The 115,343-nt window shown below is 56.4% G+C and carries 102 protein-coding genes and 1 pseudogene (2 of these 103 cut by a window edge); 54 read left to right on the top strand and 49 right to left on the bottom strand.

What is annotated here, in order from left to right; genetic code table 11:
• The 3 genes in view from gspE to gspC are tightly spaced (at most 14 nt apart) and all read right to left on the bottom strand, a layout consistent with a single transcriptional unit that may run on beyond the window.
• On the bottom strand, positions 1-263 hold the 5' portion of the coding sequence (gene gspE, locus ACWKXX_RS03010; RefSeq protein WP_023303376.1) for a type II secretion system ATPase GspE. It extends 1,216 nt beyond the left edge of the window; the window shows 263 of its 1,479 coding nt (coding positions 1-263); it begins with the start codon at positions 261-263; its stop codon lies off the left edge, out of view.
• A gap of 14 nt (positions 264-277) precedes the next feature.
• Positions 278-2,194, bottom strand: a complete 1,917-nt coding sequence (gene gspD, locus ACWKXX_RS03005; protein ID WP_261666343.1) for a type II secretion system secretin GspD — start codon at positions 2,192-2,194, stop codon at positions 278-280.
• A 13-nt stretch (positions 2,195-2,207) separates the two neighbouring features.
• Complete coding sequence (gspC, locus tag ACWKXX_RS03000; protein WP_045324685.1) at positions 2,208-2,981, bottom strand: type II secretion system protein GspC; 774 nt, start codon at positions 2,979-2,981, stop codon at positions 2,208-2,210.
• Between the two features lie 258 nt (positions 2,982-3,239).
• On the opposite strand from gspC, the gene ACWKXX_RS02995 reads away from it, so the two are divergent.
• Together ACWKXX_RS02995 and ACWKXX_RS02990 are read left to right on the top strand one after the other, a co-directional pair.
• Positions 3,240-4,802, top strand: a complete 1,563-nt coding sequence (locus ACWKXX_RS02995) for an ExeA family protein (RefSeq protein WP_261666344.1) — start codon at positions 3,240-3,242, stop codon at positions 4,800-4,802.
• On the top strand, positions 4,802-5,440 hold the full coding sequence (locus ACWKXX_RS02990; protein ID WP_015571004.1) for a hypothetical protein: 639 nt from the start codon (positions 4,802-4,804) through the stop codon (positions 5,438-5,440). The genes ACWKXX_RS02995 and ACWKXX_RS02990 overlap by 1 nt, the downstream gene beginning before the upstream one ends.
• Here the strand turns inward: ACWKXX_RS02990 and ACWKXX_RS02985 are convergent.
• The 3 genes from ACWKXX_RS02985 to ACWKXX_RS02975 form a co-directional block, all read right to left on the bottom strand.
• The gene (locus tag ACWKXX_RS02985; RefSeq protein WP_023303371.1) at positions 5,437-6,060 is read right to left on the bottom strand and encodes a helix-turn-helix domain-containing protein; all 624 of its coding nucleotides are present in this window, start codon (positions 6,058-6,060) and stop codon (positions 5,437-5,439) included. The genes ACWKXX_RS02990 and ACWKXX_RS02985 overlap by 4 nt on opposite strands.
• 269 nt (positions 6,061-6,329) lie before the next feature.
• Complete coding sequence (locus tag ACWKXX_RS02980) at positions 6,330-7,160, bottom strand: N-acetylmuramoyl-L-alanine amidase (protein ID WP_126543151.1); 831 nt, start codon at positions 7,158-7,160, stop codon at positions 6,330-6,332.
• A complete protein-coding gene (locus tag ACWKXX_RS02975; protein WP_006174327.1) occupies positions 7,157-7,480 on the bottom strand; it encodes a heavy metal-binding domain-containing protein in 324 nt (107 codons plus the stop codon). Before ACWKXX_RS02975 ends, ACWKXX_RS02980 begins: the two co-directional genes overlap by 4 nt.
• Before the next feature lie 97 nt (positions 7,481-7,577).
• Between ACWKXX_RS02975 and ACWKXX_RS02970 the strand changes: the two genes are divergently transcribed.
• The 6 genes from ACWKXX_RS02970 to artJ all read left to right on the top strand — a co-directional run bounded on the left by ACWKXX_RS02970 (position 7,578) and on the right by artJ (position 12,103).
• On the top strand, positions 7,578-8,096 hold the full coding sequence (locus tag ACWKXX_RS02970; protein ID WP_015571007.1) for a lipoprotein: 519 nt from the start codon (positions 7,578-7,580) through the stop codon (positions 8,094-8,096).
• Between the two features lie 226 nt (positions 8,097-8,322).
• Complete coding sequence (gene artP, locus ACWKXX_RS02965; protein ID WP_006809439.1) at positions 8,323-9,051, top strand: arginine ABC transporter ATP-binding protein ArtP; 729 nt, start codon at positions 8,323-8,325, stop codon at positions 9,049-9,051.
• A gap of 18 nt (positions 9,052-9,069) precedes the next feature.
• Positions 9,070-9,801 (top strand): arginine ABC transporter substrate-binding protein ArtI, encoded by a 732-nt coding sequence (artI, locus tag ACWKXX_RS02960; RefSeq protein WP_006174322.1) that lies wholly within the window; start codon positions 9,070-9,072, stop codon positions 9,799-9,801.
• Positions 9,802-9,807: 6 nt separating this feature from the next.
• Entirely contained in the window at positions 9,808-10,524 is a 717-nt protein-coding gene (gene artQ, locus ACWKXX_RS02955; RefSeq protein WP_003858367.1) for an arginine ABC transporter permease ArtQ, read from the top strand.
• The gene (gene artM, locus ACWKXX_RS02950; RefSeq protein ID WP_003858369.1) at positions 10,524-11,192 is read left to right on the top strand and encodes an arginine ABC transporter permease ArtM; all 669 of its coding nucleotides are present in this window, start codon (positions 10,524-10,526) and stop codon (positions 11,190-11,192) included. Before artQ ends, artM begins: the two co-directional genes overlap by 1 nt.
• Before the next feature lie 179 nt (positions 11,193-11,371).
• Positions 11,372-12,103: an arginine ABC transporter substrate-binding protein ArtJ gene (artJ, locus tag ACWKXX_RS02945; RefSeq protein ID WP_015571008.1), complete on the top strand. Its 732-nt coding sequence runs from the start codon at positions 11,372-11,374 to the stop codon at positions 12,101-12,103.
• 76 nt (positions 12,104-12,179) lie between these two features.
• Here the strand turns inward: artJ and ACWKXX_RS02940 are convergent, their stop codons facing one another.
• From ACWKXX_RS02940 to nfsA, 11 genes are all read right to left on the bottom strand, one after another.
• A complete protein-coding gene (locus ACWKXX_RS02940) occupies positions 12,180-13,649 on the bottom strand; it encodes a sensor histidine kinase (protein WP_023296194.1) in 1,470 nt (489 codons plus the stop codon).
• On the bottom strand, positions 13,633-14,340 hold the full coding sequence (locus ACWKXX_RS02935; protein ID WP_059295728.1) for a response regulator transcription factor: 708 nt from the start codon (positions 14,338-14,340) through the stop codon (positions 13,633-13,635). The genes ACWKXX_RS02940 and ACWKXX_RS02935 overlap by 17 nt, the downstream gene beginning before the upstream one ends.
• A gap of 112 nt (positions 14,341-14,452) precedes the next feature.
• Positions 14,453-15,589 carry a 23S rRNA (uracil(747)-C(5))-methyltransferase RlmC gene (gene rlmC, locus ACWKXX_RS02930; protein WP_032670247.1) on the bottom strand — a complete coding sequence of 379 codons (1,137 nt, stop codon included), beginning with the start codon at positions 15,587-15,589 and terminating at the stop codon, positions 14,453-14,455.
• A 40-nt stretch (positions 15,590-15,629) separates the two neighbouring features.
• Positions 15,630-16,127, bottom strand: a complete 498-nt coding sequence (locus ACWKXX_RS02925) for a YbjO family protein (RefSeq protein WP_085929694.1) — start codon at positions 16,125-16,127, stop codon at positions 15,630-15,632.
• Between the two features lie 42 nt (positions 16,128-16,169).
• A complete protein-coding gene (potI, locus tag ACWKXX_RS02920) occupies positions 16,170-17,015 on the bottom strand; it encodes a putrescine ABC transporter permease PotI (protein ID WP_003858378.1) in 846 nt (281 codons plus the stop codon).
• On the bottom strand, positions 17,012-17,965 hold the full coding sequence (gene potH, locus ACWKXX_RS02915; RefSeq protein WP_017693731.1) for a putrescine ABC transporter permease PotH: 954 nt from the start codon (positions 17,963-17,965) through the stop codon (positions 17,012-17,014). The genes potI and potH overlap by 4 nt, the downstream gene beginning before the upstream one ends.
• A gap of 9 nt (positions 17,966-17,974) precedes the next feature.
• Positions 17,975-19,108 (bottom strand): putrescine ABC transporter ATP-binding subunit PotG, encoded by a 1,134-nt coding sequence (gene potG, locus ACWKXX_RS02910; protein ID WP_017693732.1) that lies wholly within the window; start codon positions 19,106-19,108, stop codon positions 17,975-17,977.
• Between the two features lie 143 nt (positions 19,109-19,251).
• Positions 19,252-20,364 carry a spermidine/putrescine ABC transporter substrate-binding protein PotF gene (gene potF / locus ACWKXX_RS02905; protein WP_015571013.1) on the bottom strand — a complete coding sequence of 371 codons (1,113 nt, stop codon included), beginning with the start codon at positions 20,362-20,364 and terminating at the stop codon, positions 19,252-19,254.
• A 350-nt stretch (positions 20,365-20,714) separates the two neighbouring features.
• Positions 20,715-21,191: a YbjN domain-containing protein gene (locus tag ACWKXX_RS02900; protein ID WP_003858385.1), complete on the bottom strand. Its 477-nt coding sequence runs from the start codon at positions 21,189-21,191 to the stop codon at positions 20,715-20,717.
• A gap of 63 nt (positions 21,192-21,254) precedes the next feature.
• On the bottom strand, positions 21,255-22,157 hold the full coding sequence (gene rimK / locus ACWKXX_RS02895; RefSeq protein ID WP_017693733.1) for a 30S ribosomal protein S6--L-glutamate ligase: 903 nt from the start codon (positions 22,155-22,157) through the stop codon (positions 21,255-21,257).
• 64 nt (positions 22,158-22,221) lie between these two features.
• Complete coding sequence (nfsA, locus tag ACWKXX_RS02890) at positions 22,222-22,944, bottom strand: nitroreductase NfsA (RefSeq protein ID WP_015571015.1); 723 nt, start codon at positions 22,942-22,944, stop codon at positions 22,222-22,224.
• A gap of 185 nt (positions 22,945-23,129) precedes the next feature.
• Between nfsA and ACWKXX_RS02885 the strand changes: the two genes are divergently transcribed.
• Positions 23,130-23,399 carry a GrxA family glutaredoxin gene (locus ACWKXX_RS02885; protein ID WP_006809455.1) on the top strand — a complete coding sequence of 90 codons (270 nt, stop codon included), beginning with the start codon at positions 23,130-23,132 and terminating at the stop codon, positions 23,397-23,399.
• Between the two features lie 30 nt (positions 23,400-23,429).
• Here ACWKXX_RS02885 and ACWKXX_RS02880 read toward each other — a convergent pair whose 3' ends face one another.
• Positions 23,430-23,804: an inner membrane protein YbjM gene (locus ACWKXX_RS02880; protein WP_017384878.1), complete on the bottom strand. Its 375-nt coding sequence runs from the start codon at positions 23,802-23,804 to the stop codon at positions 23,430-23,432.
• Between the two features lie 274 nt (positions 23,805-24,078).
• Here ACWKXX_RS02880 and ACWKXX_RS02875 point away from each other — a divergent pair, with 274 nt between their 5' ends.
• The 6 genes from ACWKXX_RS02875 (at position 24,079) to arsC (ending at position 29,903) form a co-directional block, all read left to right on the top strand.
• Complete coding sequence (locus tag ACWKXX_RS02875) at positions 24,079-25,764, top strand: aspartate:alanine antiporter (protein WP_026080732.1); 1,686 nt, start codon at positions 24,079-24,081, stop codon at positions 25,762-25,764.
• Between the two features lie 667 nt (positions 25,765-26,431).
• Positions 26,432-26,953, top strand: coding sequence for a DUF2778 domain-containing protein (locus tag ACWKXX_RS02870; protein ID WP_072050684.1), 522 nt, complete (start codon positions 26,432-26,434; stop codon positions 26,951-26,953).
• Positions 26,954-27,207: 254 nt separating this feature from the next.
• On the top strand, positions 27,208-27,699 hold the full coding sequence (locus ACWKXX_RS02865; protein WP_017384881.1) for an Hcp family type VI secretion system effector: 492 nt from the start codon (positions 27,208-27,210) through the stop codon (positions 27,697-27,699).
• Positions 27,700-27,808: 109 nt separating this feature from the next.
• Positions 27,809-28,129, top strand: coding sequence for a metalloregulator ArsR/SmtB family transcription factor (locus ACWKXX_RS02860; protein WP_015571018.1), 321 nt, complete (start codon positions 27,809-27,811; stop codon positions 28,127-28,129).
• Between the two features lie 40 nt (positions 28,130-28,169).
• Positions 28,170-29,459, top strand: coding sequence for an arsenic transporter (locus ACWKXX_RS02855; RefSeq protein WP_261666346.1), 1,290 nt, complete (start codon positions 28,170-28,172; stop codon positions 29,457-29,459).
• A gap of 12 nt (positions 29,460-29,471) precedes the next feature.
• A complete protein-coding gene (arsC, locus tag ACWKXX_RS02850) occupies positions 29,472-29,903 on the top strand; it encodes a glutaredoxin-dependent arsenate reductase (RefSeq protein WP_015571020.1) in 432 nt (143 codons plus the stop codon).
• 21 nt (positions 29,904-29,924) lie between these two features.
• Here the strand turns inward: arsC and ACWKXX_RS02845 are convergent, their stop codons facing one another.
• The gene (locus ACWKXX_RS02845; protein ID WP_015571021.1) at positions 29,925-30,476 is read right to left on the bottom strand and encodes a TetR/AcrR family transcriptional regulator; all 552 of its coding nucleotides are present in this window, start codon (positions 30,474-30,476) and stop codon (positions 29,925-29,927) included.
• A gap of 82 nt (positions 30,477-30,558) precedes the next feature.
• Here ACWKXX_RS02845 and ACWKXX_RS02840 point away from each other — a divergent pair, with 82 nt between their 5' ends.
• The gene (locus tag ACWKXX_RS02840) at positions 30,559-31,773 is read left to right on the top strand and encodes an MFS transporter (RefSeq protein ID WP_017384883.1); all 1,215 of its coding nucleotides are present in this window, start codon (positions 30,559-30,561) and stop codon (positions 31,771-31,773) included.
• Complete coding sequence (locus ACWKXX_RS02835; RefSeq protein ID WP_017384884.1) at positions 31,763-32,575, top strand: Cof-type HAD-IIB family hydrolase; 813 nt, start codon at positions 31,763-31,765, stop codon at positions 32,573-32,575. Before ACWKXX_RS02840 ends, ACWKXX_RS02835 begins: the two co-directional genes overlap by 11 nt.
• A gap of 113 nt (positions 32,576-32,688) precedes the next feature.
• Here the strand turns inward: ACWKXX_RS02835 and ACWKXX_RS02830 are convergent, their stop codons facing one another.
• Complete coding sequence (locus tag ACWKXX_RS02830; RefSeq protein WP_006809465.1) at positions 32,689-33,921, bottom strand: MFS transporter; 1,233 nt, start codon at positions 33,919-33,921, stop codon at positions 32,689-32,691.
• Between the two features lie 167 nt (positions 33,922-34,088).
• On the opposite strand from ACWKXX_RS02830, the gene ACWKXX_RS02825 reads away from it, so the two are divergent.
• The 3 genes from ACWKXX_RS02825 to deoR all read left to right on the top strand — a co-directional run bounded on the left by ACWKXX_RS02825 (position 34,089) and on the right by deoR (position 36,259).
• The gene (locus tag ACWKXX_RS02825; RefSeq protein WP_023303358.1) at positions 34,089-34,817 is read left to right on the top strand and encodes a phosphatase PAP2 family protein; all 729 of its coding nucleotides are present in this window, start codon (positions 34,089-34,091) and stop codon (positions 34,815-34,817) included.
• Positions 34,818-34,824: 7 nt separating this feature from the next.
• Complete coding sequence (gene ybjG, locus ACWKXX_RS02820; protein ID WP_023296185.1) at positions 34,825-35,433, top strand: undecaprenyl-diphosphate phosphatase; 609 nt, start codon at positions 34,825-34,827, stop codon at positions 35,431-35,433.
• A 67-nt stretch (positions 35,434-35,500) separates the two neighbouring features.
• Positions 35,501-36,259: a DNA-binding transcriptional repressor DeoR gene (deoR, locus tag ACWKXX_RS02815; RefSeq protein ID WP_017384886.1), complete on the top strand. Its 759-nt coding sequence runs from the start codon at positions 35,501-35,503 to the stop codon at positions 36,257-36,259.
• Between the two features lie 86 nt (positions 36,260-36,345).
• Here deoR and dacC read toward each other — a convergent pair whose 3' ends face one another.
• Entirely contained in the window at positions 36,346-37,551 is a 1,206-nt protein-coding gene (gene dacC / locus ACWKXX_RS02810; RefSeq protein ID WP_023296184.1) for a serine-type D-Ala-D-Ala carboxypeptidase, read from the bottom strand.
• A gap of 243 nt (positions 37,552-37,794) precedes the next feature.
• Here dacC and ACWKXX_RS02805 point away from each other — a divergent pair, with 243 nt between their 5' ends.
• Positions 37,795-38,421, top strand: a complete 627-nt coding sequence (locus ACWKXX_RS02805) for a glutathione S-transferase family protein (protein WP_023296183.1) — start codon at positions 37,795-37,797, stop codon at positions 38,419-38,421.
• Here ACWKXX_RS02805 and ACWKXX_RS02800 read toward each other — a convergent pair whose 3' ends face one another.
• Both ACWKXX_RS02800 and bssR read right to left on the bottom strand, forming a co-directional pair.
• Complete coding sequence (locus ACWKXX_RS02800) at positions 38,422-39,540, bottom strand: PQQ-dependent sugar dehydrogenase (RefSeq protein WP_023296182.1); 1,119 nt, start codon at positions 39,538-39,540, stop codon at positions 38,422-38,424.
• A 106-nt stretch (positions 39,541-39,646) separates the two neighbouring features.
• Positions 39,647-40,030: a biofilm formation regulator BssR gene (gene bssR, locus ACWKXX_RS02795; RefSeq protein WP_003858412.1), complete on the bottom strand. Its 384-nt coding sequence runs from the start codon at positions 40,028-40,030 to the stop codon at positions 39,647-39,649.
• A 217-nt stretch (positions 40,031-40,247) separates the two neighbouring features.
• Between bssR and rimO the strand changes: the two genes are divergently transcribed.
• Positions 40,248-41,573, top strand: coding sequence for a 30S ribosomal protein S12 methylthiotransferase RimO (gene rimO / locus ACWKXX_RS02790; protein WP_017693743.1), 1,326 nt, complete (start codon positions 40,248-40,250; stop codon positions 41,571-41,573).
• Between the two features lie 63 nt (positions 41,574-41,636).
• On the opposite strand, the gene gsiD is transcribed toward rimO, so the two are convergent.
• The 5 genes from gsiD to iaaA are packed head-to-tail and all read right to left on the bottom strand — an operon-like array spanning position 41,637 to position 47,859.
• Positions 41,637-42,548: a glutathione ABC transporter permease GsiD gene (gene gsiD / locus ACWKXX_RS02785; RefSeq protein WP_015571027.1), complete on the bottom strand. Its 912-nt coding sequence runs from the start codon at positions 42,546-42,548 to the stop codon at positions 41,637-41,639.
• A 1-nt stretch (position 42,549) separates the two neighbouring features.
• On the bottom strand, positions 42,550-43,470 hold the full coding sequence (gene gsiC / locus ACWKXX_RS02780) for a glutathione ABC transporter permease GsiC (protein ID WP_006809475.1): 921 nt from the start codon (positions 43,468-43,470) through the stop codon (positions 42,550-42,552).
• 5 nt (positions 43,471-43,475) lie between these two features.
• Positions 43,476-45,014 (bottom strand): glutathione ABC transporter substrate-binding protein GsiB, encoded by a 1,539-nt coding sequence (gsiB, locus tag ACWKXX_RS02775; protein ID WP_015571028.1) that lies wholly within the window; start codon positions 45,012-45,014, stop codon positions 43,476-43,478.
• Between the two features lie 23 nt (positions 45,015-45,037).
• Positions 45,038-46,909 (bottom strand): glutathione ABC transporter ATP-binding protein GsiA, encoded by a 1,872-nt coding sequence (gene gsiA / locus ACWKXX_RS02770; protein WP_023303356.1) that lies wholly within the window; start codon positions 46,907-46,909, stop codon positions 45,038-45,040.
• An 11-nt stretch (positions 46,910-46,920) separates the two neighbouring features.
• Positions 46,921-47,859 (bottom strand): beta-aspartyl-peptidase, encoded by a 939-nt coding sequence (gene iaaA, locus ACWKXX_RS02765; RefSeq protein WP_017384893.1) that lies wholly within the window; start codon positions 47,857-47,859, stop codon positions 46,921-46,923.
• A gap of 189 nt (positions 47,860-48,048) precedes the next feature.
• Here iaaA and moeA point away from each other — a divergent pair, with 189 nt between their 5' ends.
• Both moeA and moeB read left to right on the top strand, forming a co-directional pair.
• Positions 48,049-49,281 (top strand): molybdopterin molybdotransferase MoeA, encoded by a 1,233-nt coding sequence (moeA, locus tag ACWKXX_RS02760; protein WP_017384894.1) that lies wholly within the window; start codon positions 48,049-48,051, stop codon positions 49,279-49,281.
• A gap of 1 nt (position 49,282) precedes the next feature.
• Positions 49,283-50,035: a molybdopterin-synthase adenylyltransferase MoeB gene (moeB, locus tag ACWKXX_RS02755; protein ID WP_017384895.1), complete on the top strand. Its 753-nt coding sequence runs from the start codon at positions 49,283-49,285 to the stop codon at positions 50,033-50,035.
• An 86-nt stretch (positions 50,036-50,121) separates the two neighbouring features.
• Here the strand turns inward: moeB and fsa are convergent, their stop codons facing one another.
• On the bottom strand, positions 50,122-50,784 hold the full coding sequence (gene fsa, locus ACWKXX_RS02750; protein WP_017384896.1) for a fructose-6-phosphate aldolase: 663 nt from the start codon (positions 50,782-50,784) through the stop codon (positions 50,122-50,124).
• A 127-nt stretch (positions 50,785-50,911) separates the two neighbouring features.
• Between fsa and ACWKXX_RS02745 the strand changes: the two genes are divergently transcribed.
• From ACWKXX_RS02745 to ACWKXX_RS02730, 4 genes are all read left to right on the top strand, one after another.
• Positions 50,912-51,811, top strand: a complete 900-nt coding sequence (locus ACWKXX_RS02745; RefSeq protein WP_023296177.1) for a glycyl-radical enzyme activating protein — start codon at positions 50,912-50,914, stop codon at positions 51,809-51,811.
• Positions 51,812-51,815: 4 nt separating this feature from the next.
• Positions 51,816-54,248: a formate C-acetyltransferase/glycerol dehydratase family glycyl radical enzyme gene (locus tag ACWKXX_RS02740; RefSeq protein ID WP_023296176.1), complete on the top strand. Its 2,433-nt coding sequence runs from the start codon at positions 51,816-51,818 to the stop codon at positions 54,246-54,248.
• Positions 54,249-54,413: 165 nt separating this feature from the next.
• On the top strand, positions 54,414-55,229 hold the full coding sequence (locus ACWKXX_RS02735) for a Cof-type HAD-IIB family hydrolase (RefSeq protein ID WP_032620018.1): 816 nt from the start codon (positions 54,414-54,416) through the stop codon (positions 55,227-55,229).
• Positions 55,230-55,379: 150 nt separating this feature from the next.
• Positions 55,380-56,636 (top strand): DUF1479 domain-containing protein, encoded by a 1,257-nt coding sequence (locus ACWKXX_RS02730; protein ID WP_032620020.1) that lies wholly within the window; start codon positions 55,380-55,382, stop codon positions 56,634-56,636.
• Here the strand turns inward: ACWKXX_RS02730 and ACWKXX_RS02725 are convergent.
• Positions 56,633-57,705 (bottom strand): annotated as a pseudogene (locus tag ACWKXX_RS02725) (LacI family DNA-binding transcriptional regulator). The gene ACWKXX_RS02730 and the pseudogene ACWKXX_RS02725 overlap by 4 nt on opposite strands.
• Before the next feature lie 286 nt (positions 57,706-57,991).
• Here ACWKXX_RS02725 and ACWKXX_RS02720 point away from each other — a divergent pair.
• Entirely contained in the window at positions 57,992-59,293 is a 1,302-nt protein-coding gene (locus ACWKXX_RS02720) for an MFS transporter (protein ID WP_261666348.1), read from the top strand.
• A 17-nt stretch (positions 59,294-59,310) separates the two neighbouring features.
• Positions 59,311-61,674: a glycoside hydrolase family 31 protein gene (locus ACWKXX_RS02715; protein ID WP_261666349.1), complete on the top strand. Its 2,364-nt coding sequence runs from the start codon at positions 59,311-59,313 to the stop codon at positions 61,672-61,674.
• Positions 61,675-61,766: 92 nt separating this feature from the next.
• Here the strand turns inward: ACWKXX_RS02715 and ACWKXX_RS02710 are convergent, their stop codons facing one another.
• Positions 61,767-63,362, bottom strand: a complete 1,596-nt coding sequence (locus tag ACWKXX_RS02710; RefSeq protein WP_003858434.1) for an ABC-F family ATPase — start codon at positions 63,360-63,362, stop codon at positions 61,767-61,769.
• A 222-nt stretch (positions 63,363-63,584) separates the two neighbouring features.
• On the opposite strand from ACWKXX_RS02710, the gene ldtB reads away from it, so the two are divergent.
• Positions 63,585-64,505, top strand: a complete 921-nt coding sequence (gene ldtB / locus ACWKXX_RS02705) for a L,D-transpeptidase (protein ID WP_261666350.1) — start codon at positions 63,585-63,587, stop codon at positions 64,503-64,505.
• A 41-nt stretch (positions 64,506-64,546) separates the two neighbouring features.
• On the opposite strand, the gene ACWKXX_RS02700 is transcribed toward ldtB, so the two are convergent.
• The 6 genes from ACWKXX_RS02700 to ACWKXX_RS02675 form a co-directional block, all read right to left on the bottom strand.
• Positions 64,547-65,263: a GntR family transcriptional regulator gene (locus tag ACWKXX_RS02700; RefSeq protein ID WP_015571043.1), complete on the bottom strand. Its 717-nt coding sequence runs from the start codon at positions 65,261-65,263 to the stop codon at positions 64,547-64,549.
• A gap of 14 nt (positions 65,264-65,277) precedes the next feature.
• Positions 65,278-66,600 carry a PTS sugar transporter subunit IIC gene (locus ACWKXX_RS02695; RefSeq protein WP_261666351.1) on the bottom strand — a complete coding sequence of 441 codons (1,323 nt, stop codon included), beginning with the start codon at positions 66,598-66,600 and terminating at the stop codon, positions 65,278-65,280.
• 51 nt (positions 66,601-66,651) lie between these two features.
• Positions 66,652-68,028 (bottom strand): glycoside hydrolase family 1 protein, encoded by a 1,377-nt coding sequence (locus ACWKXX_RS02690; protein WP_017693755.1) that lies wholly within the window; start codon positions 68,026-68,028, stop codon positions 66,652-66,654.
• A 184-nt stretch (positions 68,029-68,212) separates the two neighbouring features.
• On the bottom strand, positions 68,213-69,583 hold the full coding sequence (locus tag ACWKXX_RS02685; RefSeq protein WP_048220249.1) for a macrolide efflux RND transporter outer membrane subunit EtsC: 1,371 nt from the start codon (positions 69,581-69,583) through the stop codon (positions 68,213-68,215).
• Between the two features lie 3 nt (positions 69,584-69,586).
• Positions 69,587-71,527, bottom strand: a complete 1,941-nt coding sequence (locus ACWKXX_RS02680; protein ID WP_060460217.1) for a MacB family efflux pump subunit — start codon at positions 71,525-71,527, stop codon at positions 69,587-69,589.
• Positions 71,524-72,711 carry a macrolide efflux RND transporter periplasmic adaptor subunit EtsA gene (locus tag ACWKXX_RS02675; protein WP_431309507.1) on the bottom strand — a complete coding sequence of 396 codons (1,188 nt, stop codon included), beginning with the start codon at positions 72,709-72,711 and terminating at the stop codon, positions 71,524-71,526. Before ACWKXX_RS02675 ends, ACWKXX_RS02680 begins: the two co-directional genes overlap by 4 nt.
• Before the next feature lie 670 nt (positions 72,712-73,381).
• On the opposite strand from ACWKXX_RS02675, the gene iroB reads away from it, so the two are divergent.
• The 4 genes from iroB to ACWKXX_RS02655 all read left to right on the top strand — a co-directional run bounded on the left by iroB (position 73,382) and on the right by ACWKXX_RS02655 (position 80,669).
• The gene (gene iroB, locus ACWKXX_RS02670; RefSeq protein ID WP_017384908.1) at positions 73,382-74,497 is read left to right on the top strand and encodes a salmochelin biosynthesis C-glycosyltransferase IroB; all 1,116 of its coding nucleotides are present in this window, start codon (positions 73,382-73,384) and stop codon (positions 74,495-74,497) included.
• Between the two features lie 141 nt (positions 74,498-74,638).
• Positions 74,639-78,298, top strand: a complete 3,660-nt coding sequence (gene iroC, locus ACWKXX_RS02665) for a salmochelin/enterobactin export ABC transporter IroC (RefSeq protein WP_454540759.1) — start codon at positions 74,639-74,641, stop codon at positions 78,296-78,298.
• 101 nt (positions 78,299-78,399) lie between these two features.
• Entirely contained in the window at positions 78,400-79,629 is a 1,230-nt protein-coding gene (locus ACWKXX_RS02660) for an esterase family protein (protein ID WP_284329782.1), read from the top strand.
• An 83-nt stretch (positions 79,630-79,712) separates the two neighbouring features.
• Positions 79,713-80,669: an alpha/beta hydrolase gene (locus ACWKXX_RS02655; protein ID WP_261666354.1), complete on the top strand. Its 957-nt coding sequence runs from the start codon at positions 79,713-79,715 to the stop codon at positions 80,667-80,669.
• A 44-nt stretch (positions 80,670-80,713) separates the two neighbouring features.
• Here ACWKXX_RS02655 and iroN read toward each other — a convergent pair whose 3' ends face one another.
• The 7 genes from iroN to mntR all read right to left on the bottom strand — a co-directional run bounded on the left by iroN (position 80,714) and on the right by mntR (position 90,244).
• The gene (gene iroN / locus ACWKXX_RS02650) at positions 80,714-82,888 is read right to left on the bottom strand and encodes a siderophore salmochelin receptor IroN (protein ID WP_026080738.1); all 2,175 of its coding nucleotides are present in this window, start codon (positions 82,886-82,888) and stop codon (positions 80,714-80,716) included.
• A 346-nt stretch (positions 82,889-83,234) separates the two neighbouring features.
• Positions 83,235-84,275, bottom strand: coding sequence for an aldo/keto reductase (locus tag ACWKXX_RS02645; RefSeq protein WP_015571054.1), 1,041 nt, complete (start codon positions 84,273-84,275; stop codon positions 83,235-83,237).
• Positions 84,276-84,377: 102 nt separating this feature from the next.
• Positions 84,378-85,901: an efflux transporter outer membrane subunit gene (locus ACWKXX_RS02640; RefSeq protein WP_261666355.1), complete on the bottom strand. Its 1,524-nt coding sequence runs from the start codon at positions 85,899-85,901 to the stop codon at positions 84,378-84,380.
• On the bottom strand, positions 85,901-87,472 hold the full coding sequence (locus tag ACWKXX_RS02635) for a DHA2 family efflux MFS transporter permease subunit (RefSeq protein ID WP_015571056.1): 1,572 nt from the start codon (positions 87,470-87,472) through the stop codon (positions 85,901-85,903). The genes ACWKXX_RS02640 and ACWKXX_RS02635 overlap by 1 nt, the downstream gene beginning before the upstream one ends.
• Positions 87,469-88,563, bottom strand: a complete 1,095-nt coding sequence (locus tag ACWKXX_RS02630; protein ID WP_015571057.1) for an HlyD family secretion protein — start codon at positions 88,561-88,563, stop codon at positions 87,469-87,471. The genes ACWKXX_RS02635 and ACWKXX_RS02630 overlap by 4 nt, the downstream gene beginning before the upstream one ends.
• A gap of 101 nt (positions 88,564-88,664) precedes the next feature.
• On the bottom strand, positions 88,665-89,774 hold the full coding sequence (locus ACWKXX_RS02625) for an anion transporter (RefSeq protein ID WP_017384914.1): 1,110 nt from the start codon (positions 89,772-89,774) through the stop codon (positions 88,665-88,667).
• Positions 89,771-90,244: a manganese-binding transcriptional regulator MntR gene (gene mntR / locus ACWKXX_RS02620; RefSeq protein ID WP_040117407.1), complete on the bottom strand. Its 474-nt coding sequence runs from the start codon at positions 90,242-90,244 to the stop codon at positions 89,771-89,773. The genes ACWKXX_RS02625 and mntR overlap by 4 nt, the downstream gene beginning before the upstream one ends.
• Before the next feature lie 183 nt (positions 90,245-90,427).
• Here mntR and mntS point away from each other — a divergent pair, with 183 nt between their 5' ends.
• Together mntS and ACWKXX_RS02610 are read left to right on the top strand one after the other, a co-directional pair.
• On the top strand, positions 90,428-90,556 hold the full coding sequence (gene mntS, locus ACWKXX_RS02615) for a manganase accumulation protein MntS (protein WP_017384915.1): 129 nt from the start codon (positions 90,428-90,430) through the stop codon (positions 90,554-90,556).
• A gap of 269 nt (positions 90,557-90,825) precedes the next feature.
• Positions 90,826-92,409 (top strand): phosphoethanolamine transferase, encoded by a 1,584-nt coding sequence (locus ACWKXX_RS02610; RefSeq protein WP_032670278.1) that lies wholly within the window; start codon positions 90,826-90,828, stop codon positions 92,407-92,409.
• 114 nt (positions 92,410-92,523) lie between these two features.
• Here ACWKXX_RS02610 and ompX read toward each other — a convergent pair whose 3' ends face one another.
• Entirely contained in the window at positions 92,524-93,042 is a 519-nt protein-coding gene (ompX, locus tag ACWKXX_RS02605) for an outer membrane protein OmpX (protein ID WP_003858450.1), read from the bottom strand.
• 354 nt (positions 93,043-93,396) lie between these two features.
• Between ompX and rhtA the strand changes: the two genes are divergently transcribed.
• The 6 genes from rhtA (at position 93,397) to ybiO (ending at position 99,994) form a co-directional block, all read left to right on the top strand.
• Positions 93,397-94,284, top strand: a complete 888-nt coding sequence (gene rhtA, locus ACWKXX_RS02600) for a threonine/homoserine exporter RhtA (protein ID WP_017384917.1) — start codon at positions 93,397-93,399, stop codon at positions 94,282-94,284.
• Positions 94,285-94,582: 298 nt separating this feature from the next.
• The gene (gene dps / locus ACWKXX_RS02595) at positions 94,583-95,086 is read left to right on the top strand and encodes a DNA starvation/stationary phase protection protein Dps (RefSeq protein WP_000100801.1); all 504 of its coding nucleotides are present in this window, start codon (positions 94,583-94,585) and stop codon (positions 95,084-95,086) included.
• A gap of 361 nt (positions 95,087-95,447) precedes the next feature.
• Complete coding sequence (gene glnH, locus ACWKXX_RS02590) at positions 95,448-96,191, top strand: glutamine ABC transporter substrate-binding protein GlnH (RefSeq protein WP_003858455.1); 744 nt, start codon at positions 95,448-95,450, stop codon at positions 96,189-96,191.
• 93 nt (positions 96,192-96,284) lie between these two features.
• Positions 96,285-96,944, top strand: a complete 660-nt coding sequence (gene glnP / locus ACWKXX_RS02585) for a glutamine ABC transporter permease GlnP (protein WP_003858462.1) — start codon at positions 96,285-96,287, stop codon at positions 96,942-96,944.
• Positions 96,941-97,663: a glutamine ABC transporter ATP-binding protein GlnQ gene (gene glnQ / locus ACWKXX_RS02580; RefSeq protein ID WP_006809503.1), complete on the top strand. Its 723-nt coding sequence runs from the start codon at positions 96,941-96,943 to the stop codon at positions 97,661-97,663. The genes glnP and glnQ overlap by 4 nt, the downstream gene beginning before the upstream one ends.
• Positions 97,664-97,783: 120 nt before the next feature.
• Positions 97,784-99,994 carry a mechanosensitive channel protein gene (gene ybiO / locus ACWKXX_RS02575; RefSeq protein WP_023303335.1) on the top strand — a complete coding sequence of 737 codons (2,211 nt, stop codon included), beginning with the start codon at positions 97,784-97,786 and terminating at the stop codon, positions 99,992-99,994.
• Positions 99,995-100,039: 45 nt separating this feature from the next.
• On the opposite strand, the gene rlmF is transcribed toward ybiO, so the two are convergent.
• Positions 100,040-100,951: a 23S rRNA (adenine(1618)-N(6))-methyltransferase RlmF gene (gene rlmF / locus ACWKXX_RS02570; RefSeq protein ID WP_017384919.1), complete on the bottom strand. Its 912-nt coding sequence runs from the start codon at positions 100,949-100,951 to the stop codon at positions 100,040-100,042.
• A gap of 242 nt (positions 100,952-101,193) precedes the next feature.
• Here rlmF and mcbA point away from each other — a divergent pair, with 242 nt between their 5' ends.
• The 3 genes from mcbA to ybiJ all read left to right on the top strand — a co-directional run bounded on the left by mcbA (position 101,194) and on the right by ybiJ (position 102,393).
• Positions 101,194-101,457, top strand: coding sequence for a DUF1471 family periplasmic protein McbA (gene mcbA, locus ACWKXX_RS02565; protein ID WP_003858470.1), 264 nt, complete (start codon positions 101,194-101,196; stop codon positions 101,455-101,457).
• A gap of 123 nt (positions 101,458-101,580) precedes the next feature.
• Positions 101,581-101,847 carry a DksA/TraR family C4-type zinc finger protein gene (locus ACWKXX_RS02560; RefSeq protein WP_017693765.1) on the top strand — a complete coding sequence of 89 codons (267 nt, stop codon included), beginning with the start codon at positions 101,581-101,583 and terminating at the stop codon, positions 101,845-101,847.
• A gap of 285 nt (positions 101,848-102,132) precedes the next feature.
• Complete coding sequence (ybiJ, locus tag ACWKXX_RS02555) at positions 102,133-102,393, top strand: DUF1471 family protein YbiJ (RefSeq protein WP_003858474.1); 261 nt, start codon at positions 102,133-102,135, stop codon at positions 102,391-102,393.
• 116 nt (positions 102,394-102,509) lie between these two features.
• Here the strand turns inward: ybiJ and ybiB are convergent, their stop codons facing one another.
• On the bottom strand, positions 102,510-103,472 hold the full coding sequence (gene ybiB / locus ACWKXX_RS02550) for a DNA-binding protein YbiB (RefSeq protein WP_017384921.1): 963 nt from the start codon (positions 103,470-103,472) through the stop codon (positions 102,510-102,512).
• 255 nt (positions 103,473-103,727) lie between these two features.
• On the opposite strand from ybiB, the gene ACWKXX_RS02545 reads away from it, so the two are divergent.
• The 5 genes from ACWKXX_RS02545 to ACWKXX_RS02525 all read left to right on the top strand — a co-directional run bounded on the left by ACWKXX_RS02545 (position 103,728) and on the right by ACWKXX_RS02525 (position 109,098).
• Positions 103,728-104,264 carry a fimbrial protein gene (locus ACWKXX_RS02545; RefSeq protein ID WP_047718768.1) on the top strand — a complete coding sequence of 179 codons (537 nt, stop codon included), beginning with the start codon at positions 103,728-103,730 and terminating at the stop codon, positions 104,262-104,264.
• Between the two features lie 69 nt (positions 104,265-104,333).
• On the top strand, positions 104,334-105,008 hold the full coding sequence (locus tag ACWKXX_RS02540) for a fimbrial biogenesis chaperone (RefSeq protein WP_048249640.1): 675 nt from the start codon (positions 104,334-104,336) through the stop codon (positions 105,006-105,008).
• A 26-nt stretch (positions 105,009-105,034) separates the two neighbouring features.
• Complete coding sequence (locus tag ACWKXX_RS02535) at positions 105,035-107,578, top strand: fimbria/pilus outer membrane usher protein (RefSeq protein ID WP_284329781.1); 2,544 nt, start codon at positions 105,035-105,037, stop codon at positions 107,576-107,578.
• 21 nt (positions 107,579-107,599) lie between these two features.
• Positions 107,600-108,589, top strand: coding sequence for a fimbrial protein (locus ACWKXX_RS02530; protein WP_261666356.1), 990 nt, complete (start codon positions 107,600-107,602; stop codon positions 108,587-108,589).
• A gap of 5 nt (positions 108,590-108,594) precedes the next feature.
• A complete protein-coding gene (locus ACWKXX_RS02525) occupies positions 108,595-109,098 on the top strand; it encodes a fimbrial protein (protein ID WP_045334168.1) in 504 nt (167 codons plus the stop codon).
• On the opposite strand, the gene dinG is transcribed toward ACWKXX_RS02525, so the two are convergent.
• Positions 109,085-111,262, bottom strand: a complete 2,178-nt coding sequence (gene dinG, locus ACWKXX_RS02520; RefSeq protein ID WP_045347398.1) for an ATP-dependent DNA helicase DinG — start codon at positions 111,260-111,262, stop codon at positions 109,085-109,087. The genes ACWKXX_RS02525 and dinG overlap by 14 nt on opposite strands.
• Positions 111,263-111,359: 97 nt before the next feature.
• Positions 111,360-112,742, bottom strand: a complete 1,383-nt coding sequence (gene rhlE, locus ACWKXX_RS02515) for an ATP-dependent RNA helicase RhlE (protein WP_261666357.1) — start codon at positions 112,740-112,742, stop codon at positions 111,360-111,362.
• 204 nt (positions 112,743-112,946) lie between these two features.
• Between rhlE and cecR the strand changes: the two genes are divergently transcribed.
• The 3 genes in view from cecR to ACWKXX_RS02500 are tightly spaced (each overlapping or abutting the next) and all read left to right on the top strand, a layout consistent with a single transcriptional unit that may run on beyond the window.
• Positions 112,947-113,624 (top strand): transcriptional regulator CecR, encoded by a 678-nt coding sequence (gene cecR, locus ACWKXX_RS02510; protein ID WP_261666358.1) that lies wholly within the window; start codon positions 112,947-112,949, stop codon positions 113,622-113,624.
• Positions 113,621-114,616 (top strand): secretion protein HlyD, encoded by a 996-nt coding sequence (hlyD, locus tag ACWKXX_RS02505; RefSeq protein ID WP_017384929.1) that lies wholly within the window; start codon positions 113,621-113,623, stop codon positions 114,614-114,616. The genes cecR and hlyD overlap by 4 nt, the downstream gene beginning before the upstream one ends.
• On the top strand, positions 114,609-115,343 hold the 5' end (the start) of the coding sequence (locus ACWKXX_RS02500; RefSeq protein WP_015571076.1) for an ATP-binding cassette domain-containing protein. Its footprint extends 1,005 nt past the window's final position; only the first 735 of its 1,740 coding nucleotides appear in the window; its start codon is at positions 114,609-114,611; its stop codon lies off the right edge, out of view. Before hlyD ends, ACWKXX_RS02500 begins: the two co-directional genes overlap by 8 nt.

The following is a 115,343-nucleotide window of genomic DNA, read 5'->3' as shown; positions in this document are numbered from 1 at the left end:
GCCATCAGATCGATATCCGCGTCCATGTCGTCCACCAGCTGCTGCGACACGCCGCTGCTCTGCTGCCAGATTTTGGCCAGCATCTCGTCAAACGCTTCCGGCGCCAGGGTAACCGGGACAAACGCGCGTCCCAGCACCCGACGCACCTCCAGCAGCGCTAACGCCGGGGTGTCCTCACGGATATAGACGTCATTGTTGTAAAGCAGAACGCCGTTTTCTTTTGCGTAGTTGCTGCTACACAGGGTTTTAGTCAGTTCGTCCACGTTTCCCCTCCGCCTTACTCTTTAAACGGATTGCGTGCCGCGTGGGTTTTCACGGGTGCAGTGCTGGCGGCAGGAAACGCTGGCAGTACGGCGTTGTCGCTCGGCTCGACAATACCGAGCTTTTTCTCTTCCACGCGCTGCATCTGGCGCACCCGGATCTGGTCGTATTTCTCTTTCGAGGCTGCGCTGTAGTTGTCGTCGTCACGCAGGACGGTGGTATGAATAAACACCATCAGGTTGCGTTTAGAGGTATCCTGCGAGGTGTAGCGGAACAGCTGCCCGACCAGCGGGATATCGCCGAGCAGCGGCACTTTGGAGACCGACTGTTTGGTCACATTTTCCATCAGGCCGCCGAGCACCACCGTCTGGCCACTGTGGACCATCACTTCGTTATTAATCGTGCGCGTGTTGAAGGTTGGGCCGAGGCTGGAATCTTCCGTTGCGCTGTTGTCGACGCTGGATACTTCCTGCTCAATCTTCAGGTGGATCATGTCGCCATCGTTGATTTGCGGCACAATCTTCAGCTTGGTCCCCACGGTTTTACGCTCAACCGAGTTAAAGACGTTGTCGCCGCTGGTGGTTTGCGAACCGGAAAGCACCGGCACATCCTGACCGACGTTGAACGACGCTTCTTTATTATCCAGCGTGACCACGCTTGGCGTGGAGAGGATGTCGTTTTTACCGTCGGTGGAGAGCGCGGTCACCAGCGCACCGAAATCACCGTTAAAGAAGCCGGTCGCCAGGCCCGTGAAGCTCGCCCCTTTCATGGTGCCATTTTTAATCTGGCTGATTGGCAGGCCGGTAGCGCCAAACTGCACGCCGCCGTGCTTGCTCGTCCACTGCACGCCAAGATCCACGCCGTTGCCGTCCTGCACTTCGGCAATGATCGCTTCCACCAGCACCTGCGGACGGCGAATATCCAGCTTGTCGATCACCTTCTCCAGGGAGTTCATCACGTTAGGCTGCGCGGTGATCACCAGGGAGTTGGTCGACTCGTCGGCGGTAATGTTCAGGTCGGTTGAGGCGCTCGCGGTTTTCGCTTTGGCCGCGCCCGGCTTGTCTTTCAGCTGCTCGCCAATCCCCGTCAGCACCGGTACCACTTTGGTGGCGCTGGCATATTTGAGGTAGAAGACGCGGGTGTTTCCTTCGTTATTCTGCTCGCGATCCAGCTGATGGATAAGGGAACGGGTACGCGCCCGCGCATCTTCCGAGCCGCTGATCACCAGGCTATTGGTTTCATCATCGGCCACCACCTTGGTCGCCAGCTGCGGCGCGTTCTGCCCTTTCTGCTCTTCGTTGTTGAGGTTATTCAACATATCCGAAAGCTCTTTGGCAGAGGCAAAGCGCAGCGGGATGATTTCGCGGCGCTGAATACCGTCTTTATCGACGCGCTGAACCAGATCCACCAGTCGGTTCACCACCGAGGCTTTACCGGTTAACAGCAGGACGTTGGACGGCTCAAAGTGGACCACATTCCCGATGCCGGTGGCATCGTTGAGCTGGCGCAGCAGCGGGGCCAGCTCGCGAACGGGTACGTTTTCCATGCGCACCACGCGGGTGATAATCTCGTCACCTTTGCCCGGGTTCTTGCTGTCTGCCAGCGGCGCACCGGCGGTACGCGCTACGCTTGAGCGCACCACTTTGACCATGCCGTTGTCCATCGGAATCACCGACAGGCCGTAGAGATCCAGCACGCTCAGGAAGAACTGGTAATACTCATCCTCCGTCAGCACGTTGTAGGTTCTGACCGAGACGGTTCCCTGGACGGACGGATCGACCAGAATAGTTTTGTTGAGATTGCGACCTACCGTATCGATAAACTCGCGAATATCAGTATTTTTAAAACTTGCGCTAAAGTTAGCTGCAAGCAGCGAACTGGAATATAACGACAATGCGGTCAGCGCCACGCACGCCCAGGGAAATTTTTTCATGTCTGCACACTTATTAATTATTTAGAACATTAACCCGAATATTTTCAAGGTGAGCGTGACGTCGTACGATGACCTCCGCTTCTTTCATTTTCGACCAGTTGGCAATAATGCTTTTCGCTTTTGCTTCATCGGTCATATCGACAGAGTTAACCTGAATCGCCACATCGCCTTTTTCCAGACCTGACTGACTGTAAAAGGCGGAGGCATTCCTTGGGTTTATCCTGTAGCCTTCCAGTCGGCCTTTTTCAATGATGGGTTTTAACACCAGATAATCATCAAGATGCACACTCTCTGCGCCAGCATCTTTCGTCGATTTTGTAACCGGGCCGCTCTCCACGCCCCCCTTAAAATAGTCCGGTTTATTTAACGCCAGTACCTGCGTAGCACCTTCATAATTAACCACCACATTATCTTTGTTTATTTCCTGAATAAATGCGTCGTTAAACCCTGCGAGCGGTTCACCCTCGCGGTAGCTTCGCTGGCCGCCTGGAGTTTTGATAACAGCGAAGGAGAGCCAGGCGTCATCACTGCGCACAATGCCTTCAATCTCCGCCGCCAGCGGGGGTTTTGCCGCAGCCGATAAGTTCTCCTGACGGACGGCAGCCGTAAAAAGCGTGAAGGGTTTGTCTTCGTGCGGTTTTTTCAGCGGCTGTAGGTCAGAATTAGCAAACTTATTCGTAACTTTTTTATAATCTTTAAAGGTGAGATAGCCTTGCTGGCCGCAAAAAATGAGCAGCAAAAACGTAATACAAGGCGTTATCCACCGTGACAGAAATGAGAACCTCATTTTTTATCCGGCCTATAGCAAAGCAAAAATAAGCAGCGTCATACTGCGCCAATATGGAGGGAAATAGTAATAAGCTGCTGCAAACGCGACCACTGACTTCGCCACCAACTTTCATAAAGAAAAATATTGACCGTATAAATTCCAGATGTTAGGCGCAGCCGGCTGGATATTTTTACTCTGTCTGCAAATTGACCGCTCAGGGGCATTACCTTACTTTCTGCTGCTGTTGCTATTCCTAATCAGAGACGGTAAGTCGTTATGTATCAGAGCCACTTTAATTTTAACAATCCGCCATTCAGGACAATCACTCGTTTATCCGGTGATTTTCTGGTGCCTTATCATCAGGACGTGTTCAACCTGCTGAAAAAGAAAACCCAGCTGGCGGGAATTATCGGGCTTTTTTGCGACGACGCTCCGCTTCTGGGTCAGTTCATCGACGCGCTTAAAGCCAGCAACCATACCGTTCTTGCCATCAACGCATTTCCCAAACTGAGTGCCAGTAGCCTGCTGTACAAACTCAACCCGGGAACGAAAGCGATTAAAGATCGCATGCAGGCGGTGGATGCCGTCCTGCGCCAGTGGCAGGAGGGGAAAGCGAAATCCAGAGTAGTGACGATCGCCCATGCCGAAGCCATGAAGGAGAGCTGCCGTGAAGTCCTGGGAACGCTGCTCACGCGCGCCCAGGAGCTGAACTTCCGGCTCGCCGTGGTACTGACGGGCACTGCGGATCAGGAGATCCTGCTAAAGCAACCTGAACTGCGCGAATATACGCACACGCATCATGCCCTGCGCCCCCTGACCTGCCGCGAATACCTGAGCTATGTTCAGGCCCAGTGCGAAGAACACGGCTGCGAAAACTCGCCGTTGCCGCCTGCCCGCGTGCGCAAAATGCACACGCTAACCAAAGGCAACATCAGCAAACTGAACGCGCTGGCGCACCTGTCAATGCTCGCCGCCTGGACGGAACGCGCGGCCCAGGTCAGCCCACGTCATTTACGTCTGGCGGCGGGAGAGATCCTGCCCGCCCAAAAACACGGTAAGCGCCTGGCGACCGTGGGGCTGTTTGCGTCCGTGCTGTTTGCCGCCTGCGGCTGGTATTTGACCTCATCGATCGGTGCACGCCTGCCGATCCAGCTGCCGGTGCCCGTCAGCTGGAAACAGCAATCGCTAAAAGTCGAAGCGCCCGTAGTGCCGGTTATCGACAACGAAATAGTTAATCAGCCGGATGCGATGCATCAGCTGTATCTCATGTGGGGGTATGACGCCTCGGCCGAAGATGCGCTGTGCCAGAACGCCGCCAAAGTGAACCTGATGTGTAAACAGGGGAACGCGTCGCCGGAGACGCTGGCGCAGGAAGGGTATCCGTGGGTCAGTGAACTGAAAACCAGCGGCCATCTTAACTATGCGGTGGTCGCCAGGGTCGGGAACACGTCCATTGACCTGTTAATGAATAACCGGACCTGGCAGGTGAGCCGCAGCTGGTTTAACCGGCACGCGACCGGCAACTTCACCCAGCTGCACCGCCTGACACCGGAAGGTAAAGACGCGATCGGCGCGGCCAGCGACAGCAAAGATATGGCCTGGCTGGATCAGCAATTAAGCCTGGCGCTGAGCCAGCCCGAAACGCATGCCCGGATCTGGACCACAGAGATGATGAAACGCACCCGCGAGTTCCAGCAAAAAATGCATCTGCACGTGGATGGCATCCCCGGCGAAGATACGCTGATGCAGCTGATGCGCGTGACCAACAGCACGCCGGGCGTACTGATTCAGACCACCCGCACCACCCCGGACGCGAAAATGCAGGAGAAGAAAGCCTAATGTCGACCATCTGCCTTGCGGCCCAGCGCAGCTATACAACCGGGGAAGCGGTCTGGTTTTCGTACCGTCTCCCCAGCCTGAAAAACGTATTCGGCAAAACAGCGTTATGGCTGGTCGGGATTTGCGTCATGCTGGTTGTCGGCCTGTATATGCACGTCTACTGGAACCTGCACCACCCGGCGCCTGAACCGGTCAACGCCAGCGTTGCGAAACCGGAAACGCAGCTTTCGGATATGCATTACGTGTACGTGAGTAAACCGTTCCCGCATCCGCAGCCTAAAGCTGCGCCAGTGCCAGTTGATGTTCCATCGATGCAGGATCTGCCGATCAACAGTGATGATGGCGACTGGCAGCAAGCGCCCGACGGCGCAGTGCCACACGACGCCTCGCGGGATACCTTACCCGGGACCGAAGCGCATGAGCACGATAACGCTCCCGCCAGCACGGGCAGTGAAGAGTCATCATTAACGGAATTATTTAAGCAGGCGCTAAAAGAGCAGGAGCAGGATTATTCTCAAGGAAAAATTCCCGCGCCGCCGGTTGACGAAACGCAGGATAATTCACAAGCCAGTGTAAAAAACAGTGGAAATAGCCGTTCTCCTTTCAGTGAAAAAGGAGACGGCGGGAGCAGGTATTAATATTTTTCAGGCAGTGCGGTAAGGTTAAGCAGTCGACCTTTTTCCACCACAATATATTGACCCTTTTTCAGATCGGAGAGGATTTTAATAATAGTGCTACGTGCCAGGTTAGTGTATTCCTGAATGTAATCATAAACGTTAATATCACGCTGTTGTTGAACAATCAGGTCGTTAATCTCATATAAAAATTCGCGGACAACGGAATACGCACTGCGGGCAACCAGAACATCATCACGTTTGCTCAGCATGCAGATGTACCAGGAAAGGACTTTGGTCAGTTCTGGCCACAGATTTTTTTCGGTCATCAGCTGGGCGAAGACCTCTTTCTTGATCGAGCGAACAACCGTATTCGTCCGAACAAGGCCGTACATATGGGTGGCGCTGTAATACATTGACGACAGGCCGAAAATGCATTGCCCGGTGACGGTGAACATGCACAGTTCGTCAGATTCACGTCGAAATTCGACTTCACCGCTGACGATAATATGAATATAGCCGGAATCAGAAGTGGAAATTTTCTGCCATTTTTTTAACGTTCTTTCTTCAACGCCTGAGGTTGCAGAAATGATCTTTTCCATTTCATGTTGCGGACGTAATTTTTTTCCATAGATGCTTAACATTGTTATACCCGATTTAAGATGTGATTTTTAAAAAGCATGGCCACGGTGTTGTTACCGAGCCATAAATATTTTTCCTGATGAAAACGTCAAGAATAAACAAAAATAGAGTGAAGCTTTTTATTAATTCGCCAAATTACTTAGCGCGCTATGTGTCCATCTTAAATCCGGATAATTTTAAGTCAATTAACTAAAAATGAAATGAGTTTGTACTTAGGATTAATCTGATAGAAACTTACGAAAATATACTCATTCGGGGGTAGTCCGAAGGTTTACCCCTGCCCGTATTTCTCTAAAAGTGCTTCGGCAATCGCCATGGTTTCCACATCCGCTACGCCATTCCATAACTGCGGACGGAAATGCATCTGGAAAACCATGATGATGCGTTTTTGCTGTTCGGGCGTACTGTTTTCTGGCACCTCGTAACCGTAGCGCGCCAGCAAATCGAGCAGTGCTGCGGTATCAACCTGCTGATAATGCGGTCGCCCGTTGATATAAAAATCCACGCGCGCCGGATCGGGCCAGGCTCCGATATCCTGCTGCGCCAGTTCGCGCCACGGAAACAGCGGGCCAGGATCGTCTTTACGCTGCGGGGCGATATCCGAGTGTGCCACCACGTTCTGCGGTTTAATGTCGTAGCGGGCGATGATGTCTCTGGCAAGCGGGATCAGCGCCGCAATTTGCCCCGGTTCGAAGGGGGTAAAGGTTTTCACGTCACCGGTTTTCCGCCAGCCGCGGTTTTCCAGCTCAATGCCGACGGAGGTATCATTTATGCGGTTGGTGCCACGCCAGAAGCTGATGCCCGCATGCCAGGCCAGTTCGCTCTCCGGGACCAGCTGCCAGATACGCGGTTTGCCCTGCGGAGCTGGCGGCTTTGCGGGGATGAGATAGTGAGAGCTGACGTTTTTATCGGTCAGGGTCGCAAGCGAGGTGTCGAAATCATCGGCGGTGTAGTGAATAACCAGCACCTTTATACGCGGGTAGGCCGCCTGCGCCTGATGGCGCGTATCCAGCTCGTACGCGCCTTTATCAACAATGCCCTCTTCCGAGGCGCATCCTGCCAGCAACATCGCCAGCAGGAGGGTTGAGAGCGAACGCTTCATCGACGGGTCTTCACCGCCGTGCCGCTTACGCTCACCATCAGCATGCTGGCATCTTTCCCGACCGTTTCGTAGTCGATATCAATGCCCACCACCGCATCCGCGCCCAGCGCTTTGGCCTGCTCGCCCAGCTCCTTAAACGCAATCTCGCGCGCTTTACGCAGCTCTTTCTCGTACGCGCCGGAACGACCCCCGACGATATCCCGAATGCCGGCAAAGAAATCGCGGAAAATGTTGGCGCCCAGAATCGCCTCACCGGTGACCACGCCGCAGTACTCGGTAATCGGTTGACCTTCCAGGGTTGGCGTTGTTGAAAATTGCATACTTTCTCTCCTTCTTTAGCGTTCAATGCGTTAGCGACAGCATTATCGGTTCGTTACGCTATGATTGAAAGGATAGTTAATAAATAAGGAAATCAACATGCGCTACTCTGCTTTAACGCTTTTAGTGCCATGCGCGCTGGTGCTCAGCGCCTGCACAACGCCGGTCACGCCAGCCTTTAAGGATATCGGAACCCGCAGCGGCCCTTGTATTGAGGGTGGCCCGGATGCCGTGGCGCAACAATTTTATGATTACCGTATTCAGCATCGCGGTAATGACCTGACCGCCCTGCGCCCGTACCTGAGCGATAATCTGGCGAAACTGCTCACCGACGCTTCGCGCGATCCGCAGCACAACGCCCTGCTGTCATCCGATCCGTTCTCCAGCCGCGCCACGCTGCCGGACAGCGCCGACGTTGCCAGCGCGTCCACCATACCGAATACCGACGCACGCAATATTCCCCTGCGCGTGAAGCTCACCCAGGGGACGCAAACCTGGCAGGATGAGGTGCTGATGATCCGTGAAGGCCAGTGCTGGGCAATAGACGATGTGCGCTACATTGGCGGCAGCGTTCATGCCCCGGCGGGCACCCTTCGCCAGTCGATCGAGAACCGCTAACGCCTCCGTTCAATAAACGTTAACCCCGTAAAATGTCCGGCATTTCCTGCGGAATGCCGACATTTATACTCGCCCCCCTTTCCCGTCGCTATTTTGTGCTATGTTTAAGAGGAAACACGGGTTATATTTAACTTTTAACGCAGAAATATTGCATAACTATTCTGTCAACGGTACTATCTGCGGCCTCAATTGCTATAGATTGCCTGGATGAGTAAAGACTGCCCCGATGAGTATTAAACTAAACGGCATTAACTGCTTCTACGGCGCACACCAGGCGCTGTTCGACATTACGCTGAGTTGCCCGGAGGGCGAAACGCTGGTTTTGCTCGGCCCAAGCGGCGCGGGAAAAAGCTCCCTTCTGCGTGTTCTTAATCTGCTTGAAATGCCCCGTTCGGGGACGCTGGCCATCGCCGGTAACCATTTTGACTTCGCGAAAACCCCGTCTGATAAAGCGATTCGTGAACTGCGTCAAAACGTGGGCATGGTTTTCCAGCAATACAATCTCTGGCCGCATCTGACGGTGGTGCAAAACCTGATTGAAGCCCCGTGCCGCGTGCTTGGCTTAAGCAAAGACCAGGCGATGGCGCGTGCGGAAAAGCTGCTGGAACGTCTGCGTCTGAAACCGTACAGCGACCGGTACCCTTTACACCTCTCTGGTGGTCAGCAACAGCGTGTGGCGATCGCCCGTGCGCTGATGATGGAGCCGGCAGTGCTGCTGTTTGACGAGCCAACCGCGGCGCTGGACCCGGAAATTACCGCCCAGATCGTGAGCATTATTCGTGAGCTGGCGGAAACCAACATTACCCAGGTCATCGTGACCCACGAGGTGGAAGTGGCGCGCAAAACCGCCAGCCGCGTGGTCTATATGGAAAACGGGTATATCGTTGAGCAGGGTGACGCGAGCTGCTTCACTAACCCGCAAACCGATGCCTTCAAAAACTATTTATCTCACTGATGTGTTAGGGAAATTATAATGAAAAAAGTATTGATTGCCGCGCTGCTTGCTAGCGTCAGCCTTTCCGCTACCGCAGCCCAGACCATCCGTTTCGCCACTGAAGCGTCCTACCCTCCGTTTGAATCCATTGATGCGAACAACAAGATTGTTGGCTTCGACGTGGACCTGGCAAACGCCCTGTGTAAAGAAATCGACGCGACCTGTACCTTCAGCAACCAGGCGTTCGACAGCCTGATCCCAAGCCTGAAGTTCCGCCGTATCGACGCCGTAATGGCCGGAATGGACATCACTCCGGAGCGTGAAAAGCAGGTTCTGTTCACCACCCCTTATTATGACAACTCGGCCCTGTTCATCGGTCAGAAAGGTAAATACGCCTCCGTTGACCTGCTGAAAGGCAAGAAAGTCGGCGTGCAGAACGGCACCACGCACCAGAAATTCATCATGGATAAGCATCCGGAAATCACCACCGTGCCGTATGACAGCTACCAGAATGCGAAGCTGGACCTGCAAAACGGTCGTATCGATGCGGTGTTCGGGGACACGGCTGTTGTGACTGAATGGCTGAAAGCGAACGACAAGCTGGCCGCCGTGGGTGACAAGGTGACCGATAAAGACTACTTCGGTACAGGTCTGGGTATTGCCGTACGTCAGGGCAATACCGAGTTGCAGCAGAAATTCAACGCTGCGCTGGAAAAAGTGAAGAAAGACGGCACCTACGAAACCATCTACAAAAAATGGTTCCAGAAGTAATTCCTGATGAATGAAATTTTTCCTTTAGCAAGCGCCGCCGGGATGACCGTCGGCCTTGCCGTTTGTGCACTGATTATCGGCCTCGTACTGGCGATGTTCTTTGCGGTGTGGGAGTCCGTTAAGTGGCGCCCTGTCGCATGGCTCGGTTCAGCGCTGGTGACTGTGCTGCGTGGACTGCCGGAAATTCTGGTGGTCCTGTTTATCTATTTCGGCTCCTCACAGCTGCTGTTAACGCTGTCGGACGGCTTCACGATTAATCTCGGCTTTGCGCAGATCCCGGTGCAGATGCAGATTGAGAACTTCGACGTCAGCCCGTTCCTGTGCGGCGTGATTGCGCTCTCCCTGCTCTATTCGGCCTATGCGTCACAAACGCTGCGCGGCGCGCTGAAAGCGGTACCGCAGGGTCAATGGGAATCCGGCCAGGCGCTGGGTCTGTCGAAAGCGGCGATCTTCTTCCGCCTGGTGATGCCGCAGATGTGGCGTCATGCCCTGCCAGGGCTGGGTAACCAGTGGCTGGTACTGCTGAAAGATACCGCGCTGGTGAGCCTGATCAGCGTGAACGATTTGATGTTGCAAACCAAAAGTATCGCCACCCGTACGCAGGAGCCGTTTACCTGGTACATCGTCGCGGCGGCTATCTACCTGGTGATCACGTTGCTGAGCCAGTACGTTCTGAAGCGTATTGATCTGCGCGCAACGCGTTTTGAACGGAGACCAGGCTGATGCTGGATTATTTACCCGAACTGATGAAAGGGCTGCACACCAGCCTGACGCTGACCGTCGCGTCTATCATCGTGGCGCTGATCCTGGCGCTGATCTTCACCATCGTCCTGACGCTGAAAACGCCGGTGCTGGTGTGGATTGTACGTGGCTACATTACGCTCTTCACCGGAACGCCGCTGCTGGTGCAGATCTTCCTGATTTACTACGGCCCGGGCCAGTTCCCGTCGTTACAGGAATATCCGGTTATCTGGCATCTGCTCTCTGAGCCATGGCTCTGCGCCCTGATTGCCCTCTCCCTGAACAGCGCGGCCTATACCACGCAGCTGTTCTACGGCGCCATTCGCGCGATCCCGGAAGGCCAGTGGCAGTCCTGCGGGGCGCTGGGCATGAGCAAGAAGGATACGCTGGCGATCCTGCTGCCTTATGCCTTTAAGCGCGCCCTCTCTTCCTATTCCAACGAAGTCGTGCTGGTGTTCAAAAGTACCTCTCTGGCCTACACCATCACCCTGATGGAAGTGATGGGCCACGGACAGCTGCTGTACGGACGCACCTACGACGTGATGGTGTTCGGTGCGGCGGGTCTGGTCTATCTGGTGGTCAACGGTCTGCTGACCCTGATGATGCGTCTTATCGAGCGTAAGGCGCTGGCGTTTGAGCGCAGAAATTAATCGACTTAATGCATAAAGCTGTTTTCGTAGTGCGGGTAACCTGATGGGTTACCCGCATTTTTTTATGCATTAAATAATATTTAATCATATTTATTGCATATAAATTCATTGAGTGGCATTGTACATCCATGCCGCAGACACGGCGCATAATGACAAGATTGACAGACGGGAGCATTACAATGAAAAAGTTAGTTCTGGCCGCATTACTCGCAACCTTCGCCGCTGGCGCATCCGCCGCCGATAAAATCAATTTCGGCGTTTCTGCCACCTATCCGCCGTTTGAATCGCTGGATGCCAGCAACCAGATCGTCGGCTTCGACATCGACCTGGCGAAAGCGCTGTGCAAGCAGATGCAGGCCGACTGCACCTTTACTAACCACGCATTTGACAGCCTGATCCCGTCCCTGAAATTTAAAAAGTACGACGCGGTGATCTCCGGCATGGACATCACGCCAGAGCGCAGCAAGCAGGTCGCGTTCACCGACCCGTACTACGCGAACTCTGCGGTGGTGATTGCGAAGAAAGGGGCTTATAAATCTTTCGACGAGCTGAAAGGCAAGCGCATCGGCATGGAGAACGGCACCACGCACCAGAAATACCTCCAGGACAAGCATCCTGAAGTGAAAACCGTGGCCTACGACAGCTACCAGAACGCCATTATCGACCTGAAAAATGGCCGTATTGATGGCGTATTTGGCGACACCGCGGTCGTGAATGAGTGGCTGAAAACCAACCCGCAGCTGGGTACAGCGACGGAGAAAGTGACCGATCCGCAGTATTTCGGCACTGGCCTCGGTATTGCCGTGCGTCCGGATAACAAGGCCCTGCTTGAGAAACTGAACGGCGCGCTGAAAGCGATCAAAGCTGACGGCACGTACCAGAAAATCAGCGAGCAGTGGTTCCCGCAATAACCTTTTTTGCCGGGTGACCTGGCCTACGGGGGTGGTCTGTAGGCCGGGTAAGGCGAAGCCGCCACCCGGCAATTTCTTAAAGCGGCACAAAGAACCTGAACCGTGCCCCGCTCACGGACTCCATCAGCCTGATCCCCCCGCCGTGCAGCTCCAGCATTCTTTTCACGATTAACAGCCCTAACCCGCCCCGGTGCTCCCGCGAGGCCTGTGGATTTAACGCTGACGGACGCTGGAACAGATCGTCCCGTAATGCGGCATCAACACCCGTTCCGCTGTCGGCCACTTCAACCTGTAACCGGTCGTTCTCCTGCCACACCGCCAGACGAATGTCTCCACCTGCTGGGGTATGGCGTATCGCATTATCCAGCAGATTCGTCACCACCCGTTCAATCATGGAAACATCGGCCAACACCTGCGGCAGCGGACCCGGGACGTCAATGTGCAGATTTAACTCACGCGTGCGGGCAGCGAGTTCAAACTTTTGCGCCACGTCGGAAATCAGTTCAGCCATGGCAAAACGCTCGCGCTGGGGCTTGATGCCGCCGTGCTCAAGACGCGCCAGCTCGAACAGCTGCTGCGACAGATGGCGTACCTTTTGCCCCTGACGCAGCGCGGTAGCGAGGTACTGCTGATGCTCCTGCGGCGACAGCGTTGCGGATTTCAGCGACAGCGTTTCCAGATAACCCAGCAGCGACGTCAGCGGGGTGCGTAAGTCGTGCGAAATGTTGGCGATAAACTCCCGGCGCTGGCGGTCGCTGTCGGCCAGCCGATCCCACTGAGAGGTGATTTTGCGCGCCAGCTCGATAAAGGTATTGCGCAGGATCGCCACTTCATCCTGGCCGGCAGGCTCAAGCGGCTGGGCCGCCAGCTGCTTAATCGCGCTGATGCTGTCCTGCTCCAGCCCGGCCACGTCCAGCGTGAGCTCTTTAACCGGGCGCGTCACCCAGTACCAGAGCAGCAACCCCGCCAGCAGACCAAACAGCGCCACCAGCAGCATCGACCACAGCGCCGTACTCCAGAGCGCTTTGTGCCAGGCCATCTCCGCCAGCGCGTTGGACTCCTCCCCCTGCAAAATAATGTACAGATACCCCTTCAGCTCACCGTCCTGCCGCAGCGGGGTGGCGCTGAAGACTTTCTTATTCTGGCTTCGGGGATCGTCGCCAAACACCGGCATCACCGTCCCGCTGAGGAAATTCTGTATCGGCGCGAGGTCAATTTTTTGCCGCTGAATGTGCCCCGGCGGGGCGGCATCGGCCAGGATATCGCCATCTGGCGAGACAACATACAGCTCGACGCTCGGATTAAAGGTCATCAGCCGGTCGAACAGCGGTTTTAAGGCGCTGCGATCCACCCTGCCCTGCGCATCCAGAATCGCTTCCCGCTGCACAATCTGCTGCGCCAGCCCACCGGAGAGCCGCTGCACCATCGCATTGCCGTACTGCATGCTACTGTAGAGCTGCACCGCACAGGCGACGGTGGCGCAGAGCAGCAGTAACGCCGTAAACAGCAGCGTCAGGCGCTGGCTCAGGCTAAAGCGACGCATCATGATTCTGCTCCGCAAATTTGTAGCCTTTGCCCCAGACGGTGCGAACGATCTCCGGCTCGGCGGCATCTTTCTCTATTTTAATGCGCAGGCGGTTAATGTGGGTATTGACGGTGTGTTCGTAGCCTTCGTGCTGATACCCCCATACCTGCTCCAGCAGTGTCAGCCGCGAAAAGACCTCTCCGGGATGGCGGGCAAAGAAATAGAGCAGTTCAAATTCGCGCGGGGTGAGATCGACGTGTTGGCCGTTAAGGCGCACGGTGCGCGCCAGCGGATCGATAGTCAGTCCGTGCGCCTGAATAATGCCGTCCGTCTGCGCCTGGCCCATCGCCTGCTGACGGCGAAACAGCGCCTTAATGCGGGCAATCAGCTCCTGCACCGAGAAAGGTTTTGCCAGATAATCATCCGCCCCGGTTTCCAGGCCGGTAATACGGTCAGTTTCACTGCTGCGGGCGCTAATGATGATAATGGGCAGGTAGCGGGTCATCTGGCGGATACGGCGGCAAATCTCCAGACCATCGACATTCGGCAGCATCAGATCGAGGATCACCGCGTCCCACGGCTGTGTTTCAAGACGTTGTAAGGCGTTGCCCCCGTCGGGCTCGTGGGTAATGGCGTAGCCTTCATCTTCCAGATTAAGACGCAGGAGTGCCGCGATATCGTGGTCGTCTTCTACCAGCAGGATCTGCTTCATGGGTAAGCCTTCAATCATTTGTTATGACGTAAGCTTACCTGATTTCGAGCGGGGGAAGAGTTCACATTTTGTTGAACATTGTGCGGGGTTTATGTCGGGTGGCGGCTTCGCCTTACCTGGCCTGCGCTTTGGTTAACAACGTCAACACTTCATAATGGGCGGTATGGGGGAACATATCGAAAAGCTGAACGCGCGCAATGCGGTAGCCCGGCAGGCTGGCGATATCCTTCGCCATGGTCTGCGCGTTACAGCTGGAGTAGACAATGTACTCCGGCGCCATCTGGCTCAGGTAGTCGCAGAGCGCCTGGCCGATACCCCGGCGCGGCGGGTTCACCAGCACCAGCTCCGGCACGTTGCCCTGTCCGGTGGCGAACCGGGTCGAGTCCAGCGCCTGGAAGTGCAGATTCGTCAGCCCCAGCTCTGCGGCGGACTGCTTCGCGCAGGCAATCGCTTCGGCGGAGATCTCAATTCCGGTGAGCTGCATGTCTGGCGTGGCACAGTGCAGACCAAAGCCGCCGACGCCGCAGAACAGATCCCACATGTGATGAACCTGTAACGCACGCACCCAGTCGCGCGCGGTGGCATACAGCGCGCTGGCGACGGTGGGGTTAGTCTGGAAGAAGCTTTGCGGACGGATCCACAGCGGCACGCCGTTAAAGCTCTCCGCCAGCGCATGCTGTTCGGTGAAGAAAATCTCTTTCTCCCCTTCCATGATCGCCATATGCACCGGCTGAATATTCGCGGTGATAACCTTGAGCTGCGGAAGCTGTTCCTGCAACCCCGGAAGCGCCGCGCGCAGCTGCTCCAGCTTGTTTTCCGAACGCAGCACAAAGCGCAGCATCATCCCGCCGTCGATCTGGCTTTCGGTCAGCAAAAGGTATTTCAGCTCGCCGCGCCTGCGGGCAACGTTATAGGGCGTTAACCCCGCCCGGGCGATAAACGGTTTCAGCGCGCTAAACACCGGCTCAAACGAGGCGGGATATAGCGGGCAGTCGGTTAAATCTTCCGGCGTGCCGTCGCGGTGCAGCATCCCCAGCAGCGGCTTTTCAACGCTGCCGCTGACCACCATTTTGGCTTTATTGCGAAAGCCCTGTTCCGGGCCACTGACGGGTGCGCACCACTCGCCCACCGCATGTGCTGTCAGCAGCTGTTGCAGGTCGGCCATTTTGGCGGTGAGTTGTTGAGAGACCGGCTGTTCTATCCACTGACAGGAGCGGCAGCGTCCGGCGTCATAGAGTGCGCACTGCATATGAAAACCTTAACAAACACGAGGGCTGCGATTATACACATTATTGCAGGCGGAAGAACCGCCGACTGGAAGCCGGGAGATAAAGCAGGCAGAGCACCAGCATATCCGGCAGTTTTTGCATCACCAGTGAATGGAAAATCTCGCGTCGCGACTCACCGGGTATGCTGAACAGCTCCGGATAGCCATAGCCCAGCGAGGCGGCCCACAGGTAGCCTGCGGCGGTGATCTGCGTAAGCAGATACACCCAGCGCGCCCAGTTACGTCCTTTCACCAGCGAGAACGCACAGTAGATCTCAATAAACACCAGCATCAGGCTGCTGAGAAACACCAGCGTCAGATTCCACGTCTGCGCGCTGCGGTGAATAAATTCCCCCATTCCGCGCGGACCCAGCGTGTTCATTATCATCAGCACATCCAGGCAGCGGATCATAATAATGGCGAGCGCCGCCACCTGCACCAGTGCAGGGACGTTCGGACGAGCGTGCGAATGACGTGTTTTTTGTAAGAATCCCAATGTTTTTACTTCCCTGAAAAACAGTGCCGCGTCATACGCGGCACATCACTGGAAATAGTAATTCCTTCAGCCGCGTCTTGCACGCTGGATATCGCGCACACGCTGTTTTTCCGCGCGCGCCATCAAATACCAGGCGATAAATCCGACAATTCCGACCACGCCAAGGATGATGGACGCCAGGGCGTTGATCTCCGGATTCACCCCCATCCGCACGCTGGAGAAGACCAGCATCGGCAGCGTCGTCGCGCCCGGTCCCGACACAAAGCTGGCGATAACCAGATCGTCGAGCGAGAGCGTGAACGCCAGCAGCCAGCCGGAGATCACCGCCGGCATAATCATCGGCAGCGTGATGATGAAAAAGACCTTCAGCGGCGTTGCGCCGAGATCCATCGCCGCCTCTTCAATGGAGCGATCCAGCTCGCGCAGCCGCGAGGAGATCACCACCGCCACATACGCCGTACAGAAGGTGACATGTGCCAGCCAGATGGTGAGCATCCCGCGATCCGCTGGCCAGCCGATGGCGTGCGCCAGCGCGACAAACAGCAGCAGCAGCGACAGGCCGGTGATCACGTCCGGCATGACCAGCGGGGCGGTGATCATAAACGCGAAACCATTCGCCCCGCGGAAACGGCCAAAGCGCACCATCACCAGCGCGGCGATAGTGCCCAGCACGCAGGCCATCGTCGCCGCCAGCGCCGCAATGGTCAGGCTCAGCCCCACCGCGCTCATCATCGCATCATCGTGGAACAGCTCGCTGTACCAGCGCGTCGACCAGCCCGCCCAGACGGTGACCAGCTTAGAGCTGTTGAACGAGTAGATCACCAGCATCAGCATTGGCGCATACAGGAAGGTAAAGCCGATAATCAGGATCGCAATTCGCCACGGGGAGCGTACTACCGGTAAGTTGTTCATCCGTGGTCTCCCATCTGTTTCTGCTGATGTTTGTGGAACCACATGATCGGCACGATCAGCAGCAGTAACATGACGATCGCCACCGCCGAGGCCACCGGCCAGTCGCGGTTATTGAAGAACTCCTGCCACAGCACGCGGCCAATCATGATGCTGTCCGGGCCGCCGAGCAGTTCCGGGATCACAAACTCCCCGACCGCCGGGATAAACACCAGCATCGATCCGGCGATGATCCCGCCTTTGGTGAGCGGCACAATGACGCTGAAGAAAGTCTTCAACGGGCGTGCGCCGAGATCCAGCGAGGCTTCCACCAGCGAGTAATCGATTCGCGTCAGCGCCGTATAGATTGGCAGCACCATAAACGGCAGATAGGCATAGACAATCCCGATATACACCGCAAGGTTGGTGTGCAGGATCGTCAGCGGCTGGTCGATGACCCCAAGCCACAGCAGGAAGTTATTCAGTATGCCGTTATTCTTCAGGATCCCCATCCACGCGTACACGCGGATCAGGAACGACGTCCACGACGGTAAAATGACCAACAGCAGTAAAATATTTCGCGTCGACGGCTTGCTGTGCGCCACTGCCCACGCCAGCGGGTAGCCCATCAACAAGCAGCAAATCGTAGAAATAGCCGCAACCTGTAACGACTGCAAATAGGCTTCGAAATAGAGCGGATCGTCGGTCAGTTGCAGGAAATTACCGAGGTTTAAGGTCAGCGTCAGCTGCCCGTCGGCCCACTCCCACAGATCGGTATACGGTGGGATCGCCCGCGCCATCTCCGCCAGGCTGATCTTAAAGACGATCAGGAACGGCAGCAGAAACAGCAGGATCAGCCAGATATAGGGCATGGCGATGACCAGCTTGCGGCCATGCGCCATCTGCATGCGCGCCAGCCAGAGCGCGAAACCGCCCGGTTTTTTGACGCGGGCTGGAGGTTCAAGTGTGCTCATGACCGCTCCTTATACCGTCAGGACTACGCAACTGTCCGCATCCCAGCAGAGGCTCACTTCGTCGCCCCAGGTTGGCTGTCCCTTGCGATACCGGTGTTCGTTCTGTAACTGGGCGCTGAGCATCTGGCCGCTTTTCAGGCGCACATGGTAAATCGACAGATCGCCGAGATAGGCAATGTGCACCACTTCGCCCACGGCAAAGTTATAGCCATCGGCGGGCGGCTCATCGCAAAGCATGATTTTTTCCGGGCGCAGGGCAACGTAAACCGGCACGTTGTCCACCACGGAGTTATCAGAATCAACCTTCAGCGGGTGCACCAGCCCCGGCGATTCAATCACCAGACCGTCGTCCTGGCGTTCCTTCAGTAGCCCTTCGAAGACGTTCACCGAGCCGATGAACTCCGCGCTGTAGCGGGTTGTCGGGTGTTCATAGATCTCTTCCGGCTCGCCGATCTGCACGAACTTACCGCGATTCATGATCGCAATGCGCCCGGCCATGGTCATCGCCTCTTCCTGATCGTGGGTCACCATCACGCAGGTCACCCCCACGCGCTCGAGGATATCCACCACTTCCAGCTGCATCCGGTCGCGCAGCTTTTTATCCAGCGCGCCCATCGGCTCGTCGAGCAGTAATAATTTTGGTCGCTTCGCCAGACTTCTTGCCAGCGCCACGCGCTGACGCTGGCCGCCGGAAAGCTGATGCGGCTTACGCTTCGCAAACTCCTGCATATGCACCAGGCTCAGCATCTCTGCCACGCGCGCGGTGATTTCGGCTTTCGGCAGTTTGTCCTGCTTCAGGCCGAAGGCGATGTTCTGCTCAACGGTCATGTGCGGGAACAGGGCATAGGACTGGAACATCATGTTTATGGGCCGCTGGTACGGCGGCACGCTGGAGAGGTCTACCCCATCCAGCACGATCTGCCCGGCGGTAGGCTGTTCAAAGCCTGCCAGCATACGCAGCAGTGTGGATTTGCCGCAGCCCGATGCACCGAGCAAAGCAAAAATTTCACCTTTGTAGATCGTCAGGCTGACATCGTCCACGGCATGCTGGCCGTCGAAGGATTTGGTGAGGTTACGAATTTCAAGAAGCGGGGTCAGCGCTTTACGGACTTTCGCCTGCGGGCGGGGGATCGCGTCATTCACGGGGTGCTCTCCGGCATAGATCAACACTGGTGCAAACGCACCGTCAGGGTGCGCATCGCCGGGCGGCGCTAACGCTTGCCCGGCCTACGGGATCTGTCGGCCCGGTAAGCGACAGCGCCACCGGGCAACGATATCAAACGCCGTTACTTACCGCTTTTCACCTTGGTCCACGCGCGGGTACGCACACGGTCAATTTTCGGTTCCTGCACTTTCAGGGTGAAGAGCTTGGCAAACACATCGGCTGGCGGATAGATCGCCGGATTATTGCGGATTTCTTCGCTCACCAGCGGCACGGAGGCCTTGTTACCGTTGGCGTAGTAGACATGGTCGCTGATGTGGGCAATCACCTCCGGACGCATCAGGTAGTTGAGGAATTGATACGCTTCCTCTTTATTTTTCGCATCAGCCGGCATCGCGAAGACGTCGAAGAACGCCAGCGCCCCCTCCTTCGGAATGAAGTAGGAAACATTCACGCCGTTTTTGGCCTCTTTCGCGCGGTTCGCCGCCTGCCAGACGTCGCCCGCCCAGCCGATGGCCACGCAGATATCCCCGTTAGCCAGGTCGTTGATGTACTGAGAGGAGTGGAAGTAGCGAATATTCGGACGCAGCTTCAGGAGCAGGTCGGTTGCCGGACCGGTGTAGTCGTCGGCCTTGCTGCTGTTAGGATCTTTGCCGAGATAGTTAAGCACGGTGGCGAAAATCTCTTCCGGCGCATCGAGGAAAGAGACGCCGCAGCTTTTCAGCTTCTCGAGGTTTTCCGGCTTCAGCACCACGTCCCAGCTGTCCAGCTTGACGTCCGGGCCCAGCGCCGCTTTGACTTTATCCACGTTATAGCCAATACCGGTTGTCGCCCACAGGTAAGGCATCGCGTATTTATTCTCCGGATCGTGCTTCGCCACCAGCTTCAGCACGTCCGGATCGAGGTTCTTCCAGTTCGGTAATTTGCTCTTGTCCAGCGGCTGGAAGACACCGGCGGTCAGCTGACGCTCCAGGAAGCTTGCCGACGGCACCACCAGGTCGAAACCGGTGCTGCCCGCCATCAGTTTGCCTTCCAGCACTTCGTTGGAATCGAATACGTCGTAGACAACCTTAATGCCGGTCTCTTTTTCAAAATTCGCGACGGTGTCCGGCGCAATATAGTCAGACCAGTTATAGACGTGCAGCGTTTTTTGTTCCGCAGCGAGCGTGCCGGCAGAGACGGCCATCAGAGCACCCGCAACCAGACCCGATAACCATTTTTTATTCAAGGCGATCATATTGTTATTCCTTCTGAAAGTTCGTTAACAAACGAACCAAAACTGTGCAGCTTGAAGATATGCAATAATCATGCATAGTTTGTCGCTCTGCCCGAAATAAAATACCCCCCTCTTCCCGGCAGGTTCCGCTCGCTTTTTTAAGCACCGCAAGAATAACTGTAGCCCGTGTCTCCGGCTATAGCCCAGACGAAAAAACGCCTTTTATCAATTTTTTATGCAGATTATGTCTACGTGATAAGCCGAAACGGCCGGAGAGGAGGTGAAAAACTCTTTAAAGAAAGGTTAAAAGCAGCAGAAAAAACGGTGTTATGCAGCCGCTCTGGCAGCGACTGCGCAAAAGTCAGACAGGCTTAGTGGAGAAAATTGGGAGATGCATCATTATTCTCGGCATCATCTTCCGCGCTATACAGCAGGTGATGTGCGTTGGCTTCCATCATTACCATTGAAATTTGCTCTTCGCTCAGGCGCATAAACCAGGCGAATTGCTTGAAGGAGAGCCCCGCGCCGGAGAATAAAGACTGGCAAACCACCAGCTTTGGCAGATTATCATCCTGTATGTCGAGAAACGCTTTCACCGTCAAAGAACTGGCGTTGATCGCTGACAGATCAGACGCCAGCGCCAGCAGCGCAGAAGGCTTTACTTCAGCCAGCGCCGAGAACAGGATCACGTCGTTAATCAGATCGATTTTGGCATCGAAAATGCCATCGAAATTTTGCATGTGAGGCAGATGCAGCGCCTGGCAGGAGTCGCATTCGAAGAAAGTAATACCGGCATCATCGAGCCATTGACGTAACGTATCCAGTGTAGGTACGACCTGTAAATCCATCGCTGTGCAGCCTCTTAAATAAAAACGTTGTCCAGATTACGCAAAAAGTGCGCGCCGATCCATTTAACCGCCCGTTTTCAGGCAAAATCCCGGCGTCGCATGGCGTTCAATCCATGCGATCATTTTACCTGCAATATCGACGCCTGTGGTTTTTTCCACCCCTTCCAGCCCCGGCGAGGCGTTGACTTCCATCACCAGCGGCCCGCGCCCGGCACGCAGCAGATCGACCCCCGCCACGTCCAGGCCCAGCGTCTGCGCCGCTTTCACCGCAATCTCGCGCTCGCGCTCGCTGATAAGGGCCACCCGCGCGATACCGCCGCGGTGCAGGTTAGAGCGGAAGTCGCCCTCTTTCGCCTGCCGCTCAATGGCGGCCACCACTTCATCGCCCACCACAAAGCAGCGGATGTCGCACCCGTTGGCCTCTTTAATATACTCCTGCACCAGAATATGGGCATTCAGACCGCGGAACGCGTCAATCACGCTTTCCGCCGCCTGACGCGTCTCCGCCAGTACCACCCCAATACCCTGCGTACCTTCCACCAGCTTAATAACCAGCGGCGCACCGCCCACCATGTCGATTAAATCGCTGGTGTCGTCCGGGGAGTGGGCAATCCCGGTGACGGGCAGATCGATCCCCTGGCGCGCCAGCAGTTGCAGCGAGCGCAGCTTATCGCGGGCGCGTGAGATCGCCACGGACTCGTTGAGCGGATAGCTTCCCAGCATTTCAAACTGGCGCAGCGCAGCCGTACCGTAATAGGTGATCTGGGAGCCAATGCGGGGGATCACCGCATCAAAATGCGGGAGTTTGCGGCCTTTGTAATGAATCGACGATGCCGCAGGGTCGATGTTCATATAGCAGGACATCGGATCGAGGATCTCAATCTGATGTCCGCGTTTCGCCGCCGCTTCTCGCAGGCGTTTACATGAATAGAGCGTTCCATCCCGGGACAATATGGCAATTTTCACCCTGCACCTCTCTAAAGACATGGTAAAAGCCTGCCTATCATACACGAGGCGCAGGAGGAATGGACTACCGCGTTGCCCAGCCCTGTTTGTGCAGGTAATCAAGAATGAACGGGCGGTTCTCCTTGATGATGGTGCGACGAATATGGTCGCTCCAGGTGTCGCGGCGGTTGTTGCTGTCGCGCGTCAGATAGTAGTTCGCCAGCTCTTCATCGTATTGATGCAGAACGTCCTGGTCGACCGGCTGGTAGTGGTTTTCATGCACCAGCATCGCAGCAGGAATGCGCGGCTTCAGATCCGGGTTATCCGCCGGCCAGCCGAGGCACAGACCAAACAGCGGCAGCACGTGTTTCGGCAGCTTCAGCAGTTCCGTCACGCTTTCGATGTTGTTACGCAGCCCGCCAATATAGACGCCGCCAAGCCCCAGCGATTCCGCCGCCGTGAACGCGTTTTGCGCCATCAGCGCCGTATCCACCACGCCCAGCAGCAGCTGTTCCGCCAGCCCCAGCTCGGCCTCGGGGCAGATTTGCAGATGACGGTTAAAATCGGCGCAGAACACCCAGAACTCAGCCGCCTGGGCAACGTGCTTTTGTCCGCCCGTCAGCGTTACCAGCTGCTCACGCATCGCCGGATCGGTGATGCGGATAATGGAGCTGCACTGCAAAAAGCTGGAGCTGGAGGTGCCTCTTGCGCTGTCGATGATCGCTTCCCGCTGCGCCTGGGTAATCGGCTCATCGGTGAAATGGCGAATGGAACGGTGGGAACGAAGCAGGTCAATGGTTGGCGTCATTTTGTCTCTCTTTGTGTTGCGTAAAACGTATGGCAGCCAGTATAGGCAATGATCCACCTGATGTAATTGGCGAAACATAGCCTGACTGTATCAAAGTGACAGGTGAAACCTTCTTTCCATGACGGCAGGTTATCGTGCACTATAGGTGCCATTCGCCGTCAGGCTTGTTTTTTGAGGAGAGAGAAATGTTTGCAGTAATTTTTGGTCGTCCAGGATGCCCTTACTGTGTACGCGCGAAAGAGCTGGCAGAGAAACTGACTGAAGAACGTGATGATTTCAACTTCCGTTACGTGGATATCCACGCGGAAGGCATCACTAAAGCCGATCTGGAAAAAACCGTGGGTAAACCGGTTGAAACCGTGCCGCAGATCTTCCTCGATCAGAAACACATCGGCGGCTGCACTGATTTTGAGGCCTACGCCAAAGAACACCTGGGCCTGTTTGCGGCTCAGTAATGCGAAGACGCCCTCACCCTGAGGGCGTTTTTATTTACGGTGCTTCCTCTGTTGCAGCAGGCTGCGCGTAAATAAGAAACAGAGCGCGCCCAGCGCACACCAGAAAACGCCACTCAGTAGCCACGCCACTTCCTGCCAGACGCTTCTCGACGAGAGAAACAGCACGCGCATCAGAAGCAGGCAGAGCGGGGCCGCAAGCATTGCCCCAATAAGCGGCATCACCACCTCGCCTTTACGCGAGAGAAAACCGGCGACTACCCCCGGCAGGATGAAGAACAACAGGCCCAGCTCGGGATGACCGGACGCTCTGAAGGCGCCTTTCACGTTAAAAGCGAGCGACATGCAAACGACCGTAAACAGCAAAAAACAGCTGATTACGCCAGCCCAGTTTCGTTTAAAGTTCAAACTATCCTCCTGACTTATCTCTATCAAATACAAAAATCGTCCGGTGGACGCCCAGTCAGATAAAGCAATGCGGCAATCCTTGCCAAAGCACGCACAAAAGTCGTGCGATAATAGGTGGCTGTCGGTAGCTATTACGATTAAACTAACCGACTGCTAGTGTTTAGGGTATTTATCAGGAAGCAGGGAGATGCAAAGTGATTCCCTGACTCTGAAAACAGTAGCCCAAATAGTCCTTTCATTCAACAACTTACTGGTAAACAAGAAGTTAGCCTCCGTGAATATAAACGTCGCAGACTTGTTAAATGGGAATTACATCCTGTTATTATTTGTGGTACTGGCGCTGGGCCTTTGTCTGGGTAAATTACGCCTGGGTTCAGTTCAACTTGGTAATTCCATTGGCGTTTTAGTCGTCTCCCTGTTATTAGGTCAACAACATTTCAGTATTAACACGGACGCGCTTAACTTAGGTTTCATGCTGTTTATTTTTTGCGTAGGCGTGGAAGCCGGTCCGAACTTTTTTTCCATTTTCTTCCGAGACGGCAAAAATTACCTGATGCTGGCGCTGGTGATGGTCGGTAGCGCCCTGCTGATTGCGTTAGGGCTGGGCAAACTGTTTGGCTGGGACATCGGCTTAACGGCCGGTATGCTGGCAGGCTCGATGACCTCCACGCCGGTGCTTGTTGGCGCGGGGGATACGCTTCGTCATTCTGGCATGGCAGGCACGCAGCTTTCCTCCGCGCTAGACAACCTGAGTCTGGGCTATGCCCTGACCTATCTGATTGGTCTGGTGAGCCTGATTGTTGGCGCGCGCTATCTGCCAAAACTTCAGCATCAGGATCTTCAGACCAGCGCCCAGACCATCGCCCGCGAGCGCGGCCTGGACACGGACTCCAAACGTAAAGTTTACCTGCCGGTGATCCGCGCCTACCGCGTCGGGCCGGAGCTGGTTGCCTGGACCGACGGGAAAAACCTGCGCGAGCTGGGGATCTACCGTCAGACCGGCTGCTACATCGAACGTATCCGTCGTAACGGCATTCTGGCAAACCCGGACGGTGACGCGGTGCTCCAGATGGGCGATGACATCGCCCTTGTTGGCTACCCGGACGCCCACGCGCGTCTCGATCCGAGCTTCCGCAACGGGAAAGAGGTGTTTGACCGCGACCTGCTGGACATGCGTATCGTCACCGAAGAGATTGTGGTGAAAAACCACAACGCCGTGGGCCGCCGTCTGGCACAGCTGAAGCTGACCGACCACGGTTGTTTCCTCAACCGCGTGATCCGCAGCCAGATTGAAATGCCTATCGACGATAACGTGGTGCTCAATAAAGGCGATGTGTTGCAGGTCAGCGGCGATGCCCGACGTGTTAAAACCGTTGCCGACCGTATCGGCTTTATCTCGATCCACAGCCAGGTGACGGACCTGTTAGCCTTCTGCGCCTTCTTCATTGTCGGCCTGATGATCGGGATGATAACCTTCCAGTTCAGCAACTTTAGCTTCGGCATTGGTAACGCAGCCGGTCTGCTGTTCGCCGGGATCATGCTGGGCTTCCTGCGAGCGAACCATCCCACCTTCGGCTATATCCCTCAGGGGGCGCTGAATATGGTGAAAGAGTTCGGTCTGATGGTCTTTATGGCGGGTGTCGGCTTAAGCGCCGGGAGCGGCATTGGCAACGGCCTGGGCGCGGTCGGCTGGCAAATGTTGGTTTCCGGACTTATCGTCAGCCTGGTACCGGTGGTGATCTGTTTCCTGTTCGGCGCCTACGTGCTGCGCATGAACCGCGCCCTGCTCTTCGGCGCGATGATGGGCGCGCGCACCTGCGCACCGGCGATGGAGATCATCAGCGACACTGCGCGCAGCAATATCCCGGCGCTGGGCTATGCAGGCACGTACGCCATCGCCAACGTGCTGCTGACGCTGGCGGGTACGCTGATCATCATTATCTGGCCAGGACTCGGATAAATCTCAAGTTTGCGTGTAGCTGAAAAAATTTTCGTTACGCGCAGAACTTTTTACGCAGGGTGCAGTCATAACTAGTGCCACTGCTTTTCTTTGATGTCCCCAATTTGTGGAGCCCATCAACCCCGCCGTTTTGGTTCAAGGTTGATGGGTTTTTTGTTGCCTGAATTTTATTAACATTAAAATCAACAGGTTATATTGCATCATCAAGCCCAGTGGCGGCAAAATGGCGACTAAAAAATACATGTATCACCATCTTTCGTTATCCCACCTCTTAACATGCTCAGTGGACGCTTTACAAAAACCATCAAGATCAGGAAATAAGGTTAACTGTCGCACATCAAATGTTTCTGAAAGGATGCGCAAGAACATCAGTTTCATTTCAACCGTTATTGCTAATGGCTAATAAAATCGTCCTGGCAGTGTGGGAACTTTCGTAAGTCATTTCTATTACTTGGTTAAAATTTACCTGGTCAATTTCCTAAAAACAGATTCCTTGGGTTTAACATGATCAGGTTTGAATTTTCATCTCATCTGCGGGCATATGCTGCGGCGAATAAATGTAAATAATGGAATTAACAGAGATGGACTTTACAGCAGTAGTATTTGGATTAAAGATGGCGACCATGCCGAAGATAACATCCAACGGTGACAAGAAGGGTTGGTATGTATGGCTATAAATGGAACAATGACGCTAAATGGTGCTGACTACGCCCCATTTAATTTATATGGGGTTGGCATCTTTATGGCGCATTCCGGACAGGGAACTTACCGTAATCAAGGAACTTGTGGCGCAATACAAGGTGCAGGCCCAATTCCCCCAGGTAAATATTGGATTGTTGATCGAGGCTCAGGAGGTTTCTTATCCTCATTAAAAGCTCATGTTCAGGACCAATGGAACAAAATAAGATCCGGTGCGGAATTTGGCCGTGATGAGTGGTTTGCTTTATATAAGGATGATTGGGGAATCGACGATGGAACATGGGTTGATCACGTCTATCGCGGGCTGTTCAGACTCCATCCCGGTACAGTGTCAGAAGGGTGTATAACAATCGCTCATAACTCCGATTATGCATTAATCCGTAACGCTCTTATGAACACAGAGCTTATTCAGGTTCCATGTATGCGTTCACTTATGGCTCGCGGCTGTATTGAGGTTGTTGACGTTGGATATAGCTACACTTGCCCGTAAATGGGGATCAAGACTGCTTAAGGCCGTCTGGTTTGTGTTAATTAGCTTTGTGCTAGGACGCACGCTGGGTCCTTCAACAGATTATATTAATCATAATGTTGCAACTGCTATTTGCGACTTCATCTATGGTGATGTGAATGCGGAAACAATGTACGAAACATATATAAACACCGATATTTTAATCCTTTTTACTCTCACAACGGTTTTCTATCTCTTAACAATGAAGTTATTCAATAAAATAAGGAAAAAATAATATGCCAATCCCTCCCTATATGTGGCTCAAAGACGACGGCGGTGCAGATATCAAAGGCTCAGTAGATGTTCAGGACCGCGAAGGAAGCATTGAGATAATCGGTTTAAGTCACGGTATCAATCTTCCGGTTAACAGCGCAAATGGAGCGATTACCGGTACACGACAGCACTCTTCTATGAGGATCGAAAAGGAGGTGGATAGTTCTACCCCATATCTTTATAAAGCTGCCGCCACTGGCCAGGCGCTAAAAAGCGCAGAAATTAAGTTCTATCATATTAACGATGCCGGTCAGGAAGTGTGCTATTACACAGTCTTCATGGAGAACGTGAAGGTGACTGGGGTTAACTGTAGCGTACCTAATGTGAAAATCGCGGCCAACGATAAAATTAACCACGTCGAAAGCGTCAGCTTGCAGTATGAGAAGATCACCTGGCGCATTGTTGATGGGAACATCCAGCACAGTGACGCCTGGAACGAACGCACTACGGCGTAAAATAAAAGTACTTCTTTAAGGGCATTTATTTGCCCTTATTGCCCTTCCCTCACTCGCCACAAACATATATGATTTAATGTATATGATAAAAACCACGCAGGATCGCCAGATGCTTCACCCCGTTCAGCTCTTCAAAACCCTCTCCGACGAAACGCGCCTCTCCATCGTCATGCTTCTGCGTGAAGCGGGCGAGCTGTGCGTCTGCGATCTCTGCTCCGCTACCAACGAGCCGCAGCCGAAAGTCTCCCGCCACATGGCCTTACTGCGCGAGGCCGGGCTGGCCATCGACCGTCGCGAGGGTAAGTGGATCTACTACCGTCTCTCTCCCAACATGCCTGCATGGGCGGCAACCGTTATCGACACCAGCTGGAACTGCCTGCGGGAAGAGACGCGTATGAAGCTGAAAAACCGACTTCCGGGCTCGTGCTGACCAAAACACATTCACAATAACAGATATAACGGAGTAAAAGATGTTTCTGGCAGGGGCTATTTTTCTGTTTACGCTGGTACTGGTTATCTGGCAGCCCAAAGGGCTCAGTATCGGCTGGAGCGCCACCATTGGCGCCGTGCTGGCGCTGATGAGCGGCGTGATCCACATCAACGATATCCCTGTGGTATGGAATATCGTCTGGAATGCGACGGCAACGTTTATCGCGGTTATCGTTATCAGCCTGCTGCTGGATGAGTCCGGCTTTTTCGAGTGGGCCGCGCTGCACGTTGCCCGCTGGGGAAACGGTCGCGGGCGATTGCTGTTTACCTGGATCGTGCTGCTGGGCGCAGCCGTGGCGGCGCTGTTTGCCAATGACGGCGCGGCGCTGATCCTCACCCCTATCGTCATCGCTATGCTGCTGGCGCTGGGGTTCAGCAAGCAGGCTACGCTGGCGTTCGTGATGGCGGCGGGATTTATCGCCGATACCGCCAGCCTGCCGCTGATTGTCTCCAACCTGGTCAACATTGTGTCGGCGGACTTCTTTAAGCTGGGCTTCAGCGAATACGCCTCGGTGATGATCCCGGTTGATATCGCTGCGATTGCCGCAACGCTGGTGATGCTGCATCTGTTCTTCCGAAAAGAAATTCCCCACGAATATGACCAGGCAAAACTCCGCGAGCCCGCACGGGCCATTCACGACCTGCCAACGTTCAGAACGGGCTGGATCGTGCTGCTGCTACTGCTTGTCGGTTTCTTTGTGCTTGAACCTCTGGGTATCCCGGTCAGCGCTATCGCAACAACTGGCGCGCTGATTTTGTTTGCCGTTGCTAAACGCGGGCACGCCATTAACACTGGAAAAGTGCTGCGCGGCGCGCCGTGGCAAATTGTTATCTTCTCGCTGGGGATGTATCTGGTGGTGTATGGCCTGCGCAACGCCGGGCTGACGGAGTCTCTTTCAGGCGTTCTTGATCACTTAGCCGGATACGGACTCTGGATCACCACGCTGGGAACCGGATTTATCACCGCCTTCCTGTCATCCATAATGAACAATATGCCAACGGTGCTGATTGGCGCGCTCTCCATTGAGGGTAGTGCTGCAACAGGGTTGGTTAAAGAGGCAATGATTTACGCTAACGTGATTGGCTGCGATTTGGGGCCGAAAATTACCCCCATAGGAAGTCTGGCTACCCTGCTCTGGCTCCATGTGCTGGCACAGAAAAACATGACTGTTACCTGGGGCTACTACTTCAGGACGGGCATCATAATGACCCTGCCGGTTCTCTTTGTGACGCTCGCCGCACTCGCGCTACGTCTCTCCTTCACACCATAATGAGTCACTGATATGAGCTACATCACCATTTATCACAACCCCGCCTGCGGCACGTCGCGCAATACGCTGGAGATGATCCGCAACAGCGGTACGGAACCAGAGATTGTCCTCTATCTGGAAAACCCGCCGTCACGCGATCAACTGACCAGGCTGATTGCAGACATGGGGATTTCCGTGTGCGATCTGCTGCGCAAAAACGTCGAGCCTTATGAGCAACTGGGCCTTGCCGGGGGAAATTTCACCGATGACCAGCTTATCGATTTCATGCTGCAATACCCCATCCTGATTAACCGTCCGATTGTGGTGACACCGCTGGGCACCCGTCTGTGCCGTCCTTCTGAAGTCGTTCTCGACATCCTTCCGGACGCGCAAAAAGGGGCATTTACAAAGGAAGATGGCGAAGTCGTCGTTGACGCCAGCGGGAAAAAAATCTCCCGACAATAAGCGTAGCCGGGGCGAGTGCTATCAGACGGTATCCTCGCCTGCAATCCGCCCCACCATCACCCGGATCTCCTCCCGGGTTAACGGCGACCGATCGGTCACAAAATGCAGCGTCATCCCCTCGATAAACGCATCCAGCGCGCGGGCGGTGGCCGGATCAAACCACTGCTCCAGCGTAGCCTGGCTCATCTTCATCCAGTCCTGCATCACCGTTTTCAGCGCGGCGCTGCGGTGCATAAACGCGTACAGCTGATACATCAGCGCCATATTGTGTGGCGTGGTCACGGCTGAACTGTGGATCAGCGTGGTAATGGCCTCGCACGCCCTCTCGCGCCCCGTAACCCCCGCGAAGAAATCCCGGTACTGCTGAGACATCTGCTGCGTAAACCACGTGAATGCCTCCTCCAGAAGCGACTCCATCCCGTCGAAATAGTAGGTCATCGACCCCAGCGGCACGCCTGCGCAGGTGGCAATTTTGCGGTGCGTGACGGCATGAATACCGTGCTCAGCAATGGTGTCCAGCGTCGCCTGGAGTATCTTCTCGCGGCGGTTAGGGTCGTTCGGTGGTCTGCTCATAAAATCCTCATCCGGTTTATGTACAAATGTACACAAAGTTGCTAGTGTTGTCGCTATTGTTGTACTTCTAGTGCTGATCCCAATGACGCTAACTTCTCCTCGCAAAGCCCTGCATCTGCGCATGTGGGCGCTATTTATGTTCTTCTTCATCCCCGGGCTGCTGATGGCTTCCTGGGCAACGCGCACCCCGGCAATCCGCGATACGCTATCCGTTTCGACGGCGGAGATGGGGATCGTGCTGTTTGGCCTGTCGATTGGCTCGATGAGCGGCATCCTCTGCTCGGCCTGGCTGGTGAAACGCTTTGGCACGCGCGCGGTGATCCGCACCACCATGTGCTGCGCCGTGGTGGGAATGCTCGGTCTGAGCGTGGCGCTGTGGTTCGCCTCGCCGCTGATGTTTGCCCTTGGGCTGATGGTATTTGGCGGCAGCTTTGGTGCGGCGGAAGTGGCCATTAACGTCGAGGGGGCCGCCGTTGAACAGGCGATGAACAAAACGGTGCTGCCGATGATGCATGGCTTTTACAGCCTCGGCACGCTGGCGGGCGCGGGCATAGGGATGGCGCTGACGGCGCTGGGCATTGCGGCCAATGTGCACATTTTACTCGCGGCGCTGGTCTGTATTATCCCGATCCTCACCGGCATCAGGGCTATTCCCGCTGGCACAGGACAAAATGCCTCGGACGAACAGAAGTCTGCGGCAAAAGGGTTGCCCTTCTATCGCGATTTCCAGCTGATGCTGATTGGCGTGGTGGTACTGGCGATGGCGTTTGCTGAAGGCTCCGCCAACGACTGGCTACCGTTGCTGATGGTAGACGGGCACGGATTTAGCCCCACCTCCGGCTCGCTGATTTACGCCGGGTTCACGCTCGGCATGACCGTCGGACGCTTTACCGGGGGCTGGTTTATCGACCGTTACAGCCGCGTGGCTGTCGTCCGTGCCAGCGCCCTGCTGGGTGGGCTGGGCATCGCGATGATTATCTTTGTGGATGTGGACTGGATTGCCGGCGTGTCGGTGATCCTGTGGGGACTGGGCGCCTCCCTTGGCTTCCCGCTGACCATTTCCGCTGCCAGCGATACCGGCCCCGACGCGCCGACGCGCGTGAGCGTCGTGGCGACCACGGGCTACCTCGCTTTCCTGGTGGGCCCGCCGCTGCTTGGATTCCTCGGTGAGCACTACGGGTTACGCAGCGCGATGCTGGTGGTATTAGGGTTAGTCATTATTGCCGCCCTGGTGGCGCGAGCGGTGGCAAAACCGGAAGCAGAAACAACGTCAATGGAGAAGGGATATGAGCGTTAAACTGATTGCAGTCGACATGGATGGCTCCTTCCTGAGCGATGCGAAAACCTATAACCGCGCGCGTTTTCTGGCGCAGTACGCGCGCATGAAAGCGCAAGGCATCCGTTTTGTGGTCGCCAGCGGAAACCAGTACTACCAGCTGATCTCATTTTTCCCGGAGATCGCCCATGAAATTGCCTTCGTTGCCGAAAACGGCGGCTGGGTGGTGGATGCGGGCGAAGACGTGTTTAACGGCGAACTGTCGAAAGAGCATTTTCTGACCGTCGCCACCCTGTTAAACGACGTGCCCGGCATTGAGATAATTGCCTGCGGAAAAAACAGCGCCTACACGCTGAAAACGTATAACGACCTCTTCAAAGAGATTGCTGCGAAATACTATCACCGCCTTGAAAGCGTCAGCAGCTTTGACAACCTCAACGATATTTTCTTCAAATTCGGGCTAAACGTCTCTGACGACGAAATTCCGCGCATTCAGGCGCTGCTGCATGAGAAGCTTGGCGACATCATGGTGCCGGTGACCACGGGACACGGCAGTATCGACCTGATTATCCCCGGCGTACACAAAGCTAACGGCCTGCGGATCCTGCAAGCGCGCTGGGGCATTGAGGACAGTGAAGTGGTGGCCTTTGGCGACAGCGGTAACGACGTGGAGATGTTGCGCCAGGCAGGGTATGGCTTCGCGATGGCCAATGCCAGACCGCACATTAAGGCGGTGGCCCGCTATGAAGCGCCGAACAATAATGACGAAGGGGTGCTGGACGTAATTGATAGGGTGCTGGACGGGGAGGCGCCGTTTAATTGATTCCGTGCGCTCTGGTGCCCTCATCCTAACCCTCTCCCACAGGGCTAAGGGTTCCCCACAAAATAATGCCTGCACAGACGGCCCCCTCTCCCTTGAGGGAGAGGGAATAAGGGTTACGGTTGCAGGGCGTTTCCGACGCGTTTGTCCTTCAGGAACACCACCATCAGCCCTACCCACAGCACACCGTTTGCGAGATTGAACAGGCTGAACAGTCCGTTACCGCCGAAAGCATAGGCATGCTTGCTCACCTCAATACCGACAGTGAAAATCAGCATTTGCAGCATCCCCATCGCGGCAGACACCGTGCCTTTACTCATTTCACTGGCGAACAGCGTCAGGCGTACCAGACCGGCATTCGCCACGCCAATACCAAACGCGTAAACGCTCAGCCCCGCCGTCATCCACAGGTACGCATGAGACGAGGCTACGGTCGCCACCGCCGCGATAATCAGCCCTGCCGCAATGGGCCAGCCGCCCATAATAATCAGCGAACGCACGGTACGACGCGACGTCAGACGCGCCAGCACCAGGTTACCGATAATCAACGCGCCAAAAATCGGCACCTGTAACAGGCCATACTCATAGCTGCTAAGCTGCTCGCCGCTGATGATAATAACCGGCGACTGGGCAATCCACGCCAGCAGCGGCAGGCTGACAAAGCCCGTCGCCAGCGCGCCCGCGACAAAACGGCCGTTTTTCAGCACCGCCTTATAATCACGCCCCAGCTCTTTAAGCGAGAGCTTTTCGCCCAGGCGGGTGGCGGTCTCCGGCATCGCACGGTGCAGCCCAAAGAAAGAGATGGCCGCAAGCGCGGCAAAGAGGACGAACATCCCTTCCCACGGCGCAACGTGGACCCATGCGGCTCCCACCAGCGGCCCCAGAAGCGGCGCAATCAGCGCCACGTTCGCCATCAGCGCGGTTATTTTGATACATACCGCCTCCTCAAACGACTCCTGAATAGCGGCGTAGCCCACGGCGCCAATAAAGCACAGGCTCACGCCCTGAAGGAAACGCAGCAGCGTGAATTGCTCAATGTTCTGCGCCAGCAGCGTGGCGAGACAGGTGACGATAAACCACACCACGCCCGTCAGCATCACCGGGCGGCGGCCAATACGATCCGACAGCGGCCCTAAAAGCCACTGTAAAAACATGCCGCCCGCCAGATAGGCGGTCATGGATGTAGGTACCCACTCAATACCTGCGTTGTACTGCTCAACCACAGCCAGCATGCCTGGCTGGATCATGTCGTTGCCGATGTAGGTAGAGAATTCGTAAAGCACCAGACACAGAGGAAAAAGTAACGCCTGACGACCCAGACGATTACCGGAAGAAGAACGGTTTATCATGCAATCTCTTTAGTATGAAAAAATCGCGATGAGTGTAATGAATTGCCGCTGTCTGAGATAGCATAATCACGTGAAAACACAGAAATAAGGCACTTATCGTTGTTGTTTAAGGTTTCCTTAAGTTGCCCTCCCTATGATAGTGCTATTTCACGTTATTGACCGAAACTATGACACACGCCGTCAGCCCTTCAGAATTATCTAAGTTACCGACAAATAAGACAAAAAGCCTTTACCGTTTGCCTGCCCGCTTTTATGGTTATCAGCTTTTCGGGCTGATCGTCCTTGCGCTGCTTTTTACCTGGCTTTCGCGCGATGAATCGCTTGACCGATGGATAACCGGCTTCTGGTATGACGCGGCGACGCACCATTTCCCGCTACAGCAAAACCCGCTGCTGGATCTGCTGAACCATCGGCTGGCGAAATATGTGACCATTGCGCTGGCTGCCGCATCGCTGATTTACGGCGCTTACAAACGCAATGCCCGGCTGGTGACGGCCGCGCTTCTGATGGGGCTGGGGGCGCTGGTAGTTGGGGTGCTGAAAAGCATAAGCCACCACAGCTGTCCGTGGGATCTGGTGGAGTATGGCGGCAAAGCCGTCTCGTATCCCCTGTTCAGCGCCGTTCCGGCAGACAGCGGACCGGGACGCTGCTTTCCCGGCGGCCACGCCTCAAGCGGGTTTATGGTGATGGGGTTGTTTTTTGCCTTCTGGCGTGAACGTCCGCGCCTGGCCTGGTCCTTTGTCGCGTTAGGCGTTGTTATGGGGCTGCTGATGGGATTCGGGCAGGTCATGCGCGGCGCGCATTTTTTCTCTCACAACCTGTGGGCCGGGTGGTGGGTCTGGTTTTCCCAGGTGCTGGTTTACGGGCTGGTTTCCACCTGGTTTGCTAAAGAGTAACGAGATTATGTTAGAAAATCTGAACTACGAACTGTTTTACCTGCTCAACGCCACGCCAGCATCACCGGAATGGATGATCGATCTCGCCACCTTCATTGCGAAAGATGTGATCAGCATTGTACCGGCGCTGGCGGTGATCCTCTGGTTATGGGGACCTCGTACACAGGTCACCGCCCAGCGCCATCTGGTGATCAAAATGGCGATGGCGATCGGCGTGAGCGTGCTGGCAAGCTACGTGCTGGGCCACGCCTTCCCGCACGATCGTCCGTTTGTCGAGCACGTCGGCTACAACTTCCTGCACCATGCGCCGGATGACTCGTTCCCGAGCGATCACGGCACGGTGATCTTCACCTTTGCGCTGGCCTTCCTGTTCTGGCATCGCCTGTGGTCCGGCATGGTGCTGATGGGGGTGGCGGTCGCCATCGCCTGGTCCCGCGTCTACCTGGGCGTGCACTGGCCGCTGGATATGGTCGGCGGTTTCCTGGTGGGGCTGATGGGCTGCGTCAGCGCAGCCATCCTGTGGAGCCTCTTTGGTCCGGCGCTTTATCGTGGATTATCACAGGCCTATCGCGTTCTGTTTGCCCTTCCGATCCGCAAAGGCTGGATACGTGACTAACCCCGGTCCGTCAGGTTACACTTGAGCCCCCGCCCTGCGGGGGCTCACTTTTTTAGCCCGAGGATCTATGGAAACACGTCGCGATGACCGCATTGCTCAGCTACTTCAGGCGCTGAAGCGCAGCGATAAGCTGCATCTTAAGGAAGCCGCTACCCTGCTTGGCGTGTCTGAAATGACCATTCGTCGCGATCTGAACAGCGACAGCGCCCCCGTTGTGCTGCTTGGCGGGTATATTGTTCTGGAGCCGCGTAGCGCCAGCCATTATCTGTTAAGCGATCAAAAAACACGCCTGGTGGAAGAGAAGCGCAAAGCCGCGCGGCTCGCCGCCTCGCTGGTGCAGCCGCATCAAACGCTGTTTTTTGACTGCGGTACGACAACCCCGTGGATCATCGAGGCCATCGACAGCACCGTTCCCTTTACCGCCGTCTGTTATTCGCTAAACACCTTCCTGGCCTTGCAGGAGAAACCGGCGTGCCGGGTGATTTTGTGCGGCGGCGAGTTTCATGCCAGCAACGCCATCTTCAAACCGCTGAATATTCAGGACACGCTGAGCAATGTATGTCCGGATATCGCCTTTTACTCTGCGGCGGGTGTGAATGTGAAACAGGGGGCAACCTGTTTTAATCTTGAAGAGTTACCGGTGAAACAGTGGGCGCTCAACGCCGCACAGCAGCATGTGCTGGTGGTTGATCACAGTAAATTTGGCAAGGTTCGTCCGGCAAGGATGGGGGAACTGTCGCGCTTTGACGCCATCGTCAGTGATTGCCGCCCGGATGACGAGCTGGTGTCGTATGCAAAGGCGCAGCAGGTGAAGTTGATGTATTGAGGTTGTACCGGGTGGCGGCTTCGCCTTACCCGGCCTACAACGGCTCAAACGAAGGCCGGGTAAGCGCAGCGCCACCCGGCAAAAACCTAGCTAAACCAGCTGCCAAACCAGCCGTGGAACTTCATTAATACAAAGTCCCACATTCGGCTGAAGAAGCCGCCCTCTTCCACCGCTTCCATCACCACCAGCGGACGCTGCTCAATGGATTTGCCGTTAAGCTGGAAATCTATCGTCCCGACCACCTGGCCTTTTTTCAACGGCGCGGTCAGCTGTGGCTCGGTCAGGGTATAGCTGGCTTTCAGGTTTTTCAGCTGACCGCGTGGAATGGTGACAGAACCCGCTTCACCTGCCCCCAGGTTCACTTCGCTTTTATCCCCAAACCAGACGCGCTGGCTGACGAAGGTGGCGTCCGGCTTAATCGGCGTGACGGTTTCAAAGAAGCGGAAACCCCAGGTCAGCAGTTTTTCGGATTCATTAAAACGAATGCGGTCGGTTTTCGTCCCCAGCACCACCGAGATCAGGCGCATGTCGCCCTGCGTCGCAGAAGCCACCAGGTTGTATCCGGCCCCGGCGGTCGTCCCCGTTTTCATGCCGTCCACGTTAACGTTACTGCTCCAGAGCAGACGATTACGGTTAGGCTGGCGGATATTGTTGAAGGTAAACTCTTTCTCTTTATGGATGGCGTACTCATCCGGCACGTCATGGATCAGCGCTTTGCCCAGCAGCGCCATATCGCGCGCGGTACTGAACTGACCGGGCGCATCCAGGCCGTGAACGGTTTTAAAGGTGGTGTTGGTCAGACCCAGTTTTTGCGCGTAGCCATTCATCAACCCAATGAATGAGTCCTGACTGCCTGCGACGTAATCGGCCAGCGCAATACAGGCATCATTTCCCGACTGAATAATGACCCCTTTATTCAGATCGGAAACGGAGACCTGATCGCCGGGCTTCAGGAACATGACGGACGAGCCGCGCAGCGCCGGGTTACCCGTCGCCCAGGCATCTTTGCCGACGGTGACCATGTCATCCAGCTTGATCTTGCCCGCTTTCAACGCCTGACCGACCACATAGCTGGTCATAATTTTCGTCAGGCTCGCCGGGTCGAGTTTTTCGTCGGCGTTACCTTCCGCCAGCACTTTCCCGCTGGCGTAATCCATCAGGATCCAGGCGCGCGCATCGACAGGCGGCGCTTCGGGCGCCGTCTGTTCCGCCGCATGGAGCGTTGGGGCAAAAAGGAAAAGCAGCGCCGAGCCTGCCGCCAGGCTGCGCAGAGAAGAAGTTTTTTGCGTCATAAATGCCACCCGAGTGTCCATTCTAAAAATCACGTCACAATCACCGTGTCGCAAGAAGCGATGAGTAATAGCGCACTACAGCGTTCAAAGAAACCTGTTCCAGGTAAAGTTTTTAAAGTTTATGCAATAACATTCAGATACGCTTTGATTGCGGCGTTTTTTTTAGCATCTGTTGCGTAATTGTTAGGTTTATCTCACCATGGCGAAAAGCTGACTCGGATTAACATCTCATCGGGAGTAAATATGATTACGCTGTGGGGCAGGAACAATTCGACTAACGTGAAGAAAGTGCTCTGGACGCTGGAGGAGCTGGATTTACCGTTCAACCAAATCATGGCTGGCATGGCGTTCGGGGTGAATAAAGACGCCGACTATCTGGCGATGAACCCAAACGGACTGGTGCCGTTGCTGCGCGATGACGAGACAGACGCCACGCTGTGGGAGTCCAACACCATCGTGCGTTATCTCGCCGCGCAGTACGGCCAGGGTCGGCTGTGGGTTGAAAATCCAGCCCGCCGCGCGCAGGGCGAAAAATGGATGGACTGGGCAAACCAGACGCTTTCCCCCACGCACCGGGTGATCCTGATGGGGCTGATCCGCACGCCGGAAGCCGAACGTGATTATCCCGCCATTCATGCCGCCCAGGACGCCTGCGAATCCCTGTTCGCGATGATGGACGACGAACTGGCGAAGCACGCCTGGTTCTCCGGCGACACCTTCGGCGTGGGCGATATCGCCGTCGCCCCCTTCGTCTGGAACCTCACTAACATGGGTCTTAGCTGGAGCCCGCGCCCTCACCTGGAGCGCTGGATCCAGCAGCTTAGCGAACGCCCGGCGTATCGCAACGTGGTGATGATCCCGGTGACCTGATTACGACCTGGACGGGCTGACTTTCAGCAGTTGCCCGTCCGTCTCGTCAGTCAGCACGTACAGATAGCCATCCGGCCCGACGCGCACATCGCGAATACGCTGATCTTTATCGCCCAGAATGCGTCCGTCCTCCGTCACGCTATTGCCCTTCACGCTCAGCACGATGACGTCTTTCTCCTTCAGCGCGCCGATAAACAGCTTGTTTTTCCACTGCGGGAAGACGTCGCTGTTGTAGAACGCCATGCCGCTGACGGCGGGCGATACTTTCCAGACAAACAGCGGCTTTTCGGTGCCCTCAACGTGCTCGCCTTTCGCTTCCGGGATTTTCAGGCCGCTGTAATTAATCCCGTGCGTCGCCAGGGGCCAGCCGTAGTTTTTGCCCTTCTCAGGAATGTTAATCTCATCCCCACCGCGTGGTCCGTGTTCGTTGAGCCACAGCGTGTCGCTCCACGGATTCATCGCCATCCCCTGCGGGTTGCGAATGCCATAGGACCAGATTTCAGGGCGCGCACCGGCGGTGTTCACAAACGGATTATCCGGCGGCACTTTTCCGTCCTCCGTCAGGCGCACCACCTTGCCCTGAAGCTTGTCCAGCTCCTGCGCCGTCGGGCGCTGGTTGTTTTCACCCAGGCCAATAAAGAGATAGCCTTTGCCGTCGAACACCAGCCGTCCGCCAAAGTGGTTGCCGGTAGAGAGCTTCGGCATCTGTCGGAACACCACCTGGAAGCCCTCAATGCGCGAAATGTCATCGCTCAACCGCCCGTAGCCCACGGCGGTACCCGCTTTGCCATCATTACCTGCCTCGGCGAAGCTGAGCCAGACCCGCCGTGACTGTGCAAAATCCGGGGCCAGCGCGACGTCCAGCAGTCCGCCCTGGCCGCTCGCCCACACTTTCGGCACGCCGACAATCGGATCGGAGAGCCCTTTTCCAGCCTGCCAGTGCTTAAGCTGCCCGTCTTTGAGCGTGATGAGCAGCCCCTTGTTATCTGGCAAAAACGCCAGCGACCAGGGGTGATCCAGTTTTGTCTGTAGCACGTCGACCTTAACCGTCTCAGGTGCTGCAAGCAGTGAAAGCGGGAATAACAAGACTGGAAGGAAAATCAGCGAGGATCGAGGCATAACGCACTCCTTTATCGACATATGGCTTAAAGATTAGCCACTGTTCCCGGGTGCGTTACCACTTTTACAAAAGCTTAATCAGAAGGGGGAGTTGCCTCCCCCGGGTTCAGTGCCGGGCAAGCGTTTCCGGCTTGTTCAGACACATGATGCAAAGCGCGAGCGTGGTCAGGCAGTTTTCAAGCTTCTCCGCGTTAACGGCAATAAAATTCGGGCAGTCGTGACGTCCGTTCATCAAACAGACCCCGGCGATGGAGAGCACCTCGGCGGCGCGGCGCAACGCCACTAATTCGCTTTCAGCGTAGTGCGCTTTCAGGATGGGTGCTTTTTCACGCATGAAATTGCAAAGTTCAAAGAAGTTATCACGCAGATTTTCGCTTTCGCTGACTGACATATACCCTTTCGCCTTGCGGAGTTGCAGATATGCGGCCAGGTCGATTCGGGCGTTGATCAGCTTGTTAAGCAGATCGCGTTTCAGTCTGTCAACGGACATGCTATTTCCTCCCCTGTCAGCCATGTTACCTTATTAAGGATAAGGTCATTTTTTGTACAATGTAATGCCTGAGATCAATAAACGATAACTGATTAACATTCTTTACAATGTTACAACGATTGCCCGCCTCAACTGCGCCATCATGAGTGTATAAATCCCCCGCGATACGCTGTAAAATCCCGCCCTGATAACTCCATAATTGATGAATTTTTAACCTATGAGCAATGTTACGCACCCGCCGAAAATCGGCTTTGTCTCCCTCGGCTGCCCGAAGAACCTGGTGGACTCCGAACGCATCCTGACTGAACTTCGCACTGAAGGCTATGACGTGGTGCCAAGCTACGACAACGCCGACATGGTGATCGTCAACACCTGCGGGTTCATCGACAGCGCGGTCCAGGAGTCACTGGAAGCCATTGGTGAAGCCCTGACGGAAAACGGCAAAGTGATTGTCACCGGCTGCCTGGGCGCGAAGGTGGATCAGATCCGCGAAGTGCACCCGAAAGTGCTGGAGATCACCGGCCCGCACAGCTACGAGCAGGTGCTGGAACATGTTCATCACTACGTCCCCAAACCAAAGCACAATCCGTTCCTGAGCCTGGTGCCGGAACAGGGCGTGAAGCTGACGCCGCGCCACTACGCCTACCTGAAAATTTCCGAAGGCTGCAACCACCGCTGTACCTTCTGCATCATCCCGTCGATGCGTGGCGATCTGGTGAGCCGTCCGATTGGCGAGGTGCTGGCAGAAGCCAAACGCCTGGCCGACGCGGGCGTGAAGGAGCTGCTGGTCATCTCCCAGGACACCTCCGCCTACGGTGTGGACGTCAAACACCGCTCCGGTTTCCACAACGGCGAGCCGGTGAAAACCAGCATGGTCGGCCTGTGCGAGCAGCTGGCTAAGCTCGGGATCTGGACGCGCCTGCACTACGTCTACCCTTATCCGCACGTTGACGATGTGATCCCGCTGATGGCGGAAGGCAAAATCCTGCCGTATCTGGATATCCCGCTACAGCACGCCAGCCCGCGCATTCTGAAGCTGATGAAACGTCCTGGCTCCGTGGATCGCCAACTGGCGCGCATCAAGCAGTGGCGTGAGATCTGCCCGGATCTGACCCTGCGCTCCACCTTTATTGTCGGCTTCCCGGGTGAAACCGAAGAAGATTTCCAGATGCTGCTCGACTTCCTGAAAGAGGCGCGTCTGGATCGCGTCGGCTGCTTCAAGTACAGCCCGGTTGAAGGCGCAACGGCCAACGAGCTGGCGGACCAGGTACCGGAAGAGGTAAAAGAGGAGCGCTGGAACCGCTTTATGCAGCTGCAACAGCAGATCTCGGCTGAACGCTTGCAGGAGAAAGTGGGCCGCGAAATTCTGGTGATTATCGACGAAGTGGACGAAGAAGGCGCGATTGGCCGCAGCATGGCGGATGCACCGGAAATCGATGGCGCGGTGTACCTGAACGGCGAAACACAGGTTAAGCCGGGTGATATTATTCGCGTGAAGGTTGAAAACGCGGATGAGTATGACCTGTGGGGTAGCCGGGTTTAAACACCCTGCTTCCCTTTTGTAGGCCGGGTAAGGCGTAGCCGCCACCCGGCACATTCCACAGCACTACCCTTTTATCCGCGGATCCAGCGCGTCGCGCAGCCCATCCCCCAGCAGGTTAAACGCCAGCACGGTCAGGAAAATCGCCAGGCTCGGGAAGATCGCCACGTGTGGCGCAATCACCATATCCGCCCGCGCCTCGTTCAGCATCGCGCCCCACTCCGGCGTCGGCGGCTGTGCCCCTAACCCCAGAAACGACAGGCTGGCCGCCGAGATAATCGACACGCCTATGCGCATGGTGAAATAGACCACGATAGACGAGACCGTTCCCGGCAGAATATGGCTGAACAGGATGGTGGCATCGCTGGCTCCCATGCTGCGCGCCGACTCGATAAAGGTCTGCTGCTTCAGCACCAGCGTGTTGCCACGTACCAGACGCGCGAAAGCGGGAATCGAGAATACCGCCACGGCGATAATGACGTTCGCCATGCCGCTGCCCATCACCGCCACCACGGCAATCGCCAGCAGAATACCGGGAAAGGCAAACAGCACGTCGCAGATACGCATGATGATGCGGTCCCACCAGCCTTCGTAGTACCCAGCCACCAGCCCCAGCACGGTGCCAATTGCTGCGCCCATCAGCACCGCGAAGACCCCGGCCGCCAGTGAGATCTGCGCCCCTACCAGCACGCGGCTAAAAATATCGCGCCCGAGCGAGTCCACGCCAAACCAGTGCATCATCGACGGACCATCGTTCAGCCGGTCGTAGTCGAAGTAGTTTTCCGCATCAAACGGGGCTATCCAGGGGGCGATAATCGCCACCAGGATCAGCAGTAACACAAACAACCCGGCGACCATAGCGACGGGCTGACGACGGAATCGACGCCAGAACTCAACCCACGGGGTGCGAATATGGTCCGGCCTGATCCCCGGCATAGCGTTTAAAATGGCCTGGCGACGCCAGTTCAGTAATCGCATCTTACTTATACCTGATGGCCGGGTTAATGGCGGCGTAAAGCACATCCACCACTAAGTTGATAAGAATAAACTCCAGCGAGAAAAGCAGGACTTCAGCCTGAATAACCGGATAGTCACGCATATCGACCGAGTCGACCAGCAGGCGCCCCAGCCCCGGCCAGTTAAAGACCTTCTCAACCACGATAGAGCCCCCCAGCAGGAAGCCGAACTGTAGCCCCATCATCGTGACCACCGGGATCATCGCATTACGAAAACCATGCTTCAGAATGACCCATTTCTCACTCACCCCTTTTGCCCGCGCGGTGCGAATGTAATCTTCGCTCAGCACGTCGACAAACGAGGCGCGGGTAAACCGGGCCATAACCGCCGCAACGGCCGCGCCTAGCGTCATAGAGGGCAGAATGTAGTGCTTCCAGGTGTCGGCCCCGACGGTCGGCAACCAGCCCAGCTCGACGGAGAAAATCTGCATCAGCAGCATGCCCAGCGCAAACGCCGGGAAAGAGATGCCGGTGACCGCCAGCGCCATACCGAGCTTATCCGGCCAGCGGTTGCGCCAGACGGCGGCGACAATCCCCGCGCCCAGGCCAAAGACAACCGCCCAGCTCATACTGGCAATCGTTAACCAGAAGGTAGGCATAAAGCGGCTGGCAATCTCCTCCGACACCGGACGACGCGACACCATTGAGATGCCGAAATCGCCCTGAAGGACATTGCCAATGTAACGCAGAAATTGCCTGTACAGCGGCTGGTCAAGACCGAGCTGTTTACGCACCAGTTCAATAACCGTCGCATCCGCTTCCGGTCCGGCAATCAAACGCGCCGGATCGCCGGGCAGCATATGAACAAACAAAAACACCAGCACGGCCACAATCAGCAGCGTCGGGATAAGCCCCAGCAGGCGTTTACACACATAATTCAGCATGAGTTTTATTTCAAATCCGCGTCATCAAAGCTAAAGCCCGTATCCGGCATGATGTAAAAACCGGTCAGCGCTTTGTTGTGGGCTGAGACCAGTTTTTCCACCACCAGCGGCACCCACGGCGACTCTTTCCAGATAATGTCTTGCGCCTCTTTGTACAGGCGTGCTTTCTCTTCCGGTTTGGTGGTTTTCAGGGCATCGGCCAGATCTTTATCCACCTGCGGATTACTGTAAAACGCGGTATTGAACAGCGTTGGCGGCCAGTTCTGGGAAGCAAACAGCGGCGACAGGGACCAGTCCGCTTCTCCGGTTGAAGCCGTCCAGCCGGTGTAGAACATCCGCACGCCGCTCTCTTTCTGTCCTTTGCCTTCCACTTCCGCCGCTCGCTGTCCGGCATCCATCGCCGTAACCCTGGCTTTAATGCCCACCTGCGCCAACTGCTGCTGGGTAAATTGCAGCACCTTCTGCGCGGTACTGTGGTTATGCGACGACCACAGCGTAGTGCTAAAGCCGTTCGGATAGCCCGCCTCTTTCAGCAGTTCCCGCGCTTTCGCCGGATCGTAAGGCCACGGCTGATAGCTTTGCGCGTACTCAATGGTTGGCGGCATCACGCCCGTCGCCGGGGTGGCGTAGCCGGCAAAGGCCACCTTCACCAGCGCCTGGCGGTTAATGGCGTAGTTGATGGCTTCACGCACCTTCGGGTTATCAAACGGTTTCTGCGTGACGTTCATGCTGATGTAGCGCTGCATAATCGACGGGCTGGCCACCAGTTCCAGCTTGCTGTTTTTCGCCAGCAGCGCCGCCTGTTCGTACGGGATCGGGAAGGCAAACTGCGCTTCGCCGGTTTGCAGCATTGCGGCGCGGGTGTTGTTGTCCACTACCGGCCGCCAGGTGATGGTATCCAGCTTCGGCAGCCCCTGCTGCCAGTATCCGGCGAATTTTTTCACCTTCACAAAATCGGTCTGGTTCCAGGTGAGCAGTTCGTACGGTCCGGTCCCCACCGGGTGGAATCCAATCTCTTTGCCGTATTTTTTCAGGGCGGCGGGGGAAATCATCGCCGTCGCGGGATGCGCCAGGATATTGATAAACGCCGAGAACGGCTCTTTGAGGGTGATCTTCACCGTCGCCGGATCAACCACCTCGGTTTGGGCGATATTTTTATACAGGTTGTAGCGCTTAAGACCGTTTTCCGGATTGCTGGCACGATCCAGATTGACCTTAACCGCCTCGGCGTTGAAGTCGGTGCCATCCTGGAACTTCACGCCGGTACGGAGCTTAACGGTATAGACCAGCCCGTCGTCCGACACGGTATAGCCTTCCGCCAGCACGTTTTTCAGCTTCATTTCGCGGTCCAGGCCGAACAGCCCCTGGTAGAAGGATTTTGCCACCGCCTGAGAAAGGGTGTCGTTGGCATCATACGGATCCAGGGTCGTGAAGTTAGACCCCACAGCCACCACCACGTCTTTCGCCGCGAACGCGGGGGCGGCGGCCAGCGCAGCCGTCACGCTCGCGGCCAGCAGCCATTTACGAGCAACAAAAGGAACCATTGTGTTCTCCTGCCTGTTGTAAGTTATAACCGCGAGAATGCATTGCCCTGACGCGGTGGTGCGACAAAATGACCGGGCCCCACCTCACGCAGCGCCACGCGCTCCAGGGTTTCGCCCCGTTTACGAATATTGCTCGGCATTTCGTCCTGCAACAGCACGCGCTGGGCGTGACGATGCTCAGGATCGGCAACCGGTACGGCGGCCATCAGCTTGCGGGTGTACGGGTGCTGCGGGTTTTCAAACACCGCCCGACGGGGGCCGATTTCAACAATTTGCCCCATGTACATCACCGCCACGCGATGGCTGATCCGCTCCACCACCGCCATATCGTGGGAGATAAACAGAAACGCAATGCCCAAATCCCGCTGTAAATCGAGCAGGAGATTGATGATTTGCGCGCGGATAGAGACATCCAGCGCTGACACGGACTCATCCGCAATCACCACTTTGGGATTGAGGGCCAATGCCCGCGCAATGCAGATACGCTGACGCTGACCGCCAGAAAATTCGTGCGGATAACGCCAGGCATGCTCCGGCTTCAGGCCCACGCGCTCCAGCAGCCATGCGACGCGGCGCTGCGCGGCTTCACCGTCGAGCAGGTTATGCACCCGCAGCGGCTCCATAATCGAGTACCCCACCGTATGGCGCGGATCGAGCGACGCATAAGGATCCTGGAATATAAACTGAATATCCCGGCGCACCGCCTGCAATTTACTGTTAGGGAGCGTATCGATGCGCTCACCGTTGAAGGTGATGCTCCCCTCCTGCGACGCCACCAGCCTGAGCAGCGCCCGTCCGGTGGTGGATTTACCGCAGCCGGACTCCCCCACCAGCGCCAGCGTTTCGCCCGGCCAGAGATCAAAACTGACGTTTTCAACCGCATGCACTTCGCGCTTCACGCGATTGAGGATCCCGCTACGCAGCGGGAAACGGGTCACCAGGTCACGCACTTCGAGAATTGGCCTGCCGGGAACCACCGTATCCTGTTCGGTTTCGTCTTCCTGCTGGCCCTGTTCGGTCTGTGAGATCAGCGGAAAACGGCGCGGAAAATCACTGCCATTCATGGCCCCCAGACGCGGGACCGCCGCCAGCAGCGCTTTGGTATAAGGATGCACCGGCGCATGAAAGACCTGCTCCACCGTGCCGGTTTCCACGGCATTGCCCTGATGCATAACCAGCACCCGATCGGCAATATCCGCCACCACCCCCATATCATGGGTGATGAAAATCACCCCCATCTCCATCTCCTGCTGCAACACCTTAATCAGTTGCAGGATCTGGGCCTGAATGGTGACATCCAGCGCCGTGGTGGGTTCGTCCGCAATGAGCACCGCCGGACGGCACGACAGCGCCATCGCAATCATCACCCGCTGGCGCATGCCGCCGGAAAGCTGATGCGGATAGCGGGACAAAATCGCGTGCGCCTCAGGGATACGCACCAGCTCCAGCATCCGTTTTGCTTCGTTGAGCGCCTCATCACCGCTCAGTCCCTGATGCAGGCGGATAGATTCGGCAATCTGCTCGCCCACCGGAAAAACCGGGTTCAGGGAGGTCATCGGCTCCTGAAAAATCATCGCAATATCTGCCCCGCGCACCCCCTGCATCTGGGACGCACTGAGCTCGTTGAGATCGATAACCTGACGGTTGCGACGGCGCAACAGCATCCGCTCGCTGGTGACCTGCCCGCCCGTCTGCTCAAGCAGACGCATCAGCGCCAGCGCGGTAACGGATTTACCGGAACCTGATTCGCCAACAATCGCCAGCGTCTCGCCGCGCCTGAGCGAAAACGATAAATTCTGTACTGCGGGGATGAACTGCCGCTCTTCCTGAAACGCAATATTCAGTTGGTGGACAGCCAGCACTTCGCAGTTGTCCAGCTCTTCACGGTGCGGCACGCAATGCCCCCTTATTCACGATAAATGCCTGTGCTGGGCGCATCGCCGGCATACCCCCACGCCCGGTACATCCCTTCACTGTTGAACGGCAGAGCCACGTTGCCCTCCCGATCCACCGCAATTAAGCCGCCAATCCCGCCCAGCGCCGGCAGTTTCTCCATCACTACCCGCTCGCAGGCCTCACTCAGGCTTAATCCGCCGTAATCCATTAGCGCGGTAATGTCGTAGGCCGCCAGCGCGCGGATAAACACTTCGCCGGTGCCGGTGCATGACACCGCCGCGGTGGCGTTATTGGCGTAACACCCGGCCCCCGGCAGCGGGCTGTCGCCGACGCGACCGGGAAGTTTGTTGGTCATACCGCCTGTCGACGTCGCGGCGGCGAGGTTACCGGCTTTATCCAGCGCCACCGCGCCTACCGTGCCCATTTTGCTGCGTTCATCGAGCGGCGCGGCATGGTCCAGCTGCGTCATCCCCGCTGTACGGGCGTCCAGCAGTTGCCGGTAACGCTCCTCGGTGGAGAAAAGATCGGGCGAGACCGTGTCCATCCCGTGCTCGACGGCAAATTTTTCCGCCCCCGCCCCGGCCAGCAGCACATGCGGGCTTTGTTCCATCACCAGACGCGCGGCCAGCACCGGATTACGCAGACGGCTGACACCCGCTACCGCGCCCGCCTTCAGGGTGACGCCGTCCATCACGCAGGCATCCAGCTCGTGCGTTTCATCGCGCGTAAAGACCGAGCCAATACCGGCATTAAACAGCGGGCACTCCTCCAGCAGACGTACTGCTTCGGTCACCACGTCCAGCGCGCTGTCGCCCGCTTCCAGCATCCGCTGGCCTGTTTCCACAATGGCGTTCAGCGCATCAATATAACGCTTCTCCTGCTCGGGACTGAGCTGTGCACGGGTGATTGCCCCGGCACCGCCATGAATTGCGATAACCGCTTTACTCATTTCGCATCACCCATCAGCCTGGCTGGCTGCTTTTTCTATAAATATCATTATCGTCGACGAATCTTCAGATGATTTTTGAATATAGAAAGACGCAACTGTGATGTAAAGCGTACACCCATCGGGTCATACAGTTAGCCGCACTTTTCTGCCATAATGAGCGCTTTCGTTGTTACTCCGCAGGAGCCCACCATGGATTTTACCGCCGGACTGATGCCGCTTGAGACGGCACTCTCGCAGATGCTTGATCGTATTACTCCACAGCACGACGTTGAGACACTGCCGCTTGTGCGCTGTTTTGGCCGTATTGCCGCGCGCGATATCGTCTCGCCGCTGAACGTGCCGGGGTTCGATAACGCGGCGATGGACGGCTATGCCGTACGTCTGGCGGATCTGCAAACGGGTCAGCCGCTGCCGGTGGCAGGTAAAGCGTTTGCCGGGCAGCCGTTCAACGGTGAGTGGCCAGCGGGCACCTGCGTGCGCATTATGACCGGGGCACCGGTGCCAAAGGGCTGTGAAGCCGTGGTGATGCAGGAAGAGACCGAACAAACGGACGACGGCGTGCGCTTTACCGCCAGCGTCAAAGCGGGACAAAATATCCGCCACATCGGGGAAGACATTACCCTGGGCGCAACGGTCTTTGCCGCCGGGCAAAAGCTGACGGTCGCCGAACTGCCGGTGCTGGCATCGCTTGGCATCGCGGAGATTGACGTGGTCCGCAAAGTGCGCGTGGCGGTGTTCTCCACGGGAGACGAGCTACAGCTTCCGGGTCAGCCACTGAACGAGGGGCAGATTTACGACACCAACCGTCTGGCGGTGCACCTGATGCTTGAGCAGCTGGGCTGTGAGGTGATTAACCTCGGTATCATTCCTGACGATCCGCAAAAACTGCGCGCGGCGTTTATCGACGCTGACGCCTCTGCCGACGTGGTGATCAGCTCCGGCGGCGTATCGGTTGGCGAAGCGGATTACACCAAAACCCTGCTTGAAGAGCTGGGCGAAATCGCCTTCTGGAAGCTGGCGATTAAACCGGGCAAACCGTTCGCGTTTGGCAAACTTCCGCACAGCTGGTTCTGTGGCCTGCCGGGTAACCCGGTCTCCGCCGCGCTTACCTTCTACCAGCTGGTGATCCCGCTGCTGGCGAAGCTTTCAGGCAACAATGCCAGCCCGCTGCCGGAGCGTGTGCGCGTGCGGGCGGCAACGCGCCTCAAAAAATCACCGGGCCGTCTCGATTTCCAGCGCGGCATTCTGGCGCGCAACGCCGACGGCGAGCTGGAGGTGAGCACTACCGGGCATCAGGGTTCGCACATCTTTAGCTCCTTCAGTCAGGGGAACTGCTTTATCGTGCTGGAGCGCGATCGCGGCCACGTTGCGGCGGGCGAATGGGTTGAAGTGGAACGCTTTAACCACCTGTTCGGAGGCTGACATGACGGTGGAACTGAGCGACCCGGAGATGATGCGCTATAACCGCCAGATCGTGCTACGCGGGTTTGATTTCGAGGGCCAGGAAGCGCTCAAGGCGGCCAGCGTGCTGGTTGTGGGCCTGGGCGGGCTGGGCTGCGCAGCGGCGCAATACCTGGCTGCGGCGGGGGTCGGCAGCATGACGCTGCTGGATTTCGACACCGTGTCGGTGTCCAACCTGCAACGCCAGACGCTGCACAGCGACGCGACGGTCGGTCAGCCTAAAGTGGAATCAGCACGCACGGCGCTGGCGCGCATTAACCCCAACGTTCAGTTCACCCTGATTGACGCGATGCTGGATGACGACGCGCTGTTTGCGCAGATTGCACGGCATGACCTGGTGCTGGACTGCACCGATAACGTCGCCATTCGCAACCAGCTCAATGCGGGCTGCTTTGCCCGTAAAACGCCGCTGATTTCCGGCGCGGCCATTCGCATGGAGGGGCAAATCACCGTCTTCACCTACGCTGAAGGAGAGCCCTGCTACCGCTGCCTGAGCCGTCTGTTTGGCGAGAATGCGCTGACCTGCGTCGAGGCGGGCGTGATGGCGCCACTGGTTGGCGTTATCGGTTCCTTGCAGGCGATGGAGGCGATCAAAGTGCTGGCGCACTACGGCACGCCCGCAGCGGGTAAAATCGTGATGTATGACGCGATGACCTGCCAGTTCCGCGAGATGAAGCTGATGCGTAACCCCGGGTGTGAGGTGTGTAGCCAGTAAAAAAGTCGGGTGGCGGCTTTGCCTTACCCGACCTACAACGGCCCGAGCGTAGGCCGGGTAAGCGTCAGCGCCACCCGGCAACAGCGTCAAATAGACGTCCGTCCAAACGCCCCCTGCCAGTCCTGCTCAAACTTCACAATTGCCGCATCCACGGCCGGAGAGGTAATAAACTGCTGCGCCACGTCCAGCGGCAGCGTGATGGATTCGCACCCTGCCAGCAGGCAGTCCAGCGCCTGGCGCGGGGTTTTAAAGCTCGCCGCCAGCACTTTTGACTGCGGGGCATGCAGGGTCAGCAACTGTTGCAGTTCGACCACCGTCTGGATCCCATCCCCGCCCTGCGCGTCCACGCGGTTCACATAAGGAGCCACATACTCAGCCCCCGCCAGTGCGGAGAGCATCCCCTGTGCTGCGCCGTACACCGCCGTACCCAGCGTCGGGATCCCTTCTGCTTTCAGCATTTTGATCGCCGCCAGCCCTTCAGCGGTCACGGGCACTTTCACCACCAGGTCATTGATTATCGCGCGCAGCTTACGTGCGTCTTCCACCATTCCCTCGGCGGTCTTCGCCATCACCTGAGCGAACAGCCGGCCCTTGCCGCCCAGCGCGTCGTGCAGCGCGGGCAGCAGCTCTTCCAGAGGCGTTTTACCCGCCGCCACAATGCTTGGGTTAGTGGTCACGCCCGCCAGCGGGAAGATACGCGCCAGCTTTTTGACTGCCGCAACGTCAGATGTGTCGAGATAAAGTTCCATGATGTCACCCTCAAAATTAGCCTGCACTTACCCTATCACAGCAAAACCTGCTCAGGAATTGACCCATATCAAGATAACTTTCATTCGAAAGTAATTTAATCTTCATATGTAATTCGAGGGCAAGAAAATGATCTTCAATATACAGCGTTACTCCACCCACGACGGTCCCGGTATTCGAACCGTGGTATTCCTGAAAGGCTGCTCGCTGGGCTGTCGCTGGTGTCAGAACCCGGAAAGCCGCTCCCGCACGCGGGACGTCCTGTTTGATGCCCGTCTGTGCCTGGACGGCTGTGACCTGTGTCAGCAGGCCGCGCCGGGGTGTGTTGAACGCGCGCTGAACGGGCTGGTCATTCATCGTGAGAAGCTTAACGACGAGACGCTCACTGCCCTCACCGACTGCTGCCCGACCCAGGCGCTTACCGTCTGCGGTGAAGAGAAGCAGGTGGAGGAGATTATGGCCGCCGTGCTGCGCGACAAGCCCTTCTACGACCGCAGCGGCGGCGGGATCACCCTCTCCGGCGGCGAGCCGTTCATGAACCCGGCGCTGGCACATGCCCTGTTTAAAGCCAGCCATGAACAAGGCATTCATACCGCCGTTGAAACCTGCCTTCACGTACCATGGCATTATATCGAGCCGTCACTGCCGTATGTCGATCTATTCCTGGCGGACCTGAAACATGTGGACAGTGACGTATTTAAACAGTGGACCGATGGCTCAGCCAAACGGATCCTGGACAACCTGAAGCGCCTGGCCGCCGCCGGGAAAAAAATCACCATTCGCGTGCCGCTGATCCAGGGCTTTAACGCCGATGAAGCGTCGGTTACCGCCATTACCAATTTCGCCGCCGACGAACTCGGCGTTCACGATATTCATTTTCTGCCGTATCACACGCTGGGCATGAACAAATACACCCTGCTCGGCCAACCCTACTCTGCCCCTGACAAACCGCTGGATAACCCTGCCCTGCTGGACTTCGCGCAGCAGTATGCCTGCCAGAAAGGGTTAACCGCGACCTTACGAGGATAAACTTATGACCACCCTGAATCTCAACACCCTCAGCGAGCGCATCAAGGCGCACAAAACGGCGCTGGTGCATATCGTTAAGCCGCCGGTCTGTACCGAGCGCGCGCAGCATTACACCGAAATGTATCAGCAGCACATGGACAAGCCGATCCCGGTACGTCGCGCCCTGGCGCTGGCGCATCACCTGGCCGAGCGTACCATCTGGATCAAGCATGACGAGCTGATTATCGGTAACCAGGCCAGCGAAGTGCGCGCCGCGCCGATCTTCCCGGAATATACCGTCTCCTGGATTGAGAAAGAGATTGACGATCTGGCGGACCGCCCGGGCGCAGGCTTTGCGGTGAGCGAAGAGAACAAGCGCGTGCTGCATGAGATCTGCCCGTGGTGGCGCGGCCAGACGGTGCAGGACCGCTGCTACGGCATGTTCACCGACGAGCAGAAAGGCCTGCTGGAAACCGGCATCATCAAAGCGGAAGGCAACATGACCTCCGGTGACGCACACCTGGCGGTGAATTTCCCGCTGGTGCTGGAGAAAGGGCTTGACGGCCTGCGCGCGAAAGTGGCCGAGCGCCGGTCGCGCATCAACCTGACGGTGCTGGACGATCTGCACGGCGACCAGTTCCTGAAAGCCATTGATATCGTGCTGGAAGCCGTAAGCCTGCACATCAAACGCTTTGCCGACCTGGCGCGTGAAATGGCCGCAACAGAAACCCGCGACAGCCGCCGCGACGAGCTGCTGGCCATGGCGGAAAACTGCGACATCATCGCCCACCAACCGCCAAAAACCTTCTGGCAGGCGCTACAGCTGTGCTACTTCATTCAGCTGATCCTGCAAATTGAGTCCAACGGTCACTCCGTCTCCTTTGCCCGTATGGACCAGTACCTTTACCCGTACTACCGCCGCGACGTGGAGCTGGACCAGAGTCTGGATCGCGAGCACGCCATTGAGCTGCTGCACAGCTGCTGGCTGAAGCTGCTGGAAGTGAACAAAATCCGCTCCGGCTCGCACTCCAAAGCCTCTGCGGGCAGCCCGCTGTATCAGAACGTCACCATCGGCGGCCAGAAGCTGGTCAACGGTGAACCGATGGACGCGGTCAACCCGCTCTCTTACGCCATTCTCGAATCCTGCGGCCGTCTGCGCTCCACCCAGCCGAACCTGAGCGTGCGCTACCACGCGGGCATGAGCAACGACTTCCTCGACGCCTGCGTGCAGGTGATCCGCTGCGGCTTCGGGATGCCGGCGTTTAACAACGATGAAATCGTGATCCCGGAATTTATCAAGCTCGGCGTGGAACGAGAGGACGCGTATGACTATGCGGCGATTGGCTGCATCGAAACCGCCGTCGGCGGCAAGTGGGGCTATCGCTGCACCGGCATGAGCTTTATCAACTTCGCCCGCGTGATGCTGGCGGCGCTGGAAGGCGGTCGCGACGCCACCAGCGGCCAGGTGTTCCTGCCGCAGGAAAAAGCGCTTTCTGCCGGTAATTTCGGGAATTTCGATGAGGTCATGGCGGCGTGGGATAACCAGATCCGCTACTACACCCGCAAATCCATTGAGATCGAGTACGTGGTGGACACCATGCTGGAAGAGAACGTCCACGATATTCTCTGCTCGGCGCTGGTGGACGACTGTATCGAACGCGCGAAAAGCATTAAGCAGGGCGGCGCGAAGTATGACTGGGTTTCCGGCCTACAGGTGGGGATCGCCAACCTTGGCAACAGCCTGGCAGCGGTGAAGAAGCTGGTGTTTGACCAGGGCGTTATCGGTCAGCAACAGCTGGCGGCGGCGCTGGCGGATGACTTCGAGGGGCTGACCCACGAGCAGCTGCGCCAGCGCCTGATCAACGGCGCGCCGAAGTACGGCAACGACGACGACAGCGTGGACCTGCTGCTGACCCGTGCTTATCAGACCTACATTGAAGAGCTGAAGCAGTATCACAACCCACGCTACGGCCGCGGCCCGATTGGGGGTAACTACTACGCGGGCACGTCGTCTATCTCCGCAAACGTGCCGTTTGGCGCAGCAACCATGGCGACGCCGGACGGCCGTAAAGCCCACACCCCGCTGGCGGAAGGGGCAAGCCCGGCCTCCGGTACCGACCACCTCGGCCCGACGGCGGTGATTGGCTCCGTGGGTAAACTGCCGACGGAAGCGATTCTCGGCGGCGTGCTGCTAAACCAGAAGCTGAACCCGTCGACGCTGGAAAACGACAGCGATCGCCAGAAGCTGATGGTGCTGCTGCGCACCTTCTTCGAGGTGCATAAAGGCTGGCACATTCAGTACAACATCGTCTCCCGCGAAACGCTGCTGGAAGCGAAGAAACACCCGGATCAGTATCGTGACCTGGTGGTGCGCGTCGCGGGTTACTCGGCGTTCTTCACCGCCCTGTCGCCGGATGCGCAGGACGATATTATCGCCCGTACTGAGCATACGCTGTAAAAAAACGCCCGGTGGCGCTTCGCTTACCGGGCCTACATTGTCCCCCCGTAGGCCGGGTAAGGCGAAGCCGCCACCCGGCTTTCTGACTTTCATTCGAAATTAAATTTGTGCTCCCCGTCACCTTGTTATTAGAATGTTTCAAACGCAGTGACCCAGGAGCACAGTATGACCGTAAAAGTTATCGTCACCGATATGGACGGAACTTTCCTTGATGATGCCAAGCAGTACGATCGTGACCGCTTCCAGGCACAGTTTGAGCAGCTTAAAGCCCGCGACATTGAATTTGTTGTCGCCAGCGGCAACCAGTATTACCAGCTCATCTCCTTCTTCCCGGAGCTGAAAGATCAGATCTCCTTCGTCGCGGAAAACGGCGCGCTGGTCTTCGATCACGGCGAACAGATTTTCCACGGCGAACTGACGCGTCATGAGTCGCAGATCGTCATTGGCGAGTTGCTGAAAGACAAAGGGCTGAACTTTGTGGCCTGCGGGCTGGAGAGCGCGTACGTCAGCGATAAAGCACCAGAAGCGTTCGTGAAGCTGATGTCGAAACACTACCATCGCTTAAAACCCATCAGCGATTACCGCGAAATTGACGACGTGCTGTTTAAATTCTCCCTGAACCTGCCGGACAGCGATATCCCGAATCTGGTTGATAAACTGCATGTCTCCCTGGACGGCATCATGAAGCCGGTCACCAGCGGCTTCGGTTTTGTCGATTTGATTATCCCCGGCCTGCACAAGGCCAACGGCATCAGCCGCCTGCTTAAACGCTGGAAAGTCTCACCTCAGGCGTGCGTCGGCATTGGCGACAGCGGCAACGATGCGGAAATGCTGAAGCTGGTAAAATACTCCTTTGCGATGGGCAACGCGGCGGACAGCATTAAAGAGGTCAGCCGTTACACTACCGACGATAACAACCATCAGGGCGCGCTGAATGTGATTCAGTCCGTGCTCGACGCGCACTCCCCGTTCGACGCCTGATCCCCCTACCTGCCGGAGCCTCGCTCCGGCCTCTCACTCTTTTCCCATCCTGTGGCACCCGTCAAGGTTTTAAACTTGCATTAACTTTTTTTTAACTTAAAGTATCACTTGTAGACACTTTTACTTTCGAATGAAAGATGCGAGGCAGTTATGACCTTTACCAGCGAAACGTTGCCAGCGGACCATAAAGCGGCAATCCGTCAGATGAAACGTGAATTACGCGCGCAGATCGGCGACGTGCAGGCGGTGTTCGACCGGCTCAGCGATAAAATCGCCACCCGCGTGGCGGAAATCAACGCTCTCAAAAACAAAGGCGAAACCGTCTGGCCAGTGATCCCTTTTGCCGACGTGAAAAACGGCACGATCACCGCCGAACAGCGCGAAGCCGTTAAACGTCGCGGCTGCGGGGTGATCAAAGGCCACTTCCCGCGCGAGCAGGCGCTGGCGTGGGATCAGTCGATGCTCGACTACCTCGATCTGAACAAATTTGACGAGGTGTACAAAGGACCCGGCGATAACTTCTTCGGCACCTTAACGGCCTCTCGTCCGGAGATTTATCCGATCTACTGGTCTCAGGCGCAAATGCAGGCGCGCCAGAGTGAAGAGATGGCGCAGGTACAGTCATTCCTGAACCGTTTATGGACATTTGAGAGCAACGGTAAACAGTGGTTCGACCCGGACGTGAGCGTGATTTACCCTGACCGCATCCGCCGCCGCCCGCCGGGAACCACCTCGAAAGGACTTGGCGCACACACCGATTCTGGCGCGCTGGAGCGCTGGCTGCTGCCCGCTTATCAGCAGGTGTTCGCCCGCGTGTTTGACGGCAACGTCGAGAAATACGATCCGTGGAATGCCGCGCATCGTACCGAAGTGGAAGAGTACACCGTCGATAACACCACCAAATGCTCGGTGTTCCGCACCTTCCAGGGCTGGACGGCGCTGTCGGATATGATCCCCGGCCAGGGGCTGCTGCACGTGGTGCCGATCCCGGAGGCAATGGCTTACATTCTGCTGCGTCCGCTGCTGGACGACGTGCCGGAAGACGAGCTGTGCGGCGTGGCGCCGGGGCGCGTGCTGCCGATTTCTGAGAAGTGGCACCCGCTGCTGATCGAAGCGTTAACCAGCATTCCGGCGCTGGAAGCCGGTGATTCCGTGTGGTGGCACTGCGATGTGATCCACTCCGTCGCGCCGGTGGAAAATCAGCAGGGCTGGGGCAACGTGATGTACATTCCTGCCGCGCCGATGTGCGAGAAGAATCTCGCCTATGCGAAAAAGGTCAAGGAAGCGCTGGAAACCGGCGCGTCACCGGGCGATTTCCCGCGCGAGGATTATGAGAAAAGCTGGCAGGGCCGCTTTACCGTGAACGATCTCAACATCCACGGCAGGCGCGCGCTGGGCATGGCTTAACCGTCATACAGCCCTTCCCGCTCAACGGCGGTGCGTCGTTTCCCCTGACGTATCCGCCGTACCGACTCCCGCACGGTCAGCGTGCCGTTTAGCAGCAATGTTCCCACCGGCGCATCCGGGCGCATCAGCCGCTGCTGGAGCATATGCACCGCTTCCGTTCCCAGCTCATCACGCGGAACATGTACCGCGGTTAAGGGCACATCCTGAATCGCCGCGAGATTAAAGCCGTCGATGCTCATCACCGAGACATCATGCGGCACGCGCAGACCGTGTTTTTGCAGCGCGCTGATGGTCCCCGCCGCCATAAAATCACCACCAACCAGGAACGCCGTTGGCAGGTCCTTCCCTTTCTGCTGGTGAAGCCACTCGCTTACCAGCTGCTCCGTCTCTCTGGCGCTGAAGCTGGACACCATCAGCAGGTCGCGCCTGTCGCTGAACCTGAGGTTATGACCGTGCCACGCGTCGCGGATCCCGGACAGGCGCAGCTCCATGGTGTAGCGACGCAGGCACAGCACGTTCATCACCTCCCGGTGCCCCATCTCGAACAGGTACTCCGCCGCCCGCTTGCCAATCGCGCGATGATCCGGCGCGACGGCGGGCAGGCGCATGTGGCGGTCCCGGCAGTTAATCAGCATACAGGGTTTGCCCACGTCTACCGCCAGATCGTGAATATGCGGATCGTCGATACCGAGGAGGATCGCCGCCTGGGTGTCCACTTCGTTCATGCGGGCCAGAAACAGCTGGGCATCGCTGTCGTTCTCCTCCGCGCACAGTAACGCAGGCGAACCTCGTGCGAGGCCAGCCCTTTGCTCACGCTCTGGATGACGCGGTAGTAAAAGATGTCGGACCGCTCGTCAAACGCCCGCTGCGGGGCAAACACCACCAGGCTGTTAAGCAGCAAGCGCCCCGCCGCCATGCCGTCCATTACCCCCAGCTCCCGCGCGCACGCCAGCACCTTTGCCCGTGCTTTTTCGCTGGTGTTTGCCTTCCCCGCCAGCACGCGAGAAACGGTGCTGATGGAGAGCTGCGTCCGGGCGGCGATTTCGGTGATTTTAAGCCTTTTGTCCATTTTGTGATCTGGCTCCGGATGTGAAATGAAAAAATTTTCACAACTTGTTTATCAGGTAATAACTTGCAAGAAGGCCATAATGCCGAAAATTAAACCTCGGTTATGAGAAAGTTTGCACAAAATCCACTATTCCCTGCCCAATTTCTTTCTTAAGGTGAACCTGTCACACAACTTCCATACTAGTTGTATAGCAGCTTAGCGCTCTAAAACAGATAACTTTCAAACGCCTGACGCTGTGTGACACCTGAACCTTTGTCCCCTTACCGTCCGTCTTGTGGAGAAGAAAATGAGTCAGGACATCAATAACACCGTAGCGACAAGCAAAACACGTCGCGTCATCAGGAACCTGCGCTGGTACGTACTGGTGCTGTTTCTTCTCGGCGTGACCGTTAACTACATCACCCGTAACTCGTTAGGTATTCTCGCCCCTGAACTGAAAGAGAGCCTCGGGATCACCACCGAGCAGTACTCCTGGATCGTCGGCGCGTTCCAGATCGCCTACACCATTTTCCAGCCCCTGTGCGGCTGGCTGATTGACGTTATCGGCCTGAAAATCGGCTTTATGGTCTGCGCCGGGATCTGGGCGCTGATGTGTATCTTCCACGCGGGTGCCGGAAGCTGGCTGCACCTGGCGATTCTGCGCTTCTTTATGGGTGCCTCTGAGGCCGCCGCCACGCCAGCGAACGCCAAAACCATCGGTGAATGGTTCCCGAAATCAGAGCGCCCTGTTGCCGCAGGCTGGGCGGGGGTAGGCTTCTCCATTGGGGCCATGCTGGCCCCGCCTATCATCTACTTTGCTCACGCGTCGTTCGGCTGGCAGGGTGCGTTTATGTTTACCGGCGTGCTGGCGCTGCTGTGGGTGATCCTGTGGTGGGCGTTTTATCACAACCCGGAACAGCACCCAAACCTGAGCCGCGATGAGCTGGCGTTTATCAAGCAGGATAACGAACCTGCGCCGGTCAAACTGCCCTTCCTGACCGCGCTGAAAACCGTCTCGAAGAACAAACGTTTCTACGGTATCGCCATCCCGGCCTTTATGGCGGAACCGGCCTGGGCCGTGCTGAGCTTCTGGGTGCCGCTGTACCTCGCCAAAGAGCACGGTATGGATTTGAAGCAGATCGCGATGTTCGCCTGGCTGCCGTTCCTGGCCGCCGACCTCGGCAGCGTGGCGAGCGGCTACCTCACCCGGCTCTACACCCGCTGGTTTGGCTGCACCCGCGTCAACTCGGTGGTAGCCAGCTCCGTCACCGGCGCGTTTCTGATGATTTCTCTGGCCGTCGTGGCCGTGACCCGCGACCCGTATATCACCATCGTGCTGATCTCCATCGGCGGCTTCGGGCACCAGATCATCTCCTGCATGCTTAGCGCGCTGGTCGTGGAGTCGTTCGACAAAGGCCAGATGGCGACGGTCAACGGCATGCGCGGCTCGGCGGCGTGGATCGCCAGCTTCCTGTTCTCCCTTTTGATTGAGGTGACCGCCGACAAAATCGGCTTTAACCCGCTCTTTATCGCCATGGGCTTCTTTGACCTGCTTGGCGCTGTTTTCCTGGTGGCATTTATTGCTGAACGTCGCGCCAAGCGCGCCTGATAGTGGATGTATTGCATATGAAAACCCTGAAAAACTGGACCGTCGATACGCAGTCGGCAAACCATCTGGAACTGCTAATCGATAAGCAGCACCGCCTGTGTCTGTATGTGCTGGAAGAGAATCTGTTCCGCGTGCTGATCAAACGTAAAGGCGAGCTGGCGCTGAACCGCACCTGGAGCATCGCGCCGGAACAAGATGTGCCGTGGGAAGGCCGCCGTCGTGACGATGTCAGCGGCTTCACCTGCCCTGCCTGGACGCTGACGCAGCAGGACGACACGTTAACCGTAGCGACTGAACAGCTGCGCGTCACCGTCCACCAGCCGCTGTGGCTGGAGTGGCACTACCGCAATGAGGCGGGCGAGTGGCAGCCGCTGGTCAATGACCGCCCGACCAGCGCCTACCTGCTGAACGCCCACGGTGACGGCGTGGCGCACTATCTTAGCCGTCGTAAGGATGAACGTTTTTACGGTCTGGGTGAGAAAGCGGGTGATTTACAGCGCAACGGCAAACGCTATGAGATGCGTAACCTGGACGCGATGGGCTATAACGCGGCCAGCACCGATCCGCTTTACAAGCACATCCCGTTCACCCTCACCCGTCGCGATGACGTGAGCTACGGTCTGTTCTACGATAACCTGAGCAGCTGCTGGCTGGATCTGGGTAACGAGATCGACAACTATCACACTGCCTACCGCCGCTGGCAGGCGGAAGCGGGCGATATTGACTACTACCTCTTCACCGGCAAGCGCGTGCTGGACGTGACCAAAGCCTTCGTGCGCCTGACGGGGAAAACGCTGTTCGGACCGAAATGGAGCCTGGGCTACAGCGGCTCTACCATGCACTACACCGACGCGCCGGACGCGCAAAACCAGCTGATGAACTTCATCCGCCTGTGCGATGAGCATGCCATTCCGTGCGACTCGTTCCAGCTCTCCTCCGGCTATACCTCGATTAACGGCAAGCGCTACGTCTTTAACTGGAACTACGACAAAGTGCCGCAGCCGAAGGTGATGAGCCAGGCGTTCCACGACGCGGGGCTGCGGCTTGCGGCCAACATCAAGCCGTGTCTGTTGCAGGATCATCCCCGCTACAGCGAAGTGGCGGAACGCGGCCTGTTCATTCGTGATTCAGAAACCGATGCGCCTGAACGTTCCAGCTTCTGGGATGACGAAGGATCGCATCTCGACTTCACCAACCCGCAGACGGTGCAGTGGTGGCAGAACGGCGTGACCACGCAGCTGCTGGAGATGGGCATCGACTCCACCTGGAACGACAACAACGAGTATGAAGTGTGGGACGGGGAAGCGCGCTGCTATGGCTTCGGTCAGGAGATCGCCATCAAGCACATTCGCCCGGTGATGCCGCTGCTGATGATGCGCGCCTCGCTGGAAGCGCAGCAGCGCTTTGCGCCGGAGAAACGTCCGTATCTGATCTCCCGCTCCGGCTGTGCCGGGATGCAGCGCTACGTTCAGACCTGGAGCGGCGACAACCGCACCAACTGGGACACCCTGCGTTATAACATCCGCATGGGGCTGGGCATGAGCCTGTCCGGACTGTTCAACGTCGGTCACGACGTCGGCGGTTTCTCCGGCGACAAGCCGGATGCCGAGCTGTTCGTGCGCTGGGTACAGAACGGCGTAATGCACCCGCGCTTTACCATCCATTCGTGGAACGATGATCACACGGTGAACGAGCCGTGGATGTACCCGGGCGTCACGCCTGCGATTCGCAGCGCCATTGAACTGCGCTACCGCCTGCTGCCGTATCTCTACACCCTGCTCTGGCAGGCGCACGCCGACGACGAGCCGATGCTGCGCCCGACCTTCCTCGATCATGAGCACGATGCACAGACCTTTGAAGAGTGCGACGACTTCCTGCTGGGCCGTGACCTGCTGGTGGCCAGCGTCGTCGAAGCCGGGCAGCGCGAGCGCCGCGTCTGGCTGCCGGATAACGAAACCGGCTGGTACGATTTTTACACCCACGCGTGGTATGCGGGCGGGCAAGCGATCGTCCTTGATGCGCCGCTGGAAAAGCTGCCGCTGCTGGTACGCGCCGGGGCCGGTTTGCCACTCAGCGAACGTATCCGTCACGTGAGCGCAGATAAAGACGATACCCGTGAGCTGAAACTGTTCCCGGTGAAAGGCGTCGGCACCACCGCCGGGCTGCTGTTTGAGGATGACGGCGAAAGCTGGGGCTACCAGAACGGCAATGCGCTGTGGGTGGAATGGGAAATGGCGTGCGACGGCGCGACCATTAACCTCAAGGTGAACGCGCGCGGGGATTACCGTCCGGCGTGGAAAGCGCTGAAGGTGTCGTTACCGGCGGGGGAAAAACGTAAGCTGCTGGTGAACGGGGTTGAAGGGGGCGAGTGGGTGGTGTAGTGCGGCCTGATGCCCTCACCCTAACCCTCTCCCTGTGGGAGAGGGAATAGAACGTAGGCCGGGTAAGGCGAAGCCGCCACCCGGCTATTTTTTTAACTCTCGATACCTTTACTGCGCAGGTAATCTTCGTAGTTACCGGTGAAGTCCACCACGCGCTCTGGCGTAATTTCGATCACGCGGGTCGCCAGCGAGCTGACGAACTCCCGGTCGTGAGAGACGAAGATCAGGGTGCCCTGATACATCTCCAGCGCCATGTTCAGCGACTCAATAGATTCCATATCCAGGTGGTTAGTCGGTTCGTCCATCACCAGAATATTCGGTTTTTCCATCATCAGCTTGCCGAACAGCATACGGCCCTTTTCACCACCGGAGAGCACTTTGGCGGGCTTTTTGATGTCGTCCTGGCTGAACAGCAGACGCCCCAGAATGCTGCGTACCGCCTGCTCGTCGTCGCCTTCCTGCTTCCACTGGCTCATCCAGTCGAAGACGGTCAGATCGTTTTCAAACTCATATTCATGGTCCTGCGCGTAGTAACCAATCTGCGCGTTTTCAGACCATTTCACGGTACCGTTATCCGGTTGCAGTTCACCGACCAGGGTTTTCAGCATAGTGGATTTACCCACGCCGTTGGCGCCGAGGATGGCAATCTTCTCGCCCACTTCCAGCAGCAGGTTGAAGTTTTTGAACAGCGGGCCTTCATCGAAGCCTTTGGTGAGGGCTTCCACTTCCAGCGCGTTACGGAACAGCTTCTTGTCCTGCTCGAAGCGGATGAACGGGTTCTGACGGCTGGAGGCTTTAACCTCTTCCAGCTTGATTTTGTCGATCTGACGGGCACGCGACGTTGCCTGGCGCGATTTAGAGGCGTTGGCGCTGAAGCGGCTGACGAAGGATTGCAGGTCAGCAATCTGCGCTTTCTTCTTGGCGTTGTCGGCCAGCAGACGCTCGCGCGCCTGGGTTGCCGCCGTCATGTACTCATCGTAGTTGCCCGGATAAACGCGCAGCTCGCCGTAGTCCAGATCCGCCATGTGAGTACACACCATGTTCAGGAAGTGACGGTCGTGCGAGATGATGATCATGGTGCTGTCGCGATCGTTCAGCGTCTGCTCCAGCCAGCGGATGGTGTCGATGTCCAGGTTGTTCGTCGGTTCGTCGAGCAGCAGGATGTCCGGGTTAGAGAACAGCGCCTGCGCCAGCAGCACACGCAGCTTCCAGCCTGGCGCGACTTCGCTCATCGGGCCGTAATGCTGTTCAACCGGAATACCGACGCCCAGCAGCAGTTCGCCCGCACGCGCTTCCGCAGAGTAGCCGTCCATTTCGCCGTATTGCGTTTCCAGGTCGGCCACTTTGTAACCATCTTCTTCGCTCATCTCAGCGAGACCGTAGATACGATCGCGCTCCTGCTTCACTTCCCACAGCTCCGCGTGCCCCATGATCACGGTGTCGAGCACGGTGAACTCTTCGAAGGCGAACTGATCCTGACGCAGCTTACCGATGCGCTCGTTAGGGTCGAGCGACACGTTACCGAGCGTTGGCTCCAGGTCACCGCCAAGGATCTTCATAAAGGTGGATTTTCCGCTACCGTTGGCACCAATCAGGCCGTAACGGTTGCCGCCGCCAAATTTGACGGAAATGTTTTCGAACAGCGGCTTACTGCCAAACTGCATAGTGACGTTGCTGGTAACTAACACGGAGAGATTCCTGCGAAAAGTGTGATAAACGCGGCATTATGCCACAATTCCGAATTGAGATCCCGTGTTGCGGTAATCCACTAAACTTTAACAAAATCGAAAAAAATGTGATTTCGTACACATCTGAATTCCCAGTTAACGGGAATGCACATATAATGCGCTCCCATTACCGATTCAGACTTATCAACTCATCGCCAGAATGGCTTAGATACCTCGCATAACATGAACATGAAATTAACAACGCTTTTTGCGGCGGCGTTAGCCGTAGTAGGTTTTTGTAAGACCGCGTCTGCGGTGACGTATCCCCTGCCGACAGACGGAAGCCGTCTGGTGGGTGAAAACCAGGTGGTGACGGTGCCGGAAGGGAACTCTCAGCCGCTGGAATACTTCGCGGCGCAGTATCAGCTCGGCCTGTCGAACATGCTGGAGGCGAACCCGGGCGTTGACCCGTATCTGCCGAAAGCGGGTACCGTACTCAACATTCCACAGCAGCTGATCCTGCCGGATACCGTGCACGAAGGTATCGTGATTAACAGCGCCGAAATGCGTCTGTATTACTACCCGAAAGGCACCAACACCGTGATCGTGCTGCCTATCGGTATCGGTCAGCTGGGTAAAGACACTCCGCTGAACTGGACCACCAAAGTGGAGCGTAAGAAAGCGGGCCCAACCTGGACGCCGACCGCCAAAATGCACGCTGAGTACATTGCTGCCGGCGAACCGCTGCCAGCCGTTGTGCCTGCCGGCCCGGATAACCCGATGGGTCTGTACGCGCTGTACATTGGACGTCTGTATGCCATCCACGGTACTAACGCCAACTTCGGTATCGGCCTGCGCGTAAGCCACGGCTGCGTGCGTCTGCGTAATGAAGACATCAAATTCCTGTTCGATAACGTGCCGGTCGGTACGCGCGTGCAGTTCATTAACGAACCGGTGAAAGCGACGTCAGAGCCGGACGGCAGCCGTTACATTGAAGCGCATAACCCGCTGTCCACCAGCGAAGATCAGATCAACAACAACGAAATCGTACCGATTAAGCTGACCAGCGCGGTGCAGTCCGTCACCTCTCAGGCGGATGTTGACACGACCATCGTTGACCAGGCGATTCAGAACCGTTCCGGTATGCCGGTGCGTCTGAACTAATCGTGAGAATTAAAAAAGCGGGCCGCGGGGCCCGCTTTTTTTTATCCGTTATTCACGATAACGATGCCGCCATGGTCATAGCGATAGTGACAATGGGCGTACTCCAGCGGCGTACCATCTTCAAGATAGATCACCTGCTCTACCTCCAGCACCGGGTCGGTTGGCTCGCAGACAAGGTGTTGCATATCCAGCGCACTGGGCTTCAGCGCCCGCACCACCCGATACGATCCCATGATCTTCAGCCCCAGCGTCTCCTGTACATACCGGAATACCGAACTTTCAAGATGGGTTTTGTTCAGACCGGGCACCAGATTGAGCGGCATTACCGTAGCGTCCAGAGACATCGGCTCACCGTTCAGTAAACGCAGACGGATAAAGTCATAGATCGGCGTATCCGGATTTATCATCAGCGATGCCTGCTCTTTCTCGTTCGGGAAGCGCAGTTCGAAGTGCACCACCTGACTCGTCACCGTGCCTAAATGTTCCCAGGTTTTGGTCGCCCCGAAGTAGTCGCTGCCGGAGAGATCCCACTGGGAAAGCTGGAGGAAATTTTTGCGGATGAACGTGCCCTGCCCCTGTCGGGTATAAACCAGCCCTTCTACGATCAGCTGACGCATCGCCTGCTGAATGGTCATCCGGCTGGTGCTGAACTCCGCCGCCAGCGCAAACTGGTCCGGCAGAGGTTCATTGGCGGCGTACTGCTGGGTGATAATGCGTTTCTTAATTTCCCGCGCTATGGTGATGTACTTCGCCGCCATCGTCCTTCCTTAAATTAGTGTTCTGTCCCGCTGTTTTTCAACGCCACTCGCTCGGCAACTTTGAGGAAAGGCAGGTAGAAGAATACACCAAATACGATGATTGCCAACTGCACCACCACCGCCCGCCAGTCCCCCGCCGTCGCCAGCCAGGCGCTGAGGATCGGCGGGGTCGTCCACGGGATCATCACCACGCAGCGCGACATGAGCCCCAGCGTGGTACAGAGCCACGCAAAGTAAATTCCGATAGCGGGCAGCAGCACGAACGGGATCATCAGCGGCAGGTTAAAGACTATCGGCAGGCCGAAAATCACCGGCTCGTTGATGTTAAACAGACCCGGCGCCAGCGACAGACGCGCCACCTGCTTCGCTGATTTCTGTCTTGAGAAGATGAAGATAGCAATCAGCAATGAGATAGTGCTGCCCGTCCCGCCCACCATGCCAAAGGTCGGCACAAAGATGTTGTTGATGATGTGCGGGATCGGCTGGCCGTTGGCAAAGGCCAGCATATTCTCATTGGTATTGATCAGCAGGAATGGCTCCAGCACCACGCTGTTGACCACCGACTGATGAATACCGAGCGTGAACAGGAAGTTACCGAAGCTGTAAATGAAGATCGTCCCGGGCAGGCTGGTGTTGATCAGCCGCAGCGGCTGCTGAATAAATGTCGTAATGAGATGGATCAGATCCGTGTGCAGCACGTTCGCCAGTATAGCCGCCAGCACCGCAAACAGGGAGAGCGTGAGGATCGTCGGGATCAGCGCGGTAAAGGATTTGCTCACCGCTGGCGGTACGTTCTCCCCCAGCGAAATGTGCAGCGCCTTCAGCCGTGAAATGGCGATAAACAGCTCGGTTGAGAGCAGCCCAATCAGCACCCCGGCGAAAATCCCGGTGGAGCCGATATTGGCGAACGTCAGCACCTGGGTAACGTTTACCGTGGCGTCGCTGCCGACGGGGGTAATCTGTAAGCGCATCGGCATCATGATGATGAAACTGCTGACGGCGATAACCACTGCCGAGACCGGATTGTCGAAATCTTTGTTGCGCGCCAGCGACCAGGCGATCATCGGCGCCAGCAGCAGCGCGGCGGTGTTCAGCGTGCCGTTGATGATCGCCTCGCCCCACACCTTAAACTGCGTGAGCGTGTCGCCCTCTAAGATCCAGGGAAACACCACGTTGTTCACCAGCACCGCCAGACCGGCAAGGATGAAAATCGGCATTACCGTGGCGAAGGCATCGCGCAGGGATCGCAGGTGCACCTGATTTGCCAGGCGCGCCGAGAACTCAACAAATTTATCGACAAAAGACTGCATGTGCGGTGTTATTTTTGTTTCAGACATAGCGGATAGTTCCCATCAATCAGTCACAAAAACGGCCCGGCAGCGTACGGCTTACATCTCGCGTCCGTTGGTATGGATTACCTGTTTTAACCACGCATAGCTCTTCTTCGGCACGCGCTTCAGGTCTTTCAGGTCGTGATTTTCACGGTTGACGTAGACCACGCCGTAGCGCTTGCGCATGTCACCCTGGGAGCTGAGAATGTCAATCAACCCCCAGCCGAGATAGCCCAATACCTCTGCCCCGTCCTCGAACATCGCCTCTTTCATGGCCTCGATATGCGCCCGGTGGTAGTCGATGCGGTAGGTATCCTCTATGGGGTTTACGCCATCCCAGGACTCAATCACCCCAATGCCGTTCTCAATCGGGAATACTGGCATCCGCCAGTCGTTGGCATAGCGGGTGATGATGGTGCGAAAGCCCAGCGGATCGATCTGCCAGTTCCACTCGGTGGCCTTCAGGTACGGATTGTTTTTCTCGCCGTGCAGCAGGTAATAGTTCACCGGCGTGCCTTCCGGGATGGCATCGCTATCCAGCGTTTTGCTGGCGTAGTAGCTGAAGGCCATAAAGTCGTTCTTCGTGCGCGCAAACAGCGCGAGATCGTCTGCGCGGTAGATATCGCCGAAGCCTTCCTGCTCCACCACCGCCATCACCGCCGGGCTGTAGCCCTGGCCCGCGAAGACGCGCAGCAGGTTCTGGTTGAGGAATTCGTCGTACTGCTGGGCGCAGAAGATGTCACGCGGTTTGCAGGTGGCCGGATAAATCAGCTGGTGCGCCAGCATGCCGCCCATCAGCTTGCCCGGCTTAGTCTGGTGCAGGTACTCGGTCAGCGCCATGTGCGCCACCATGGTGTGATGCTGCACTTCGTACAGCTCGCGCAGGGTTTCCTCCCCCTTCATATAGCCGGAGATGCGGAAGGCTATCGGCATGTGGAAAATATTCTGCTCGTTAAAGGTCAGCCAGTACTTCACCCGGTCACCAAAGCAGTCGATCATCTTTTTGCCGTAGCGGATAAACGCCTCCACCACGCGACGATCGTTAAATCCGTTGTACTCCTGTGCCAGCGCCAGCGGCATATCGAAATGGTAGAGGCAGACCATCGGCTCGATACCGCGGGCGATCAGATCGTCGATAAAGCGGTCGTAAAAGGCGATACCCTCGTCGTTAAAATCGCCGTCACCCTGCGGGCAGACGCGGCTCCAGGAGATCTGGAAGCGGTAGCAGTTCATGCCCAGATCCTGCATCAAATCAAAGTCTTCCCGATAACGGTGGTAGGAGTCGGTGGCCACTTTCCAGTCAGAGATATTTTCACCGGCTTCGCGAATGTCGTACACCGACATCCCCTTTCCGCCCTCATTCCAGGCCCCTTCCGTCTGCATGCTCGACACCGAGTTGCCCCATAAGAAGTTGGCTGGCAGTGATTGATTCATGGTTGCCTCCTATATGACTAGTCATTTAAATGATATGACTAGTCATATAGCCGGAGATGAAATTTCGATCAAAGGGGAGGAACGATTTTTGTGAGATGGGTTTGAATAATGACGAAGGATGTCTTGCGAACTGCGCCCTGGCAGCAAGTCCTATTGCTGCCAGACGTAAATGAGTCTGCGCAATTCAGGGGAAAGATGCCGAACCGCCGAACTCCATATAGATTTTTGCCAGATTATTTAACTGGTTAAAGCGATTTTCATACAGTGCCAGTTCGGCCTGACGGCGTTTCTCCTGAGCATCAAGCCAGAAAGAAATTCGCACCGCGCCCTGGCGATAGCGAACTTCGTTTAGCCTCTCTGATTTTTTCGCCAGTTCCAGGCCTTCACGTAGAAGCGTCTCCTGTTCCAGGAGTTGATGACGCAAAGCAAGCGCATCTTCTATGCTACTCATCGCCTTGTAAAGTTCCTGTTTAAACTCCAGAACCCGTTGCTCGTAGTCGTTGCGGGCAATCTTCACGTCCATGCCCCTTTCTCTCCATTCCAGGAACGGCAGGGTCAGGTTTGCTCCAACAGAGCCTACAGGATTTTCCAGGAAGGCGATAAGGCTGCTGCTGCTGGTGCCAAGCGAGCCGGTCAGACTAAACGCTGGATAAAATGCAGTACGCTGGACATCAACGGTGGCCAATGCTTCCCGTACCCGCCACTCTTTAGCGCTGATATCGGGTCGATGCCGCAGCACGTTGACCGGGATCTTTCCACTGACCTGCGGCAGTGGTCCCATTGGTAACGCTTTCGGTTCGACTATCGCGCTGCCCGGCGCGGTTCCAAGCAAAACGGCTTGCTGATTGAGCGCCTGTAAACGTTCATTCTTCAACGCCGCCAGCCTGTTTTCCTGCGAAAGCACGCCCTGCTGAGCATCCACAACATCCAGAGAGGAGGCACCGCCCGCGGCATAGCGCGCGTTAGCCAGGCGCAGCGTCTCTTTTGCATAGTCGATGCTTTGTTGCAGGACAGACAGCTGCTGGTTAATAAAGCCTAAGCGCCAGTAATTATTACTGGCATTTGAAAGCAGCGTCAGGCGTGCAGAACGCAGATCCTCTTCCGAGGCAAAACGTGCCCACGCCTTCGCATCGCGCTGCCGCGCTATTTTGCCCCACAGATCCAGCTCATAGCTGGTATTAATACTGGCAACGCTGCCCCTGCTCCAGTGGGCTGAGCTGTTCAGCTGTTTTTTACCGTCAAGCGCGAGCGAACCTTTTAGTCCCGGATCGTTTGTGATGCCAATCCGCTCTTCTTCCAGGCGGGCGCGATAAACACGCAATACTGCTCCAGCGACATCGTTATTGCGCACCATCACCTGCCGCAGCCAGCCGTCGAGGTCTGGATCGTTAAAGGCCTGCCAGTCGAACGGCATCCTCTCCTCCGCAGCATCCGCCTGATACCAGTTGGCAGGATATTTCACCTCAGGAGGCTGATAGTCGCTTTTCAGAGAGTCGGCGCAGCCAGCACTAAGCAGGACAGCAAGGCATACCGTTAAAGGGGATAATATTTTCATGGGTTACTCGCTGGCCAGTGAAACGACCGGATCCATCCTTGCTGCCTTGCGGGCAGGGAGATAACCAAAGATCATGCCGATTAAAGTTGAGCAGAAGAATGCGGCAGCAGCGGCCTGCCACGAATAAATGGCGGTGAAAATGCCCCCTGCCAGCGCGGTGAACAGCGCTCCGGCGGCATACGACAGTGCAATACCTAACACTCCGCCTATTAGACATACCAGCACAGCCTCAATCATAAACTGCTGCATGATATCGCCCTGACGCGCACCGACCGCCATTCGTACGCCAATCTCATGGGTCCGTTCCGTAACCGACACTAGCATGATATTCATCACCCCAATGCTGCCGATCATCAGCGAGATGCAGGCCACCATCAGAATCAGGATGCTAAAGGTCATTGAGGTCCGTTCGATTGATTGTCGAATCTGCTCGAAATTATAAAGCTGGAAGTCTTTCACGCCGTGGCGTTGAGTGAGAAGCTGAGAAATAGCGCTGACCGCTGCCTCGTTGGCAACATCATCCTTAAGCCTTACGCTGATGCTGGTCAACACCGGTTTTCCTGTCATTCGATACATCACCGTGCTGTAAGGCATCCAGACGTTAATGCGATTAGGCGCATAGCTTCGGCTGTTCCCTTTGGCGATGCCGACAACCCGTGCAGGCACGGAACCCAGAAAAACGATTTGCCCAAGTGCCTTGAGTCCCGCATCGTCAAATAACGCCTTGCGGGCGTTTTCATCAATGATGACTTCCTGCGAGGCATTTCGATCGTCCTGGAAAGTTGATCCCTGCAACAGTTCAATACCGTTTACGCGAAAATGATCGCGCCCAACGCCATTGATCGTGGCGGTAGCGGATTTACCCAGAAAGCGAATGTTGTCGGAAGCGTTAACTTCGGGGCTGACGCTGTCAACAAACCCCTGCTTTGCTAATGCTTCGGCGTCTGCCGGGACCAGTGTACGAATGGCTTCAGTGCTGTCGTCAAAGAAATCCCTTCCCGGGTAGATGCTCACCACGTTGGTTCCAAGCTCCTTGATATTATCAAGGGTTCGCTGTTTCGCGCCTTCTCCCAGTGCCACCACCGTAACAACCGCGGCGATACCAAAAATAATGCCCGTCATGGTTAACGTCGTGCGCAGGCGATGCGCATTCATCGCTTTTAACGCCATGTGCAGGGATTCACGGGTACGGTCAACAATACTTTGCCACCAGCTTTGCTGAACGCTGTCAGGTCGTTTAAGGGCAACCCCGGAGGTAACACGACTGCCGGTATCAGAAATAATTTCACCGTCACGCAGCTCAATAATACGGTTAGCATGCTGCGCTACCTTCATATCATGTGTCACCATAACCACGGTATGGCCACGCTGATTCAGTTCACTGAGTATTGACAGTACCTCCTGACCGGACTGCGTATCCAGCGCGCCGGTGGGTTCATCCGCCAGAATGATTTCACCGCCGTTAATCAGCGAGCGGGCAATACTCACACGCTGCTGCTGGCCGCCTGAAAGCTCTCCCGGCTTATGATGTTCACGACCTTCCAGCCCGAGTCTTCCAAGCAATGTCGCCGCGCGCAGACGGCGCTTTTCGCGCTCACTGTTGGCATAAATCGCCGGAATTTCAACGTTACTTAACGCGCTCAGGTCGGGCATTAAATGATAACGCTGGAAGATAAAACCGATGTGCTCACGGCGGATCCTTGCCAGATCGTCAGGTGAAAGCTGGGCGGCATTTTGACCGCTGATAAAGTAATCGCCACAATCAGGGACATCGAGACAGCCCATAATATTCATCAGGGTTGACTTACCGGAACCGGAGGCGCCGATGATCGCGACCATCTCCCCAGCAGCGATAGTCAAATCAATCCCTTTAAGCACGGTGAGATCCTGTCCACCGTTCCTGTAGGTGCGGCTGATGTCCTTGAGTTCTATGATATTACTCAAGATACAAACCCTTCCCCGGGCGCTTTTTCACCCGGCTGCGATAACACAACATGTTCCCCGACTTTTACACCGTCCAGGATCTGGATATCCACACTGTTAGTAATGCCGGTTTTGACCTCACGGGTTTCCAGCCGGTTATCACTGGTCAATATCTGCACCTGCTGTTTGTTGCCACTCACCTTGTGCACAGCCTGAATCGGCACCAGTAACGTATTTTTAGCTTCTCCAGCCAGCAAGGTCACCTGTGCTGTCATGGCAATTCGCAGCCGATTTTCTGGATTGGGGACATCCAGCAGCGCGTTGTAGTACACCGAAGCATTTGACGTGCCTGACCCTGAGGCTGAGCTACTGCTGGCAAGGCTATCATCTTTCATAACCGACTCAGGTGCCAGTTCAACGGTACGTAACGTGGCGTCATAATGCTTAGCCGGCTCAGAGAAAATGGTGAATCTGGCTTTCTGTCCCGGTGAAATTCGCGTGATATCCGCCTCAGAGATCTGGGCTTTAATTGTCATCACGTCCAGACGTGCGAGTTTGATAATGGTCGGCGCACTTTGGCTGGAGTTAACCGTTTGGCCCTGTTGGGTGACAACGGCAATAACAATGCCGTCCATGGGAGCAACAACTTTTGTATAACCCAAATCGACCTTTTTCTTGTCGACATCAATTTGCGCCTGGACGAGTTTGGCATTCAGTGCCGATAGCTCAGCGCGGGTACTGGCCAGCGTGGTTTCAGCCGTTTCGAAATCTTCTCTCGAGCTGGCATCCTCATTTAACATCTGGCGCTGGCGCTTAAAACGCAATGAGGCTTGCTTCAACTGCGCCTGCTTAGCCTGAAGGTCCGCTTTTACCACGTTGAGAGCAGCTTCTGCGTTGCGTAAATCATTCCGCTGCGGCACGTCATCAATTTCAGCGATGAGCTGTCCTTTAGTGACACGATCGCCTAACTTCACCTTCAGCGACTTAACCTGGCCAGAAACCTGTGCCCCAACGTTGACCCGCTCAATCGCATCAATTCGACCGGTAGCAAGTACGGCGTTTTCAATATCGCCGATGCGTACTGGAGCGGTAACATACTCAGGAACCTCGGGGCTTCTCAGGAAGAAGAACAAGGCGATGCTAAAAATAATTAGCAGAGCCGCAGCACAGGTCATTACGCGTCGGAGAGGGAATTTTGTTAACATTACGCAGGTTTTCCATAACGATAAACAGCAGTGAATCAGGCATCATAGTAACATCGCCAGTATTTACGGGAGGTAAACCCGCGCTATTTGGTGAAGTAGCGTCATCGTAGACCCCCGCCATCAATTACACAGAATCACCAGGTCCGCCTGTAAACCGCCGCAAGCGTGGGATTTTGTGCCTAAATCCACAGAGTCCCCTTTTGCTGAGCCCCACCTGCGATTTTTCCCATAATCGATTCATTGTGCATTAAGTGCTTAATTATAGTTGCAACTCACATATGATAATAGTAATTATTATCATTAGCATTTGCACTGATGGTTTATCTGGCAAGGTATACAGAGGTATCAGGAAACAAGCCTCTCCAGGTTTGTTGAACGGTCTCACACTCAACAAATGCATCTGAACACCGCGGCGTGGCAGCACGACGCCGCCTGGGCTGTTCAAAAGGACAACGGCGCGTAAGCGTTAATGGAAGCCGGGACAAGGAATTCCCGATTCACCAGCCTACGTCACGGAATAGTCAGCGACAGGACCGTTCGTAAGGCTGATGAAACTCAAAAAGGACGCAGCGTCTGTCAAAGCAGGCTTAACGAAAATTAACGTCCTGCTGCTGGCATATGACTGCGTCGACTTCCTGATTTAGTTCGTCAAGCGGAGAGGGATTTTCTCATGCGTATTTTGTTTGTAGGCCCGCCTCTCTATGGGCTGCTGTATCCTGTGCTGTCTCTGGCACAGGCGTTTCGTGTTAACGGCCATGAAGTGTTGATCGCCAGCGGAGGAAAATTCGCCCAAAAAGCGGCAGAAGCAGGGCTGGTGGTATTTGACGCCGCACCCGGTTTTGATTCTGAAGCTGACTATCGCCGCCGCGAGGCACAGCGAAAAGAAAGCAACATCGGCACAAAAATGGGCAACTTCTCATTCTTCAGCGAAGAGATGGCCGACCACCTGGTGGAGTTTGCCGGACACTGGCGGCCCGATCTCATCATCTACCCGCCGCTCGGCGTCATCGGGCCTCTGATTGCCGCCAAATACGATATACCGGTCGTAATGCAAACCGTCGGCTTCGGCCATACGCCCTGGCATATCAAAGGCGTAACGCGTTCGCTCGCGGACGCCTATCATCGCCACGGCGTTGGGGCCGCACCGCGCGATATGGCCTGGATCGACGTAACACCACCGAGCATGAGCATTCTTGAAAACGACGGAGAACCCATTATTCCCATGCAGTACGTCCCGTACAACGGCGGCGCGGTGTGGGAACCGTGGTGGGAGAGGACGCCCGACCGTAAACGTCTGCTGGTGAGTCTCGGTACCGTCAAACCGATGGTCGACGGCCTTGACCTGATCGCCTGGGTGATGGATTCCGCCAGTGAAGTCGATGCCGAGATCATCCTGCATCTTTCGGCCAATGCGCGGTCGGATCTGCGCTCACTTCCCTCAAATGTTCGCCTGGTCGACTGGATACCCATGGGAGCCTTCCTGAACGGCGCAGATGGCTTCATTCATCATGGTGGCGCGGGCAATACCCTGACGGCGCTGCACGCCGGTATTCCACAGATCGTCTTCGGCCAGGGTGCCGATCGCCCGGTAAATGCCCGCGCTGTTGTCGAACGCGGCTGCGGGATCATCCCCGGCGACGACGGCCTGTCGAGCAGCATGATCAATGCTTTCCTCGACAATCGCGCGCTTCGCGACGCCTCTGAAGAGGTAGCGGCGGAAATGGCAGCGCAACCCTGTCCGAGCGAGGTGGCGAAAAGCCTGATCGCGAGGGTACAGAAAGGGTAGCCACTACGCCGTCATGACGATCATACGCCAGCACGCATCCAGGAGATACGCCCGTAACAATGCGGGACCGGATCGGGCTGGCGCTTTTTTTTGCACAGCGATCCGACTTGGATCCTATTGTTTACAGACGGAGGAGGCTTAATGCCTGCGACTCACTCTCCCACTCCTGCGCGGTCCTGGATAGTTCGCCTGGCACGCGTGTGCTGGGAACGTAAGAAACTTAGCATCATCGTAGTGGTAGCGTCGGTCTCGACCATTCTGCTGGCCGCGCTGACGCCGTTGCTGACAAGGCAAGCGGTGAACGACGCGCTGGCGGGCAATCCGACTCGTCTGCCGTGGCTGGCCTGCGGGCTATTGCTGATTGCCTTTTTTGATTTCATCGGTAACTACGTGCGCCGCGGTTATGCCGGGGAGCTCTCGCTCTGGGTGCAGCACACCCTGCGAGGACGGGCATTCGACAGTATTCAAAAACTTGACGGCGCAGGCCAGGACGCACTGCGCACCGGGCAGGTGATTTCACGGACCAACAGCGATCTGCAGCAGGTGCATACCCTGCTACAGATGTGCCCGGTGCCGCTGGCGGTGTTCACTTATTACATTGCCGGCATTGCCGTGATGCTGTGGATGTCACCCGCCATGACGCTCATCGTCGTGTGCGTACTGGCATGCCTGGCTATCACTGCGCTGCGCGCGCGTCGCCGGGTCTTTGCGCAAACCGGGCTGGCCTCGGACCGACTGGCAAATCTCACCGAACATATGCGCGAGGTGCTGGCGCAGATCTCAGTGGTAAAATCCTGCGTGGCGGAGCTGCGTGAAACGCGCTGGCTGGATCGCCAGTCGCGGCAGATGGTGCGGGTACGCATCGGCGCGGCCATCTCGCAGGCGATGCCAGGTGCCACCATGCTGGCGCTACCGGTGCTCGGGCAAATCGTCCTGCTGTGCTACGGCGGCTGGTCGGTTATGCACGGGCGCATCGATCTCGGCACCTTCGTGGCGTTTGCCAGCTTCCTCGCGATGCTGACCGGGCCAACCCGTGTACTGGCATCGTTTCTGGTTATCGCCCAGCGCACCCAGGCGTCCGTGGAGCGCGTGTTTGCTCTGATCGACACCCGTTCGCAGATGGAAGACGGGACGGAGGCGGTTAACGGTCAGGTTATCGGGCTGCAACTGGAGAATATGAGCTTCGAGTACCGTGGCGGCAGACGCATCCTCAGCGATGTCTCCTTTTCCCTGCACGCCGGTGAAACGGTGGCGGTAGTGGGCGCATCGGGTTCCGGGAAATCCACGCTGCTGATGCTGCTGGCGCGTTTTTACGATCCCAGCGCCGGAGAGATATGGCTCAACACCAGCGCAGGCCGACAGAACCTCCGCGATCTCAGGCTGGAGGCGCTTCGTCGTCGGGTAGGCGTTGTGTTTGAGGATGCTTTTCTGTTTGCCGGTACGGTGGCGGAAAATATCGCCTACGGGCACCCTCAGGCAACGGCGGACGACATTCGCCTCGCGGCGAGGGCAGCAGGAGCCAGCGATTTTATCAACGCCCTGCCGAAAGGCTTCGATACCCAATTAACCGAACGCGGTACGAATCTTTCCGGCGGACAGAGGCAGCGAATCGCGCTGGCGCGGGCGCTCATTACCGCGCCGGAAGTGTTGATCCTCGATGACACCACCTCTGCGGTCGATGCCGGTACTGAAGCGGAGATCAACACCGCGCTGAGTCGCTATGCTGACGAAAAGCATATGCTGCTGGTGATTGCCCGACGCCGTTCGACGCTTCAGTTAGCCAGCCGGATTGTGGTGCTGGATAAGGGCCGGGTGGTGGACACCGGAACCCAGGCAGAACTTGAAGCGCGCTGTCCGGCGTTCCGCGCGCTGATGACCGGCGACGGCGATTTCCTCGCGCCTTCCCACAGTGGGCCTAACGGATTGTGGCCGACCGTACCAGCGGCACAAGACGATGCGGCGCAGACGGGGGATAAAGGCTTTGTCGCCCGTATGACGCGCGTGCCGGAAAATGCAGTACAGCAGGCGCTGGCCGGTAAAGGCCGCAAAGTTACGTCGCTGCTGAAGCCCGTGGCGTGGATGTTCGTCATCGCCGCCCTGCTGATCGCCCTCGATTCGGCGGCAGGCGTCGGGGTACTGATACTGCTGCAGCGCGGCATTGACTCCGGCGTTGCCACAGGCGATATGTCGACTATCGGCCTCTGTGCCCTATTCGCCCTGTGCCTGGTGGCCGTGAGCTGGTGCTGTTATTCACTACAGACTGTCTTCGCCGCCAGAGCGGCAGAGTCAGTCCAGCATACGGTGCGCTTGCGCAGCTTCGGCCATATGCTGCGTCTTGGTCTCCCCTGGCATGAAAAGCATGTCGATTCACGTCTGACCCGCATGACCGTAGATGTGGACTCTCTCGCCCGCTTTCTGCAAAACGGCCTTGCCGGTGCAGCCACCAGCCTGGTGACAATGTTCGCCATCGCCGCCGCCATGTTCTGGCTCGACCCGCTCCTGGCGCTGACGGCATTAAGCGCGGTGCCAGTGGTCGCACTGGCAACCTGGATTTATCGCCGCCTCAGCTCCCCTGCTTATGCGCAGGCGCGGCTGGAAATAGGCAAAGTCAACAGCACCCTGCAGGAGAAAGTCTCCGGCTTGCGCGTTGTGCAATCGCATGGCCAGCAGGAACAGGAAGCCGCCCGGCTGCGCGCGTTATCGGATCGGTTCCGTGCGACCCGCGTACGTGCGCAAAAATACCTTGCCGTCTATTTCCCGTTCCTGACCTTCTGCACCGAGGCCTCCTATGCCGCCGTTCTTCTGGTGGGTGCATCGCGGGTCGCCGAAGGCGAAATGACCGCCGGGGTGCTGGCGGCTTTCTTCCTGCTGCTGGGGCAATTCTATGGGCCAGTGCAGCAGTTATCAGGAATTGTCGACGCCTGGCAGCAGGCGACGGCCAGCGGCAAACATATCAATGAACTGCTGGCGACCGAAGGCACAGAGAACATCGAGCCCTCTTCCGCACCGCCCGCCACCGGCGCGCTGCATCTTAATGAGCTCACGTTCAGTTATCCCGACAGTCCTCAACCCGCGCTGAACAAACTTACCCTGACAATCCCTGAGGGAAGGGTCGTCGCGGTCGTTGGTCGCAGCGGTGCGGGTAAGTCAACGCTGATTAAGCTGATCGCCGGATTGTATTCCCCCACCCACGGCAGGATCAGCATTGGCGATCGGATAATTGATGATGCCTCGCTTGCCGATTACCGTCGCCAGATTGGGCTGGTCGATCAGGATGTGGCGTTGTTTAGTGGTGATATCGCGGAAAACATTCGTTATTCACGGCCATCCAGTACCAATGACGACATTGAGATTGCCTCTCAACAGGCAGGGCTGTATGAGACGGTGCGCAATCTGCCGCAGGGATTCCGCACACCGGTGAATAACGGCGGTGCCGATCTGTCCGCAGGTCAGCGCCAGCTGATTGCGCTGGCCCGCGCACAACTGGCGAATGCTCACATCCTGCTGCTCGATGAAGCCACGTCACGCCTGGATCGCACATCCGAAGAGCGATTGATGTCATCGTTAACAGACGTCGCGCACGCCGGGAAGCACCTGGCGCTGATTGTGGCGCACCGTCTGACCACCGCGCAGCGCTGCGATCTGATTGCCGTTATCGATAAGGGGCAGCTTGCGGAATACGGCACCCACGAACAGCTGTTAGCGGCCGGCGGCCTCTACACCCGCTTGTGGCATGACAGCGTCGGCAGCTCTGTTCCCCATCGCCAGCACGACATCACGGGGGAAATCGTGGAAGAGTAATTGCGCACGTAAGACATTACAAAACACGCGCTAAAGCGGCTGTTCCCGGAATAGCCGCTTTAGCTATTTATACTGACACCCTTCATATTCAAAGAGAGTGAATGCTGAACATGCAACAACATCCCTCTGCTATCGCCAGGCTGCGCAGCCAGCTGGCAGCAGGCCACATTGCTAACCTTTCTGACTTCTGGCGAGACGCTGAGTCGCTAAATGTACCGCTGGTGACGCCAGTCGACGGAGCGAAAGACGAGCGTGATGTGACATTTATGTGGCGCGCCAGGCACCCTCTACAGGGCGTTTATCTGCGTCTGAATCGGGTGACGGATAAAGAGCACGTGGCGAAAGGGATGATGACCGCCCTTCCCGCGACGGATATCTGGACTCTGACACTGCGTTTACCCGCAAGCTACTGCGGCTCCTATTCGCTGGTGGAAATCCCCCCCGGCACCCCGGCCGAGACGATTGCACAGTCCGGAGGCCGCTTTGCTACCCTCGTCGGGCACGCCGATCCGCTAAACAAAACGCCGGGGATCAACGTTCGGGGAAGCACACAGGAGTCGGTGCTGGCGCTTGATAAAGCCCCCGCCCAGTCCGAATGGCGCGGCGGGTCACCCAGCGGGCAATTGCTTACCTCGGCGCGCACTCTCGCCGGGGAATCGCGCCGGGTTCGGCTCTATCTGCCGGACGTTGATGTTTCGCAGCCCCTCGGCCTGGTGGTGCTGCCCGATGGTGAAACCTGGTTCGATCACCTTGGCGTATGCGCGGCAATTGACGCCGCCATAAACAACGGACGCATCGTGCCTGTGGCTGTACTTGGCATCGACAATATCGATGAACACGAGCGAACTGCGATACTCGGCGGGCGCAGCGAGCTGATAAAGGATATCGCCGACCAGTTGTTGCCGACGATCCGCGCCGAACACCCGCAGCGGCGGTGGGCAGACCGTTCGCGCACCGTGCTGGCCGGACAGAGCCTCGGCGGGGTCAGCGCGCTCATGGCCGCTCGTTACGCACCGGAAACGTTCGGGCTGGCGCTCAGCCACTCCCCTTCGATGTGGTGGACGCCAGAGGGTGCCAGCCGGCCAAACGTGTTCAGCGAAACCGATACGTCATGGGTGAGCGAACATCTGCTTTCTGCCCCGCCGCAGGGCGTGCGCATCCGCCTGTGCGTGGGATCGCTGGAAGGTTCGACGGTACCCCACGTTCAGCGGCTGCATCAGCAGTTGCTTACCGCTGGCGTCGACAGCCATTGCGCAATGTATACCGGGGGTCACGATTACGCATGGTGGCGCGGCGCACTGATTGACGGGCTTGGTTTACTCCAGGGTTGACTTGACCCGCGAACACTTTCAGGCAACTGTACAGGCTTCCTGAATAAAGAAAATGTCACCTGCGGAAAAGGAATAAACATCAGATGTATGCCCGCGAGTATCGCCCAACACGCTCACGCAAGGCGCTTGTCACTCTTCTTTCTGGTCTCACCCTTATCGGGAGTGCGCACGCTTTCGCAAAGCCGGATATGCAGCCACTGGGGCCGAATATCGCCGATAAAGGCTCTGCGTTTTACCATTTCAGCGTCAACTCGTTCGACTCCGCCGATGGCAGCCGCCATTATCGGGTATGGACGGCCGTGCCAAATAAAGCCGCACCGGCGTCGGGCTACCCGATTTTATATATGCTCGACGGCAACGCAGTTATGGACCGCCTGAACGACGACCTGCTCAAACAGCTGGCAGAAAAATCACCGCCGGTGATTGTGGCTGTCGGGTATCAGACCAACCTCCCCTTCGATCTCAACGGCAGGGCCTACGACTATACGCCAGCAGCAGAAACCGGCAAAACGGATACCCGCAACGGGCGTTTTAACCATAAGAGTGGGGGTAGCAACGACTTCCGCCAGTTACTGGAAACGCGTATAGCGCCAAAGGTGGAACAGGGATTGAATATCGATCGGCAGCGTCGCGGCCTGTGGGGGCACTCCTACGGCGGCCTGTTCGTGCTGGATGCATGGCTGTCTTCCCCTTATTTCCGGACGTATTACAGCGCCAGCCCGTCGTTGGGCAGAGGCCATGATGCGCTACTGAGCCGCATCACGGCGGTTGAGCCGTCGCAATACTGCGCCAGGCGCCTGATGATAATGGAAGGTTCGGCGACACCGGGCGATAACCGGGAAACGCATGCTGCCGGAGTGCTGACGAAAATTCATGCCACCCTCGCCACGCTGGAAGATAAAGGCGTCAATGCCGCCTTTTGGGATTTCCCAAACCTGGGACACGGGCCGATGTTCAACGCCTCCTTCCGCGGAGCGCTGTTAGATATCAGTGGTGAAAACGCAGGTAACACAGCAGGCTGTCATTCATTAAGCCGCTAAACACTGCCCGCCTTGACGCGGGCAGTACACCTGTAACACTACGATCAAAATGACGCGGTAACACCGGCATAATAAGCCCGGCCAGGCTCGTTATAGGTATTCGCCCCTTCGGAAGATCGGTAAATCTGTTTATCTAAGATATTGCTGACACCAACGTTAAGACGCAGATTTTTATTAATATCGTAATTGAAGTTCGTCCCCACCAGCGAATAAGCGCCCAGCTCTTTACCTGACAGACCGCCAGTATCTTCACTACGAGTTTCCGAATGAGTACGCGGTTTTTGTCTGCCGTATAACGTCCAGTTGACGCTGGCAGAGAACGCCTGGGTGATGGTCCAGTCAAGCGAGTTATTAATGGTGTATTTCGGGATGATCGACAGCGGATTACCGGTGTCTTTTTGCTCCGAGGTGATCATCCAGGTGGCATTGGTATTCCAGTTCAGACGATCTTTCACCAGCGGGAACGCCATGCTGGCTTCGATACCGTCCACCAGCGCTTTCCCGCCGTTCTGCCACTGGAGAATATATGCGCCGGAAGCGGTTTGCCCGATAACATTATCGCCGGCCACGATCTTATTCTGGTAGTCATTGCGGAAGTAGGTCACGCTGGCATGGTAATCTTCCCAGGCGAACTCCAGCCCAATTTCTTTATTGATGCTAATTTCCGGATCGAGATCTTTATTACCGATCAGGTAGCAGCCGCCCGATGTAATATCTTTTGGACAACCGTTGCCTTTCGAGTAGAGCAGATAACCTTCGCTGGATTGATACAGGTTTGGTGCTTTAAAGGTTCGGGCAATCCCCGCTTTGACTTTGAAGTAATCGCCCAATTCCTGCGAGAGGTTCAGGCTGGGGCTGAAGTTACCGCCGGACTCGTTGAGATAATCAAAGCGCAGGCCGGGAATGATATTCGTGCCGGGAACCGGCTCAATATTATCTTCAATATACAGCGCACTGATTTGGGAATGGTTTTTACTGCTGCGATCCGCAGCCGAGCCAGAAATGCCGCCGATATCACTGTCATCCACGGTCAGGCTGGTAGAGGAAGGATCGTCGAGCTCATCGCGGCTCCACTCCGCACCCACGGTCAGCGTTTGATCGACCAGCGCATTCAGCGGAATATTAAGCTCGCCGCTGGTTCGCCAGGAGCTCAGGCGATTGGTCGTGAACTTTTCATCCGCCGAAATACGCCCTTCACCGCCGCCGGATAATCCTTCATTCATGCGGGTGTTATTGGTTTTCTCGTAATAGACACCAAAACGGCTTTGACCCCAGTCCCAGATACCATTATGTGTAACGCCATAATTCTGCCGGTACAGGCGGTTCGTCTCTTCGCCGGATTTCGCCAGGCTTTCAGTGACGGCACTGGAAGAACTGTTTTGCGTATCGCCCGCATAGATATTCCCCTGGCGGCTATATCCGGCTTCGAAATCGATAATTTGCTGCGGATTTAATTTCCACGAGACAACGCCGTTAATATCTTTGTTGCGCACCCCTTCATGCCCGGCCGCGTTTTTCGTACCGGCCGAGGAGTTAATATCCCAGCTGTCGGCATCGGTTTTATTCAGGTTTCCGTACAGGCGCATGGTCAGCGCATCGCCAGCCAGCGGCCCGCTAAGGCTGAAGTTGGCGCGACGCGTAGCGCCTTCGTCGCTGCTTTCCGGCTGGTTGGTGTATAACGACAGCGAACCGTGCCAGTCGTTGGTAGGGCGTTTGGTAATGATGTTCACCACCCCGCCCGCTGCGCCCGAACCGTAGCGTGCCGCCGCAGGGCCGCGGATCACTTCAATACGCTCAACCTGTTCCGGTGGCACCCAGTTGGTGTCGCCGCGGGTATCACGCTCTCCACGCCAGCTATAACGCACGGCGTTGCGCGACGTCACCGGCACACCATCAATTAAAATTAAGGTGTTCTCCGGCCCCATGCCGCGAATGTCGATCTGGCGGTTATTACCACGTGTACCCGAGGCGCTGTTGCCGGTCAGATTTACACCGGGCATTTTGCGAATAATATCGGAGAGATCGTTGACCGGAGGGTTCTTTTTAATATCTTCGCTGGTAATAATCGACACGCCCGGCTGCTGTTTGAGTACCTGCTCAGCGGTGGCTTCCACCACCAGGGTCTCGTCGTTATCATCGGAGGATTTTGCCAGTGATACCTGACTGTTCAACCCTGCCAGGAGCGCAGTGAGCGGCCAGAAGATCTTGATAATTCTCATACCCATTCCCTAATACATGCCTAACGTAAAAGTGATCGATCGTTAAGCTCACATCCTTGCCAGATATTTTAAACTGCCATTATTTTTATAATAAGAATGATAATTAATATCATTTGGAGAGGATTAAGGCAATCCTTAATACACGGATGCGCGCATTAATGAAACGCACGCATTGGCCCGGAGTGATTCTTCCCGGGTACCGCCCTGTGCGTTCGTAAAGCTGGCATACTGAAACAGCGGAAGAAGAGAACAGCCCATTGGTATTTCGTGTAGTGACATAACGTTAATATGTCATTACAAGGGAACGCAGCCCCGGTAAGCGCAAGCGCCACCGGGGAAAGAAAGGTTATTGTTGCGCTAACTGATTGCGACGGTACTCGCCCTGGCGCTCCAGCATCCAGCCAGGATACTCGCGCGGCAGCGCGCTGACCGCATCCAGCTGTTTCAGCTCATCATCGCTCAGCTGAATGCCGGTTGCGGCAATGTTGTCATCCAACTGATCGACCCGTTTCGCCCCGATGATGACGCTGGTCACCGCCTTCTGGTGCAGCAGCCACGCCAGCGCGATTTGCGCCACGGAAACGCCTTTACTTTCGGCGATGGTACGCATCACGTCCACGCAGTCGAAGGCGCGATCTTTATTCACCGGCGGGAAGTCGAACGCCAGGCGACGACTACCGGCCGCGCTCTGCCCGTCGCGATCGTATTTTCCGCTCAGCAGACCACCCGCCAGCGGGCTCCATACCATCAACCCGACGCCTTCGCTCTGCATCATCGGCACCAGTTCGCGCTCAAGGTCGCGCCCGGCGATGGTGTAGTACGCCTGCAATGAGGCAAAACGCGCCAGCCCCAGACGCTCAGAGATGCCGAGCGCTTTGGCAATCTGCCATGCCGCCCAGTTCGAGACGCCGATATAGCGTACGTGACCGTGCTGCACAAGATTATCCAGCGCGTAAAGCGTCTCCTCGATGGGGGTCGCGGGGTCGAAACCGTGCAGCTGATAGAGATCGATATGATCCAGCTGCAAGCGACGCAGGCTCTCCTTCACGCCGCTGATGATGTGATAGCGCGAGCTACCGCGCGAGTTCACCCCCGCTGTGCCGGTTTCACCGAACACCTTGGTGGCAACGACCACGTTTTCGCGCGGAATTTTCAGGTTCTTCAGCGCCTGCCCGGTGATCTCCTCTGAACGCCCTTCCGAGTAGACATCTGCCGTGTCGATAAAATTGATCCCGGCGTCCAGCGCGCGGCCCACCAGCTGCTCGGCGTCGCTTTGCTGAAGCTGACCAATTTTGCCCCACATGCCGCCTTCACCGCCGAAGGTCATGGTGCCGAGGCAGAGTTCAGAAACAAACAGTCCGGTATTGCCCAGTTTTTGATAACGCATAACGCTTTCCTCGCATGTCGATTGGGTGTCTGTTAGTTATACCCGCCCCCCAGCCATCGCGAATGTGGCGTTCCTGTCCGTTTCTTGCCCAATCCTCTGAATCTATCCGCGCGGGGCGTCGCCAAAGACGCTGTAGTCTGGCAGCCGCACCTGCTGATACGGCTCCCAGCCGCCGCCGAGGGCTTTGTAGAGCGCCACCAGGTCAAGCGCGCTCTGCACCTGCGCCTGCGCCCGCTGCTGTTCGGCCTGAGCGAGCTGACGCTGGGCGTCCAGCACGTCAATAAAGCTGGCGATCCCCTGCCGATAGCTGTCGCTGGCGAGATCAAAGGCGTTTTGCAGCGCGTCGATGGTTTTCGCCAGGCCCGCTTTACGCTGCTGGTCGGTGCGATAGCTCACCAGCGCGTTTTCAACGTCGCCGAGCGCCGTCAGTACCGTCTGGCGATAGTCAAGCACTGCCGCCCCCTGCTGCGCGCGCGCCACCTTGACGCTGGAGACCAGCCGACCGCCCTGGAAAATCGGTATGGAAACCTGCGGGCCAAAGCTGTAGAAGTGGCTGCTCCAGTCGGTCAGCCAGTTAGATTCACTGTTGCGCAGGCCAAACTGTCCGGAGAGGGTAAAGCTCGGGAACAGTTCTGCCACCGAGACGCCAATCTGCGCCGTGGCGGCATGGAGATTCGCCTCGGCTTCGCGCACGTCCGGGCGACGGCGGGCCAGCGTCGACGGAATACCGGTCTGCACAATATCTGGCAGGGCAGGCATCGGCTGCACGGATTGCAGTTCGGCATCCAGCGCGCCCGGCGGTTTGCCGAGCAGGATCGCCAGCCCGTTCATCGCCTGGCGTTCCTGCGCCTGATACTGCGGCAGCTGCGCTTCAAGATTGCCCAGCTGCGCCCGGGCGTTCTCCACGTCCATCTGCGGCGACAGCCCGCCCCGCTGGCGGCTTTCGGTCAGATCCAGCGTCTGCTGTGCGCTTTCAATTTGCGTATTAAGCGTGGCAATGATGCTCTGCGCCCCACGCAGCTGTAGCCACGCCCGCGCCACTTCGGCTTCCAGCGAGACCAGCGCATCGTTACGCTGCTCAATCGCCGCCCGCTGCTGCGCCTCAGCCGCTTCTACCTGACGGCGCACCTTGCCCCACAGGTCGATTTCCCACTGGGCGTCGAAGCTGCCCTGATAGAGGTTTATCGGCTGCGTCAGCGGGCCTAACGCGCCCCGCAGTTCAGGATCGACATTATTCAACTGGTCATACACGCCGTGGGATTTCAGCTCCCCTTCCAGCCCAAGCTGCTGGCGCGTCGCCTGCACATTGCCATTCACCGACGGGAAAAACGCCCCGCCGGCCTGGTTAATCTGTTCGCGCGCGCCAGCAATGCGTAATACCGTTTGCTGTAGCGTCAGATTCCCGGCGATGGCGCGTTCAATCAGGCTGTCGAGCTGCGGCGAGCCGAAGGTTTTCCACCAGCGCGGGTTAGTGGCCGCGGAGGAAGTTTGCGATTTCACCGCGCTGTCGCCCTTATCGTTCCAGTGCGTGGTGGCGGGCGGTGCTGGCTGTTGGTAGTCCGGCCCGACGGCGCAGCCCACCAGCAGCATCATTATCATCAGGGGGTGTAAACGTCTGTGTATCATCAGTGTGCTCCTGCACTCCCCTCGCTCTTAACCGGCGAGAGCAACAAACAAAACGGAATCAGTAATAGGGCCACCGCGCTCAGAATGGTGAAGACGTCGATGTAGGCCAGAAAGCGCGACTGCTCGATCATCGTCTGGTACATCCGCCCGGTGGCAATGCCGGTCGGATCGCCCACCTGAGTGGTGAAGTTCTGGATCGCCTGGGCGCTTTCGCGAATCGCCAGCTGGAACTGCTCGTTAAACGGCGAAGCGTGGTAAGCCAGATGCGCGCTGTGCGCCTGCGAGCGCTCGGTGATCGCCGCCGTCGAGAGCGAAATCCCAATCGAGCCGGCCACGTTGCGGAACATGGTAAACAGCGCCGCCGCGTCGGCGTTAAGCCGCCTCGGGATCGAGATAAAGGCGATGGTGGTCAGCGGCACAAACAGGAACCCCAGTCCAATCGACTGCGCGCTGCGGAACAGCACCAGCGTTTCGAAGTCGATATCCGGCGTCAGCGTGCGGGACCAGAAGAACGACACCGCCAGGCAGGTAAAGCCGAAGGCGATGATCCAGCGCGTCTGCACCACCGGCATCAGCTTCAGCACCAGCGGGATGGTCAGCACAATCAGCACCGCGCCGGGCGAGAGCACCAGCCCGGACCAGGTGGCGGTATAGCCCAAATCCTGCTGCGCCAGCTGCGGAATAACCACCGAACTGCCGTACAGGATCATCGCCATCCCCGCCATCAGCAGGCTGGAGATCGCAAAGTTGCGGTCCTTCATACAGTGCAGATCCACCACCGGCTTTCTGGCATACATCAGCCAGTAGATCGCGCCGATAATGCCGACCAGCGTCAGTACTGCGAAGGTGCGGATAAAGTTCGAATAGAACCAGTCATCATCTTCGCCCCGGTCGAGCATCACCTGCAAACAGCCAAGACCGAGGGCGATCAGGCCGATCCCCGTCCAGTCGACGGTGAGCTTCTCTTCCGACTTTTTCTCCCACGGCGGATCTTCCAGCAGCTGATAGATAGCCAGCACCGTCACAATCCCTACCGGGATATTGATAAAGAACACCCAGCGCCAGGAGTAGTTATCGGTGATCCATCCCCCCAGCGTGGGACCGAGTACCGGCGCGACGATAATGGCAATGGATGAAAGGCCAAAGGCTTTGCCCCTGTCCTCCGGCTTGAAGTAGTCGAGTAGCACCGACTGCTGGGTAGGCTGCAATCCGCCGCCAAAGAACCCCTGCATCACGCGGAACAGGATGATTTGCCATAGCTCGGTGGCGATGCCACACAGGAACGAGCAGATGGTGAACATCACAATGCAGATCAGGAAGAACTGCTTGCGACCAAACAGGCGGCTCAGAAAGGCCGAAATCGGCAGCACGATGCCGTTCGCCACCAGGTAGCTGGTGAGCACCCAGGTGGATTCGTCATAGCTGGCCGAGAGCGACCCCGCGACGTGGGGCAACGCCACGTTGACGATGGTGGTGTCCAGAATTTCCATAAACACCGCCAGGGTGACCACAATCGCCACCGCCCACGGGTTACTGGCGGGCTTCCAGTTATCGTGGCTGTGATCCGTCATTCCACGGTGACCTTCGGTTCAACCGACAGCCCCAGCGGCAGCGGCTTGTTTGGATCCAGCCCTTTATCAATGACGATTTTCACCGGCACGCGCTGAACGATCTTCACAAAGTTACCGGTGGCGTTTTCCGACGGGAAGGCGGAGAAGCGCGAGCCGCTGCCCTGCTGGATGCTGTCGATATGGCCTTCCAGCTCCATATCCGGCCAGGCATCGACGGACACGGTCACTTTGTCGCCCGGCTTCATGCGCTCAAGCTGCGACTCCTTGAAGTTCGCCACCACCCACACGTTCGGGGAAACCAACGAGAACAGCGCCGTACCTGCCTGCACCAGCGTACCGGGCTGGACGTTGCGTTTGGTGACAAAACCGTCGAACGGGGCGCGGACTTCGGTGTAAGAGAGGTTCAGGTTGGCGGTTTCCAGCTGCGCTCTGGCCTGATCGACCTGCCGTTCGCGGGCTTCGACGTTGGTCTCCTGCTGGCGGATTTGCAGCTGAACCTGCTCCGCCACTTCCAGCTGCGCCTGCGCGCTGGCCAGACCCGCCTGGGCACTCCGCAGTTGAGCGTTCGCGGCATCGATACTTTGTTGCGTGGTCGCGCGCGGGTCAACGCCGCGCTGACGGCGGTACTCCGCCTGCGCGTTGGCCATATCCGCCTGGGCTTTCAGTACCTGGGCTTTGGCTTCATCGCGCTGGGCGGGATATTGCACCTTCGAGAGCGCCAGCTGCGCCTGCGCCTGGTGCAACTGCGCAACCGCCAGCCCAAGCTGGGCCTGGGCCTGATCGCGCTGGGCGGTGGTATCACGCGGATCGATCACCACCAGCACATCCCCTTTCTTCACGCGCTGGTTATCCCGCACGCGAAGTTCGGTGACGTAGCCTGCCGTTTTTGGGGCAATGGTCACTACGTCGCCGTCGGTGAAGGCGTCGTCGGTGGTCTCTTCGTTACGGGTTAAAAACCACCAGACCAGCGCCACAATCACCATCACGATGACCACGATGCCAAGGATAATTAACGGTTTTTTCCCCGGGCGCTTGCGCTCGTTATTGTTTTGATCCTGCTCGTCAGCAGGTGGGTTTTGATCTTCTGCCATAGTTCAGCAACGGTCCTGTCAGTGAGCGGCATCACACTATGCCGTTCACTAAAGCTAGGACGTTGCTATACATTTGCCAGGAAAAACTGACAAATTGCGCACTATATGAGAAGGAATAGTCCGAAACCGACCGCCGCTGACCAGAGCAGCATCGGGATTGACCATAAATGGAAGCGCCACCAGATGCGGCGATCGTTGGCCATCCGCAGGGCGATGAGGTTAGCCAGCGAGCCAGGCAGCAGCCCAAAGCCGCCGACGTTGACCGCCCACGCCAGCAGTACCGTTGGGGGAACATAGTTAAGCAGCAAAATGGTGGACGGCACGTTACTGATCACCTGCGAGAGACCAATCGCCGTCAGCCATAATCCCGGCTGCGACAGACCGCTGACGCTATGGAGAACGTTCTGCAATACCGGAAGCTGGATCAGGAGATGGACGTCAATAAACATCGCCATAAACACCAGCAGCAGCGTCCAGTCAACGCTCACCAGCACCCGCCGGGCGAGGAACAGGAAGCCGCACGCCACCAGCAGCGCGCCCGCCAGCGCCTGGTTTAACTCCAGAGCGATAAGGAAAACGATATACAGCCCCAGGCAGCTCCAGACGAGACGCGGCTGCCACTGGGGGCCGGTTGTACCGCTGTGGTACTGCAACGATTTATTCGGGAAAGCAAACCAGCCCACCGCCAGCAGCGACGCCACGATCGCCAGCGCCAGCGGCGCCATCTGCCCGGTAAACGCGGTAAACGACAGGCCGGAGCGTCCCCACAGCAGAATGTTCTGCGGGTTACCGATAGGCGTGAGCAGCGAGCCCGCATTGACGGCCAGCGCTTCAAAGATAATCAGACGGGTAACCGGTATTTCACACAGCTTACGCAGCGTGAGCGTAAGCGGCACCACGATAAAAAGCGCCACGTCATTAGTGAGAAACGTCGACAACAGCGCCGCCGAAAAGACCATGAACAGGGCCAGTTTGCGCTCGGTGGCGAAGCGGCGCACCATTTTGCGCCCCAGCACGTCAAAATAGCCGCTCAGCTCCACGCCTTTGGTGAGCATCATCAAACCGCTCAGAGTAATAATGGTGCGCCAGTCTATGGCCGCCGGCCAGGTGTGCGGCGTGAAGGGCACAAAGACGCTGAGCCCAACGCCAGTGATCAGTAAAAGATGGAAAAAGCGATCGCGTTTCAGGGCCTGCAAGCCGGGGATGTTCATTCAGCGGAGGGACCGTATTTGAGCGTAAACTCGCAGAACTTCAACAGCGTCTCTTCACTGACGTGGTGTTCCATACCTTCGGCATCCCGACGGGCAATTTCCGGGCTGACGCCCAGCACCAGTAAAAAATTCTCGACGATCTGGTGTCGCTCGCGGCTCTCCTGCGCCAGCTTCTCGCCCTCAGCGGTGAGAAACACCCCGCGCCAGGGGATCATTTCGATCAGCCCGACCGACGCCAGACGTTTTAACATTTTGGCAACGGTTGGCTGCGACACCCCCAGGCGTGCGGCCATATCCACCTGGCGCGCTTCTCCAACCTCACGGATCAGATCAGAGATCAGTTCGACATAATCATCAATCAGCTCCCGGCGGTGCGCCTCACGCACCTGGCGGAAGCCTTCCACATGCTCTTCAACGTTCACCAGTTGCGTCGTTTTTTTTGTTGTTGGCTTACCTGCGCGACGGTTCATTGTGCTTCCTCAATGGGGTTGACGCTTCCAGCGCCCTGTAACGGAGCGCACATTGTAAACCATAGCTCTACAAGCACAAAAAATTAACGAATTAGCCATAGCTATACAATATAGCCTGTGCTATATCTGTATGTAATGCAGTCACCCTTCACGGATCGAAGGGATCATGAATCAGGAGGTCTTATGAATGAATTCAAGAGGTGTATGAACGTGTTTACCCACTCTCCTTTTAAAGTGCGCCTGATGCTGTTGAACATGCTGTGCGATATGTTTAACGCCAAACCGCAGCAGGACGACAATTCTTCCCACTAAGCGGCGTCGCGGTACGCCGCTTCATTTTCCCGTCACACTTACGTTGTAAACTGGCCTGTTCCCGATTATTTTTGCGGATTTGCAGCCCCCTTCGCAAAACATCTGTTTAGCAACTGTTGACCTTAATTCACGCTCGCACTATCTTCTTGCAGCCCTGCACAATTTGCGGCTCGCTGAAGCGGACCTCTCATTCCCTTTCCACGCACTGTCCGGCAGGCTTTGACCCTTGACGCCAGGGTGAGCACATGGCGTTTTCGTGATAGTGATCTATGAACGTAACCCTGATTGATACACTTGTTACCCGCAGCCGGGCCTTAAGCCCGTGGACGGGATTCTATTTTTTGCAATCGCTGTTGATTAACTTTGCTCTTGGCTACCCCTTTAGCCTGCTTTATGCCGTCGGATTCACCTGTATTCTTCACCTGCTCTGGCGAAGCGCACCGCGCGTGCAGAAAGTGCTTATCGGGATCTGTTCTCTGATTGCTGCCGCCTATTTCCCGTTTGGCCAGGCCTATGGCGCGCCGAACTTTAATACTCTGCTGGCGCTCCACTCCACCAATATGGAAGAGTCCACAGAGATCCTGACGATCTTTCCTTGGTACAACTACGTGGTTGGCCTTTTCATTTTTGCCCTCGGCGTGATTGCGGTTCGCCGTAAGCCCGTCGGGAAAAAAGCATGGGGTAAAATTGAAAGCCTGTGCCTGGCCTTTAGCGTGGTGACGTTTTTTGTTGCACCGGTACAAAATCTGGCCTGGGGCGGCGTGTTTAAGCTTAAAGATACCGGGTATCCGGTGTTTCGCTTCGTCAAAGACGTGGTGGTGAATAACGAGGAAGTGCTCGACGAGCAGGCGCGTATGGCCGAGCTTTCCACCATGAAAGATACCTGGAACGTGCTGGCGGTGAAACCGAAGTATCACACTTACGTGGTGGTGATCGGGGAAAGCGCGCGTCGCGATGCGCTCGGCGCGTTTGGCGGTCACTGGGATAACACGCCGTTTGCCAGCGCCGTTAACGGTACGCTGTTTACCGACTACGTGTCGGCCAGCGGCTCGACGCAGAAATCACTCGGTCTGACGCTCAACCGCGTGGTGGATGGAAAACCGCAGTTTCAGGATAATTTTGTCACCCTGGCCAACCGGGCAGGTTTTCAGACATGGTGGTTCTCTAACCAGGGACAGATCGGCGAGTATGATACCGCCATCGCCAGCATCGCGAAGCGTGCCGACGAGGTACAGTTCCTGAAAAGCGGTGATTTCGAAGCCGATAAAAACACAAAAGATGAAGCGTTGCTAAAAATGACGGCGCAGGTCTTTGCTACTCAGCGCACCCAGCCGCAGCTGATTGTCCTGCACCTGATGGGGTCACACCCGCAGGCATGCGATCGTACCGGGGGAAAATATGCGGAGTTTGTGCAATCCAAAGAGACCTCGTGTTATCTCTACACCATGACGCAAACCGACGATCTGCTCAGCAAGCTGTACGCACAGCTGCGCAACAGCGGCGACAGCTTCTCGATGGTCTATTTCTCTGACCACGGTCTGGCATTTAAGGAGCGCGGTAAACAGGTGCAGTATCTGGCACACGATGACAAGTTCCAGCAAAACTTCCAGGTACCGTTTATGGTGCTGTCGAGTGATGACAAAACGCATCGCATCATCAAAGCGCGCCGTTCCGCGAACGATTTCCTGAAATTCTTCTCACAATGGACGGGGATTAAGGCGAAAGAGATAAAAAATGATTACCCGTTTATCTCCGGGAAGAAGGGCCCGCCAGTTTACATTACCAACTTTAAGTTACAGAAAGTCGACTATAACCATCTTGGGACGGATATTTTCGATATTAAGAGTAAGTAATTTCTGCCGTTTCGTGCGGGCTGATGCCCTCACCGGCCCTCTCCCACGAGTAGAGGGTACAAACAAAAAAAATCCGCCACATTGGGCGGATTTTTTACTGGCTCACCGAAGTGATTAGAAGCGGTAACCTACGCCCGCGATCCAGGTGCCAACGTCAACGTTGCGGATACGGCTCTGCTCATAGGAGAAGTCCAGAGCAACGTTTTCGATTGGGTTGAACTGCATACCTGCGCCATAGGAGAAACCATAGTCGCTGTTGCTTGCAGTACGGTTCAGACCCTGGTTTTCGGTCTGCTGGAATTTACCGTAGCCAACACCTACAACACCGTAGATGCTTGCCCAGTCATTCAGGCGGTAAGCAGGACCCGCGGTGATGCCGTAGTACTGACCTTTATTGTAAGAGCCATTTTCAGTACGATCTTTCTCGGTGTAAGTGAAAGAACCGATCACACCCAGCGGGTTGTTGTCTTGCTCGTAACGGTACTTCAGGTTGAAACCGTTGGTTTTGTTCATCACGCCCTGCATATCGCTCTGAGCGTAACCACCGGTTACAGTAGAAGTTGCCGCTACAGCGGTACCTGCGGAAACAGCCAGAACAGCTGCCAGTGCTGAAAGACATGCAATTTTTTTCATAACCACCTCAAATGTGCTTCAAGTAAGTCCGTAAGTTTTAAATATATCAAAAAATTCTGTGAAACTCTTTGTCATTCACGATGTCTAATGCGACCTTTCCTGTAACAGAACATTTCCAGCACCAGCTATCTCGTTCAAATAACTCCAGATTTTCACCTGTAAATGCTAATAGTGCGCGTCATCGCCATTTAGTTCATCCAGATTATTCCTAATCTTTCAGGCGATAAAATCATCAACGTTTTCTCATTTTACGGATTTTCCCTGGATTTTTTTCAACAGTAGCTCAACCGTTGCAGCTTATTTCCATTACACTGCGACTTTTACCTCATTTGACATAAATTGACAGGAGAAAGGATGCCAGGTTTACCTCGTAAATCGTCGGTCTGGATGCCGGTGGCAGTCATACTTATCGCGATGATGTCCATACAAAGCGGCGCGTCGCTGGCAAAATCGCTGTTTCCGCTGGTTGGTGCGCCCGGCGTCACGGCGCTGCGTATCGCATTAGGCACCCTGATCCTCGTGGTTGTTTTTAAACCCTGGCGGCTACGGTTTAAAAAGGAGCAGCGACTGCCACTGCTTTTTTATGGGCTGGCGCTGGGAGGGATGAACTACATGTTCTATCTCTCTATTCAGACGATCCCGCTGGGGATCGCGGTCGCGCTTGAATTTACCGGCCCGCTGGCGGTTGCCCTCTTCTCTTCTCGTCGTCCGGTAGACTTTATCTGGGTCGTACTGGCCGTGCTGGGGCTATGGTTCCTGCTGCCGCTCGGGCAAAGCGTTTCACAAATCGATCTGACAGGGGCAGCTCTGGCGCTGGGCGCGGGGGCATGCTGGGCGGTGTATATTCTCACTGGCCAGCGTGCGGGGGAAGAGCACGGCCCCGCGACGGTCGCCTTAGGCTCGCTGATTGCCGCCGTTATCTTTGTCCCGATTGGAATGGCACAAGCGACAGACTCAATATGGCAATGGTCAATCCTGCCGGTTGGGCTGGCGGTTGCCATTCTCTCCACGGCGCTGCCCTACTCTCTGGAGATGATCGCCCTGACGCGCCTGCCCACACGCATTTTTGGTACGCTCATGAGCATGGAGCCCGCGCTGGCCGCCATCTCAGGAATGATTTTCCTCGGTGAAACCCTGACCCTGGTACAAACGCTGGCGCTCTGTTCCATTATCGCGGCGTCAATGGGCTCCACCCTGACCATGCGTCCGGAACCTAAAGTGGAAAAAATAGACCTCAACTAAGCCTTAAATTCTGCATGGCTAACCCGCCATGCAGAATATACGCCACGTCAGTAGCTCAAATAATTTCTTACAAACTCTCTCATATTGCCAAAATATTTCACCTGCTCGCCTTCCTGGAAAGTGAATTAAGATTGATCTGCATCAATTTAAATAAAACACTTATTTTTCAAAGTATTGATAATACAACCATCCTTTCACTATTAAACCAATAGGCAGAGCCAAATCGCAGAGAAAAAATCCGGTGCTATACTTAGTCCCGTAATTACCTGGGACACAAACATCAAGAGGATATGAGATTATGAGTACCGCTAAACTGGTGAAAACGAAAGCGTCTAATCTGCTTTATACCCGTAACGATGTATCGGATAGCGATAAAAAAGCGACCATCGAGTTGCTGAATCGCCAGGTGGTCCAGTTCATCGATCTTTCGCTGATCACCAAACAGGCCCACTGGAATATGCGCGGTGCAAACTTTATTGCCGTTCATGAAATGCTGGATGGCTTCCGCACAGCACTGGTGACTCACCTGGATACCATGGCCGAACGTGCCGTACAGCTGGGTGGCGTGGCACTGGGTACCACACAGGTGATCAACAGCAAAACGCCATTGAAAAGCTATCCGCTGGATATCCATACCGTTCAGGATCACCTGAAAGAGCTGGCGGATCGTTATGCGATTGTGGCGAATGATGTTCGTAAAGCGATTGGCGAAGCCAAAGATGAAGATACCGCTGATATCTTCACTGCCGCATCACGCGACCTGGATCAGTTCCTGTGGTTCATTGAGTCCAACATCGAATAATCCCTGCGGATTGTCCGAATAACCCTCGCCCCTGGCGGGGGTTTTGCACATTTATGGTGCGCACTTTTGCCCGCAACGGCCGCAAAAGTGAATAAAATGTAATAATCACCTCACACAACCGTTAACGGAAGATTGTTTTTTCGTCAGATTCTGCGCTAAATATCCCCCTGTCAGAAGACCTTAACGAAGCGCACCAAAACGGTGCTCCATTCTGGTGCAACCTGGCAGAATTGCCACGCTTTTTGTGCAATGCGTGACATCATCCCCTTTGCAAAACAACAGCTTGTAAAATTGGCACGATTTTTTCATTGTGCCTGAGGTTCTCGCAGGGGATCGCCCCGTGGATATAAAAGGAAATGCTATGAAGTCTGTATTAAAAGTTTCACTGGCTGCACTTACCCTGGCGTTTGCGGTGTCCTCGCAGGCTGCCGACAAACTGGTTGTGGCGACTGACACGGCGTTCGTACCGTTTGAATTCAAACAGGGTGATAAATACGTTGGTTTTGACGTGGATCTGTGGGCCGCTGTCGCAAAAGAACTCAAACTGGATTACACCCTGAAGCCAATGGATTTCAGCGGCATTATCCCGGCACTGCAAACCAAAAACGTTGACCTGGCGCTGGCAGGCATCACCATTACCGAAGAACGTAAAAAAGCCATCGACTTCTCTGACGGCTACTACAAAAGCGGCCTGCTGGTGATGGTGAAAGCGGATAACAACGACGTGAAAAGCGTGAAAGATCTCGACGGTAAAGTGGTCGCCGTGAAGAGCGGAACCGGCTCCGTTGATTACGCGAAAGCCAACATCAAAACCAAAGACCTGCGTCAGTTCCCGAACATCGACAACGCTTACATGGAACTGGGCACCAACCGCGCTGACGCGGTGCTGCACGACACGCCTAACATCCTTTACTTCATCAAAACCGCCGGTAATGGCAAGTTCAAAGCGGTAGGTGATTCCCTGGAAGCTCAGCAGTACGGTATTGCGTTCCCGAAAGGCAGCGACGACCTGCGTAACAAAGTTAACGGCGCGCTGAAAACCCTGAAAGAGAACGGCACCTATAACGAAATCTACAAAAAATGGTTCGGTACCGAGCCTAAATAATTTCACCTGACTTCAGGTTTGTAACGCCCGGTGGCGCTTCCGCTTACCGGGCCTACGTTTTTTGTTTTTCACCACGGTATACAGGAATACATCATGCAGTTTGACTGGAGCGCCATCTGGCCTGCCATTCCTCTCTTGCTTGAAGGCGCTAAAATGACCCTGTGGATTTCGGTCCTCGGTCTGGTTGGCGGGTTGATTATCGGTCTGGTGGCCGGTTTCGCCCGCACCTACGGCGGCTGGATTGCAAACCACATCGCACTGGTTTTCATCGAAGTGATCCGCGGCACCCCCATTGTGGTGCAGGTCATGTTCATCTACTTCGCCCTGCCGATGGCCTTCACCGACCTGCGCATCGACCCGTTCAGCGCCGCCGTTGTTACCATCATGATCAACTCCGGCGCCTACATTGCGGAAATTACCCGCGGTGCGGTGCTGTCGATTCATAAAGGCTTCAGCGAAGCCGGCCTGGCGTTAGGTCTTTCCCGTCGCGAAACCATTCGTCACGTGATCCTGCCGCTGGCGCTGCGCCGCATGCTGCCGCCGCTGGGTAACCAGTGGATCATCAGCATTAAAGACACCTCGCTGTTTATTGTTATCGGCGTGGCCGAACTGACCCGTCAGGGCCAGGAGATCATCGCGGGTAACTTCCGCGCTCTGGAAATCTGGAGTGCGGTCGCCGTTGTCTATCTGATTATCACGCTTGTCCTGAGCTTTGTTCTGCGTCGTCTTGAAAGAAGGATGAAAATCCTGTGATTGAATTTAAAAACGTTTCCAAGCACTTTGGCCCAACCCAGGTGCTGCACAATATCGATTTGAACATCAGGCAGGGCGAAGTGGTGGTGATCATCGGGCCGTCCGGTTCCGGCAAATCCACCCTGCTGCGCTGCATTAACAAGCTGGAAGAGATCACCAGCGGCGATCTGATCGTCGACGGCCTGAAGGTCAATGACCCGAAAGTGGATGAGCGCCTGATCCGTCAGGAAGCGGGCATGGTGTTCCAGCAGTTCTACCTGTTCCCGCACCTCACGGCGCTGGAAAACGTGATGTTCGGTCCTCTGCGCGTGCGCGGGGCCAGCAAAGCGGCAGCGGAAGCGCTGGCAAAAGATCTGCTGGCGAAGGTTGGTCTGGCGGAGCGTGCCCACCACTATCCTTCCGAGCTGTCCGGCGGCCAGCAGCAGCGCGTGGCCATTGCCCGTGCGCTGGCGGTGAAGCCAAAGATGATGCTGTTCGATGAGCCAACGTCGGCACTCGACCCGGAGCTGCGTCACGAAGTGCTGAAAGTTATGCAGGATCTGGCGGAAGAAGGCATGACGATGGTGATCGTTACCCACGAAATCGGCTTTGCCGAAAAGGTGGCGTCCCGTCTGATCTTCATTGATAAGGGCCGTATCGCGGAGGACGGGAATCCGCAGGCGCTGATTGCGAACCCACCAAGCCAGCGCCTCCAGGAGTTCCTGCAACACGTCTCCTGATAGCCACACCCAGAGCCGGGCATGCCCGGCTTTTTTACGCCGGATTGTTCCCAAAAACTCCCCTCCGCTCCCCGCGCTCTATACTTATCATTTTGCACGATATTTTTGTCGGAGGACGCCGTGCCGTGGATCCTGTTGCTACTGTTTAGCCTGTTTAGCGCGCCATCACTTGCTGTAACCCTTCCCGGCGTTACCACCGGAGCCACCGCCACCCAGCAAAATGCGCCGCCAGAGCCAGACGCTGAAAAGAAAAAAGCCGCCTACGGCGCGCTGGCCGACGTGCTTGAGAACGACACGTCCCGGCAGGAGTTGATCGATCAGCTGAGGAAGGTGGCCGCCACGCCGCCTCAGGATCCGGTTCCTGCTATTGCGCCGCCGGAAGCCGAAGAAGAAAAAACGGTGCTGGAAAACGTCACCGACATCAGTCGGCGCTACGGGGAAGCCCTGTCGTCGCGTTTTGCCCAGCTCTATCGCAACCTGGTTGGCACCTCACATAAGCCTTTTAATCCTCACACCTTTTCCGCAGCCGCCACCCAGTTTGCTATTCTGGCTGGCGCCGTGTTCATTTTTTACTGGCTGTTGCGCCTGTCTGTCTGGCCGCTTTACCGGAAAATGGGCCAGTGGGGGCGCAAAAAGAACCAGCATAAAAGCAGCTGGCTGCATCTTCCGGCAATGATTACCGGGGCGTTTGTCATCGATTTACTGCTGCTGGCCCTGACGCTGTTTGTCGGCCAGATGCTGGCCGACCGCCTTAATACCGGAAACAAAACCATCGCATTTCAGCAGGGACTGTTCCTCAATGCGTTTGCCCTGATTGAGTTCTTTAAAGCCCTCCTGCGGTTGATCTTCTGCCCGCGCGTGCCGGACCTTCGCCCCTTCGCCATTTCGGATCAGAGCGCCAAATACTGGGCGGTGCGGCTCAGCGTGCTGAGCGGGTTGATCGGTTATGGCCTGCTGGTTGCCGTGCCGATTATTTCCAACCAGGTTAACGTGCAGTTCGGGGCGCTGGCGAACGTGCTGATCATGCTGTGCATTACCGTCTGGGCGCTGTACCTCATCTTCCACAATAAAAAAGCGATCACCGACAGCCTGCTGCACCTGGCCGATCGCTCCCTCTCCTTTTTCAGCCTCTTTATTCGCGCCTTTGCGCTGGTGTGGCACTGGCTGGCCAGCGCCTATTTTATTGTGCTCTGTTTCTTCTCCCTGTTCGATCCAGGCAATAGCCTGAAATTTATGATGGGGGCGACGTTCAAAAGCCTGGCGATTATCGGCATTGCGGCCTTTGTCTCTGGCCTGCTCTCCCGCTGGCTGTCGAAAACGATCACCCTGTCGCCGCAGGTTCAGCGTAACTACCCGGAACTGCAAAAGCGGGTAAATGGCTGGATGACGGTATCCCTGAAGGTGGCGCGTATTCTGACGGTCTGCGTGGCAATTATGCTGCTGCTGAACGCGTGGGGGCTGTTTGATTTCTGGAACTGGCTGCATAACGGCGCGGGGGAAAAGACCGTTGATATTCTTATTCGTATCGCGCTGATCCTGTTCTTCTCCGCCGTCGGCTGGACGCTGCTGGCAAGCCTTATCGAAAACCGTCTGGTGTCGGATGTCCACGGCAGGCCGCTGCCGAGCGCCCGCGCCCGCACGCTGCTGACCCTGTGCCGCAACGCGCTGGCGGTTATCATCAGCACCATCACCATCATGATTGTGCTGTCGGAAATCGGCGTGAATATCGCCCCGCTGCTGGCGGGTGCCGGTGCGCTTGGGCTGGCGATCTCCTTTGGTTCGCAGACGCTGGTGAAGGATATTATCACCGGCGTTTTTATCCAGTTCGAGAACGGGATGAACACCGGGGATCTGGTGACCATCGGACCGCTCACCGGCACGGTGGAGAGGATGTCCATTCGCTCCGTCGGCGTACGTCAGGATACCGGCGCGTACCACATTATTCCGTGGTCATCGATCACCACCTTTGCCAACTTTGTGCGCGGCATTGGTTCGGTGGTGGCGAATTATGATGTCGATCGTCATGAGGATGCAGATAAGGCGAAGCAGGCGCTGCGGGATGCGGTGAGCGAACTGATGGAGATGGAGGACATTCGCGGGCTGGTGATTGGTGAACCGTCGTTCGCGGGTATCGTCGGGCTGACGAACACTGCCTTTACCCTGCGCGTGTCGTTCACCACCCAGCCCCTTAAGCAGTGGACGGTGCGCTTCGCCCTCGACAGCATGGTGAAAAAACACTTCGATCTGGCGAACGTGAGAGCGCCGGTGCAGACGTATCAGGTATTGTCGCCGCCCGCTTCGCCGCTGCCTCCGCAGGAGCCGACGCTGTAACCGAGCCGGGTGGCGGCTTCGCCTTACCCGGCCTGCGATGGGGGGCTATTTGCGGCGTTTGTTATCGTCCATAAAGGTCCAGGCGATAAAGCGGCTCTGCTTCTGGCCCTGCGCCATCTCTTTTTTGACTACCTTCACCGCGCCGACGTCAGTCAGCGCGCGGTAAAGCGGCGGCAGGTTATCGCCGCGGGAGACCAGCGTGGTAAACCATTTCACCTGACGACCGAAGCCCTTACTCTCGGCAATCATGCGCAGAATAAATGCCACTTCCCCGCCCTCGCACCATAGCTCCTGCTGCTGGCCGCCAAAGTTCAGCGCGCCGTCTTCAGCCTGGCCCAGGTTACGCCGCTTGCGTTCACTTCCCGCACGTGCGGAGGCGGCGGAGTCGTGGAAGGGCGGGTTGCACAGGGTGGCATCATATTGTTCGTTCTTGTGAATAATGCCGTTGAAAATAGCAGCGGGATCCTTTTGACGACGCAAACGAACGGCCCGGCTTAACCCTGGGTTAGCGTTGATAATGGCCTGTGCGCTGGCAAAGGCCTCGGCGCCGATCTCGCTGCCGGTAAACCGCCACTGGTACTCATGTGCGCCTATCAGGGGGTAGATCAGGTTCGCGCCCGTACCGATATCAAGCACGGTGGCCTGTTTCGGCACCACGCCGCCATTATCATCTGCCAGCAGATCGGCAAGATGATGGACATAATCCGCACGTCCTGGCACCGGTGGGCAGAGAAAGCCATCCGGGATGTCCCAGTGCGTAACGCCATAAAAATGGGCCAGCAGCGCTTTGTTCAGCGTCTTAACCGCCAGCGGATCGGCAAAGTTTACCGACGGTTCACCGGCTGGTGTCTGAACAATAAAATCCTGCAATTCCGGGCAGCTCAGGCACAGGGCTTTCATGTCGTAGCGGCTACGATGGCGGTTACGCGGGTGCAATCCCGGCTTTTGGGAAGTCATGGCATTCTCCTTTAGACAGCCGCGTAAGATACCCTGTGACGGCGCGGGGGTAAATATCTGTCTGCGCTGCACAAAAAACCGACGAAAATCAGCAACCTGTATGTCTATGATCTGTCAGCAAATTGTCAGAATTTATCGTTCAAAAAATAAGCAGATCATAATCAAATTTTTGCGCTAAATCACGCGCGTCAGGCTTCTAAACTTAAGAGGAATCACCTGTTGTTTCCCCTGAGGATGTGATTATGAAAAAGTATCTGACCTTTATTATTGCGGGTGCGCTGGCAGGCGCATCGTTCTCAGCCTGGTCCGTTCAACCTCTGACCGACAGCAACGACACCAGCCAGCTACGTGCGGCCGGGACGGTCTCTGTCAGCCGGGCAAGCAACCTTGATGACCTTCAGGACAAGCTGGCCGAAAAAGCGCGTCAGGAAGGGGCTAAAGGCTTCGTGGTGAACGCCGCCGGTGGTGATAACCATATGTACGGCACCGCGACTATCTATAAATAACGCCCTCTTTTCCCACACTGCATCTGCAAGGCAGATGCAGTTCTCATTTCCTTCCTTCGCCTTGACTGTGCGTTTTTTAACCCCATATTAAGATGAATGGCTTAAACAGATCAGGAGAACATGATGGCTTCCGGCTGGGCGAATGACGACGCCGTTAACGAACAGATCAACAGTACCATTGAAGATGCGGTCGCGCGTGCTCGCGGTGAAATTCCGCGCGGCGAAAGTTTGACGGAATGCGAAGAGTGCGGGGATCCGATTCCTGAAGCACGGCGTAAAGCCATTCCTGGCGTACGGCTATGCATTGCCTGTCAGCAGGAGAAAGATTCAAAAAATGCGGCACATTCAGGATATAATCGTAGAGGATCGAAAGACAGCCAGTTACGTTGACTTTCCTTTACCGAAGTTAACCGCGCCAGCCGTTTACTTTACGCTCACGACTTTTAGCGAAACGCGTAGCAAAACGTGCCCTTCCGATGGCTTCTGTAAAGCGCATCCCTAAGAAATGTCAATTGCGCTTCTGAATTTATTAATAATCAATAAGTTATTTGTCATTCAATTTTTTTGAGTAACCACGTCAATTCTCTTCGATTTTATCTTCCACTAAAAACCGTGATACTTATCACATCGACGGAACATCGTCCCCTTAACAGAATAACCTGCGAGAATTGACCTATGAAAACCATCAAATATGCTGTTGCCGCTGTTGCCCTGTCCGCTCTGTCTTTCGGCGCTTTCGCCGTAGAGCCAGTCTCCTCTACTCAGGCACAGGATCTGAACAAAATCGGGGTGGTGAGTGCTGAAGGCGCGACCACGCTGGACGGTCTGGAAGCCAAACTGGCGGAAAAAGCTGCCGCTGCCGGCGCAAGTGGATACACCATCACCTCCACTAACGGTAATAACAAACTGAGCGGTACCGCGGTTATCTACAAGTAATCGAACGAATTATGCTCCACCCTCACCCTCCCCTCTGGTGAGATGCTCCAACCCTCATTGACCCTGTTGTTGTTACCCTTGTTTGCCCGTCCGCCACTGGACGGGTTTTTTTTTGCTTAAAACGACTGCGCCACGCGCTGCAACCCGGCGTCCACAGACGCCACTTCCCCTGCCGCCAGCAGACAGCAGGCCATTTGCAGCTTGATAGACTGCGGAACCGGCACCTTTCCGGCCAGACACTGTACGATCCAGTGCGCGGTGACTTGCGGATCTTTCGACTCAGGCAGGATCACATCGCTGTTCTCTTCCCCACGTTCCAGCACGACCCGCGTCCCGGCAGGCTCAATCAGCATCAGCTGTGGACAACGCTGCGGGTTGGCGTAAACCTCCCCTTCAGTTCCATGCATCAGCAGCGCTCGCCCGCCGATTTCGGCAAAGAATTGACCGACCCGCGTCACGTACTCCGGATGGGAGACACTGGAAAGACGCAGCGCGGCGTCTTCGGCAAACGGCGTCGCCAGCTTCGCCAGGGTGTGGGCGCTGTTACGTACCCCCATGCGCCAGCGCATGTCCAGCTGCTTTTCCAGCGGCGGGCAGAGCGCGCGCACGGGAATATAGACCGGCTGGTTCCCCTCCAGCTTTGCCTGCGCCTGGCCAGCATGGAGAGTGGGTTCGATGCCTAATAATTCCAGAATGGTTTCTGTCAGCACGCGCGTCGGATCTTCGCTCACGCCATGCACCACCACCGGGAAACCGAGTTTCTGCAACAGAATAGCCAGCAGCGGCGTGAGGTTTGCCTGCTTACGCGCGCCATTGTAGGTCGGGATCACAATCGGCATCGGCTTCGTGACGGGCGGGGTTAAACGCATCGTCTGCGACTGCATGGCCTCATAAAAACCGCGCATCTCCGCCTCACCTTCCCCTTTGATGCGCAGCGCAATCAGAATGCCGCCCATTTCCAGATCCGGCACGTCGCCATTGAGCATATGCGTGTACAACGCACGGGCCGTTTCCTGATCCAGATCGCGAGCATGGTTTTTCCCACGCCCTACCTCTTTGATAATTTTGCGGTAATCCACGACATTTCTCCTGACAGCATCATCTTGTTAACAATATAGCCCGATGAACACGCACCCGATAGTGTTTTGTGATCATTATCAACCTGCTGTTTTCAGGTAAAAAAATAAACTCAAGCACTATTTGCATTATTTGTGATTGGAACTAAAGATTCGTACCTGCCCTTTTTTTGATTAAATAAACATCTGAAAGTTATTAAGGGTCAACGGTAAAAACGTCCAGGCAACGTTTTTGCCAGAAACACATCGGGATTTACTATGAACAAGGTTGCATTAGGGTTGTTTATCGCCGCAGCGGTGGGATGTTCTGCATCCGCATTTGCGGCAATCAACGGTGAAGGGCAGATTAATTTCACCGGAGAAATTATCGATTCTGCTTGCCAGGTCGTGAATGGATTAAGTAATCCATTAGATGTTCAGTTAGGAAAAGTATCTAAAACGGTATTTACCGGCGCAGGCTCTACCAGCACACTCACGAAGTTTGATATTAAGTTAACCAATTGTCCGGAAACCGTAACCTCGGCTGCGATTAACTTCGGTGGTACCCCGGATGCGAATAATAATGCCACGCTGGCATTAACGCCCGATACCGGTGCAGCTACTGGTGTGGCGATTCAGCTAATGGATGCTTCCGGGCAGCCTGTCACCCTGTATACCCCTTCGATGCAATATCCTTTAGTCTCCGGTACGGAGGTTAACGACCTGGAGTTTGGTGCACGTTATATTCAAACTCAGGCGGCAGTCACTGCGGGCCCTGCTAACTCTGTATCGACCTTCACCGTTATTTATAACTGATCTTATCAATCCTGAGATATTAATGCTCTTGCGGGCATTAACATCTCATCTTTTTAATGAGAAATCTTTATGCGCCACGGTTATTTACTGAGCACTCTTTTACTGGTAGCAGCCTCGGCACAGGCGGGTGTCGTGATCAATGGCACCCGTCTGGTCTATCAGGGAGATAAAAAGGAATCATCTCTTGGTCTTTCAAATCCAGATACCACGGATTATCTGGTGCAGTCCTGGGTCGATTCCGGCGGTAAAAACCCGGCCAAAGCCCCGTTCCTGATCACCCCGCCGCTTTTCCGACTGGATGCGAAAGAGGATAACGTCCTGCGCGTGGTGCGTACGGGAGGAAATTTACCGCAAGACAGGGAATCTCTGTACTGGCTGAATATTAAAGCGATCCCTTCCTCAAAGCATGTTGAGGGTGTAAATACGCTGCAAATTGCCATTAACACCCGAATTAAATTGCTCTATCGCCCGTCAGCGGTAAAAGGCAAACCAGAAGATATGGCCGATAAACTTGAATGGCATCGCGAAGGGAATGATTTAGTGGTGAACAATCCCACGCCTTTCTATATGAATTTTCAGGCCGTCACCCTGAATGGTCAGAAAATCACGAAAGCCACCTGGGCTGTGCCAAAAACTGAAACGCATTTTGCTTTACCTGGCAATGTCGGAGGCTCGACCGTCGCGTATTCCATTATTACTGATTACGGCAGCATCAGCCAGACATGGTCTAAACACGTTCATTAATAATATTGCCCGGTAATAAAATCATCATGTACCGCCATAAAAAGCCGTTCACCTGCCGATTTTCGTCATTGCTGATGACTTTTTGTTGCCTGGCAATGGCGATCTTTGCGCAGCAGGTTTTGGCTGATGATTATTTTAACCCAGCCCTGCTGGACATTGATAACCCACAGCAGGAAAAGACCGATCTGTCTGTCTATGAAAAAGGTCCCGGTCAGGCGCCAGGTAAATATCAGGTCGCGGTATTTATCAATAACAATAAAATTGATACCCGTGACGTGACCTTTAACATAGTTAAAGATCCGCAGGGCACCAGCACGCTTCAGCCCTGTTTTACACTGGACGAATTAAAGAGCCTCGGGATCAAAACGCAAAAATATCCGCAGCTGAGGGCAGAAGGTCAGTGCGCCGATCTACACGCCATCCCTTCGGCATCCGCGACCTTTCGCGTGCGCAATCAGCAGCTGCTGCTGAGCATTCCGCAAAAGGCGCTCGGACAGGTGCCACGCGGTTACATCGACCCGAAAGAGTTTGACGAAGGGATCAACGCGGGCCTGCTTAATTACAGCGTCAACGCCAGCCAGAGCCATGCGCGCCAGCAGGGTGAAGAGGATAGCAGCAGCCAGTACGTTAACCTGCGTCCCGGCTTCAACCTCGGGGCATGGCGCGTTCGTAACTACTCCACCTGGAATCGCAGCACCACGGGCCACGAGGAGGAACAGAAATTCACCTCCGTTTATACCTATGCGCAACGCGACATTGTGGCAATGAAAAGTGACGTGACGGTGGGGCAAAGCACCTCACCTTCCGACGTTTTTGACAGCGTCCCCTACACCGGCGTGGAGCTGAAATCCGACAGCGACATGCTGCCGGACAGTGAAAAAGGCTATGCCCCTATTATTCGCGGCACCGCCCACAGCAACGCGCTGGTGATGGTCCGCCAGAACGGGTACGTGATTTATCAGAACACGGTCGCGCCGGGCGCATTCGAAATTAACGACCTCTACCCCACCGGCAGCAGCGGTGACCTCCAGGTTACGGTGAAAGAAACAGACGGCAGCGAGAGCCATTTCGTGGTGCCGTTTGCCTCCGTGCCGGTATTGCAGCGTGAAAAAAACCTGCGCTACAGCGTAACCGCCGGGCGTTATCGCTCTTATGACAAAGACGTTGAAAAGACCCCGTTTGCCCAGGGAAGCGCCATCTACGGTTTACCTCACGGCTTCACGGCCTATGGCGGCGTGCAGCAGAGCAGCCACTATCAGTCCCAGGCGCTCGGCGCCGGGAAAAACATGGGCGATCTCGGGGCGTTCTCCATTGACGTGACCCGCGCCAGAGCCCTGCTGAAAAAACAGCAGTCCAGCAAGGGCCAGTCGTGGCGCGTACGCTACAGCAAAGATTTCGCCGGTTCAGGCACCAACTTTTCGCTTGCGGGCTATCGCTATAACAGCAAGGGGTTTTACACCCTGGACGACACTATGGAGTCGTATACCCGCGCCGACGACTGGTCTGCTCCCCAGCAGCGCCGCGCCCGTACAGAAGCCACCATTGACCAGACGCTGCCAGAAGGTTGGGGGTCGGTGACGCTGAGCATGGTGAAGGAAACTTACTGGAGCCAGAGTCAGAACATGACCTCCCTGAGCGTCAGCTACAACAACAGCTGGCACGGCGTGAGCTACAGCCTCAGCTACAGCTTGAACAAAAACACCCACGACAGCGATGAAGACGGTAATGAGGTAACAAACGACAACCAGTTCTCGCTGAGCGTTTCGGTTCCGCTGGATCGCTGGATGCATAATACCTGGGCCACGTACAACCTGAACAACACCAAAGACGGCACCACGCAGAACATCGGTCTTAACGGTACGGCGCTGAAAGAAGACAACCTGAACTGGAATATCCAGGAAGGGCTCAGCAGCACCGGCAGCGGTAACTCCACCAGCATCAACGCCGATTACAAAGCGACCTACGGCGAAGTGAGCGCAGGCGTCAGTCAGGATAAGTATCAGCAGACCCTGAACGTCGGTTTGCAGGGCGGCGTGGTGGCCCACGCTAACGGGATAACCCTGAGCCAGCCGCTCGGTGAAACCATCGCGCTGGTGAAAGCGCCAGGTACGCACGGCACCCATATCACCAACCAGACAGGCGTGGAGACTGACTTCCGCGGCTATACCGTCGTGCCGTTCGTGACCGCTTATCGTCACAATACCATCGCGCTGGATACCGAAACGCTGCCGGAGGATGCCGACGTCACCCACGCGGCGCAAATTGTGACGCCAACCCGCGGGGCCGTGGTGCGCGCCAGCTTTACTACCCGCGTGGGTAACCGCGTCCTGATGACGCTTACACAAAATGGTAAACCGCTGCCCTTCGGCGCAACGGTCACCACCGGGGATAAGGACAGCGAATTTATTGTCGGAAATGACGGCCAGACTTACCTATCGGGTCTGCCACAGCAAGGGCATCTCAACGTTTCCTGGGGACAGGAGGCGAGCGAGCACTGCGTCGCTGACTATGCGCTAACGGATGAGAAAGAGAAAACCAGCATCATTAACGCTGCCGCGCAGTGTCATTGATTACCGTTCAGGCTAACGATTATGCAAATGATTAAACAGTGCTTTTTCTTACTGGTTCTGGGAACCGCCGCGTTATTTATGCCGCATGCGAAGGCGACCTGCACCACGCCGGATCTGCCCAAAATGATTAACGTGGCCTCCATCTCTGTCCCCACGACGCTGGCCGTTGGCGCAACTATCCCGGGTACAGAGCAAAGCGTTCATGTTGCCGGGCACTGCGATCAGAGTATCGACAGCGGTCTGGAAATTGTTTCCTGCTACTACGGCACCGGCGCGGAAATTCCTGGGCTCAGGGGCGTTTATGATTCCGGCGTACCGGGGATTGGGGTCGCACTAATGAACGATCAGGGTCAGCGAATCAGCGGAGCCGGCGGAGTACAGTGCGATTCACGCGGAACGCCTGTTGCCTATGTTTCTACCGATGGCACACAGTCGTTTAACTTTGACGTCACGCTTGAACTGGTGAAAACAAGCGACGCCGTGACATCCGGCACGCTGGTGCAGTCTCAGACCGAATTCGGCATTGGCGTTTTTGGCCATGAAGGGATCGGCAGCCCTAATCATATTGCGTATGCAGGTAACGTCATTTTGCATCAGGTCACCTGCTCTGTTTCGCCAAAAAATCTCACCGTTAATTTGGGCGATTTTCCCGTCAGTGATTTTATGAGCGTGGGGTTTTTATCCAGCCCCGCTCAGATGTTTAATATCACCGTTAACTGTGACACAACCGTTCAGCCTGAGCTAAAAATCACCAGTGCTAACGGGTACGAAACGGCATTTGAGGGAGTGATCAAACTGACGAAGCAGACGGGCATGGCAAGGGGCGTCGGGGTAAGAATGCTGTTTGATGACCATATCGCGACCTTTGACTCCTACGTCAACACCCAAAGCCAGGCCGTTGCCAATGAAACGCTGGATATCCCCTTTCAGGTTCGCTACGAGCAGACCAGCGATGTGGTGACGCCCGGCCCCGCCAACACCGTAGCAACCATCACTCTCGCCTATAAGTGACAAACATGAAAAAGACAATCGCGTTTCTGGCGGTGGGCTTACTGGCCCAGGCTCACGCAGACGACATTCAGATCCAGATGACGGGAAATATTTACGCCAATACCTGCGTCATTGACAGCGCCAGCCGCAACCTGACGGTGGACTTAGGCCAGGCGGTGTCGGGCAGTTTTAGAGACGTGGGGGATACCGGCGAGTGGAAAGACTTTTCCCTGTCAGTATCGCACTGCCCAGCCACGCTGGCGCTTGCCACGGCCTTTTTCTATGGCCAGGCAGACAGCGTGCATCCGACCAAATTTGCCAATATCGGTAGCGCAAAGGGACTGGCGCTGGAGCTGGCAGACCGACAGGACAAAATACTGATTGCCCCGCAGGCCGCCTTTAACGCCGCCATCAATCCGAGCGACCACACGGCAACCTTTCCTCTGTCCGCACGCTACTACGCCACCTCAATGCCCGTCACTGCCGGGACGTTCAACAGCGTGATTCAGGTAACATTCACTTACCAGTAGGACCGCGCCTCTTTGCACGGATGCTTTTTGTACGCCCGGCAGAGGGTTTTGCCGGGCGTTTTTTTACCTCCGGCACTTCTGGCTGCTCAATCGGGAAGATCGGCAGCGCATTCAGCAGCCGCTGGCCATAGTTTTTGGTAAGCAGGCGTTTGTCATAAATCACCACCTCGCCCCAGCAGCCGTGGCTACGGATCAAGCGCCCGACCTGCTGGATCAGGTTAAACGACGCCGCAGGCAGGCTTTGCACTTCAAACGGATAACGGTTAAGGCTTTTCAGCCATTCGCCTTCGGTGATCACCACCGGGCTGTCGATGGGCGGGAAGGCAATTTTATGGATATGCACCTGCGTCAGGTAGTCGCCTTTTAAATCCAGCCCTTCCGCAAAGGACTGTAGCCCCACCAGCACGCTACGCTCGCCGTTATCAATGCGTTTACGGTGCGTTTCCACCAGCCGATAGCGCGGCTGATCGCCCTGCACCAGCAGGAGTAAGCGCAGATCGGTGACGTGCTCCAGGAAGCGTTGCATCGCGCGGCCGCTGGCAAACAGCACCAGCATACCGGGGTATTTTTTACTCTCAACCTGCTCGCGGAAGTAGGCCGCCATTTCCGCAATATGCTGCTCTTCGTTATCGATAAGCGGCTCATAGTTCATGCGCGGGATCACCAGCTTGCCCTGCTCACAGTGGTTGAACGGCGAGTCCAGGGCCACAAAACGGTCCCCCGCTTTCTCTTTCAGGCCGCTCATTTCCTGTAACCTTGAGAAGCTGTTCAGTGAACGCAGGGTTGCCGACGTCACTACCACGTGCGGCACGCTGCGCCAGATCAGCTTTTCCAGCTGATCGGCCACGCGGATGCCCACGCAGTGGAAGAACAGATGTACCTGTCCGTCTCGCACTTCGCGGGTGGCCCACTTTGTCACTGGCGCCCCGGACGCCTGCGCCATCGAGGCCAGCCGCCAGAGTTTGCTCTGCGCCTCAAACATACCCAGCGCGCGGTTCATTTGCAGCAGAATGCGGTGCAAGCGCACCACGTCATGGGTACCGGTTTTCTCGCTGAGATCGTTTAAGAACATCTCCGCCAGCCCGCGCAGCTTTTCAAGGTGCTTCGCCAGCTGCTGGCAAATCTCCATCACTTCCTGTGGCAACTCCCCCATCGCAAAGCGGTGTTCCGCTTCCTGGGTGGCGGGAAGATACAGGTTGAGAATGTTATTCAGCGAGGCGATGAGGCCGTACACCTCTTCACAGTGCTCGCTCAACCGCTCCGGGACCGCCAGCGGCGGCGTGGTTTTCGGACGGAACTGCTCCATGCAGGTTGCCACCAGCTTGCAGAACAGATCGAGTTGCAGGCGAAACCACGGGGCGGTAATTTCCGCACTCATCTCCAGCGCATCCCGCGCCACGTCGGGCAGATGATGACCTTCATCCAGCACCAGCAGCAGGTTTTTGGGCTCCGGCAGGACCGCTTCACTCTCCAGGGCAGCCATCACCAGCGCATGGTTGGCGACAACCACCTCCGCTTCCTGAATCTCACGCCGGGCGACAAAGAACGGGCACTCGCGATAGTAATGACAGTTGCGGTTCAGGCAGCTCGCTTTATCGGTGCTGAGCCTGCGCCACAGGTCGTCGCCGATCGCCTGGCTGGTGTGATCCCGCAGGCCGTCCCACCTGTAGCCGTCGAGATCGGCCTTTAGCTTTGCGCACTGCTCCTGCTCCGCCTTGTTGTTTGGCGTCAGCTCGTCATCAAGAAACGCGAGCAGATCCTGCTGGGAGGGTTCACTGCTGGCCAGCGCCGCCAGATTGCGCGGGCAGACGTAGCGCCCGCGACCAAAGGCGGCGGTGAACCGTAAATCGGGGATAATTTTGCGCAGCAGCGGCAAATCTTTGCTGAAGATCTGATCCTGCAAGGCCACGTTAGCGGTACTGACCACCAGCGTTTTGTCGTCTTCCCGCGCGATGGCAATGCCGGGAATGAGATACGACAGGGTTTTCCCGACGCCGGTCGGGGCTTCAATCGCCAGATGTCGCCCGTCGTCCCCGGCGAGCGTTTTGGCCACGTCAGCAATCATCTGCCGCTGCGGCGCTCGGGGGATAAAATCGGGGATCTGCTGTTGTAGCGCCTTATACCATGCGCCAATTTGCGCCTTGAGCGCAGCGGTTAAAGCCATTGGAAAACCTGAAATACTGTATAAACAGCCACTATTGTGGCACTTTCTCTTCGCTGCCGCAAAAAGAAAAGCCCGGCTTTACGACCGGGCTTCCAGATTACTGCGGGTTAGCAGGTTTACGCGGGCGGCGTCGGCGCTGCCCCTCGCCTGCCGGTTTCCCTTCGCCGCTACGCCACGGGTTTTCACCGGCTGGTTTGCTGTCGTTATTACGACGCGGCGGTTTGCCCGAAGATTTCGGCGCGCCACCTTCGGCACGACGCGGCTGCTGACCGCGACCACCGCCACCCTGACCGCGACCGCCGCCCTGACGACCGTTCTGAATTGGCTCAGCTTTGATCGACGGGTCCACTTCATAACCCGGGGTATCAATGCGCGGGATCTCTTTCTTCAGCAGACGTTCGATGTCGCGCAGCAGCTTGTGTTCATCCACGCAGACCAGAGAAAGCGCTTCCCCGGTTGCCGCCGCACGGCCGGTACGGCCGATACGGTGCACGTAGTCTTCCGGCACGTTTGGCAGCTCGTAGTTCACCACGTGCGGCAGCTCTTCAATGTCCAGGCCACGGGCGGCGATGTCGGTTGCCACCAGCACACGTATGTCGCCGGATTTAAAATCAGCCAGCGCGCGGGTACGCGCACCCTGACTCTTGTTGCCGTGGATCGCCGCGCTGCGAATACCGTCTTTATTCAGCTGTTCCGCCAGGTGGTTAGCGCCGTGCTTGGTGCGGGTAAAGACCAGTACCTGCTGCCAGTTGCCCTGGCCGATCATCTGGGAGAGCAGTTCCCGCTTGCGCTTCTTATCCACAAAGTGCACGTGCTGCGTCACCTGCTCGGAGGCGGTATTGCGGCGCGCGACTTCCACTTCCAGCGGGTTATGCAGCAGCTTTTCCGCCAGTGCCTTGATCTCGTCGGAGAAAGTCGCGGAGAAGAGCAGGTTCTGACGACGCGTCGGCAGCTTCGCCAGCACGCGGCGAATGTCGTGGATGAAGCCCATATCCAGCATACGGTCGGCTTCGTCCAGCACCAGAATTTCGATGTTATCGAGCTTCACCGCGTTCTGGTGTTCCAGATCCAGCAGACGCCCCGGCGTTGCCACCAGCACGTCCACGCCGCCGCGCAGCTTCATCATCTGTGGGTTAATGCTTACCCCGCCGAAAACCACCAGCGAACGAATGTTGAGGTAGCGGCTGTATTCACGCACATTCTCGCCAATCTGGGCCGCCAGTTCGCGGGTTGGGGTGAGGATCAGCGCACGCACCGGACGACGGCCTTTGGCGTGCGGCTGGTTTTTTACCAACAGCTCCAGCAGCGGCAGGGTAAAGCCTGCGGTCTTACCGGTACCGGTCTGCGCGCTTGCCATCAGGTCACGGCCCTGCAAAACGGCCGGAATGGCCTGCTGCTGGATAGGGGTTGGCTCAACGTAGCCCTGCTCTGCGATGGCGCGCAGAATTTCCGGGTTCAGACCAAGGGAATCAAAAGACATAAAAACTCCGAACCGCCCCGACCATCACAGGTGTAGTTTTCAGGGAGATATAACGAATAGAAGGACAAAAACCACAATGTCGCGAAGGAGCGGAGTGTAGCAGCTTTTGTGACGTGGCGCATAAAATATCCCCGGCCATGACTCGACGTTTGCGCAAATCAGGCATAATCTTAATCAATCGATTGATTAATTTTTAATGCTGCTATGAATACAACCCCAACGACAACCAAAGGCGAACAGGCGAAAAGTCAGCTTATCGCCGCCGCGCTGGCGCAGTTTGGCGAGTATGGTCTGCATGCCACCACGCGGGATATCGCCGCTCAGGCCGGGCAGAATATTGCAGCCATCACCTACTATTTTGGCTCAAAAGAGGATTTATACCTCGCCTGCGCCCAGTGGATCGCGGATTTTATCGGCACCAGCTTTCGCCCGCACGTGGAAGAAGCCACCGCGCTGTTCAGCCAGCCAGAGCCTGACCGGGCTGCCCTCCGCCAGCTGATCCTTAACGCCTGTCACAACATGATCCGCCTGCTGACGCACGACGATACGCTGAACCTGAGCAAATTTATCTCCCGCGAGCAGCTCTCCCCCACTGCCGCGTACCAGCTGGTGCACGATCAGGTGATCGCCCCGATGCACGGCCATCTGACCCGGCTGATCGCCGCCTATACCGGACGGGACGCCAGCGATACCGACACCATTTTGCATACCCACGCCCTGCTGGGCGAAGTGCTCGCCTTCCGTCTGGGGCGTGAGACCATCCTGTTACGTACGGGCTGGACACAATTCGATGAGGATAAAGCCGCGCAAATTAGCCAGGTCATTACCTGTCACGTTGATCTGATCCTGCAAGGCTTAACGCAAAGGAGCCTGAAGTCATGAAAAAACCTGTCGCCATAATTCTGGTGGTTGTTGTGTTACTTGCTGCGGGAATCGGTGGCTGGCTGTGGTATCAGAGCCAGCAGGATCGTGGCCTGACGCTGTACGGCAACGTGGATATCCGCACCGTGAACATGAGCTTCCGCGTCGGCGGACGGCTGGCCTCGCTGAACGTTGACGAAGGCGATGCCATCAAAGCCGGGCAGACGCTGGGAATGCTGGACAAAGCCCCGTTTGAGAACGCGCTGATGCAGGCAAAAGCAGGCGTCTCCGTCGCACAGGCGCAATACGACCTGATGCTGGCGGGCTACCGTGACGAAGAGATCTCCCAGGCGGCCGCTGCCGTTAAGCAGGCAAAAGCCGCCTATGACTATGCGCAGAATTTCTATAACCGTCAGCAAGGCTTATGGAAAAGCCGTACTATTTCCGCCAACGACCTGGAAAACGCGCGCTCATCCCGCGACCAGGCACAGGCGACGCTGAAATCTGCCCAGGATAAGCTAAGCCAGTACCGCACCGGTAACCGTGCGCAGGACATTGCCCAGGCGAAGGCCAGCCTTGAGCAGGCGCAGGCGCAGTTAGCCCAGGCGGAGCTGGATCTGCACGACACCACGTTAATCGCCCCGTCTGACGGCACGCTGATGACCCGCGCCGTGGAGCCGGGCAGCATGCTCAGCGCGGGCAGCACCGTGTTAACGCTCTCCTTAACCCGTCCGGTGTGGGTGCGCGCTTACATTGATGAGCCAAATCTTGGCCAGATGCAGCCGGGCCGCGAACTGCTGCTCTATACCGACGGTCGCCCGGACAAGCCGTATCACGGCAAAGTGGGCTTCGTCTCCCCTACCGCCGAGTTCACGCCAAAAACCGTTGAAACCCCGGACCTGCGTACCGACCTGGTGTATCGCCTGCGCATCATCGTCACCGATGCGGACGACGCGCTGCGTCAGGGCATGCCTGTTACCGTGACCTTAAACGACGGGGAACGACATGAATGATGCGGTTATCCAGCTCAACAATCTGGTCAAACGCTTCCCGGGAATGGCCAAACCGGCGGTCGCACCGCTGAATTGTACGATTCAGAAAGGCTATGTGACCGGGCTGGTGGGGCCGGACGGCGCGGGTAAAACCACGCTGATGCGGATGCTGGCGGGATTGCTGAAGCCGGATGAAGGCAGTGCCAGCGTGCTTGGCCTCGATCCGATCAAAGACGACGCGGCGCTCCACGGCATGCTCGGCTATATGCCGCAGAAGTTTGGTCTGTACGAAGATCTGACGGTAATGGAAAACCTCAACCTGTATGCCGATCTGCGCAGCGTTACCGGCGAAACCCGGCAGAAAACCTTCCAGCGTCTGCTGGCGTTTACCTCCCTCGGCCCGTTCACCGACCGGCTGGCGGGCAAACTTTCCGGCGGGATGAAGCAGAAGCTGGGGCTGGCCTGCACGCTGGTGGGCGAACCGAAGGTGCTCTTGCTGGATGAACCCGGCGTGGGCGTGGACCCGATTTCCCGCCGCGAGCTGTGGCAGATGGTGCACGAGCTGGCGGGTGACGGCATGCTGATCCTCTGGAGTACCTCTTACCTTGATGAAGCAGAGCAGTGCCGCGACGTGCTGCTGATGAATGAAGGCGAACTGCTCTATCAGGGCGAACCCACCGAGCTGACGCAAACCATGGCCGGGCGCAGTTTTCTGCTGCACAGCGCGCAGGAGTCCAACCGCAAGCTG

It is taken from the genome of Enterobacter sp. UPMP2061 (genome assembly GCF_053709615.1).
The sequence above is the reverse complement of the archived record's forward strand: the minus strand, read 5'-3'. Positions and strand labels throughout refer to the sequence as shown.

Excerpts from the sequence above, each read along its gene's own strand:
- ACWKXX_RS02635 (WP_015571056.1), bottom strand. The coding sequence starts at position 87,472 with ATGACGGATCACAGCCACGATAACTGGAAGCCCGCCAGTAACCCGTGG.
- dacC (WP_023296184.1), bottom strand. The coding sequence starts at position 37,551 with ATGACGCAAAAAACTTCTTCTCTGCGCAGCCTGGCGGCAGGCTCGGCG.
- ACWKXX_RS02675 (WP_431309507.1), bottom strand. The coding sequence starts at position 72,711 with ATGTTAACAAAATTCCCTCTCCGACGCGTAATGACCTGTGCTGCGGCT.
- ACWKXX_RS02835 (WP_017384884.1), top strand. The coding sequence starts at position 31,763 with ATGAGCGTTAAACTGATTGCAGTCGACATGGATGGCTCCTTCCTGAGC.
- ldtB (WP_261666350.1), top strand. The coding sequence starts at position 63,585 with ATGAACATGAAATTAACAACGCTTTTTGCGGCGGCGTTAGCCGTAGTA.
- hlyD (WP_017384929.1), top strand. The coding sequence starts at position 113,621 with ATGAAAAAACCTGTCGCCATAATTCTGGTGGTTGTTGTGTTACTTGCT.
- cecR (WP_261666358.1), top strand. The coding sequence starts at position 112,947 with ATGAATACAACCCCAACGACAACCAAAGGCGAACAGGCGAAAAGTCAG.
- ACWKXX_RS02720 (WP_261666348.1), top strand. The coding sequence starts at position 57,992 with ATGAGTCAGGACATCAATAACACCGTAGCGACAAGCAAAACACGTCGC.
- rimO (WP_017693743.1), top strand. The coding sequence starts at position 40,248 with ATGAGCAATGTTACGCACCCGCCGAAAATCGGCTTTGTCTCCCTCGGC.
- ACWKXX_RS02975 (WP_006174327.1), bottom strand. The coding sequence starts at position 7,480 with ATGCAATTTTCAACAACGCCAACCCTGGAAGGTCAACCGATTACCGAG.
- dinG (WP_045347398.1), bottom strand. The coding sequence starts at position 111,262 with ATGGCTTTAACCGCTGCGCTCAAGGCGCAAATTGGCGCATGGTATAAG.
- ACWKXX_RS02990 (WP_015571004.1), top strand. The coding sequence starts at position 4,802 with ATGTCGACCATCTGCCTTGCGGCCCAGCGCAGCTATACAACCGGGGAA.
- ACWKXX_RS02845 (WP_015571021.1), bottom strand. The coding sequence starts at position 30,476 with ATGAGCAGACCACCGAACGACCCTAACCGCCGCGAGAAGATACTCCAG.
- ACWKXX_RS02855 (WP_261666346.1), top strand. The coding sequence starts at position 28,170 with ATGTTTCTGGCAGGGGCTATTTTTCTGTTTACGCTGGTACTGGTTATC.
- rhlE (WP_261666357.1), bottom strand. The coding sequence starts at position 112,742 with ATGTCTTTTGATTCCCTTGGTCTGAACCCGGAAATTCTGCGCGCCATC.
- ACWKXX_RS02730 (WP_032620020.1), top strand. The coding sequence starts at position 55,380 with ATGACCTTTACCAGCGAAACGTTGCCAGCGGACCATAAAGCGGCAATC.
- rhtA (WP_017384917.1), top strand. The coding sequence starts at position 93,397 with ATGCCAGGTTTACCTCGTAAATCGTCGGTCTGGATGCCGGTGGCAGTC.
- glnP (WP_003858462.1), top strand. The coding sequence starts at position 96,285 with ATGCAGTTTGACTGGAGCGCCATCTGGCCTGCCATTCCTCTCTTGCTT.
- ACWKXX_RS02545 (WP_047718768.1), top strand. The coding sequence starts at position 103,728 with ATGAACAAGGTTGCATTAGGGTTGTTTATCGCCGCAGCGGTGGGATGT.
- mntS (WP_017384915.1), top strand. The coding sequence starts at position 90,428 with ATGAATGAATTCAAGAGGTGTATGAACGTGTTTACCCACTCTCCTTTT.
- potF (WP_015571013.1), bottom strand. The coding sequence starts at position 20,364 with ATGATCGCCTTGAATAAAAAATGGTTATCGGGTCTGGTTGCGGGTGCT.
- artP (WP_006809439.1), top strand. The coding sequence starts at position 8,323 with ATGAGTATTAAACTAAACGGCATTAACTGCTTCTACGGCGCACACCAG.
- ACWKXX_RS02900 (WP_003858385.1), bottom strand. The coding sequence starts at position 21,191 with ATGGATTTACAGGTCGTACCTACACTGGATACGTTACGTCAATGGCTC.
- iroC (WP_454540759.1), top strand. The coding sequence starts at position 74,639 with ATGCCTGCGACTCACTCTCCCACTCCTGCGCGGTCCTGGATAGTTCGC.
- ACWKXX_RS02685 (WP_048220249.1), bottom strand. The coding sequence starts at position 69,583 with ATGAAAATATTATCCCCTTTAACGGTATGCCTTGCTGTCCTGCTTAGT.
- ACWKXX_RS02995 (WP_261666344.1), top strand. The coding sequence starts at position 3,240 with ATGTATCAGAGCCACTTTAATTTTAACAATCCGCCATTCAGGACAATC.
- ACWKXX_RS02530 (WP_261666356.1), top strand. The coding sequence starts at position 107,600 with ATGCAAATGATTAAACAGTGCTTTTTCTTACTGGTTCTGGGAACCGCC.
- ACWKXX_RS02970 (WP_015571007.1), top strand. The coding sequence starts at position 7,578 with ATGCGCTACTCTGCTTTAACGCTTTTAGTGCCATGCGCGCTGGTGCTC.
- rlmF (WP_017384919.1), bottom strand. The coding sequence starts at position 100,951 with ATGACTTCCCAAAAGCCGGGATTGCACCCGCGTAACCGCCATCGTAGC.
- artI (WP_006174322.1), top strand. The coding sequence starts at position 9,070 with ATGAAAAAAGTATTGATTGCCGCGCTGCTTGCTAGCGTCAGCCTTTCC.
- artM (WP_003858369.1), top strand. The coding sequence starts at position 10,524 with ATGCTGGATTATTTACCCGAACTGATGAAAGGGCTGCACACCAGCCTG.
- ACWKXX_RS02800 (WP_023296182.1), bottom strand. The coding sequence starts at position 39,540 with ATGCCTCGATCCTCGCTGATTTTCCTTCCAGTCTTGTTATTCCCGCTT.
- ACWKXX_RS02690 (WP_017693755.1), bottom strand. The coding sequence starts at position 68,028 with ATGAATCAATCACTGCCAGCCAACTTCTTATGGGGCAACTCGGTGTCG.
- ybjG (WP_023296185.1), top strand. The coding sequence starts at position 34,825 with ATGTTAGAAAATCTGAACTACGAACTGTTTTACCTGCTCAACGCCACG.
- iaaA (WP_017384893.1), bottom strand. The coding sequence starts at position 47,859 with ATGAGTAAAGCGGTTATCGCAATTCATGGCGGTGCCGGGGCAATCACC.
- ACWKXX_RS02640 (WP_261666355.1), bottom strand. The coding sequence starts at position 85,901 with ATGATACACAGACGTTTACACCCCCTGATGATAATGATGCTGCTGGTG.
- ACWKXX_RS02980 (WP_126543151.1), bottom strand. The coding sequence starts at position 7,160 with ATGAAGCGTTCGCTCTCAACCCTCCTGCTGGCGATGTTGCTGGCAGGA.
- ACWKXX_RS02940 (WP_023296194.1), bottom strand. The coding sequence starts at position 13,649 with ATGATGCGTCGCTTTAGCCTGAGCCAGCGCCTGACGCTGCTGTTTACG.
- ACWKXX_RS02610 (WP_032670278.1), top strand. The coding sequence starts at position 90,826 with ATGAACGTAACCCTGATTGATACACTTGTTACCCGCAGCCGGGCCTTA.
- moeB (WP_017384895.1), top strand. The coding sequence starts at position 49,283 with ATGACGGTGGAACTGAGCGACCCGGAGATGATGCGCTATAACCGCCAG.
- ACWKXX_RS02560 (WP_017693765.1), top strand. The coding sequence starts at position 101,581 with ATGGCTTCCGGCTGGGCGAATGACGACGCCGTTAACGAACAGATCAAC.
- ACWKXX_RS02645 (WP_015571054.1), bottom strand. The coding sequence starts at position 84,275 with ATGCGTTATCAAAAACTGGGCAATACCGGACTGTTTGTTTCTGAACTC.
- ACWKXX_RS02860 (WP_015571018.1), top strand. The coding sequence starts at position 27,809 with ATGCTTCACCCCGTTCAGCTCTTCAAAACCCTCTCCGACGAAACGCGC.
- ompX (WP_003858450.1), bottom strand. The coding sequence starts at position 93,042 with ATGAAAAAAATTGCATGTCTTTCAGCACTGGCAGCTGTTCTGGCTGTT.
- ACWKXX_RS02935 (WP_059295728.1), bottom strand. The coding sequence starts at position 14,340 with ATGAAGCAGATCCTGCTGGTAGAAGACGACCACGATATCGCGGCACTC.
- ACWKXX_RS02630 (WP_015571057.1), bottom strand. The coding sequence starts at position 88,563 with ATGGCAGAAGATCAAAACCCACCTGCTGACGAGCAGGATCAAAACAAT.
- ACWKXX_RS02540 (WP_048249640.1), top strand. The coding sequence starts at position 104,334 with ATGCGCCACGGTTATTTACTGAGCACTCTTTTACTGGTAGCAGCCTCG.
- potH (WP_017693731.1), bottom strand. The coding sequence starts at position 17,965 with ATGAGCACACTTGAACCTCCAGCCCGCGTCAAAAAACCGGGCGGTTTC.
- fsa (WP_017384896.1), bottom strand. The coding sequence starts at position 50,784 with ATGGAACTTTATCTCGACACATCTGACGTTGCGGCAGTCAAAAAGCTG.
- deoR (WP_017384886.1), top strand. The coding sequence starts at position 35,501 with ATGGAAACACGTCGCGATGACCGCATTGCTCAGCTACTTCAGGCGCTG.
- gsiC (WP_006809475.1), bottom strand. The coding sequence starts at position 43,470 with ATGCTGAATTATGTGTGTAAACGCCTGCTGGGGCTTATCCCGACGCTG.
- rlmC (WP_032670247.1), bottom strand. The coding sequence starts at position 15,589 with ATGCAGTGCGCACTCTATGACGCCGGACGCTGCCGCTCCTGTCAGTGG.
- ACWKXX_RS02535 (WP_284329781.1), top strand. The coding sequence starts at position 105,035 with ATGTACCGCCATAAAAAGCCGTTCACCTGCCGATTTTCGTCATTGCTG.
- ybiJ (WP_003858474.1), top strand. The coding sequence starts at position 102,133 with ATGAAAACCATCAAATATGCTGTTGCCGCTGTTGCCCTGTCCGCTCTG.
- ACWKXX_RS02715 (WP_261666349.1), top strand. The coding sequence starts at position 59,311 with ATGAAAACCCTGAAAAACTGGACCGTCGATACGCAGTCGGCAAACCAT.
- gsiB (WP_015571028.1), bottom strand. The coding sequence starts at position 45,014 with ATGGTTCCTTTTGTTGCTCGTAAATGGCTGCTGGCCGCGAGCGTGACG.
- ACWKXX_RS02885 (WP_006809455.1), top strand. The coding sequence starts at position 23,130 with ATGTTTGCAGTAATTTTTGGTCGTCCAGGATGCCCTTACTGTGTACGC.
- ACWKXX_RS02985 (WP_023303371.1), bottom strand. The coding sequence starts at position 6,060 with ATGTTAAGCATCTATGGAAAAAAATTACGTCCGCAACATGAAATGGAA.
- moeA (WP_017384894.1), top strand. The coding sequence starts at position 48,049 with ATGGATTTTACCGCCGGACTGATGCCGCTTGAGACGGCACTCTCGCAG.
- artJ (WP_015571008.1), top strand. The coding sequence starts at position 11,372 with ATGAAAAAGTTAGTTCTGGCCGCATTACTCGCAACCTTCGCCGCTGGC.
- iroB (WP_017384908.1), top strand. The coding sequence starts at position 73,382 with ATGCGTATTTTGTTTGTAGGCCCGCCTCTCTATGGGCTGCTGTATCCT.
- arsC (WP_015571020.1), top strand. The coding sequence starts at position 29,472 with ATGAGCTACATCACCATTTATCACAACCCCGCCTGCGGCACGTCGCGC.
- dps (WP_000100801.1), top strand. The coding sequence starts at position 94,583 with ATGAGTACCGCTAAACTGGTGAAAACGAAAGCGTCTAATCTGCTTTAT.
- bssR (WP_003858412.1), bottom strand. The coding sequence starts at position 40,030 with ATGTCCGTTGACAGACTGAAACGCGATCTGCTTAACAAGCTGATCAAC.
- ACWKXX_RS02695 (WP_261666351.1), bottom strand. The coding sequence starts at position 66,600 with ATGTCTGAAACAAAAATAACACCGCACATGCAGTCTTTTGTCGATAAA.
- ACWKXX_RS02735 (WP_032620018.1), top strand. The coding sequence starts at position 54,414 with ATGACCGTAAAAGTTATCGTCACCGATATGGACGGAACTTTCCTTGAT.
- ACWKXX_RS02740 (WP_023296176.1), top strand. The coding sequence starts at position 51,816 with ATGACCACCCTGAATCTCAACACCCTCAGCGAGCGCATCAAGGCGCAC.
- ACWKXX_RS02865 (WP_017384881.1), top strand. The coding sequence starts at position 27,208 with ATGCCAATCCCTCCCTATATGTGGCTCAAAGACGACGGCGGTGCAGAT.
- ACWKXX_RS02655 (WP_261666354.1), top strand. The coding sequence starts at position 79,713 with ATGTATGCCCGCGAGTATCGCCCAACACGCTCACGCAAGGCGCTTGTC.
- glnH (WP_003858455.1), top strand. The coding sequence starts at position 95,448 with ATGAAGTCTGTATTAAAAGTTTCACTGGCTGCACTTACCCTGGCGTTT.
- ACWKXX_RS02830 (WP_006809465.1), bottom strand. The coding sequence starts at position 33,921 with ATGATAAACCGTTCTTCTTCCGGTAATCGTCTGGGTCGTCAGGCGTTA.
- ACWKXX_RS02525 (WP_045334168.1), top strand. The coding sequence starts at position 108,595 with ATGAAAAAGACAATCGCGTTTCTGGCGGTGGGCTTACTGGCCCAGGCT.
- ACWKXX_RS02660 (WP_284329782.1), top strand. The coding sequence starts at position 78,400 with ATGCTGAACATGCAACAACATCCCTCTGCTATCGCCAGGCTGCGCAGC.
- artQ (WP_003858367.1), top strand. The coding sequence starts at position 9,808 with ATGAATGAAATTTTTCCTTTAGCAAGCGCCGCCGGGATGACCGTCGGC.
- ACWKXX_RS02700 (WP_015571043.1), bottom strand. The coding sequence starts at position 65,263 with ATGGCGGCGAAGTACATCACCATAGCGCGGGAAATTAAGAAACGCATT.
- ACWKXX_RS02625 (WP_017384914.1), bottom strand. The coding sequence starts at position 89,774 with ATGAACATCCCCGGCTTGCAGGCCCTGAAACGCGATCGCTTTTTCCAT.
- iroN (WP_026080738.1), bottom strand. The coding sequence starts at position 82,888 with ATGAGAATTATCAAGATCTTCTGGCCGCTCACTGCGCTCCTGGCAGGG.
- nfsA (WP_015571015.1), bottom strand. The coding sequence starts at position 22,944 with ATGACGCCAACCATTGACCTGCTTCGTTCCCACCGTTCCATTCGCCAT.
- ACWKXX_RS02825 (WP_023303358.1), top strand. The coding sequence starts at position 34,089 with ATGACACACGCCGTCAGCCCTTCAGAATTATCTAAGTTACCGACAAAT.
- gspD (WP_261666343.1), bottom strand. The coding sequence starts at position 2,194 with ATGAAAAAATTTCCCTGGGCGTGCGTGGCGCTGACCGCATTGTCGTTA.
- ACWKXX_RS02745 (WP_023296177.1), top strand. The coding sequence starts at position 50,912 with ATGATCTTCAATATACAGCGTTACTCCACCCACGACGGTCCCGGTATT.
- ACWKXX_RS02840 (WP_017384883.1), top strand. The coding sequence starts at position 30,559 with ATGACGCTAACTTCTCCTCGCAAAGCCCTGCATCTGCGCATGTGGGCG.
- potI (WP_003858378.1), bottom strand. The coding sequence starts at position 17,015 with ATGAACAACTTACCGGTAGTACGCTCCCCGTGGCGAATTGCGATCCTG.
- ACWKXX_RS02870 (WP_072050684.1), top strand. The coding sequence starts at position 26,432 with ATGGCTATAAATGGAACAATGACGCTAAATGGTGCTGACTACGCCCCA.
- ACWKXX_RS02805 (WP_023296183.1), top strand. The coding sequence starts at position 37,795 with ATGATTACGCTGTGGGGCAGGAACAATTCGACTAACGTGAAGAAAGTG.
- mcbA (WP_003858470.1), top strand. The coding sequence starts at position 101,194 with ATGAAAAAGTATCTGACCTTTATTATTGCGGGTGCGCTGGCAGGCGCA.
- gspC (WP_045324685.1), bottom strand. The coding sequence starts at position 2,981 with ATGAGGTTCTCATTTCTGTCACGGTGGATAACGCCTTGTATTACGTTT.
- gsiD (WP_015571027.1), bottom strand. The coding sequence starts at position 42,548 with ATGCGATTACTGAACTGGCGTCGCCAGGCCATTTTAAACGCTATGCCG.
- mntR (WP_040117407.1), bottom strand. The coding sequence starts at position 90,244 with ATGAACCGTCGCGCAGGTAAGCCAACAACAAAAAAAACGACGCAACTG.